The following is a 115,343-nucleotide window of genomic DNA, read 5'->3' as shown; positions in this document are numbered from 1 at the left end:
TCCGCATAAAGCAGATGCAATTGTAAATACGAAAAGAGCAATTAAAAACACTCTTTTCGTACCAAAACGATCTCCTAACCAACCAGAAATCGGAAGGAAAACAGCTAAACTAACTAAATACCCAACATTAACCGTCCCCATTGCAGATGGAGGTACTTGTAGTTCTCTACTTATCGTTTGCAGTGCTACATTTACAATCGTTGCGTCCATCGCAGCCATAAACATCGCAGTTATATAAACGATACTTACAACTACTTTTGGATTTAGTTTTTCTTTCATTATCGTTTTCCTACTAATGTTTTTTCGCGAACTTGATTACCTTGTGGATTCAAATCTTTCCAGTTATATTCAACATATTCTAAGCAACTCTGCCTACTAGCTTCTTCATATACGACATTCCAGCCAATAGGTACATCGAGAAAAGCAGGCCAGAGAGAATACTGGCCCTCCTCATTTATTAATACTTTATATGTGTAATTATCATTTTCAAATGGATTCGTCATACTCTACTTACCCCTTTCTTATTCTGCAAATATTTCGCTAATACTTGTCCAATTTCCGTAAGTGGACCTGGCTGACATAGATCTTTATGTCTACAATCAATATCGTGCTGCACAATTTGCCCATCTAAATAATTTAGCCACGTATTTGGAGAAATAGGATCAAACCAGTCTGGTATAACAGTAGATCTAAAGAATAAGATATCTCCGTTATAAACTTTCGGTACATATTTCCCTAACAACCCTACTGAATTTACATATGTTTCTTTCAAGTTCAATATAGTCTCTTCTTCAAGACTTGCTAATGCACTTCCATCTTTACGAAGGATTTCAACTGCACTTTCCATTGTAAGTGGTTTACCATCCATGTTATCTGGGTCATATCCGCCTAAAGCAAGTAATGCGATTAACGCTTCCTCTTCAGTAGGCGCTTCCGTATTCGGTAAGAAGTGTCCAGGATAAGAGTCAAGCATAACGAGTAATTCTACTTCTTCCCCTTCATTTTGTAATTGCGCCGCCATTGCATGCACAACATTTCCTCCAAGCGACCAACCTAGTAAACGATATGGTCCATAAGGCTGTACTTCACGAACATGTTTCAAGTAATCCGCCGCCATCTCCTCTAAACTTTTTGGAAGTTCTTCATTTTTAGCAATACCTCGTGCTTGTACACCATAGATTGGATAATCTGTTCCTAAAGATTTCATAAGTCCTGCATAGCACCAACTTAATCCACCAGCTGGATGTACACAAAATAGTGGTAATTGATCCCCACTTGCTCGTAATGGAAGCAACACATCAAGTGCACTTTGACCATTCCCCATCTCAAGTCTTTCAGCTAACCCTGCAACAGTCGGTGCTGCAAATAAAGTACCAATATTTAGTTCCACTCCAAGCGCCTCTTTCATGCGGCTCATAAGCTGCACTGCAAGGAGTGAATGGCCACCAAGATCAAAGAATCCGTCATCAATTCCAATTTGAGGTACACTTAGCACTTCTGTAAACAAGTCACATAACATTTCTTCTTGCGGTGTTCTTGGACCACGACTAGAAGATGATGCAATAAATTCTGGAGCTGGCAATGCCTTTCTATCTAATTTACCGTTTGGAGTTAAAGGTAACTCATTTACTACTACAAAAGCGTATGGAACCATATAATCTGGTAAACTACCACTAGCAAACTGACGCATTTCATTCGTATCAATCGCTTCATTATTTGATGCAACGATATAAGAAACTAACCGTTTATCCCCTGGTTGATCTTCCCGTACAATAACGGCTACTTGCTCAACTTTAGGGTGCTTCATTATGACTGCTTCTATTTCTCCTAATTCAATTCGGAATCCACGAATTTTGATTTGATGATCTGCACGTCCTATATAATCTAGCGTCCCATCTTTACGCCAGCGAGCTAAGTCTCCTGTACGATACATTCTTGTACCTGGCTTGCCAAATGGATCTGCGATAAAGCGTTCAGCCGTTAATCCTGCTCTTCCTAAATATCCACGCGCAAGCCCTGCACCTGCAACATACATTTCTCCAACTACTCCAGGTGGCACTGGTTGTAAATAGTTATCTAACACATACACTTTAAGGTCAGGTATACTGCACCCAATTAAACTATTTGCTCGTAAAGAGACGATAGTTTCATCTAATTCAATATAACTAACATGTACTGTCGTCTCCGTAATACCGTACATATTAATAAGCTTTGGTGCGTTATGAGGATGTCGACTATACCACTCTTCTAAGCGACTTAGCTCAAGTGCTTCTCCTCCAAAAACAACATATCGTAAAGATAATTTTTGGCCAATCTCTTCATTTTCACGATCTGCTTGCATCAATTGATAGAACGCTGATGGAGTTTGGTTTAAAATCGTAACCTTTTCTTTAACAAGAAGCTGTAAAAATTCTTTCGGTGAGCGACTTACAGTATGTGGCACTACAACTAAACGCCCTCCGTATAATAAAGGTCCCCAAATTTCCCAAACCGAGAAATCAAAAGCATATGAATGGAACATCGTCCAAACATCGTTTTCATCAAACTGGAACCAATGATCAGTTGCTCCTAAAAGTCTTACTACATTTTGATGAGGTATCATAACGCCTTTCGGTCTACCCGTTGACCCTGACGTATAAATAACGTAAGCAATATGTGATGGAGATAATGGCTTAATACGTTCCACTTCATCAATATTGTCTTCACTATATTTCTCAACTTCTGCTATTACTTTTACATTATCAATTAAAACTTTTAGTGCCTCATTACATTCAATTTCCACTTCTGAATTCGTTAAAACACATGATGGTTTCGCATCGTGTAGCATAAATGAAATACGGTCTGCTGGGTAATCTGGATCTAACGGAAGGTATCCAGCACCAGCTTTAAGAACAGCTAATAAGCTTACAACCATGTTTAATGATCTTGGCATCGCTAAAGCAACGAGTTGATCAGGACCAATCCCTTTTGCTATTAGGAATCGAGCTATTTTATTTGCTTTTCTATTTAACTCTTCATAAGTTAATTTCTTATCTTCAAAGACAACAGCAATAGAATTTGGATTTATATGAGCCTGCTTTTCAAATAATTGTGGCAATGTCATTTCTGGTGCAATTTGAAAACCACCATTCCACTTTTCTAACACTGTATTTTTCTCTGCTACAGTTAATATTTCTAATCTGCCAATGGATCGATCCGGATGTTTCGCTGCATCATCTAATAACAAAATGAATCGTTCTATTAGTTTTTGAACCGTTTCACGTTTATATAAATCGGTACTAAACTCTAGTAATCCATGTAAACCGTTCGGAGTTCCGTCCCCCCCGTTACTCTCACTAATTTCAAATGTTAAGTCAAATTTTGCAGAACCGACGCTTTGAATTTCAAGGTTCGCTTCTATATCCGGGGCATCAAAGATTGCTTCTGGCGTATTTTGGAAAGCTAACATAACTTGAAATAGCGGATGACTATTTCGAGTACGCACTGGGTTTAACACTTCAACGAGTCGTTCAAATGGAACATCTTGATTTTCATAAGCTGCAAGATTTGTCTGCTTTACTCTATTCAATAATTCTTTAAAACTTGGATCTCCTGATGTATTTGTACGTAACACTAATGTATTTACAAATAAGCCGACTATGTCAGAGAGTACATCATCATTTCTTCCAGCAATCGGACTTCCAATTGGTATATCAGTGCCTGCACCTAATCTTGTAAATAGTGCACTAAGCCCTGCTTGCAATACCATAAACAAACTAGCTCCATTTTCACGTGCAAGCTCTACTAACCTACTATGCATTTCTTCATCTATATGAAAATGAATTGTTTCCCCGCGGTAACTCGTCTCAATTGGACGCTGGAAATCTGTAGGTAACTCCATTTGGTCTGGTAAACCTTTAAGTTCTTCTTTCCAAAAATCTAATTGTGTTGAAATAAGACTCTCTTGTGTCGTTTCATCACCTAGCAATTGCTGTTGCCAAAGTGCATAATCCGCGTATTGAACGGGAAGTGTCTCCAGCTGAACTCTGTCACCTTGACATCGCGCTTTATACGCCGCTGTAAAGTCTCTCGTTAACGGCTGTAATGACCAGCCATCACCTATAATATGATGTAATAGAATTAATAATACATGTTCGTTTTCACTCACTGTAAAAAGTTGCAAACGAACTGCCGGCTCAAAATCGAGGTTAAAGCTATATCTTACCGCCTCTGAAAGTACACTTTCTAATTCATCTTTACATGTATTAGTTATAACCATTTCTAGATTTAAGTTTTCCATATCTAAAATTTTCTGATAGGAACTACCTAATACGTTAGGGAAAATTGTTCTAAGTGTTTCATGTTTCTCAACTACATCATAAAAAGCACCTTGTAATGCTTCCCGATTCAATATTCCATTCATACGAATGACTAGCGGAATATTATAAGTAGGACTTGGACCTTCTAAACAATTTAAGAACCATAACCTGCGCTGTGCAAATGAAAGTGGAACTTCATTTGGCCTACTTGCTTTCTGAATAGCTGGTCTTGCACTTTTTGCATCGTTTAATTGTTTCGCCAGTTCGGCAACAGTTGGTGATTCAAATAGTTTCCCGATTCCTAATTCCACACTTAACGTTTCACGAATTCTTGCCATTAAACGAGATGCGAGAAGTGAATGTCCACCCATTTCAAAGAAATTATCATCAATGCTAATTCGAGAAACACCAAGTACTTCTGCAAATAAATCACATAATATTTCTTCTTTCGGATTTCTAGCAACTCTCTCATTGTTCATTCCATTAAAATCAGGAGCAGGTAATTTCTTTCTGTCAACCTTACCATTTGGCGTTAATGGTAATTCTTCTAGCACAACAAATGCCGATGGTATCATATAATTCGCTAAACTTTCTGAAACATAAGAACGAATTTCTGAAAGATTAATCGGTTCCTTTTCTTCTGCAACGATATACGCAATGATGCGTTTATCATTTGGACGATCTTCTCGTACCATTACTACCGCTTGTTGAATATTTTCATGTCGTTGTAATACCGTTTCAATTTCAGCTAATTCAATTCGGAATCCACGAATTTTAATTTGATGATCTGCGCGACTAATGTACTCTAACGCACCATCACTACGCCATTTCACAAGATCTCCTGTACGGTACATGCGCTTCCCTGATTCTCCATAAGGATTTGCAATAAACCGTTCAGCTGTCAACTCAGGTTTTCCTAAATATCCGCTTGCAAGTCCCTCCCCTGCAATATATAATTCCCCAATAACTCCAGGTGGAACTGGTTGTAACCCTGCATCCAATACATACACTTCTGTATTGCAAATTGGCTTTCCAATAGGAGGTATACCCTTTTCACCTTCATCAATGTTCATGAAAGTAGACCAAATCGTCGTTTCAGTTGGTCCATATAAATTAGTTATTGAGCAACCTAATTCTTTTAATTTATTTGCTAAATGCTCTGGAAGAGCTTCACCACCAACAAGTATATTTAGCCCTTGTAGCTTCTCTGGATAATCAGTTACTAACGCCTGCCAAAGCGTCGGTGTAGCCTGCATAATTGTCACTCTTTCTTCTTGTAAAAGTGTCGCTAATGCTGATGGCTCTTGTATGTCTTCTTTTTGCGCAATTGTTAAACTTGCACCACTAATAAGAGGTAAATAAATTTCTAGAGCAGAAATATCAAACGCAAACGTTGTAACTGCTAATAAATGATCATTTTCATTTAATGAAAACTTTTGTTGCATAGCCATTAAAAAGTTACTTAAACCTCTGATAGGAACAATTACACCTTTTGGGTTTCCTGTTGAGCCTGAAGTATATATTGTATAGGCTGGGTTTAAAAGTGATACATCATTCTTACATGCTATATTCATACGAGAATATGTATGTAACGCTAGTTTCGTTTCTTCTTCATCTAATACAATTTTTTTCATATCATTTTCTATAACTAACTTAGATGAAACAGATGAATGTGTTATGATACAAACTGGTTTTGCGTCATTTACTATATAATTAATTCTTTCTGCTGGGTATTCTGGATCTATTGGTAAATACGCTGCACCAGCCTTTAAGACTGCTAGCATACTAACTACCATTTCTATTGATCTAGGGAATACTAAAGCTACAAACTGGTTTGGTCGCATTCCTTCTTCTACTAAATAATGTGCTAGTTCATTCGCTCGTTCATTTAGCTCTTTATACGTAAGGTTTACACCGTCACAAGTAATGGCTAGTTTATTGGGATTTTTTTGCACTTGTTTTTCAAATGATATAGGCAGACTGATTAACTCATCGTCTTCCTTCGTTTCATTCCATTCCAATAAAACTTTATGATTTTCTTCAGGCAGAGTAATGTTTATTTTTCCAATCGACTCGTTTTTCTCATAATTATTTACTACTAATTCAAATAGATTCATAAATCTTTCTTTATGCAATGCTAGCTCCGCGCCATTATATACTTCAGGATTTGCATCAAAATGAATCATTAGCTCATTTTGATCAAAACGTTTATATACATTTATTGATAAATCATCGACAGGTCCTGCTGATAAATTATGCGTAATACCACGATTTCCAGCAAAATTTAGCCCGTAATCAAAAGGCATAACATTCACTAACGGTCCAAACAACCTTTGATTTTCACCTAGTAACTTTAAGTCTCTTCTTAATTCCTCATGACGGTATTTATAATGGCGACGTACATCTCGGATTTCTTTAGAAACTTGTTGCAATAATTCCGCAAGAGTTATATTTGGAGTTACTGTAATACGAAGTGGCACTAAATTCATTACCATACTTGGTGTATGAATAGATACCGAACCTAGACGTCCCATCATCGGTAAACCTAAAACAATATCATTTGCACCTGTTAACTTATGCATATAAATACTTGTTACAGCGACAATGAATTCCGGCCAACTTGTTAACGAAATATTGATATCTTCTAATAAAGTTTTCGTGCTAGAACTAGATAAATAAGCTGTTTCTCGTGAAAATCCATTTGATGTTCTCGGTGCTCGCTCTGCCAAGCTTACAACTTCTGGTTCATCCGCAAATTTTTCTAACCAAAAAGTACGATCTTCCTGAAATTTTTTAGACTCACGATACTCAATATCTTCTTGCACGACCTTTGTAAGAGAACCAAATGGCTTTTCATTCTTGTTTGTTTCTTCTATAAGTGATGTATACTCATTCGCTACTTTTTGGCTAAGAAGTGAAAATCCATAGCCATCCATCACAATGTGATGGATGCGCTGATACCAAAAGAAACGATTATTTTCAACTTGAATAAGTGCTTCAGTAAATAATGTATCTTTTTTCAAATCGACTGGCATAGATAAATCATTTTTCATCCATACTTTAGCAGCTTCTTCAGGATTTTCTTCTTTACGAACGTCAATAAAATGCATATGAAACTGTGATTCTTCAATAACTTGCCATGGGCCAATTTCATCCTCCTCGAAGCGAACATGAAGTGCTTCTGCTTCCATTACAACTTTACGTACAGCTAATTCGAAAATTTCTTGATGAATATTTTCGTTTATTTCTACATATTCTCCAGTATTGTAAATTGGATTAAGCGGATCTAATTGTTGCGCAAACCACATACCAGACTGCGCAGATGATAACGAATGACGAATCTTTTGACTGTTAGGCATTCTTTACTACCCCTTTATTATGTAGTCTATTTGTTACAGCACCTGTGCTGTTTGTGAAGATAGTAAACTGTACCAACCTGCAACAGTTGGACGTTCTGCTAAATCTGCAAAAGTGATTTCTTTCCCTTCACGACGCCACTTCTCTACTAAACTCATAATTCTGACCGAATCAAGCCCTCTATTTAATAAGTCCTCATCAATATCAATACTCTCTACTGGCTCACGAAGTAGTTGTGCAACTAGTTCATGCACTTCCTGTATAGTGATTCCTTCACTCTCATCATCTTTTACACTTTGTAAATCGTTTAACAGTAGGTTTGTTGATGTCGTTACTGCACATCTATTAGATGCATACTCCAATGCTTGTTTATGATGCTCTAGTGAAAAATCAGCAACTGCATCTGCTACAAAGAACGGCTCTATACCATCCATAAATGCTTCACAAGCTGTTAAAAGACAGCCAATATGCGCATAAATACCGCAAATAATGAGTTGATTTCTTCCTTGTTCATTTAAAATTTCTAATAGATTTGTCTTTTTAAATGCACTATATCTCCATTTTGTTAGGAATATATCATCCTCATCAGGAGTAAGTTCATCAACAATTTTCTTTTTATCTGGTCCAGCAGGTATACCGTCACCCCAAAAGTCTTGTAATAAACCTCGTTGTTCCAACGTTTGTCCACCAGGTTGTGCTGTATAAACAACTGGTATACCAAGTTCCTTACATTTTTCTCTTATCATTTTAATATTTGAAATAAGTTCTACTTTTGGTGATTCTTTATCGCTATATGCATCAAGAAAATATTCTTGCATGTCATGAATTAAAAGTACTGCACGTTTCGGATCTGGTGTCCAATTCACTTTATTTTTTGGTAGTTCTGATTCAATTGGCATTTTATATACTGAAATAGATGGGATAGCCATCTAATCACTTCCTTCCGGTTTTTATTATTGTTTTACTGTAATAAGTTTTTCAGCAATGACTTTACGTAGTTCCTTTTTGCTGACTTTTCCGACTCCTGTTTGCGGGAATGATTCAATAAATTCAATTCGATCTGGAATTTTATAAGCCGCTATACCACGTTCTCTTAAAAACATTTTTAATTCACTTACTGCTGGAACTTGTCCGCGAGCTATAACAAAAGCACAGGTGCGTTCACCTAAATAATCGTCAGGCATAGATACAATTGCTACGTCATGGACCGCATCGTGTGCTAATAGATGATTTTCAACTTCTTCCGCAGCAACTTTCTCACCACCACGGTTAATTTGATCTTTATCCCTTCCTTCTACAATGATGTATCCTTGTTCATTTACTTTTACAAGATCACCTGTGCGATAAAACCCATCCTTTGTAAATGATCGGGCATTATGCTCTTCGGCTTTATAGTAACCACGAATTGTATATGGACCTCGTGTTAATAAACTACCTACTTCGCCAGGTTTTACATCGTTGTCATTTTCATCAACAACTCGTACTTCATCGAGTGCAGACATTGGTCTACCTTGTGTATGAATAATAATTTCTTCCGGATCGTCTAATCTTGTATAGTTCACTAATCCTTCCGCCATACCAAATACTTGCTGTAACGTACATCCAAATGTAGGGCGTATACGTTTTGCAACCTCAGCACTAAACTTAGCACCACCTACTTGAATAACCTCTAGACTCGATAAATCAGCATTACGAGAAGATGCAGCGTCAAGCCATATCATTGCTAATGGCGGTACGAGAGCAGTAATCGTAACTTTTTCTTTTTCGATAAGTGCAAATGCCTCATCCGGACTACCCCCAGTTGCCAGCACAACTTTTCCACCTGCATAGAAAGTTCCAAATGTTCCAGGAGAGCTCATCGGGTAATTATGTGCTACTGGAAGAACGGCCATATAGACACTCTCTGCACTTAAATTACAAATTTCAGCGCTAACACGTAAACTATAAATATAATCATCATGCGTTCGAGGAATTAATTTAGAAAGTCCTGTTGTCCCTCCTGATAATTGGAGAAACGCAACATCACTTGGCTGAACTTCTGGTAATGAGACGGGATCCATATACAGATCATTTATGTTCACAAATTCTTCTTCTTCTCCCACTACAATGACTTGTTGTAAATTTGGCACTTTCTCTTTCACTTCTCTTGCTAGTTTTCGATAATCAAAACCAAGAGCCTTATCTGAAATAACGTAAGCGCTCGCCTCGCCAAACTCACAAAAATAACTAATTTCACTGCTTCGATGTGAAGGTAGTGCAAAGACAGGAAGCGCTCCAATTCTAAATAGCGCAAAACATATTTCGAAAAACTCGATAATGTTAGGTAACTGGATTACAACTCTGTCCTCTTTCTTTATTCCTAAATTCAGTAAACCTGCTGCTAAACGATCTACCTTTTTATTAAGTTCACTGTACGTTATATGCGTCTTACCGCTTACAACCGCGATTTGATTTCCATATTTCTCAGCTCGCTCTCTTAACACTCCTCCAAATGTTTCACCAAGCCAACATCCTGCTTCTCGGTAACGATCGGCAAATTCTTTTGGCCATTCTGTATAACCTACTAGCATTCTTTCTTCCCCCTATTTTTCATTAAGTGAACTATCTCTTAACCCTAAAGCTTTTAGCATTGTTTGGAACTTAGCTGATGTTTCTGCTAACTCATCTTCTGGTTTTGACTCAGCAACAACTCCAGCTCCTGCATATAAACGAAGTGTATTTTCTTGTACTTCAGCACAACGAATTGTAACAATCCATTCTCCATCTCCATTTAAATCGCTCCATCCTAGCATTCCTGTAAAGAACTCGCGGTCAAATGGCTCAATATGCTGTATAGCCTCTCTTGCTTTTTCCATCGGAGTTCCGCAAACTGCTGGCGTAGGATGAAGGGCAATTGCTAATTGTAAAGAAGAAGTATTTGGATCCTTAAGTTCACCTTTCACTTCTGTAGACAAATGCCACATCGCTTCACTATGAATAACTGATGGCTTTTCTGGAACATGTAATGTATGACAATACGGACGAAGTGCAGCGGCAACCGCTTCCACTACTACCGCATGTTCATGTAAATCTTTTGGAGAAGAAAGTAATTCCTCTGCTCTTCTTTTATCTTCTACTGGGTCCTCACTACGTGGCCTTGAACCAGCTAACGGGTTAGAAATAACTTGCATACCATTACGTGAAATAAGTAATTCAGGGCTTGCTCCAATTAGCGTTTTACTGTTCTCCTTTTCATCTTTCGGTAAATTCACAGCAAATGTATAACCATGCTTATTATGCTCTGCTAATTCTCGCAGAAGTTTTTGCTTATCAATCTTTTCGGAAGATTTAACATCTAACGATCTGGATAGAACGATTTTCTTTAAATCACCGTCCTGTATTTTTTCAATTCCTTGCTTCACACCATTCATATAAACTTCAGGGTCTGGCATTGGCGTCATTTCAAATGTTGCGTTCTCATTTGTTTCAAGCTGATTTGTTGTATCCAATTGTAACCGCTCAGAAATTCTGCTATATTCTGGTACGATGAGTTGGACTTCTTTTCTACGATCAAATGGCAAAGCACCCACAACGATAGGATTTGGATTTCCAGCTTGTTTCGCATTACTTAATGTCGTTTGCACAAGCTCTGGGAAACTTTCAATTTCACGATGCTTTACTGTAGTAAACTCTCCTTCTGTTAATATCGTTCGAGTTGGTGAAGCGAAAAAGAATGAAGATTCAGTCTTATAATCATCTAAAAGTTTTTCTGACAATTCCTTTACAGCTATATGTTCATTCATAATATAATAACCTCCTGAATTTTTATTAAACTCCTAACGTAGCACCGCCATCGACACATAAATTGTGCATTGTAATATGACTCGCTCTATCTGAGGCTAAAAATAACACTGCTTCAGCAACTTCTGAAGGTTGTGCAATTTTTTGTAATGGAATTCCGAGTCTATATGTATTTTGAGAACCAGCAATTATATTTTTAGCTCCATTCTCATCAGCCCATAGTAATCTTTGCATCTCAGTTTCAGTAGAACCTGGAGAAACTAAGTTGCAGCGTATATTGTATGCCGCAAGCTCTAGTCCTAAACATTTCATAAACATCGTCGTTGCGGCCTTTGACGCAGCATACGCAGCCATCTCCATTCTTGGCGTATTTGCCGCATTTGAACCGACTGTAACAATTGCCCCCGATTTTCTTAACATCATATTTTTACTTACCGCTCGGGACATATTGAAAACCCCTGTCGTATTTACAGAGAATGTTTTATTCCAATCTTCATCACTTAACGAATGAATTGGTCCCATACGTAAAACCCCTGCAACATTTATTAAAATATCTATTGGCGCTATTTCATTTGTAATATGATTTACCATGTCTTCAACAGCGGCGCTATCACTCACATCTAAACGAAACGTTTTCATACGTGTATTATTTAATTCATTTTGATTTAAGAGTACATTTAACCCCTCTTCATTTTGATCAACCGCAATAACTTTGGCTCCTCTTTCTAAAAACATTTTGGCAACGACACTGCCTATGCCTTGTGCTGCACCTGTTACTAAAACTGTTTGCCCATCAAATTCCCCTAAGTTCATTTTCTCTATCCTTTCACATAAACATTAATTTCATTAAGTAACACCGATGATATTGATTTTCATTATCAGTTGTGTTGTAAAAAATAATACACTTACTAAACTAATTGGTCAAGTGCGCATTACTTTAAAATCCATTTTATTGATAATGTTTTTCATTTACTATCTTGCACCTAAATGATAATGTTTCTCAATAAACTTGTCAATCTTTTTTTATTTTTCAGATAAAGCATTTTAATGCTTCTTAATAAAATCATATGTAAACGCATTAAAAGTACTTATATTTTAAATAAAATTCAAAGTCCTCTTTTTAAAATTGAAGAACCTAAACTAGAGGTACGTTCATTTACAATGCTTTATGAAAAACTCAAGTATATATTTTCTCAATATTTTTCTGAAAATATATCTTACAAATATTAATGAATATCTTTTTTGTCATTTAAGATTTAATATATATTTCGAATACGATGTATCAATTTATTATATTTCAATATAATCCAAATAGGCATTTCACTCACTTTTACATCTATGAAAATCACAAAAGTAATTTAATCTTGTTAAAATAACTCATAAAAAAAGCATCCTAATTAATAGAATAGGATGCTTTTTCGTAATCATATTGTTATAGAAGATTTGTATACTTATGCTACGCTGCGATACTCTTCTTCTTTTTCTTTTTTCTGTTTAGGTGCTTGAATTAAAATTGCGATAATGAATGACACGACACATAATACACCTATTACCATGAACGTTGGTTTGAATCCACCTAGAAGTGCACCGATAAAGGAACCTGCAAGCGCCCCAAATCCAAATCCTTGATACACAATTCCGTAGTTCTTACTATGGTTTTTCATACCGAAGAAATCACCAACAATAGCTGGGAAAATAGTGATATTTCCACCAAAGCAAAACGCTACACTTGCTACACATACGAAGTAAATACCATAATTTAAATCTACAAAACTTAGAACTAAGACTGAACTAGCCATAACAACAAAAGTACCAGTAACGATTTTTAAACGCCCAATTTTATCCGATAACGGTCCTAAAATGATACGACCTAATGTATTGAAGATTGCAACCATAGCCACCGCATTAGCTGCTGTTGCTGCGCTAAGTCCTACAAGTTGAACACCAATGTCTTTTACCATACCAATTAAGTATAAGCCACTCATACATGATGTAAATAACATGATAAATAATAAGTATACTTGTTTTGTGCCTAACATTTCTTTCGTTGTGTATTCCTTAGTTTTTGTTTCATGAACTGCTCCTTGATCTGCAGCTTGATGGATTAAACAAGCACCAATTACAATCATAGCTGTAACAATTAAACCCCAGTATATAAATGCTTGGGATACACCAACTGATTCAATCAACTGTGCGTTAACGTATTTAAAGATTAAGCTACCTGAACCATATGCAGAGACAGAAATACCAGCAATTAAACCTTTACGCTCTGGAAACCACTTTATTAAATTTGATAGTGAAGTGATATATGCTGTACCATCTGCATAACCTACAACAACTCCCGCTAGTACATAAAATAATATTAGTGAGGATGCTTGTGAACTAAGTATTAATCCTAGTCCTAATGCTAATCCAGCTATCATAATAAGTTTACGAAGTCCCCATTTTTCTTGCAATTTACTCGCAAATAAAGTTGAAAATGCTAAAGAAAGACTAGTAATTGAGAAAGTTATCGCAACAGCGTTAAGACTCCAACCATATTTACTAACTAAAGGCTGATTGAATAAACTCCATGTATATATCGTCCCAAGCCCCATCTGTACTATAACTGTGCCAAGGACAACAAGCCATGGATTAACAGTTGATTTTTTCATATCTTTCCGCCCCCTCTTTCTATTTCAATGCTATTCGCTAAATTTACTTTTTTTATGTTCATTTTGGTCACCTCTTTTGATTTGACACCTTCATTGTATAAGATGTTTTCATTTATGTAAGCACTTACAAGATAGAGCGTCAAAAACATGGAATCAGTTACAGAAAATGAAGGACGAAATACAAAAAACTATTTATTAAAGAAACGGTTTTATTAAGTCAATTCAAAAGCCTGACTTTCTTTATACGCTTATAATTGTTTATTAAAATTTTACAATTTAACAAACAAATTCCATCATAATGAAAGCATTTTTAATACGTCTTGTTAAAACCTCTTTTAATTCTGCACACATAGACAACAAATATTTTTTTGATAAATAAAACTAAATATTCACTAATATATCTATCCGTGGTTTAATATATATAATAAAAAAATTTCTGTCTTTAATGAGGAGGTACTATGAAAGCAAACATAGGGGATACTATACTTTTTCAACGAAATAATTTAAAGATTACAGGATCTGTATTAAAACTTTATACTGAATCGGTCTTAGTTGAAATTACAAATGTAAGCGGTGGTACTTTTGAATTTGATCGAACAATTGTAAATCATAAAAACTATAAAGTTTTAAATACAAATACATAAAACAACACAAAATAGCCCCTGCTCAACAGCAGGGGCTATTTTATATAAAAATATTTCACTAGTTTATATACCCTAAAACATTAACAATCTTACTCGCTTTTAAATTGTTAATATGATAATAAATTTCTAAACCTCTTCTCTCTGCTCGTAACACTTTACCCTTCATTTTTGATAAATGTTGTGAAACAGTAGATTGCGGAATATTCAGTAACTCTGTTAATTGTGTTACATTACAAGTTTTTCTCGTACTTAATTCATTTACAATTTGCAGTCGGATTGGATGCGCCATAATTTTTAAAATATCTACATCTTCTTCTGAAACTAAAGTTTTTCTCATTTCACTCGTATATGTTGTCATAAGACATTCCCCTTTTATATGAATTCCATATTCATAAGATCTATTTCCAAATTTTTTAAAACCCTTGATTAAAACTTTTATATAGAAATAAAAGGATTTTAAATTTTTGAAAACAGAACTTACATTCACTTTATTTATTTATTTGGTACATATACATAATACAATGTTAATATGTGCTCTATGTGAAGTTCACATAAATTTGTGATGAAGATTTATTTAGCCACTCGCATCCTACTCATCTAATTACTCACTGCATAAAATCATCAGTTATTTTAACACATTTTAGGCGTTTGTATATACTATTTATAAAGTAAAACTTTAATCAGCCCTCACCAATCGTGCTTTTACGGGCAACCTGCCCCCCTCATAATTTCTTTGCTTCCGCTGAATTTTGAGATGGGCGTCTTACTGCACGGCAAATAGCGAAATAAAGCAACTTTTATAAAGGGGAATTCATATGCCTACAGCGTTACAAGAAGAAGTCGAAGAAGCACCGGAAACATATGTCAGTCATATCATCTTAGTTGGAGGATCGACTTTATTTTTAGTAGGCGGGGCTATATCGGCAATTTCAGCTTTTCAAGCTTATAATCGTTTGGAGAATACGCCGCCTTCTTCCGATAATTCATAGATATATAAATAAAACGTCGTCTCCAATGAAGAGACGACGTTTTATTTTATTACATACGAGACTAAAAGTATCGGTAGATTCCCTACTCCATTCTCTAAGCTTACTTCACCACAAACCTAGTCTGACTACATCCATCTTTCTGCTTCGTTACTTCTAATACAGCTGGCATTGCGTTTTTCAGCTCTTGTACGTGTGAAATGACACCGATAAATCGGCCTGATTTTTGTAGGTCAATTAAGGCATCTACTGCTTTCGTTAATGATTCTTCATCTAATGAACCGAACCCTTCATCGATGAACATCGTTTCGATGGAAATACCGCCTTCATATGCTTGAATGACATCTGCCATTCCTAGCGCTAGGCAAAGTGATGCGTTAAATTTCTCTCCGCCGGATAATGTTTTTACATCGCGCGTTTGGCCAGTGTATGCATCGTACACATCTAAACCTAATCCACTTTGGCGGTTTCTTTTTTCAACTCGCTCACTTCGTTTTAAATAAAATTGTCCATTTGATAATTTACGTAGTCGTTCGTTTGCGATTTGAACAATTTGTTCTAAATACTCAATTAAGATGTAACGTTCAAATGATATACGACTTTCGTTATCACCTTTCATTACTTCATATAAATCAACTAGTTCTTGGAAGGCTTTTTCTTCCTCGTGAATTTGTTCGTCAATACGTCTAATGTTTTCATGTAAATCAGAAATATATGTTACCGCATTTTGCGCACGTTGACGTTTTTCTTTAATTATATCGAGATTAATTTCTAGATCTTTTATGTGTTCACCTAAAGATGTAATATCCATATACTCTTTATCTTTTAATTCTGAGTTTAACTCTTCAATTTGTTTTGCAAGTACTTCAAGCGATGAATAATAACCTTGAATTTCTTTTTGTAACATCTCCATCTCGGCATCGCTTAATTTGGCTTCTTTATACGTGAATTGATCTGTAAACCCGCTTTGTTCTAGCTCTTTCATAAAGCGTGCGAAAGTCTCTTCTTTCTTTAATTTTGCACTTTCAAATTGATTAGAAGCACCTTTTTGTTCAGCTTGAATACGTATATTTTCATTTTGCCAATGCTGATACGCTTCCTGGACTTTCTTCCATTCGTCCTCCATTAACCTAAGTTCCTGCATAGCTTGATTAAACTGTGCTTTCCAAGCTTGTACTGTTTGTAAGTTTTCTGGAATATTTCGTTTATCATGTTCATATGACGTACGAAGTTGCATACACTCGATTTCTGTACGGTGCTGCATTGTTTCCACTTCTCGTTTTTGTTTCTGAAGTTCTTCTATTTTTTCTTCTACGCTTTTCATGTTCGCAGCAATCTGCTTACGTGTTTCTTCACTTGCTTTTAACGTATTAACGTCTGCTGCTAATTGTTTTCCTTTTTGAACAAGTGCACTATATGTTTCAACTAATTTTTCGGAGTTATAGCCACGCTTCACAACTTCTTCTATCACTTGTTCATATTGTAGTCGATAGAAATTCCATTTCTCCTCTACTTGCACATGGAATTTTTCAGCAATGTTCTTCTTATCTCTTAAATCGTTTAACTCTTTTTCATCGATCGCATTACTTTGCTCTGTAGCTTTTTGAGGATGATTCGTACTACCACATACCGGACAAGATTCACCGTCATGTAAATGACGAGCTAATATACCAGCTTGTTCACTTAACCAGCGGCGCTCCATGTTTTCATATGCACGAACTGCCACTTGCATTTTATTATTTGCCGCTTCTTTTTCTTGCTCGAATTTTTGTTTTTCTTGCCAAACATCATATGCTTGCTTTAAAACTTTTGCATCTTCTCGCATATTCGTTAGTTCTTCCACTTTAGCTACATATTGCTCAAGTGCTTGTTCTAATTGCTGCATTTCATCAGACATTCTCTGTTTTTGGTTTGTATGTTCTTCTAGTTGTTGATCCAACTTTTGCATACTTTCTTTTAATTTCCCTATTTGAATTTCGGCATTTTGTAAATTCAACTTTCTCTCAGCTAATGATGCAATAATCGCTTGTAACTCTTCTAATCTTTGAACAAGTTTTTTAGCCTCTTCTCGTTCAGCTTCTTTATTCTTTACTACTTCATACTTCTCCTGAGCAAGTTCAAAACTATTCATTATCTGTTCTTGTTTGACAATTATCTGTTTTAACAAACTTTCAGCTTTCTGCTCATTTTGCATCGCTTCTTCATACCATTGTTCAAATGGTAATAAGCGCTTTGCTTGTTCCGCACGTTTAAAGAATTTTTCTTTCCTTTCAATTGCTGCACGGTTCTCTTGTAAAGTGTTATATTTCTCATTCTTTTGTTGTAAATCTATAAATTTATCATTTACAGATTTCGCTGCATGAAAACGTGTTTCAGCATCTTTTAATTGCTTCGTTTGAACATCTTGTTCTACTTGTAATTGCTCAACCTCTGCCTTATACACAGCTGTTTCTTGTTCTAATGCTTCTACTACTTGATGCGTATTTACATGTTCTTGTTCCACTAAAGTCTCTAATAATGCTCCATCACGGATTGGTAATTTAAAAACATTGCGGAAGTATAACTCTCGCTCTTTCTGCTTTTCTTGTAAGACGTCTTTCCATTGTTTTCGTTTTTGGTCAAGTAACTCACGCATTAACTTATAACGATCCGTTTTAAAAATACGACGTAAGATCTCTTCTTTGTTTTCCGTCTCAGATGTTAATAGTTTTCGGAATTCCCCTTGGGGTAACATAACAATTTGGCTAAATTGATGTTTACTTAAACCAATTAAATCTTCTACTTTTTTATTTACATCCGTTACATGAAAACGATCAACGGCTGGAACCTTCTCTTCATCAATTACTTCATATAATTCTACTGCATGTCCTGTGATCGTCTTGTTCCCTTGTTTTTTATGTCCAAGTTGTCGTTTTATTTCATAGCGTTTCCCTTTTAACTGAAAGGTTAGTTCAACACTTGTATAAACATTATCATCAGCAAATTGACTTCGAAGCATGCTCGTATCACTACGTTCTTCTCCACTAGCCTCACCATATAACACATAACAAATCGCATCAAAAATCGTTGTTTTTCCAGCTCCTGTATTCCCAGAAATAGCGAAAATACGATGTTCTCCAAGATCTTCAAAATCGATTACTTCTTTCTGTTTATATGGCCCGAATGCTGTCATAATAAGCTGAATCGGTCTCATCCTCGTTCACCTTCCCGTTCTTGCACTGTTTGTAATACATCTATAAATAGGCGTTCTTTCTCTTCTGATAAATCTAACCCTTTCATTTCTTTATAGAAAGCCTTTAAAAGAGATAAATCATCCGTTTTATGTCTTGAAACAGTTACTTCATTTGTATCTGTTAGTTCTCGCCTTTGCATCGCTCTTTCAACGTGCATTGCATTTGGATATACAGATCGTATTTTCTCCATTGGTTGTAAGACGGGGTTTTCGTCTAATAATTTTACAAATACGTAATCTTCACTTACTGGGTGCTGTAATAATTCATCTATTTTCGCTTCTACTGTTCGCATTTTGCGACGTGGTGAAAGTAACCTTTTTTCAATTGCTACTTCACCAGTTTCATTCAGTTCTACAATGTAATAACCTTTTTTATGTTTCTCTTCAGAAATTGAATAGGCAAGTGGTGAACCTGAATATCGAATCGTCTCATTACGTACGAAATGCGCTTGATGTAAATGTCCAAGCGCTGTGTAATGAAACTTATCAAAATAATGACTATTTACATATTCAGCACCACCAATTGAAAGTGGTCGTTCTGCATCACTTGTATTCTCCTCCGCTTCTCCTGAAGAAGTTACAAATGCATGTCCAACAAATACATGTCTAGCTTCTTTATCCATCGTTTCAGAGAGCTCATTCATAAAAATGCGCATCGCATCATCATGAGAACGTACGTCTTCATTTTTTAACACGTGCCTCACTATGCTTGGGTCTGCATACGGTATTAGATGGAAGTGAACCTCTCCATATTCATCATTTAGTACAACAGGTTCATACGGGAATTGAAATTGACCTGCAATATGTAAGCCCTGTTTTTTCATTAAACTACTTCCAAAATGGATACGATCCGGACTATCATGATTACCAGCTACTGCAATAACTGGTGTTTGTAAATCAATAACTATTTTTTGCAGCACATCATTTAATAAGTCTACTGCTTCTGTAGGTGGAATTGCTCGATCATATAAATCCCCTGCAATAATTACAGCATCTGGTTTTTCTTCTTCAACAGCCTGTACAAACTGATCTAATACAATCTTTTGGTCTTCAGTCATATACACGCCATGAACAAGCTTACCTAAATGCCAATCCGCTGTATGAAATAACTTCATATTTTTCTACTCCTTTTAATTTACTGATTTTAGTGAAACGAGTTGATAGTTTATTGTAGTTTTTCCGTTCTCCCACTCTAGCTTCAATATCGTTGCACTTCCAATTCTTTCTTCATTTGATTTATATAAAGGCAATATTTCTTGAACTGTAAATAAGTGATAACCATCCAATATTAATTGAAATATATTTTCTTCAATATGTAATCTTACTTCTTTTTCATTTGAAATAATTTTTGTGTGCATCTCAAATTTCATGATAGATACAACCCCTTTTTATAATCTCTACATTTTAATAGTATAGTGGCTATGCAAGATTGACAAGTACATACACAGCAAAGTACACACTTTTCTATTGTTATATGTTTTATGTATTTTATATAAAATACGGTATGTGAAATTTTATATTTTCCCCAAAATAAAAATGCCTATTATGACATCTTTATTTTTGTATAAAGTCTTTCATTACATAATATAAAACGGTAATTAAAACGATTGCGACGAAAAATGAGAACACTGCGACAATGTACCCATCTTTATTTAATAAAATACAGAATGAAATAGATATTATAAAAATCGGAAATACGAGACGTACTTTATCCTTCACTTCTTCTGTCGTATCTGTATGATGAAAATACTGCGTTATTCCTATCATTAAAAAAGACAAAATAATAACCGACAATAGTAAAGGTCCTGGCATTCCGATTTCTCCTTTCTCTATTTCTAATTCAGTGTAAAATTTTTTATTACAATTGTACGATTTATTTTTTCTTCAAACACACTTTTAGAATTGATAATGAACATTTCACACCTATATAATAGCGCTTTTATCATTATAACTTCAAATAATTACACTTACAGTAATGTTGTAATATTCCCCCTCAGTCTCTGAAATCCTGCAAAGATAACTCGTCAAAATATGCAGTGACCAAATTAATATTTACCGTCAACTTTTGACAAAATTTATAAAGGACATTTCAGTACATATCAAGAATTAAGAATAAGAAGATATGTAAGGGAGGAAGCATTATGACTGAACACGTTTTATTTTCTGTTAGTGAAAACGGCGTTGCGACAATTACTTTAAACCGTCCAAAAGCACTTAATTCTTTATCTTATGACATGTTACAGCCTATCGGACAAAAACTGAAAGAATGGGAACACGATGAGCGTATTGCACTTATCGTGTTAAAAGGAGCTGGCACAAAAGGTTTTTGTGCAGGCGGCGACATTAAAACTCTTTATGAAGCGCGTTCCAATGAAGTGGCATTGCAACATGCAGAACGTTTTTTTGAAGAAGAGTATGAAATTGATACATATATTTATCAATATACAAAACCGATTATTGCTTGTTTAGATGGAATTGTAATGGGTGGTGGTGTCGGTCTTACAAATGGTGCGAAGTATCGCATTGTAACTGAGCGTACGAAATGGGCAATGCCAGAGATGAATATCGGCTTCTTCCCAGACGTCGGAGCTGCATATTTCTTAAATAAAGCGCCTGGATATACAGGACGATTCGTTGCTTTAACAGCATCTATTTTAAAAGCTTCTGACGTATTATTTATTAATGCTGCTGATTACTTTATGACATCTGATTCATTACCAAAGTTTCTTACTGAACTTGAAAGTGTAAATTGGCATAAAGAAGATGATGTACATACTAATTTAAAAGAAGTTATTCGTACATTTGCAACTGCTCCAAACTTAGAAAGCGAGCTTGCTCCTTCAATAGAAGTAATCAATTCACATTTTGCTTTCGATACAATTGAAGAAATCATCCATTCATTGGAGAAAGATGAAAGTTCCTTTGCTCTAAAAACGAAAGAAACACTGTTATCAAAATCCCCTATTTCACTAAAAGTAACATTAAAACAGTTTATTGATGGAAAAGATAAATCCGTTAAAGAATGTTTCGCTACGGACCTTATACTTGCTAAAAATTTCATGAGACATGAAGATTTCTTCGAAGGAGTACGCTCCGTTGTCGTTGATAAAGATCAAAATCCGAATTATAAATATAAACAGTTAAGTGACGTTTCAGAAGAAGATGTGAATCGTTTCTTTAACTTACTTAATGCATAAAATGAAACTGTCATGAGGGGGTGTCTCGTTCATCCCCCACCTAACTTCTTTGCTTCAGCTAAATCTTGTGCGGTGAAAATCTTACTACCCGCAAATAGCAGTATAAAATCGAAGCTATATAGTAGTGTAATTACAGCTACTATATAGCCTTTTTTATTTAATGATTTTTAATAAAATTTAATTTTATTAAATCCAAATATATGCTACACTATTTTTAATCAAATATTCTAAAAATAAAAAAGGAGGAGCGACTATGATTGAAAATTATTTTCTTTTCATCATTATGTCTATTTGTCTTATTATTTTACCTGGTCCTGATACAGCAATGGCTACAAAAAATACATTAGTTGCTGGTAAAGTCGGCGGAGTAAAAACAGTGTTTGGTACATGTGTTGCACTATTAATTCATACTTTAGCTGCTGTAATTGGTCTTTCTGCACTTATTGTAAAGTCAGCTCTTTTATTTTCTATTTTCAAGTACGTTGGGGCTCTATATTTAATTTATATTGGTATTAAAGCACTTTTAGCAGTAAGAAATAAAGAAGGCATTGATACGAACGATATATCTTTGAATAATGAAGATGAACACACCTCTTGCTTTCGACAAGGGTTTCTTACGAATTTATTAAACCCTAAAGTTGCAGTATTCTTTTTAACGTTTTTACCGCAATTTTTAAATCCAAATCATAATACGTTTATCCAACTACTCGTAATGGGCCTTACTTACCTCGTTTTAACAGCCATTTGGTTCGCTTTTTATATATTTTTAATTGATAAAATTAGTGCTTTTATGAAAAAACCGAAGACGCAACGTTATATTCAAGGGTTAACGGGAGTCGTCTTAATTGGTTTTGGTATTAAACTTGCTTTTGAAAAAAGTAATTAACAAGATGAAAACCACCACTATTAATAGTGGTGGTTTTCATTTAATAACTAATTTGACTGTTTATTTTATATTAAAACCAGCGCTCAGTTACAACTTTTTTACGTGTATAGAATTGAACGCCATCTGTACCATTTGTACCTAAATCACCAAAGAATGACGCTTTATTTCCTGCAAATGCGAAGAATGCCATTGGTGCTGGAACGTTTACGTTTACACCGATCATACCAGCATCGATATTATCACGGAACGTTTGTGCATGTTTACCGTTTGACGTATAAATAACTGCACCATTTGCAAATTTAGATTGATTTGTTAGTTTAATACCTTCTTCTAAATCTTTAACTCGTACAATGCTTAATACTGGAGCAAAAATCTCATCTTGCCAAATTTTCATTTCTTGATTCACGCCATCAAAGATTGTCGCACCTACAAAGTAACCTTCTCCAACTTCTTCATTAATTTTACGGCCATCTACTAATAAAGTTGCCCCATCTGCTACACCGCTATTAATGTAGCCTAAAACGCGCTCTTTATGAGATTCACGGATTAATGGTCCAACATAGTTCTCTTCGTTAAAGCCATCGCCTACTTTTAATTTTTTCGTTTCTGCTACTAATACATCAATGAATTCATCAGCAATTTCATCCACTACTGCTACTACTGAGCATGCCATGCAGCGCTCTCCACTACTTGCAAATGCAGATCCAATTACACCTTGTACTGTTTTCTCAAGATTGCAATCTGGCATTACAATCGCATGGTTTTTCGCACCTGCTAACGCTTGTACACGTTTTCCGTGTTTCGTACCAGTTTCATATACGTAACGTGCTACCGGCTCAGAGCCAACGAACGAGACAGCCTGAATATCTTTATTTTCTAAAATGCTATTTACAACATCTTTTCCGCCTTGTACTAAATTTAATACGCCTTTTGGGAATCCTGCTTCATAGAATAATTCTACAAGTCGCTCCGCTAAAAGTGGCGTTCTTTCAGATGTTTTTAATACGAATGTATTACCGCAAGCAATTGCAAGTGGGAACATCCATAACGGAATCATCATCGGGAAGTTAAACGGCGTAATACCAGCAACAACTCCGATTGGGTAGCGCCAAATTGATCCATCAATTCCGCTAGCGATATTCGGAAGTGCTTGACCCATCATTAAATTTGGCGTAGATGTTGCAAGTTCTACCGCTTCAATACCACGCTGTACTTCACCTGTTGCATCCGTTAGCGTTTTACCATTTTCTAGCGTAATGATTTTTGCAAGCTCATCTTTGTTTTCTTGTAATAGCTGTAAATATTTATATAAATTTCTTGAACGATTTGGAACTGGTACTTTAGACCATGTTTCGAATGCTGCTTTTGCCGCTTCAACAGCTTTTTCAACATCTTCTTTTGGAGATAGTGGAACGTAAGCGATAATTTTTCCAGTCGCTGGATTTGGAACTGCTTCTACTTCCGTACCTGTCGATTCAACCCACTCACCGTTAATGTGATTTTTTACTCGTTTAATTTCAGTTGTAATCATTGTATTCTCTCCTTTGTATAATTTATTTTTGATTAGAAATTAATTGCTCGCTAACTTTCTTATATAAAGCAGCCATATCGTTTTCACCATATCCAGCTTGACTCGCTTCGTCATATACGTTTAATAACATTTCGCTTACCGGTAAATGGAGTTCGCTTTCCTTAGCTAAGTCAACTGCAAATCCTAAATCTTTCTTCAATAAGTTCACAGTAAATCCTGGCTCATAGTTTTCAGGTGCTATAAAACTTTTATAATTACGTTCATAAATTCTACTTTGACCGTAACTTACATTTAAAATATCAAACATTTTATCTAAATCCATATTGTTCTTTTTCGCTAATGTTAAAGCTTCACTCACACCAGCTGTATAAAAACCAATTAATAAGTTATTAATTAACTTAACAGTTGTACCACTATCAATCTGCTCACTAACGTGGAAAATGTTCGCGCCTAGTACGCCCATGATAGATTCCGTTTTCTCATATACCTCTTTTGATCCACCAACCATAAACGTTAATGTACGGTTTTCGGCTCCGATTACACCACCGCTCACAGGTGCTGCTAAAAAGTCTACTTTCTTTTCCTTTGCAGCTTCCTCTAACTGTTTGTTTAACTGCGGCGATACCGTACTTGTATCAATGAAAACTACATTCGAGTGACCATTTTCAAATAATCCTTCAGCTCCAAAATATACCGCTTCAACAGCGCGAGGTGAAGGTAAACTTGTAAAAACTACATCACATGTTTCTGCTAGTTTTGAGATTGATAGACCGATAATTCCGCCTTCTTTTTCAAAGGACGCTTCCGCCTCTTTATTTAAGTCCACGCCATATACTGTGTAACCTGATTTAACTAGATTTTTTGACATTGGAAGGCCCATGTTACCTAAACCGATAAAACCAATCTTTTTCATATCGCTTTCCTCCTATTTACACAATATATTTCCCGCGATTTATAATAGCTTTCGCAATTTCTCTCTTCTTCGTAAATACGTTCGTGTATAAAGGCACTAATAATTGACGGATTTCAGCTAAAATCACATGTCTATCTTGTTCTTCTGTAACAGCCGCTGAAAGTACAGAGATCGCCGCTTCTTCTACTTTACGGTATCCTTCTTCACAAATAACATCCGTTATTAGTTGCTTCGTACGTTCTTTTTCCTCTCCATTTTTACGTACCGCTTTTCTCGTACGTAAAAACGCTGATTCCATGACGTACACGTCCGTCAACATATTTGAAATTACACGTGAATATTCTTGTTCTTGGTCAATTTTTAGGCCTGGAGTTTTAGAGAGCGTTTTCAAAGATTGTTTCAACAATTTTTTCGCTAATAAAATGTAACGATGGTTTCTTTCTACATTTGCTACATTACTTTCTACTTCAGTGTCTTCTAATTGTTCGATTTGTTTCATTAACATTTTAGCAACTGTTAATCTATTAATTTCGTTCGTTCCTTCAAAAATACGACTAATTCTTGCATCACGATATAATCGTTCTACCTCATACTCTTGCATATAACCGTAACCACCATGAATTTGTACAGCTTCATCTACGATATAAGCAAGTGTTTCAGAAGCATTTACTTTATTCAGTGCACATTCAATTGCAAATTGGGACATTTTCTTCATAAGATCTTCATCGCTCTCATGAATTGCTTCATCGATTACACCTGCTGTACGATAAGCTGCACTTTCGGCTCCATATGTAGCAATGATCATATTTGCAATTTTCTCTTGAATCATCGTAAAGTCTACTAATTCCGTTTGGAACTGTTTTCGCTCTTTTCCATATTGAACCGACAAACCAATTGCTTGTTTTGCTGTTCCAATATTTCCAAAAGCAAGTTTAAGTCTAGCAAAGTTAAGAATATTAAGGGCTACGTGATGCCCTTTCCCAACTTCCCCTAAAACATTATCAGCAGGGATGACAACATCTTCTAAAATAAGAGTCGCTGTTGAAGAACCTTTAATCCCCATTTTCTTTTCTTCTAATCCAATAGATACACCTTCACATGTTCTTTCGACAATAAACGCTGTCATTCCTTTATTTGTCTTCGCAAAAACAACGTATACATCTGCCATATGAGCATTTGTAATCCATTGCTTCTCACCATTTAACTTCCAAGCTGTTCCCTCTTCATTCAATACGGCGCTTGTTTTTGCACTTAATGCATCCGAACCAGCATTTGGCTCTGTTAAAGCATAAGCCCCAATCCATTCTCCCGATGCGATTTTCGATAAATATTTTTCTTTTTGCTCTTTCGTTCCATAATATATGTAAGGCAATGTACCGACACCAGCGTGTATATTAAAAGAAACGCTAAACGCACCAGCGTAACCCATTTTCTCTGCTACAAGACCTGAGACAGCCTTTCCTAACTCGAACCCGCCATAATCTTCTGGTACCTCAATGCCTAATAATCCAAGTTCCCCAGCTTTCTCAAATAATTGACGAGAAACTTTATAGTTATGTTGTTCAATATTCTCCATTTGTGGAACAATTTCTTGTTTAACGAATTGTTCTGTCGTTTTTGCGATTAAATCTTCATCACCTGAAAAATCTTCTGGTGTAAAGTAAGTATGATTTATATCTTTATTAAGTGAAAAAAATTCATCCCATGGTAACTTCGTTTTCTCCATATGTATCCCCCTATCATTCGGCTTTCATAGCTTTTTGCTTATGCTCGTCTACGATGAGTGGAATATCTTTTTTGAAAATAGAAGGCGATGATTTTTCACATCAAGCATTTTATTTTGCCAAAGATGTATTTTCATCGCCTTCGCTGCTTTATCTATTGATCTTCTGATAATACTGTTTTTGCAATACCAGTATCTAACTCTTCAAAGTCATGATATGAAATTGTTTCGTATAATTCACTTCTCGTTTGCATATTAGAAAGTGCATCTTTTTGAGAACCTGTTTCTTTAATTAAAGCAAACACATTTTCATACGCTTTCGCTGCAACGCGAAGTGAAGTTACAGGATAAATAACCATTTGGAAACCCATATTCGCAAATTCCTCTGCACTATAATATGGAGTTTTTCCGAATTCAGTCATATTCGCAAGCAAAGGTGCATTTACCTTACTATTAAATAGACGGAATTCTTCCTCTGATTGAAGCGCTTCAGGGAAAATTGCGTCTGCACCTGCTTTTACATATGCATTTGCTCTTTCAATTGCTTCATCTAATCCTTCAACGCCACGAGCATCAGTACGTGCTACAATGTATAAGCTCGGTGCAACTTCTTTAATCGCTTTAATTTTTTGAACCAATTCTTCTGTAGTAACAAGTTTCTTACCATTTAAATGTCCACATTTTTTTGGTAATTGCTGATCTTCAATTTGGACAGCTGCTACTTTCGCTTCCACCATTTCTACAGCTGTTCTCGCCACATTTAGTACACCACCAAATCCTGTATCAATGTCAACAAGAACAGGTAAGTCTGTAGCTCTTACTAAATCTCTTGCTCTCTCAGCCACTTCAGTAGACGTCACGATACCTAAATCTGGTAAGCCTTTACTTGCAGTATAAGCAGCTCCTGATAAATAAAGAGCTGAAAAACCTGTATTTTTCGCAACAAGAGCTGCCATTGCATCATGAGCACCTGGAATTTGCAAAATTTCATTTGCTTCTACTAAAGCTCGGAATCGATTCGCAAGCTCCTCTTGTGTTGACTGCTTTTTCACAACCCAAGCCATTCTAAATTCCCCCCTATTATTAAATTAAGAATAGATCTACAAATTCGTTTACATTCATATTTTCTAGTTTTTCTTCATTTAAACAAACTTCATGAATTTGTTCTTGTTGCTTACTAGAATAATGACCTGCCATATTTGCAGTGAATTTTTGAACAACTTTTGGAATTGCTTCGTCTCTACGGAAGCGGTGACCAAGTGGATATTCACATTCCACATTTTCTGTTACTGTGCCATCTTTAAAGTGAACTTGAACAGCGTTGGCGATTGAGCGCTTGTTCGGGTCAAGGTAATCTAAACTGTACTGTTTGTTTTCAACAACAACCATCTTATTACGTAATTCATCTACACGTGGATCGTTTGCTACTGCATCTTCATAATCGTCTGCAACGATATCTCCTTTTAATAAACCAATTGCCGTAATGTATTGTAAACAATGATCACGATCAGCTGGGTTATTTAATGGACCTTCTTTATCAATAATACGAATTGCTGATTCATGAGTTGTAATTGTAATACGGTCAATTTCATCTAATCTCTCTTTAATTTCCGGATGCAACTTCACTGCACATTCTGCAGCCGTTTGTGCATGGAATTCTGCTGGATATGACACTTTAAATAATACATTTTCCATTACATATGACTCTAGTGGTCTTGCTAATTTTAATTCTTGTTTATTGAATAATACATCTTGGAATCCCCATCCTGGCGCAGATAATGCTGTTGGATAACCCATTTCACCTTTTAGAGCAGTCATTGCAAGATGAACACCGCGGCTCGTTGCGTCGCCTGCAGCCCATGATTTACGTGAGCCCGTATTTGGAGCATGACGATATGTACGAAGACTAGAATTATCAATCCACGCATGTGATAATGCATTAAAGATTTCTTCACGTATTCCGCCAAGCATTTTCGCAACTACTGCAGTTGTTGCTACTTTTACATATAATACATGGTCAAGACCAACTCTGTTTAAGCTGTTTTCTAAAGCAAGCACGCCTTGAATTTCATGTGCTTTAATCATCATTTCTAATACTTCACGTACTTTTAAAGCTTCTTTTCCTTCTGAAATACGAACACGGCTAATATAATCTGCAACTGCTAAAATTCCGCCTAGGTTATCAGATGGATGTCCCCACTCTGCTGCAAGCCAAGTATCGTTATAGTCTAACCAACGGATCATACATCCGATATTAAATGCACCTTTTACTGGATCTAGTACATAAGACGTACCTGGTACACGTGTACCATTTGGCACGATTGTTCCTGGCACAACTGGTCCTAGTAATTTCGTACATTCTGGATATTGCAGTGCTAAAATTCCACATCCAAGTGTATCAAGTAATACGTAACGAGCTGTACTGAATGCTTCTGCACTAGTAACCTCTTTATTTAATACATAATCGGTAATCTCTTCTAATAATGCATCTTTTTGCTTAATTTCATTTGTTTTAATCATGCTATTCTTCCCTTTCTGTCGAAAATTCGTTATTATTAATGATGGGTGTCGGTCAAACACCCATCTGGCGGGCGGCGCTAACAACTCCCCAGTTGTTCTTATTTACTAAGTACATGTCGCTCGCCAATATAATTTACACGAGGACGGAACAAACGATTATTTGCATGTTGCTCAATAACGTGCGCACATAACCCCACTGTTCTAGAGCTAAAGAAGATTGGTGTGTAAAGTTGAATTGGAATACCTAACATCCAATATACTGGAGCTGCATAATAATCAAGATTTGGATAAATTCCTTTTTCTTTTTCCATAATCTTTTCTCCAGCTTCACACATTTCATATAGTGTATAATCACCTTTTACATCACATAACTGTTTTAAAGCTTCCTTCATCATAAGTGCTCTTGGATCCATCTTCTTCATATAAACACGGTGTCCAAAGCCCATAATTTTTTCTTTGTTATATAGTTTCTTCTGTAATAACTCTTCAAATTTCTCAACATTACCAGCTTCTAAAAGCATGTACATAACCGCTTCATTTGCACCGCCATGTAAACTTCCTTTTAAAGATGCAACTGCACCTGTTAAAGCACCGTATAAATCTGATTGTGTTGATGCAATAACGCGAGCTGTAAATGTAGAGTTTGGCATTTCATGCTCACTATATAAAACAAGGGAACGATCAAAGATCTTTTCCTCAAGTTCAGTTGGTTTTTTACCAGTTAACATATAGAAGAAATTCGCACTATAAGATAATTCTTTAAGAGGTTCAATTGGCTCCTCATTATTTAAAATATGATAGCTATTCGCTACAATGTTTGGCACTTTACTTAACAGCTTGTACCCTCGGCTTTTATTCACTTCTAACGAGCGGTTTTCGATATCATTATCGTAACCAGCTAACGCTGACACACCTGTACGTAATCCATCCATGGGATGCGTCTCTTTAGGCAATGCCTTTAGTACGTTGAATACACCTTCTGGTACTGCATATTCTTCTTTTAATTTCTTTTCAAGTGTTACTTTTTCATCTTCATTCGGTAGGTGTTCCTCCAATAAAAGGTGCACAATGTCTAAATACTCTTTTGTTTTTGAGAGTTCGATTAAGTCATACCCTTGAATTACAATTTCACCTTTTACTGTGTCAAGAAACGAGATTTTCGTCTCCGCTGCCACTATACCATCTAATCCCGGGGAAAATTTCTCTTCAGCTTTCATCATTATTTCCTCCAATCCTAATAGATCTTCGTGCACATAACTGTAAGCCTTTACAATATTGTGAAACTACATTTCTATTTCAATGTATCAGAGTTTTTAGAAGATTTCAATTTATTTTATAATGATAAGTTTCCTACACTTTTCTTACTGTAACAATACAATTTTTTGAAAATAATTCTTATATTTTATAAAGAAAGGATAGACTTCTTTGCGTATTTTCAAAAACAAGATATAAAGATTTTTCATATAACACCGCCAAATATACAATTATTCTAATTTTATTTGAGAAATAGAAAAAACGAGCTGTACATAAATACAGCTCGTTACTATATGATATTTATTTCACTATCTCTTAAATATAATTTTTATATAAAACTTATTCATTTTTAATAAAGTTATTATTTTACATAATTAAATTGAATTTCTTCCATTTCCTCATGATAACTTACAAATAAATCATAGTTTTGAAAATACCAAAGATCATCAGAATCTACAAAAAATATAATACCTTCCTTCTCAACTGACACTATTTCGCCATCGGGTTTCTCAGCAACAACCCCTAAAGAATATCCGGGCTGAATTGAACTATCCCCTCCGTACCTTACAGTAAAACGTACAGATTCACCGTGCTTTATACGTAATTCTTCCTGGAACCATTGCAGAGCTTTACGATCAATTGAAATTCTCATCTTTATTCCTCCAGTTTACGCAAACTCTTTTTTTCCTAATCGTTGTTTTACAAAGAAGACGAAAATAATTAAGGCTATCAATGCTGAAATTGCACTCCCTGAAAATAAAATACGATAACCAAACATTTGTGAAACAACTCCAAGTAAAATAGCACCTAACCCGATTCCTAAATCAAACGCTGTAAAAAATGAAGCATTTGCAACTCCTCTTTTACTCGGATCGACAATTGTAAGCATTGCCGCTTGCAAAGCTGGCTGCGCTGAACCAAATCCAATACCGTATAATGTTGCTGCGATAATTACACCTATCAAACCATTTGAGATAGTTAAAACAACTATAGCTAAAATAGTAATACATAATGCTGGAAGTATGATGAATACTTCTCCATACTTATCTAATAGTTTCCCTGAAATTGGTCTTACAATTGTTAATGCAATTGCATATACAAGAAAGAAAGTTCCCGGGTTTACATGAATTGATGATGCAAATAACGGTAAAAAGGTTGTTATTCCTCCATATGCAAACGATAAAAAGAATACTACAATCGTGATTGTTAATACGGATTTCTCAAATAGCTGAATTTTCCCTTTTTCTTTTTGTGGCGTAAATGGGATCTTCGTTATTAATGATAATACAATTGCCATAAAAGATAACAACGTCGCTAATAAAAATAGACCATCAAATGAATAATTTTGCACAACCCATAATCCAATCATAGGTCCAATCGCCATTGCAATTGTCATCGCCATCCCATACCAACCCATACCTTCACCGCGGCGTGAATCTGGAATAATATCCGTTATTGCTGTTCCAACAGCTGTTGTAGAAACAGCCCATGTTACTCCGTGAATAACACGTAAAACAACTAAAAGGACAATAGTCGATGCTATATTATAGGAGTACATCGTTAAGCCAAAAAAGATGAGTCCGAAAATAATAAAGGATCTTCTACCATATTGATCTAACATTCCTCCAATAATCGGTCGTATTACAACAGCAGCTATTGTAAACATCCCCATCATAAGTCCAACTTGCGATTCATTGCCGCCTATCTCTTTAATAAAGAGCGGGAGCGTTGGAACAAGTAAATAAAATCCTGTAAATAAAAATAACATTGCGAAAGTCATTTGAATAAATGATTTCGTCCATAATCGTTCCATAAAAATACCTCCATACACTCGTAAAATATTACGATTAACACCCTCATTGTATATTTTTTTTATCTCTTTTCCCTCCTCAAATAGACGTATCTTTTCATATTAAATAGTCCACCATCAGCTTACATTAGTCTTAAGACTTTGTACGCATATTTTAAACGAAAGTCCTATATATGTACCTTTATACGTGTGAAAAGAATATACTAATTTATTAACACAACTTAGGAGTGAATATTTTATGTGGGTATTATTAAGAGTAACTGCCGTAGTTCCTTCGACTCCTGGGATACATGTTCCTGCAGTTCATACAGCTAGCTCCGATGTAGGAATTGAACTTCCCGCAACTTGGCAGCAATATCAAATTCCCGGTCAAGTTACCCCATCATTTTGGCATCATGGTACACACCCCAGTAGTACTCCCATTCATAGCCATAGTTATCCTCCACTACCTCCGACTCAAGTCTTTTATCATTTCCCTTCAATTTTTTTTCAAAATTTTCATGGTACGTTTAACATTTAATAGCTATCACTGTATTACCCCTAAATTTTAATAAGGCGAACCTTTAATCCAGTTTTAACATAACAAAGTCGAATTCCTTAAATAAGAAATTCGACTTTTTAATTGTTTTTCAAACTAAAGTAACCGTTAAAGAAAGACATTTATTAAAGATTTGAATATAATTTTTACTTATTTAATACTTTATATGATTCATCATAGTTAGTCCCTTTGCAGGATAACCAACACATACCATCATTTGCAAGTAGACTTTTCTCTCTTTACGTTAATTCACTCTTTTTCTTCTATCCAGCCCTTAACATTACATTTTCTGTAGCAAAATGAAAAAAGCACTTAAGATTGTAAATTTCCACAAATCTTAAGTGCTTTTTGAAAACTTTTCTATAAATTTTTCTTATTGTCCATTATTGGCAGGAACCTCTCCTGCATTTCCACCATTATTTGGTTGTACTGTTGCAGGTGGGGTTGGAGTTCCTTGACCTCCATTATTATTCGCTGGAGGTGTCGTTCCTTGACCTCCTCCGTTATTTGCTGGAGGTGTCGTTCCTTGGCCTCCTCCGTTATTTGCTGGAGGTGTCGTTCCTTGGCCTCCTCCGTTATTCGCTGGAGGTGTCGTTCCTTGGCCTCCTCCGTTATTCGCTGGAGGTGTCGTTCCTTGACCATTTCCGTTATTTTGCTCATTTTGTTTCTTTTCTTCTTCTTGTTTCTTTTGCTCTTCTAGTTTCTTTTGTTCTTCTTGCTTCTTAAGTTCCTCTTGTTTCTTTTGTTCTTCTTGTTTTTTCAGTTCTTCTTGTTTCTTTAATTCTTCTTGCTTTTTCTCTTCTTCAGTTTTTTGCTGTTGATCTTGTTTTGGTTGCTCCGTTGTATCCGGTACGCTAGTATTTGGCGATGAATCACGTTTTTCACCTTTTATACGTAGCTCACTACCTTCTTGAATAACGCTACTTGGCATTTTAAAGCGTGATTTATCTGTAGCCATTTCACTCATCATTTCTTTAAAAATCAACTGTGCAATTTTCGTATTTTTACTACTAATATACTCGTCTTTGCCATCTTTCATATACCCAGTCCATACTGCCATCGTATATTGCGGTGTATATCCAGCAAACCAACTATCACGAGTTGCACTTTCTGGAATTTTATATTGAGCTAATTGTTTTGATGAGTAGTTTGTCGTACCCGTTTTACCAGCTACATCTAAAGATGCTATATTTGCAGCTGTACCAGTACCTGATGTAACTACAGAACGAAGCATATCTGTAATCATATATGCTGTAGAGTCTGCCATAACTTGTTTTGGTTTTTGTCCAAAACTTTGTGACTTACCATCTGGATAAACGACTTTCTTAACAAAATGCGGTTTCGTATATTTACCCTCATTACCAAATGCCGCATAAGCGCCCGCTATTTCAGTTGGTGATACTTCATTTGTACCAATCGCTGTTGATTCAGTCGGTGCTGCATTAAATGTAATTCCTAATTTCTCAGAGAAGTCTTTTGATTTATTAATTCCCACTTCTTTCGCAGTCTTAATTGCTGGGATATTTCGTGACTTTTCTAATGCTACACGCATTGTAATAGGGCCCATATGACTTCTATCTGCATTTCGAACTTCTTGACCCGTTGAATACTTAAATGGAGAGTCATCAATTTGATGGTACGTAGCCCATTTTAAATATTCAATTGCAGGAGCGTAATCGAAAATCGGCTTCATCGTTGAACCAGCTGCACGATCTAATTCAATTGCCATATTATGCCCTTTAAATACAGCTTTATTTTCTCCACGGCCACTACCTATAGCACGAACTTCTCCTGTTTTCGTATCCATAAATGTGAATGCACCTTGGAATTTATCGTTCGGATAATCAATGATATTATTATTTAAAATATTATCAGCAAGTTTCTGTGCTTTCGGATCTAACGTTGTATAAATTTCTAAACCGTCAGAACCGATATTAGCATCTGGTAATTCTTTTTCTACTTCTTTCACAACTGCATCCATAAATGCAGGGTATGGCATTGTTTGTAGTTGAGCTGCAGGCTTAAGCCCCTTTTCTACGTCAACTTTTGATGCTTCTTCCATTTCCTGTTTTGTTATATATCCATGTCGGTTCATTAAACTTAGAACAACATTTCTTCTTTCTGTTGCTTTTTGAACATTTTCTTTTTTCGTTGGATCATAGTTATTCGGTGCTTTCGGTAAACCTGCAAGCATCGCAACTTCTGGTAATGTTAAGTCCTTCAATTCTTTACCATAGTAGTTTTGTGCTGCTGTTGCGATACCATATGAACGATTACCTAAGTTAATTTTATTTAAGTACATCTCTAATATTTCATGTTTTGAATACTGTTGTTCTAGTTTATAAGCTAGATATATTTCTTGCGCCTTACGCTTTGGTGTTTTATCCATTGATAAGAAGTAGTTTTTAATAACTTGCTGCGTTATCGTACTTCCACCTTGAGAGCCATAATCTCCTTTAAGACTCACTAAAACAGCACGGGCAGTACCTTTAAAGTCTACTCCGCTATGCTCATAAAAACGTGAATCTTCTGTCGCTAAAAATGCATTTTCTACTAATTTAGGTATTTGATCATACGTAACATTCGTCCTTTTTTCTTTTCCATATTCATATACCAAATCCCCGTTTTTATCATAAATTTTTGAGGATAACGGATTAACAAGTTTTGCTTTTTCCAGTTTTGGTGCGTCCTTAATCATTACGAAAAAGGTAGCAACCCCCGCCACTAAACCAACAATACCAAGTAATAAACAAGTAATTAAAAACTTGCGAAAGAATGATGTTTTACCTTTTGGTTTTTGTGTTTTAGAAGCTGGCTGTTTTTTCTTTTTAACTTGTCGTCGTTCCTCTCGAGAACGATAATTTTCTGACATGTTACTTTCTCCTGCCTTTCAATTCTCCCGTTGATTTACTTAAAAATATTGAGGTCACCTTCTAAAATGAATTTGATTAAGAAAGTATATTGACCTGGAGCATTCAATATTTTCCTAATTCACAGATTATAAATTTTAGAATACTTCTTATACAAACTATTTTCACTTCTATTTTTCCTAATAACGCTGCCCCTTTAAGCATAGAATGTAAAAAGTGAATTTTTAATACCTCGTATAAATAATATACCTTTTTTTCAAATGGTCAATATTTTCTTATTTATAAATCAAAGGTGAAATAAAAATAGCACAACGATATGTACTTCGTGTGAACTTCCTTATAATTACGTATAACAAATATTTAATATATTGCATATAAGTATAATACCTCTTTAATTATAAAGATTTCAACACCACAATACCGTTGCCTACAAAGAATTATTAAAAATGAAAAATAAGGAGTTGCATAATAATGAAGCTATCTCCGGTTACCTCAAAAAATATAGTTGCTGTTGGTTATAATCCTTTTTCTATGATTTTGCGAATCCAATTAAAGAATGGTATGTATGATTTCTTTAATGTACCAGAAAGCATTTATACTGGCCTATTACATGCACAATCTAAAAGTTATTATCATAATACTTACATTAAAAATTCTTTCCGCCACACAAAAATTTAAACTTAACACCCACTAAAAAAGAAAGGAGGTTAATCCTCCTTTCTTTTAAAAACATTTTGCAGATGAATTATCTTCGATTCCTCTTATTAATTTCATCATATGCTTGAATTTGTTTTTTCAAACGCCGATCAGCTTTTTTATCATGCACTACAAGAATTGCATGTATAACCCCTGGAACCCAAAATATTAATGTTAATATGAAATTTATGATTGCCTGAATTGGTTTTCCACAAAATAATACAGCAACAGGTGGAAGAAAAATTGCTAATAAATACATCATCCCTTGAAAACTCCTTATTTTGTATTTTATATATCACTTTTCAAAATATACGCAAAAAAACCTACTACCATTTTAATCTTAACCTGCCTCTAAAATCAATGTATCTCCTTCTATTTATATAAGTATTTCAGACTTTTCATTGTTTTCTAGCCTATTTTCTTCCTCTATTGCAGTTATTCCAATTGCGGAAATTAACGTTCCTGTCGCTTGTATCCAAATACCAATGAGTGCAATGATTCTCTCATCCTTCTTATCAAAAATACTATCTTTATTTTCTTTCTCATCTTTCAATACATTTAAAACACCTTGATACGCTTGTAATCCAGCTCCTAAACTTTGCATGGAGTTACCCAGTATAATAATTTTCTGTAATACATTTATATCCACCAAAGCTGCTTCTACTCCTAGAAAAGCACCAATCGATTGTAAACTGTTCCCTGTAATGATAAGATAATCATTTTCTTTCAATTGTTCATTTATATTAAAATATATTCCTATTACATTTGATATATTTCCTAATGCTAATAACTCAATTCCTATTTGATCAAGTAATTTACTTTGATTCTCTCTTTTTTCTTCCCCATCCTCATAATTGCTCGCAATGATTTGTAATATATACCCGAGGGCTTGTAATGAGCTTCCTACAATAACAAGTTCCGATTCAACTTTCTCTTCTCCAATAAATCCTCTTGTCGTTCCAATAGCAGCTGTAAGATTCCCCCCTACTTGAAACCATGCCCCTGTCACTTTTAAACTGCTTGGATTCATTTTTATCACCTATTCAAATATTTTCTAAAGCTTTCAAAACAAACAAATCTCACCCTTAATCTTTTATTTTATTTTTCAGATGTAATTTTGTGAATGATATAATGTGCTACTAATATAAAAAGCACCTTAAAGGTGCTTTTTATATGCATGCTGGGCATGTCAATGAATCTCCATTTTTATCTATTGTTATATTCAATATATATTCAATTGCTTTATGTGACCAAGTTTCAGGTGTAGGCGATTCATTTATATATTGTGGCGCACATGACTTCAGCATTGGAGTACTAATACTCCCTCCAGGATCTAAAGCAACTACAGCCATGCCATGGGGTAATTCCAGGGCCATAGATTTAGTGATACCTTCAATTGCAAATTTCGAGGCACAATATGGCGCAAGCTCAGCTTCACCTTCTCTCCCCCAACTAGAACTCATATTAATGATAATTCCTTCTTTCCTAGATACCATTGCGGGAACAAACGCTCTTATTACATTTACTACACCATTCACGTTTACATTCATTACATTTTCGAATTCTTGAGCCGTAATTTTCCAAAGTTGTGCATTTTGATTTACAATCGATGCATTATTTATTATCAGATCGGGAGCCGTATGTCTATTAAGTATATAATTTGCCCAGTTATTAACTTGCTGAGAATCTGAAACATCAATTACTTGGAAATCATGTATTTTACTGTGCTGTTTTTTTAGTTCTTCAATTTTATTTTTTGAACGTCCACAACCATATATGTTCCACCCTAATTCATGAAATCGATCAACCATCGCACGTCCTAACCCTTGTGTCACGCCTGTAATAATTACAGATTTACTAATTTCTTTTCGCTTCATTTCTCTCATCCTCCTTCCCTATATCTTACTCTCTTCATTTTTATTCAGCGATTTACTATAGTATCAACTCAACTCATACTTTAGTAATGGTTTTGATATTGCATACATAAGCAAAAAAAGTAACCATCATGGTTACTTTTTGCTATATATCTAAAAATTCATTGTTTATTTCATTATTGTTTTTACATTTCAACTTCTCTTTTTCACATTTCTCACACTGGTAAATCCTTTTTTAAAATCCTCATTATCCTGCCTCTTAATAAAAATATATTTATGTTTACAATGCGATTCACCCAAATAATTTTTAAACCACTTTTTCAACACAACACATTCCACCTTTATGATAGAACCTTTATTTAGCTGCTTTATTACATACTTTTATTTAAATGTTCAATCTCATCTTGCAATTTTTTAAATTGCTCAAAATGCATGGTAATAGATTGGCTACTGCCATAATCAACATTTTGTTTCACTAATATAACACCCGTGTCATGAAAAAGCGCTTCAAGTTCTTTCCTAATAGACACTTTCGCAATATGAGCTGTTTTAATTGCAGATAAAATTGCAATTTCATTAAACTTTAATTTTATTTCATTTGGACAAAATGCGTCTTCAACTAATATAACTTCATTACTATAAATTAATGCAACAAGATTACTTGATTTGGCATCTGTTAAATCAACTTTTTTCATAATATCTTTCATTACATTTTGCCTCCTTTATTTTCATATATATCAATTATACAAAATTTTTAAAAAAATTACTCAACTTTATTATATTAATTTTAACACACTTTTATTGAAATCCACGCTCCAAACGTTTTACTATTCCACAATTTTTATTGTATGAACCATCTGGACTATAACTCCATATAGTAATGTTAACAACTTATTATAAAGCAGGTGAAAATTATGCCCTCAGTTGTAGGAAATTTAGTTGTACAAAATAGCAATGGATCATTTAACTTAGGTGATTTCTACAACGTATCTCCGAAAGAAAATACGAAAGCTTATAATGGTTCCGGCGCATCAAACGTTGGTTTTGTTGTTAATACTTTTAGCGGTGTTAGCGCGACCAATACATTTGATTCTGACCTTGCAGATCAAAACCAAGTGGGTACAGCCTAATCTTATGTTCAACTTTCTGTATAGAAAATTTTAATTTGTCTATACTATAATCAGGCTGTTTGACAGCTCTTGTTGATTTTGGAGTACCCTATCTTTTTCTCCCTTTCCCTGGGGCTCAGCAGCTAGCACGAAGCTAGCTGCTTTTTCTTGTATTATTTGTCTCATAAATCAGAAATAAAAGAAGCTGCCATTTAATATTCAGCTTCTTTTACGTTATTTCAATAATATCCATAGCGTTAAATACGTAAGTTTTATAAAAGGCGTCTGTACAAATTACAATTTGTTTTACCGGATTGATATGTACAACAGTCATGTAGCTTGTTAGTATGTAACCATCTTCAAAATATGTTACCAATATTTCTTTCTCAGACAATAATGACGTTAATAATTTATCAGAAATTCTCTCTTTTGCTTCATTTGTTAAAAGCGGTTTTTGTACTTTTAATTTCTCTCCAATAATCTTTCTCATATTTAAAAGTTGTTCGGACATTACTGTAAACGGAACCCACTCTCTTTCTTCTTTTTGTATCTTTACATCGTTCATTTTTTATCTCCTTGATCATTTATACATTTATTTAGCCATACTATCCCTTAGTTATTTTTAATACTCACTAAACTCGGATTTACTTCTAAACTATAATTAGGTTACCTCTTAAAAGAACATTCGTTCTTATTATACACGAACTTACGTTCTTTTGAGAAGAGCCATACTTATTATTTCTTAACAAAAAACATAATTTTATTTATCTCCATACTTTTTTCCTTTATCAAATAAACTTCTCATTTCTTATATAACATGCATATAACAACTAAAAGGCGACTTCACCCAAAGTGAAATCGCCTTTTTCTAAAAAATATTTCAAAGCTTATTTTTCTATCCTAACTAATGTTCTTTCTGGAATACATAATTCATCTATATTAAAATGATTTATTTTTAAGTTCAATTCCCCTACTCGTTCCTTATCTTCATCACCAACCCAACAACTACATAATTCGAAATAGTCTCCATCTTCCAAATAACCTTCCATAATCTTGCATAAAGTTAAAAGTTTTTCTTTCGCTTCTTTTTTTCCTTTACATTTTGCCACTCGACAAGTTCAATTCCCCAACTAGTTGAAACCTCATATGTGTAATTTGTTTGGAATTGATAATCTTGTACAATTTCAAGCATACTTTCATCTGAAAAACACGGTCCAAAAACAATTAGATTATTAGAATCCGGATCCGTTAACGGAATTTCTATATTACAGCCTATGTAACTTGCTAAACTCATTTTATACTCCTCCAGTATTCGTATAAAAAATACTTCATAGTATATTTATTTACTCAAATATAAAATCCCTGCCTAAACGAAAAAGTTTTAAATTTTTATCGTTTATTAACCATCTATAACTGAAAACATATACTATGATGAACGAACTCACAAAGCATAAGAAAAGAGAGCATTTACAACACTCTCTTTTCTTACATACTCTATGGAACTTTACAAAACTGAATCAATGATTTTTATTATTATATTTTATTGCATATACTTAGGTTGTACTATTATATGTAACTCTCTCTCTGTATCCGCTTTTTTCGGATGACGAAAATAATTAAGTTCGTACTTTAACACTTTATACTCAACCATCCCGATTTTAATCCCTTTCGTTTCTTTTAATATAGCTAATAAATCACTTACATTTTCATCATATGACTCAAAAATTTTCGCGCCGCCCTCTCCTTGAAAGATTACTTTCATATATTCTCCACCACCTTAATTTATTGATGTGGTAAATGACGCGTTTAAAACAATTCATTCTTTATCCTAAAATTTTCATATGAAAAAGAACATCCTTTCCAATCGAATGCTCAGCTTTTTACTAATTATCCATGTTAAATATTTATTCAAAAACATTATATGTATTATTTTTTAAATTATGTTCGATATCCATTATTAAAGAGTAAATATATGTAATAAACTTGCATAATGAAAACCGTAGAATATTCACTTTCGTTGAAATAATTATAATCCATAATTTCCCATTGTAATTCTTAATATTTAAATGTAATATTGTATTGTCTTACTATCTATTTATAACTCACACACTAATTAGAAAAAGGGAACTCTATATGAGTTCCCTTTTCTAATTATGATTACAGTCATTATTTCTTTTCTAGAAATTTAAATGTATCTTTAAATTCTTTATTATTCACTTTAATATCAGCATCTTTCAATAAATCATTGACTACTTGTTGTTTCCATTTACCTGTCGTATCTTGTAGTCTTTGTTGTTCTATATCTTTACGAATTTTATCCTTTACTTCATCAAATGGCTTCAATTCTTTTTTATCCGTCACTTTAATAATATGGTAACCGTAAGTTGTTTTAACCGGCTCACTTACTTGGCCTGCATCTAATTTATACGCAGCTTCCTCAAATTCTTTCACTGTTTGCCCAGGAGCAAAACTAGATATTTCCCCGCCCTGTTCCTTTGAACCAGTATCTTCTGAATACTGTTTTGCTAAGGCAGCAAAATCTTCACCATTATTTACTTTCTCCTTTATTTCTTTAGCCGTTTTTTCATCTTTCACTAAAATGTGACTTACTTTCATTTCTGGTTTATAGTTATCTTTCACATCTTTATCTGTAACTGTTGCTTTAATCGCTTTCTCAAATGCAATTTCTGGCTTCATTTTTTCTTTTAATTCATCTTCATTTTTCAACCCAAGTTGTTCTAAAGTCGATTTAAAGTTCTCGCCCATTTTATCTTTTGCTTCTTCTACTTTCTTTTTTGCTTCCTCATCTGAAACTTTATATTTATCTAACAATGCCTTACTTAACATCATTTGATATAAAGTACTTTCTCCATATTGTTGTCGTAATTCTTTACTTAATTCTTTCTCTGTAACATTTCCTACTTTTGATGTTACTACGTTGTCTGAGGAACCACATGCAGATAATGCTAGCATCATGCATGAAATAATTGTTCCAATAAATATTTTCTTCTTTTTCAATTCAAATACCTCACTTTTATCATTATGCAAATTAACTATACACAGTCATTGTGAAAACAGTGTGTTTTCTACATGTAATTCATTTCATATGAGTTGACTATGTATCATGTATTTTCATTTTTAAATATAAAGAGTCTTCTTACTATGCATAGTAAGAAGACTCTTTATATAATTCTCAAAAAAATATAGCTTCTATAGTTGCTTAATAATTACATGTTTTTCAGGTATCCAACTATTCTGCCCGATATCTACCGCATTTCCCACTCTACCCCACACTCGAAAAGATTTCGATCCATCTATGTTTCCTTTATAATTCATACATTCAGGCTCTTCATAATAATTTACTCCGTAACCGACAGGATATTTTGAAGTTGCATAAAACCATTTCACATTAAAATGTTTTAAATATACCCACTGCTTATCGTTCCCTAAACAAATCATATCTTGCTCACCGCCTCCCCAATAACCTGCTAAGATTAAATATGGAATTTTCTGAGTGAGTGTACCTGTAAATTGGGGATTCATGGGGTTTTCATATAAATTTATTCCATATCCATCAGGATATTTCGAAACTGCAATACCAATGCCATTCGGTTGCTGTGTATACACTATGTTAGATTGATTTGCTTTGTTGGAATCTATAAACCAAGAAAGTGACTTATTTCCTACTAATCGATTCAGATCACATTTCCCAATCCCAGGAACATTCCCTGAATCCGTATATTGCCACATATCACATGAATATGCTGGCTTATTCCCTTCATAACGAGGGATCCATACGAAATCAGCTTCAATATTACGTGCTCCAAATGATAGATACGTGTGATGCCCTACATATAATCCTACTTTTTCCGCACCTAAACGGCGTAATTCATCAATAAATGCCTGTGTCCCGCCTTGCATATCTGCCATCGTTTGAACTTCTACGTCCGCTACCCAAAACTTAGCAGATTGATCACCACGATTCCAAAAATCTTGCGCCTCTTTCTTCGCATCAGCAATAGATATAAAACGGCAAAAAGCATAATTACCAAATGGGATACTATGCTTTTTCATTTCACTAACATAATTTTGATACATAAAATCCACCGTATTAGAGCCATCTTGAACTCTAGCAATCACTAAATCTAGCTGAGATGCTGCAATATCCCAATTGATAGTTCCATTCCATTTTGAAATGTCTACAATATACCCCATACATTCCAGCTCCTTTTGAATGTCCTATTCATAGCTAGTTTTATTGTAAGCCTCAGCTCTCTAAAACTAGCTATCTATAATATAAGTAAAAAGAATCTTTACCGTTTTTCAAAATATATTCTCTTTCAGAAATATTTCTATAAACTTTAACATGTATGCCACATAAAATATTCGAAATACACCCTACTATTCATTTATTATGTAATCTCGTCCTACCAATCATTTTTACATATATTAGAAAAAATCCCCTATATTATTAAGTTATAACTTTCAGTATCGATTTCCTTTCAACTAAAAAATTTCATCCCTCATTTTCTATATATTCTTAAGTCAAAATTACTACCTCTACATGAAATTTGAGATTTAGAAAAATTTTAATTAATTGAAGTTTACTCCTTTTAAATCACAATTTTCCAACCTGAACACTATTGGTGCATAAAAAAAGACATTTTCTATTAATGAAAATGTCTTTTTACAGTTTAATAAAACAACTTTGGTGCTAAATCTGTATTTTGTAATTCTTGATTTTCACTGCTCATAACACAACTTGTGGAAAATAGAATTGGGATACCACAAATCTCATCATTCATTACATCACGAAATACATTGGCAGCAACACCTGTAAACGTTTGACATAAGTTAGAAATATCGTCATTGAAAAACTGAATGACTTCCGCAGCGAAAACCGGAAAGACAACATTCGGTCCACCAGGGAACTGAGGCTGTACCACAACTTGTTCAAAATAAGGATTATTTTCTAGTGCTACTTGAAATAAATGAGCTATTTCAAATGCATCTAGCGGACAAGGAAATGGATTTACAATTTCATTCTCATTATTCGTTACAATAACTGTCACACTTACATTCCCAAATTGTACAAAAGATTTTAAAAGCGTTGCTAATGCTCTCGCTTTTTCGTTGCTTAACGCATGCACTAAAATAATATAATTACCACCAACAGGAATAAGTGGCCCAACTGTAACAGTTGGATCAGCACCTATTGAATTTTTCAATTCATTAAAATATGTGATCCACGGTGGCGAAAGCTGAGCTTGTACATTTTCTTCCACTACTTTATATTACCTCCTTATACCATTCTTACTAACATAATATGTAACAAATTAAAAAATGTATTAGTTATATTAACTATTTTCGTATTTATTGATTATATTAATTAAACATTTTATTTCGCATTCTCAATTTCCCTTTTACATCTTTAAGCACTTTTACTACTATGAAATTCTTTATTATAAGCAAATCCACTGAAATTTCATATTATACTAATACGACTCTATATCCATTAAATTATAATACTCAATATTAGGAGCTGATTTCATGGAAAAAAAGCCTATCGTGTTCAAAATCCCACCAAATTCAAAGCTAAAAGTTACATTTTTCGGTCCTTGTAACGAAGTAATTACAAATGTGTCTATTATTAATCAACTATGCACCCCAAAATGTCAAACTATCACGCAATATCCAGACTTTAAGAAATATGTAACTGAAGTACGATCGTTATCCCGTTGTTAGTCCGCATAATGCACGATTTTCACAACTTTGTTACCTAAAATAACTGAGAAAGAAAATGACTGCATTCCTAGACTAAAATTACTCATTTTATGATATTCCATTGATAATTCATTGATTTTTTACACGTTTTTATTAAAAGGACATATATTATCGTATGGAGATTATCCACTCATAAAACCTATCTTTCTTTGGAGCGTACTTATTATGTATGCTCTTTTTTTATGTAACCGTCCCCTTCTAAATTGACCAACAATATATTAAAATTCTTTATGTACTCAAGGAGGTCAAATATGTTCAAGCTGCATCCAATACTACTCATCTTAGGATTGATTTTGTTTTTATATAGTGTAATCGCCTTTATGTTATTCTTTTCAGTGTACTAGCATTCCCTACACAAGTTTATGTTCAATATGTAATTTCTATATAGTAAAGAAAAAACGTAATGATACGATCTTTTATGTATTTCGTCTTTCTTGTTCTATAAAAAAACTAGTAAACTTACTAACACTGAGTTTTCAGAAGCATGTTACTTATTTACATATTATTTTTTTCATTATCTGAATAAGGTTAAAGCCTCTACAAATTAAACTACACTTTACCTGTTTACTTATATATTTTAGAAAAACAATAATAATCCCCCACCATTTGGTAAGGGGATTAACTAAACCTACTAAAAAACATTTAATGATCTGTTTTATTTAATTGGAGAAGGAAATCTTGCCGCTTCAAAGTGAACCGTATTTAAACCATTAATATTTTGTACAATTACGCCCGCAATACTACTTTCTGCAAAAACTTCAACTGAATCTCCTGCTTCTAATTGAAGAATAGTAGTTACTGAAACATCATTATTAAAAAATACTCCTGTTCCAAAGAAATCATTATCTGCCGCTATTGCTGGATTTCCATTTACACGAATTTCTACTCTAGCTCTGTAATTCACATTAAAATCATTTGGAGAAAATGTTATATTTCCTAATACACTATATACCCCTCTAGTTTTCGGAGTGAAAATGGATGTTACTGGATTATATTCATTCGCTAGATCAAATTGTTCATTTTGAAATAATACTTTAACAGGAGTATTTGCTAGAACAGGTTGATTAACTGTATTCACAGCTCTAAATGCCGATGCCCTTACAAGCTCCTCTTTCTTATCATCACAACACTTCACCTTTACATACTTCCTATCACATTTACTACTTTTTCTATAACAATCATGACTTTCCTTTTTGTAATCTTTACAATACTTACAGTAATAATAAGACATAGTTAGTCCCCCTTTACACTTATTTTTATATAGTATGCTATATAGATTAGAATAGCTTGGACGACCTGTTACTATTTTTAATAGAGTAAAAAACCCTCACCATTTCGGTGAGGATTTACCTTTAAGCTTCTGTAAACTCAATGTTTAATGACTTTATTTAATCGGCGAAGGAAATCTTGCTGCTTCAAAATGTGCACCATCTTCTAAAGGACTTAAAACTCCATCTATACTACTTTGTGCATAAATCTCAACTTCATCCCCTGCATTCAATTGAACAATCGTCGAAACACTTACTACATTTCCAAAACTTATTGGACCAAAAAAGTCATTATCTATAGCTATCGCTGCGTTTCCATTCACACGAATTTCTACACGCGCTCTATAATTTAAAGTTGGATCGTTTGGAAAGAAACCAATCGTTCCAATAATAGAATATACTCCTTTAGTCTTCGGCATAAAAATAGATGTTGCTGGATTATACTCATTCGCTAAATCAAATTGTTCATTTTGAAATAACACTTTCACAAAAGTATTAGCAGGAACATTTTGATTTACTGTATTTCTAGCTCTAAATGCCGATGCTCTAACAAGATTGTCCTTGTTATCATGGCACTTACTAGTGTTCTTACAACAATCATGAAGCTTCTTTTTATACTCCTTACAATACTTACAGTAGTAATAACAAGACATACTAATTCCCCTTTCAAACTTATTACTACATATTATGTAAGATTGATTTATAAGGTTTGGACTAGCTATTTTTATTATTCATAAGGGCGCTATTAACCTGCACCCTTATTTATATACACCACTTCATTCCTTATTAGTTATAAGTTGTATACAGTTCCATATGGAATAGTAAGAAAAGAACTTCCGTACGGTGTAACATGATGTACTGGGTAAAAATACTCTACGGATGAATAATACGGTTGTACACCTTGCTGCTGCATTTGCAATTGTTGTTGCATTTGCAATGCTTGTTGAATAGCTTGGACTGTACTTTGTGCTCCACTATACGTTATAGATGTACCATACGCTGGTCGCATACCAGTTTCAGAATTAAAATATGAATAAAACATGATTTTCAACTCACTTCCGTATAATTTATTACAAAGTATGTTATGATTCTATATTTCAGTGAGTGCTGAAAGCTAATTCACTAGCTTTTATTAAGTTTAAACATTTTTAATATAAATATCATTCTCCAAATAAAAGCACCCTCAACGGATGCTTTTTGTTTCTCGCTAAATTTTCCTACTACCATTATTCATTAGCAATAATTTAGTTGTCCACGAATTTCACCATTAGGATGTTGTACTGTATGAACATTAATATATATGTTTCCAGATATAATCTCATTTACAAGAGTGCCTAATGTTTGACCCGCTAACGGTCCAACCAAATCTTCTTGAGTAATCATTCCCGTAAGAGTTGCGCACTCTATTGAAACTGGATTTGTTATCGGTCCAAATAAAAAAGCTACAACAGGGCCGTTCGTTCCTTTTAATCCAAGATGCAGATGGGCAGCTACTACATCCTCTATATTGAATAAATCTAACTTGAACCTTAGGCTAAGCTCGTCCCGACTTAATTTAAAGAAACCCTCTCCTCGAGCATCTGTTTCTACTGGTGGAACTTCATTTCTACCACGCAATTTTGCAAAGAACATATCTATCACTCCTATAATTTTTATACTTCTAATATATTCTGACCCTTCTTATAAAGTGACAAAAAAGCAGCTGTTAGGTCAATTTTAATTTATTAAATATAATAGTTTAATTTATTAATTATATTAAATTCATACATTTAACTATTACACTTTTAAAGTTTAATCCATATACTATATTAGATTACTAGAAAGGAGGCGTAAGCATGGAAAGTTGTGTTTTGTTCGTTAATGGACAACCTCTTTTAGTGGTTTCAGTTGCTGGAATCGAAATTGCTAGATTAGAGCTTTCTCTTCAAGTAGCATTGACTCTAATAGCATTAGGAATTCCAATTTGTGCATAATAGTTAGCCAGTTATAAAAAAGAGGGCTTAAGCTCTCTTTTTTATTTATTCCTTAACATTAAAAAAGACACCAGTTGGATAATGGTATCTATTGAAATATTCACCATAAGTTTCATCACTACTAAATTAATAATCCTAATTCATGTATAATTCCTGAGAACGAATAACCATATGCAAATCCTAAAATACGAACTCCTGGATTCCATCTATGTTCTAAATCCTCATTGTACGTTTCCTTGTAATATGCTAGTTTCGAATATATGTTATATTTGTCGTTAACAATTACTTCATCACTAGAAAATCCATCCATTCTAATCTGAACAGCTACATATTCTACTCCTTCATTTAATAACATTTTTCTAATTCTTCTAATGTCTTCCGCACTATTAACCTTCTATTTAAACGGTCATTATGTTCAATAAAAAAGCAGTCACATCCGAGGTTGCAAACATATACAAAAGGCACTCTTAATGAGCATTTAATAAATTATAAGCTATTTTCTTTTCTTACAAAATAGCATATGGTTTTTATATAGAAATCATTCTTCAAAAAGCAAGGTTATTCATATGTCTTTTCAAAAATATAGTGATAACACTAAAATGTATTAATAAAGTGAAACTTTAATCAGTCCTCACCAATTGGGCATTTACGGGCAGCCTGATCTCCACCTAACTTCTTTGCTTGCGCTTAATTTTGAGGTAGGGATCTTACTGCCCGCAAATAGCGGAATTAATTTGATTTTAGCGTTGGTTCCATTACAATAATTTATTAATTAAAGAGCCTCTTTCCATAGGAGCTCTCTTTCATTCTCTCAATTTAAATTTACTATTCCATTATTAATAAGTATAAGTTATTTTCTAAAAAGCAGTTTCTATTACCAGTTTTTATGAAATCTTTTAGTTTTTACTAACAGCTCTTTTTTATTAAACTAATAATACTCCTTAAACCCATTTTACCTACTGCATCATATAATTTTAAACTTAGAATTCAATAAAAAAGTTTCTTACCATTAAATATGCGCACTATATGAGGTTCTTTTAAAACTAGTCTATTTATCATCCCCTTCTAACTCCTCACTTTCTTCACGTATTTGTCCAATTAATGAAAATACAGAACCTACGGCTTGGATCCAACTTCCTATGGTATCTATTGACTGGCCTTCTTTCTTTTTATCCGGTTGACTATTTGCTTGATTGTCTAAAATTTCCCCTGTATCATTTACTAGATTTTCTTTACTATCCTGCCGATCTCTTCTAATACTTTTTAGCTCATATATCCCTCCAATCGCTTGCAAGGAATTTCCTATAGCTTGCAATAAGTTTCCTACAACATTAAAAGACTCATCTTTATCTGAAGTATCTTCAAATTCATCTGCTAATGCTGTAAGTCCTCCTAAAGCCTGCGCCCAATTTCCAGAAATAACTAATTTAACTTTTGTTTCATCTGTAAAATCAATAACTAACCCTGATATTACAGTTACATTACCAATTGATTGGATTTCGTTTCCAATTTTTTCAAAGGAAATTTCCCCTTGACCATCAGCCTCTAAAGCGTTACCAACTGCTTGCAATGTGTTTCCATATATATTCAGATTCTCCCTTACATTACTGCTTATAAAATAGAACGGTGTACTTCCAATAGCGGAAGTTATTGTACCTATAGCTGCTATCAATGCACCAAATATTTCTTTTAATTGGTTCTCCATTTATAACCTATCCCAACATTAAATAATTACTTTTATCCTATTTAATCACACAGCTCTCTGTTAGAAATTCAAACTGTCCCTTAACCTGTTCCTTCTTTATTATATTGTCTTATAAAAACAAACATCCTTAAAAATAACACCTATATATTGATCGTTTCTCTACATTGTTTTGTATAATACATATTACTAACACCGCTTTTTTTATGTTCCTATCTTTAAATGTATTAAACCACTTACTAGTCATTATTCTCTTCACATAAATTGCGCATTTTATGATTGGAAAAAATAAATAAATTCCCATTAAACTTTTTAACCTTCATTATATTTCCTATTAATAACTAAGCGTTGATATATATCCAATTAGAACCTCCCGATTTTCTTGAAAATTTTTTAAAAACTTAGAAGCGATAATAATTTATCTATATCACGATCTAAACTACTCTTCCTAGCCATACATATTCTTCGCCTTCGAATCATGTCTCTATAAAATAAAAAAACAGCTATTAAACTGCTTTAAATTCATTTTATCCCCAAAAGAAATGATATATATATTCTCCCGTTACACTTTGATCGATTCCAACAATTCTAGCAAATCTCATCAAGTCCGCTCCCTGAAGAAAATACATTGTGAGCGTAACTGGCACTTGTGACCACATAAATTGATAAAACTCCTCGACTCTCCGATTTGTCGAAACAATTAAATCATTTACAGGTCCTTGATTCCATATTGAAGTTCTAACTGAAGTAAACGGAATATCTTTCCCATTAACCACTATTCTGGCCATACTTTGAGTTATGTCCACACCAATTCCCTCCATCGTTATAAAAATCGGACCTGTTTCTACAGTCATATTTTATAAATATTCTTGACTGTTATAAATGATTAAGGCAAATCCCTAATAAAGTTTTTTATTAATTAATTTCCATTACATTTATATAAATTCTAGCCTTATACAGTTTTTATAATAAAATATGAAATATTCATGTGTTATCTTCAATACGTTCTTTTCTTTTTATAATTTCGTGTGAGATATACCATGACTTGAAGCCCTAGCCTCCTAATCCTAGGGCTTCTCCATTGAAATAACGATTTTAATAAAACTTTTCACCTTTTAACTGGACAAGCATATATTATTGTATGGAGGCATCCACTCATAGAAATCTATCTTTCTTGTGAAAGAGCATGCTTATATGCATGTTCTTTTTCGATATTATGAAATAAAGACTTCACATACATTAGAGAAATACATACAATACTTATGATCATCTCATTATGAATCATTTAGTATCATTTTCCATACATTCCTTGGTCATGGAACGCCTTTCTCCCAAGGCGTTCTTTAATTTCCAGATAAGGGGTTTGTTAAAGTGAAACTCTAATCAATGGGGGGTGTTCATCCCCCACTGATTATTAGCCCTTACCAATCGGGCTTTTACGGGCAGCCCGACCCCCACCTAACTTCTTTGCTTCTGCTGAATTTTAAGGTGGGGTCTTACTGCTCACAAATAGCGGGCTAAAATCTTTAAATCCACTGAAACCATGTTCCTTTGTCTCTCTGATTCCATCAATTATAGAAAATAGCTAAACCAATTAACGCCTTTGTTCACTGTAGTAATTTTCTTGTATAATAAAAGTTAATTAATCTAGAAGGGACTGAATTATGCGCAGATATCAATATTTTTAAACTACCTATTCTTACAACATAACGGAGGTAAAAGTATTGATTACTGAACTACACACACAACGATTATATTTAAGGCAAATGAAAGCATCTGATTCATTAAGTATGTTTAAAATATGGTCTGATCCTGATATTACTAAATTCATGAATATAAGTAATTTCACCGATGAAAGCCAGGCAAAAGATATGATTCAATTTCTTAACGAACTCGCTCAAAATAATAAAGCTATACGTTTTACTATTATTGAAAAAGAATCTAATCACATTATCGGTTCATGTGGCTATAATTCCTTAGATTTTGAAAACTCAAAGACTGAGATTGGTTATGATATTTCAAAAAAATTTTGGGGTAAAGGATATGCCCCTGAAGCAATATCCTCTTTATTAGATTATGCTTTTACACATTTAAAACTATATCGTGTTGAAGCAAAAGTTGAACCTGCAAATGTAAATTCCATAAAGGTATTAGAAAAATTAAACTTTACTTTTGAAGGGACTCTGAGAAAGAGCGAAAAATCAGCTGGAAAGCTTATCGATTTAAATATCTATTCGAAATTAATAAGCGATTAATTTTAGTCACTCTGCCCACACTCAATCAAAGTGTGGGCTTCTTTAATTGCTGTATAAAATTCAGAAGTTTGACACAATCCTGGAAAAAGCTTATAAAGTAAAGTGAGGTTCCGTTATTTTCACACTTAGAAGTGCAGTCATGTTATATACAATTTAAAATACAGTTTTATAAGTGTGAACGAACTACAAAACTAAAAAACAAATAATAAGTTTGCAACATGTTTGCAAATACGAATTTTGCATATAAATTCGTGTAATATTGAAAGGAGTTTTACTTATGAAAGAAATTAAAACAGAACAAGAATTCAAAGACATCATCGCAAGCGAGGAGCCTGTAGTTGTTAAGTTCTTTACTACATGGTGCCCAGATTGCGTACGTATGGACAACTTTATCGGAGATGTAATGGAAGAGTTCAATAAATTTGAATGGTATTCTATTAATAAAGATGAGTTTCCAAGTATCGCTGAAGAGTATCAAGTAATGGGTATTCCAAGTTTACTTGTATACCAAAATAGTGAGAAGCTAGGCCACTTACATAGTGCTAATGCAAAAACTGAAGAGCAAGTTACTGAGTTTTTAGAAGCATACTAAAATAAAAGCCCTCTGGAAAATATTTTTCAGAGGGCTTTCATCTGTTTTCACAATTATCTTTTGATGTTTTTCATCGTTTAATGAATTACACCCTGTCATTATAAGAATAGTACATAGTAAGAAAAGTATTCGCTTCTTCATCCATCTACCCTCCTATCTCTTTAGTAAATAAACTCTAATTAGGTTCACACCCTGACTTTGTACTTTTCAACATATTTTTCCTTCACGAAACTTTGTTATCCCCTTCTTAAAAAGCTATAAAACGTCAACAATGTTTGTATAGACCCACACGACTTTCGTTTGATACTCTATTTATAGAAAGAAATTCCTTTAAAGAAAGGTGAGTGATTAAAATGGATACTCTTTCTCATAAAGAAGCTGATAAAGGTGCTATTGTCAGCATTATGGCCTACATATTTTTATCCTCTATGAAAATCATCATCAGTTATATTACCCTCTCTAGCGCATTGCGTGCTGACGGTTTAAATAACTTAACGGATATCGGTGCTTCTTTAGCAATATTAATTGGTCTAAAAATATCTCGTAAACCTCGTGACCCAGATCATCCGTATGGGCATTCGCGGGCCGAACAAATCGCATCACTTGTTGCTTCCTTCATTATGGCAACAGTCGGATTAGAAGTTGTTATTAGTGCCATTCAATCTTTCTTAAATCCGAAACACGCAGCGCCTAATGTACTCGCTGCATGGGTTGCTTTATTTTCTGCTGTCGTTATGTATTGCGTGTATTTGTATACGAAAAAAATTGCAGCACGAACAAAAAGTAAATCATTAGAAGCCGCTGCAAAGGATAACTTATCAGATGCACTCGTAAGTATTGGTACTGTAGTAGGTATTGTCGGTTCTCAGTTCCAAATGCCTATTTTAGACCCTATTGCCGCTTTAATTGTCGGTCTTATTATTTGTAAAACTGCATGGGAGATTTTCGTAGAATCTTCTCATATGCTTACAGATGGAATTGATCCTGATAAAATGGAAGAATACGCTGATGCTATTGAGCATATTGGCGGTGTGGAAAACATTGTAGATATTCGAGCACGTATGTACGGGAATCAAACGTACGTTGATATTACAATTGAAGTAGATGCTCGTATGGATGTTGGAGAAAGTCACTGTATTACCGACAACATCGAAGCTATGCTTCGCAAAAAGTTTGGAATTTACCATGCACACATTCATGTTGAGCCAATGAAAAAAGAACCTATTATGACATAGGTTCTTTTTTTATAAACGTTTTATGGAATATAACACATAAAACGAGCCAGCTACCGCCGGCTGCCCATCCTGCTAATATGTCAGATGGATAGTGCACGCCAAGATATATTCGGCTAACTGAAATAGATAATACAACAAAGCTTGCTATAAGAATAATTAACAATTTTTTATGCAACGAAATACGCTCTTCAGTAATTGTGACGTATGCAATAAATCCTAAAAAAGCAGTAGCATTCATCGTATGACCGCTCGGAAAACTATATCCAGTTGCAGTAACAAGCTGCGTGACATCAGGTCTTGCTCGTTCGTACCATAGTTTAAGCATACTGTTTAAATAACGAGATCCGTAGTAATTAATTGTTAGAAGCAACGCACTAAGCAACTTTTTTCTAACGAGAAAATACATTACAAGAATAATGAGTAATGGAAAATATATTCTTTTGGAACCGATAAAAGACACCCAAGTAAAATAGGTCGTCAAATAATCGTTTCGAAAGCTTTGAATAAAATGTGCGACTATATTGTCAAAGTTCTCAATACAAGCGGTATGATACGAAAGTGATAATACGACAAAACAAATGAGTAACGTAAAACTTAGCAAGTATAAATGTCGATATCGTTTCACATACATAACCTCACTATGCAAAAAAATGGAGCGGTTGTTTTAGTTTTCCTCTCCATTTCTTTTTTATGCATAGTTTATTAAAAAATATAATTATTAATTTTTTGCTTCATCTCAGGGATATCTTCTCTTGTTACGGTAAAACGAATCACCTTCTCATCAAGATCAAGTGCCTCAGCGAATAAACCAGCTAATCCACGTGATTTTCTATCTACTTCCATAATTATTTCTAATCGGTCGTATGCACGTGGCAAGATTAATAATTCTAATTCATCTAATTTCCCATAGTACTCTCCAGAAACCGGAATAAACTCAAATTCTTGTGCGAATGGAACTTGCTTACGTAATCGATGCGGTAATTCTTCACATTCTATATGACGTGCTTTAAACCCTAATTCATTTACACTATCTAAAACACTACTTAATAATGCATTGGGTAACACTTGAACGTAGTCGCGGTCACTTGGGTCTATACTACGTTTAATATCAAGACCTGTATGAATCCAAACCGTTTTCATACCAAGTGTAAGTGGTGCTTCAATTGGCATTGGAAAAGAAAATGGAATGTCAACTGTTTCATTCGGTTCTACAGAAAAAGGTTCGGTTAAGCGTACTCGCTCTAAATCATATGTTGTTGTTACTTTTTTATCATCCACTTCTCGTACATACGACGTCGATAATGTTAAGTAAATGCTTTCAATTTGTTGGCTAACTGAACCTCCAGTTATATGAACTTTTCCAACTATTTCTTCCCCAACAATATACTCATCTTTTTCAAGAACAGTATCTACCTTTGCCCTTCCAATACCAACGCTTGCTAAAAACTTTTGAAACATGGAGTCTCCATCCTTTCTAAAGCAGAAGCTACATCTTGTTTTAAATCTTGTACATTCTCATAGTACGGCGTTTTTATTTGTAACATTCGCATAAGCATTTCGCGAGTATAATGTTCCAAAGTTAATTCTTCGTACCATGGTTTTTCCTGTTTTTCATTAGATTCATATCCTGCATATAATAAAAATAATGAGAAATGACCGAGCGCATAAAAGTCGCTACGAAATTGAACTTCTCGCATCAAAGCTTGTTCACCTTCGTAAGTTGTAGCTCGCTCATCATCCTCACCTTTCCATTTAGCCAATCCAAAATCAATAATACTAATTTGATTTTCTTTCATTAGTATGTTTGGAATGCGTAAATCTCGATGAATAATGCCTTCACTATGAAACACCGATACAATTTCTAATATTTCATATAAAATCTCAAAAACTTCACGTTCTGTATATACATACCCATCTATGAAAATATAATCTTCAAAATTTTTACCAGGCATGTACTCCATCACAAAGAAGCTCTTTTTCTCCCATAGGAAATGATCATATAGACTAGGAATTGCATGATGATTTAATGTTTGTAAAATCATTTTCTCTTGTTCAAATGATCTTCTACCAGACTCATATCTTTGTTTACTTTGTCTTAATTGTTTTAAGACTTTATATCTATTTATTTGTAAATCATTAACGACATATGTAACCCCATAACTGCCCATTCCAATTACTGATTCAATTTTATAACGCTCTGCAACAATTGTATTTTTTCGCAGTGGTCTATCAAATAATGCTAGTACACGACGCCATTTCATCAGCTGCTTGAAAAGAAGCTACGGCTTTTACGTTTTCTTTTATAATGTTGATGTCCATAACCAGATGAACGTCGTTTATAATCGCTACTTGAATACGAGCGCCCTCTACGACGATAATCACTACTTGAATACGAACGATATTTTTTCTTTCCTAATAAAGAATCAATAATTTTTTTGAACATTCCTTCACCTCTTGAGTAAAATTTCCTTTTCATTATACCAATAATTATTGACTATATTTGTGACAGGTTTGTAAAGAGTAAAAAACGACGAGTTATGCCCGTCGTTACTTTCATTCATCCTCTTCATCAAAAACTTCATCAATCATGCATTTCTCTAATAAATACTCAAATGTAATATCTGCGAGATCTTCAATTTCTTCTCGTTTTGGGACGTACCCTCTTTCAATTAGTTGCTCATAAAAAAACTCCGCAATCTCTTCCGTATCAATCACGACTTCAATTTCCTTCATGAGCATCACTCCTTTATTTCTGTTTTATGAAAAAATCTCAAAATTATGTATATGAGATTAGAAAAATAGATTTTATTTTTTTATAGGTCATAACCTTTGGACGAGATACATACGATTGTAGTACAAGCTATTCAAAGGGGGAAATAATAATGGAAAATCAATATGAAGTAGGACAAACAAAAGAAGAGTTCATGCATGAAGATCAATGGGCAGACTCTCTTATAAAGTGGCTTTTTATTTTTTTAATAGTTGTAGGCATACCTTATACTGCATATGTTGTTGTTCAATTTATTCTCTCTTTCTAGTTAACTATTTTTTCTCTGTCAATTTAACTAAATAATTATGAACAACATCCATTACAATTTTATATTCTTCATCTTTAAATGTATCGAACAATAATTGATAATCGTTATAAATATCAAGTAATCCATCAATGATTTCTTGACGATTCGTCTTAACACTCACTTTTTTCGAGTTGTTAATTGACTTTAACTTCCCTAAATCTAATTTATTCATACCTGCTTTATCTTGTTTCATTTTCTTCAAAATTGCATTTGCCGTTTGAGCATTGGCGAGTAACGTTAAATCTGATTCATCCGCTTCTAACCATTCACCATCCGTAATCCGTGACAATTCATAAATTGTATCTTCCCATGCATCATTCTTATATCTCCATACTTCTGTACGAAAACCAACAATACGGAAAACATCTTTATCATATCCAGTTACTTGCACAAGATCACCAAACGTAAAATTATAATTTAATTCAATCCACTCCGTATCGCCCTTTTTCATATCTTGCTCTGTAACGTGCTGCAATGTTTGCTCTACGTAAAAGCCATCGTGATTATTGACTTCGTATACATAAACTCCATCTAAAACCTTCATATTTGTGATTTTCCCAACGGTTCCATATAGCGTAATCACGACTATGTCCCCTACGTTGTATTTAGGTTGTTTTTTTCTTGCCATCTCTATCTCTCCTTTTTTTGACGTCGTGATTTTGATATCAGTATATGCAACCTACATAAAAACGCTTATCACAGAAGCTTATATTCATAAATTTTTTCAATAAAAAATATAATCTTATAAAATTTACATTACACTCAAAAAAAAGCTAGTAACTAGACTAGCTTCAAATCAACAAATTTCATAATAAAAAACATACAGAATACTTCACTTTAAATAAAGTAATGTATTCTGTATGTTTTCAAATAGTTTTTATCTATCTTGTATGTATAAATCCCAGGCTTCATCAAATATAGACATACTTTCTAGCATTCCGCTCAACTCTAAGTATGAACTAATTTCATCATAGTCTTCAGATTGCTTCGGAAAACTTAAATCATCATACATCGCCTCTGCTAAATCTGAAATTTCATTTCTAAATAAAGCTGCACGATGCTTCATCATATAATGGTAAAATGTCTTTTTCAAAAATATTCCCTACCTTTCTAACTTGGGTACATTATACAAGGCAAAAAAGAAAAAAACCAGCATAAAAGCTGGTTAAAAGTCGAAATAATTTCTTTTTAATAGACGTGGTCTTCCCATTAATTCTTCATATGTTAGTTGTTTTGGTAAATCTTTCGTGTAAATTAAGAATAATTGATCTTCAATTTCTTTTACTGTATGGTCTGATTGATAGTCCATCCCGCACGAGGAACAAGAAATACATGGTGTCTCTTGGATTTCAATGGCTTTCGTACCATCTGGTAATTCCCAATATACAGTATTCAAGCTTTCTTTCGCTTCTGTACTGTCACACCACATACAATTCATACTGCATCACCCTCAGTTTTTTTGTCGTTTTCTTCTAATTTAGCCATTTGTGCTTGATATTTTTTATCTTTTAATTGATCGCGCTTATCACGTTTATCTTTTAAAGATGCATGAGTATCATTATCTTCGTAGTCTTTACGACGGTTCATACGCTGTAAGTCGTCTGGAACGAGGTTAAATTTCTTATCGCTCATAAGACCTGCGATACCAACATCTGAACGTTTTTCTTCGTAGTTCGGATAAATCTCTTTAAAGTATCCTTCCGCTCTTCCTGGAATATAGCTCTCTGGCTCTGGATACGTCGTAATAACACCTTCAAAGTTACGAAGTACAACTTTATCTGCACTTTGTGAGATTAAATAGTTTGGTTGAAGTGCAATTTTACCGCCTCCACCTGGCGCATCAACAACGAATGTCGGAACAGCATAACCAGATGTGTGTCCACGTAAACCTTCAATAATTTCAAGACCTTTAGATACTGGTGCACGGAAGTGACCGATACCTTCAGATAAGTCACATTGATAAATGTAGTATGGACGTACACGGATTTTTACTAAGTCATGCATAAGTTTTTTCATAATTGGAACGCTGTCGTTAATACCAGCTAAAATTACTGCTTGGTTTCCGACTGGAACACCAGCATTCGCTAACATTTCACATGCCTTTTTCGATTCTTCAGTAATTTCAATAGATGTATTGAAATGTGTATTTAACCATACTGGATGGTATTTTTTAATAATGTTACATAAATTTTCTGTAATACGTTGTGGGAATACTACTGGTGCTCTCGTTCCGATACGAATAATCTCAACATGCGGAATCTCTCTTAAATTTTTTAATACATATTCTAAAATTTTATCGTTAATTAGAAGTCCGTCACCACCTGAGATTAATACATCTCGTACTTGTGGCGTTTCACGAATATAAGTAATTGCATCATCTAATTGTTTCTTCGGTACACCCATTCCAATTTGTCCACTAAAACGACGGCGTGTACAGTAACGACAATACATAGAACATTGATTTGTTACCAGGAATAGTACACGGTCTGGATAACGATGTGTTAGCCCTGGAACTGGTGAATCTTCATCTTCGTGAAGTGGATCTTCTAAATCATATTTTGTTTTATATAACTCTTCCGAAATCGGTACTGATTGCATCCGAATCGGACAGCGTGGATCATCAGGATTCATTAGCCAAGCATAGTATGGTGTAATGTTTAACGGGATCGTTTTCGTTGAAATTTTAACGCCCTCTTCTTCTTCAGGTGTTAAGTTAATCACTTTTCTTAAGTCATCTAACGTTTTGATCGTATTCGTTAATTGCCAAACCCAATCATTCCATTGCTCTTCAGTAACATCTTTCCATAATTCGATATCCTTCCAGTGACGATTTGGTTTGTATACATCATGTAACATTGCTATTCCCCCTTTTTATACGCTCATTCTTTATATAAGCAATAGTTATGCCAACTTTACATTGTTGATAAGTAATTGTGCGGAGAACCCTATTACATAAGCGAAAAAATATTTTTAAGCGTTGTATGAAATCAATACTTAACATCATATTCATTACTATTTATATATGTAAACGCTCTTTTATTCGTGCAAACACATAAAAACCGCCGATTATTCGGCGGTTTTGTCGTACTTGCTCAGTTTATATTGAAGCGTTTGACGAGGGATACCCAACATTTTTGCGGCTTGTAATATATTCCCTTCCGTTTCAATCAACGCTTGATCTATCAATTCTTTTTCTGTTTGATGAAGTGCTTCTCTAAGTGGCATTATACCCTTCTTCTTCGAAAACGTCTCTTTCCGAAATATACGTGGTAAACAATTGGCTGTTAATGTATTTCCTTCTGCAATAATAACAGCATGTTCAATCGTATGTTTTAACTCCCGGACATTTCCAGGCCACTGATAAGCTTGCAGTCTATCTTTCGCTTCCTCATCAATTTGAAGTACACCTTTTTTATAACTTTTATTATATTCTTTCAAAAAATAAGATGCTAATAATAGTACATCCTCAGTTCTTTCACGAAGCGGTGGGATATATAATGAAAATACGTTTAAGCGATAATATAAATCCGTGCGAATTTTATTCTCTCGTAAACATATTTCTGGAGGCTGGTTCATCGCGGTAATAACACGAACATCTACTTTTCTCGTCTTATTATCACCAATTCTTCTAATGACTCCATCTTCTAACACTCGTAACATTTTTGCCTGCAAATCAAGAGGCATTGAATTCAGTTCATCTAAAAATAATGTACCACCATCAACCAGTTCAAATAGCCCAGCTCTTTCAATCGCTCCTGTATAGCTTCCTTTTGTCGTTCCAAACAATAAACTTTCTAGTAGCGACTCTGGTAAAGCTGCACAGTTTTGTGCAATAAATGGCTTATTTTTTCTTTTAGAAGCTTCATGAATTGCTTGTACGAACAGTTCTTTTCCTGTTCCTGTTTCACCATATATTAAAACATTCGCGTCTGTTGGTGCTACTTTTTGTGCTAACTCTTTCGTCTGTTTAAACCGCGTATCATTTGTCACTATCGTCTCAAATGCAGCGTGCTTTTTAATCACTTTTTTTCTAGATGATCGCTTTATTTTCGACTGTAAATCAACAATTGTGTCAGTAAGTTTTTGAATTGTAGAGTAATCCTTTGCAATTTCAACAGCCCCAGCAATATTCCCATCTATAAAAATAGGTAATGTCGTATTTACTGTACAAACATCTTCACCATTTAAATTTTGATAATGCTGTACTTGATGTACGATAGGTTTTTTTGTATCTAGTACTTTCATCAATGTACTCGTTTCCCTTGATAAAGACGGGAACGCTTCTAACAGATGTTTCCCTAACACTTTTTCAATCTTCGATCCATCGTGTTTTGCAGCTACAGAATTATAAAATATTGTAATTCCATTCTCATCTACAGCGTGTATAGCCTCATCAATACTGCCCAAAATCGCTTCAATGACTTCTTGTGTCGAAACTGCTAGCAATGTCATCCCCCCTCTTGCCGAAAATCCGGCAATTATATGCCGAATTTTCGGCATACCTATGTGCGATTGTAAGCATGACGATTCCGTTCTATAATTTTGATCAATTTTATATTTTCATTAGATAACTCGAGACTCTAATTAGTACGGCTTTTCGAACACCCAGCTCCACCTAACTGTTTTGCTTTACAGCTAAATTTTGAGGCGAAATTTTTACTGCTTTCGAATAGCTAGATAGATTTTTCACCCATATATTCATATCTTCCAACTTATCGAAAATGTAACAATTATTCGCCAGTCTTCCTGTATACGTATAGCCTAACTGATGAAAGGCAGCATTCATTCCGAAAGAAAGCGATCGAGCAATTGTATAGGAGCAGAAAATAGATCTTTCTCGAAGCTCTTCCTCTAATTTAATTAGTAAACTTTTCATAAATCCATGTTTACGATATTCAGGTAAAGTAGCACAATTTGTTAATTCTGCATTCCCTTCCTTTATGTTCATTTCTGCAGATGCTGTACTAATAATTTTCCCCTCAAATTCATATACGTAGTAAATTGTATCATCTTCTTTCATCGTCTGTAATACATAACTCGCTTCATTTAAAGGTGTCGGATACACTTCAAACACTTTTCCGAATACAATTGCTAATTCTTCTGCATCTTCTTCAGTCGCTTTTCTCAGCAAAAATTTCTCTGGAACTACTTTTTCTTTTATTTCTTTCCCTTTTACACCGCTTAATATAGTATCTTCCTCAGTCCAATGCATACTATTTCGTCTTTCATCATTATTATATTTCACAAAAAAGTATGCATCGTGTCCTTGAAAATAATGAGGTATCGTTGCTTCCAACAAAAAACCGAAAGAGAGCCATGTTGAAACATGCTCTCCCTTTCCTTTAATAATACATTTAGTGAAAGAATGTTTCTCTGCTAGTTCGTCAATTGTCTGTATAATACTTTCAACATTTCCTGTATAGTGATCTACCCGGATACGTTTATTAAAATAATCTAAAACACCTTCTACTGTATAACAATTCGTCTGTTCTCTAAAAGATTCATAGTATTTCATTTTTTCACCTCACACCAATCTAGTAATGTACATGCAATAATTTTTGCGGCAGCTATCATTTTATCAACTTCTATATATTCGTTTGGATAGTGTGCTACTTTCGTCTCTCCTGGACCAAATACTATTGTTGGTACGTTTGCAATTTGTGTAAATAAACCTCCATCAGTCCCCCACGGAGATGCTTCAATAATTGGTTCGTTCCCTTCGATTTCAACAAAGTTGTGATGAAGTGTCGTAATGAGTTCATGATTCTCTTCTAGTTCACCAGGAACCCATCTCGCTCCAAACCATTCTACTTCTACTGGATTTTCAACAAACCAATTGTCCACATCATTTAATTCAGCAATCCAATTCTCAAACTCTTCTTTTGCCGCCTCTATAGTCTCATTCGGCGCAACACCGCATCTTCCTTCTAAAATTAATTCATCGGGAACAGAACTTGGCCAACTCCCTCCTTCAATTTTCCCAATGTTAATTGGAATCGGAATCGGAATTCCTTTAAATAACGGATCTGTAATTCGACTATTTCTTTTCTCCTCTAGCTTTCTTACATGTTCTATAACAAACATACTTTTTTCAATTGCACTAACCCCTTCATAGCGCGTTCCACCGTGTGCAGCTTTCCCTTTTACACGTAGACGAAACCACATGGAACCTTGTTGTTTCGGGAAAAACTTCATATTAGTAGGCTCTGGAATAATGACACCATCTGCCTTATATCCTCGTAATATAGTTGCTAATGTCCCAGCTCCGCCACTTTCCTCTTCTATTACACTTTGAAAATAGATGTCTCCTTTTAATTCAATGTTAGATTCAATAATCGCTTCCATCGCAAGCATAAGTGCGACATTTCCGCCTTTCATATCCGTCGTTCCACGGCCATATATACGATTTCCTATTTTCTCACCGCTATAAGGATGATGTTCCCACTGATTCACATCCCCTTCTGGAACTACATCAATATGCCCATTTAATATCATAGATTTCCCGTCGCCACTTCCTTTTAAAGTTGCTACAATATTTGGGCTATCTGAAAAACTTGTACGGGGTGATACAAAATAAGGATGATCTTTCATTTTAGAAAAAGAAGGCTCCCATATATCAAGGTCTAAACCTAATTCACGTAATTTTTCAATCACAATTGCCTGCGCTCCGCTTTCATCACCAGATACGCTCTTTTCTTGAATTAATCGTTTTAAAAATTTCACACTTTCCTCTTCATGGCTCTCAATATAATCACAAACTTGCTTTTTTAATTGCTCCATATATTACATCTCCCTTCATTCAATTACTAGTAAGTTAGAACTAATTTGAAAATCAGCTTCTGTATGTCGTTTTACATCTTCTACTGTGTATGGGCTCATTAATTCTAGTAATATAAGTCCACTCGGAGTTACCTCCATGACTGCCATATCAGTAATAATTAAATCTACACATTTCTTTGAAGTTAATGGCAATGTACACTCTGAAACAATTTTTGCATTTCCGTACTTATCAACATGATTCATCACAACAACGACCCGCTTCGCTTTTTGTGCTAAATCCATTGCTCCACCAAGACCTGGAACACGTTTTCCAGGTACAATCCAGTTTGCTAAATCACCATTTTCACTTACTTGTAATGAACCAAGAATCGTTATGTCTAGCAAACCTTTTCGAATCATACCAAACGCTGTGCAACTATCGAAATAACTCGCTCCTGTTATAAGAGAAGTTGGTAAACCTGCTGCGTTACACAAATTTTCGTCTTCATTCCCTTTACTTGGCGTTGGTCCCATGCCGACGATTCCATTTTCCGCATGAAACATAACATTTATATCGTCAGGCAAATGATTTGGTACAAGCGATGGTATGCCAATACCTAAATTTACAATCATGCCATTTTGTATTTCTTTCGCCGCTCGCCTAGCAATCTTATCCCTCACTTCTACGCCCATACCCATTTCCAGTTCACTCCTTCCGACGGTACAATATAATTTACGAAAACACCTGGAACGACAATTTCCTCTGGATCTAAACTTCCAAGCGGAACTATTTCTTCTGCTTCTACAATTGTTATATCCCCAGCCATAGCTACGTGAGGATTCATATTTCGTGCACTTTTGTCAAATACAAGGTTACCAAACGGATCTGCCTTTTTCGCATATACAATTGAAACTTCAGCAGTTAACGCTGTTTCAACTAAGTAGGTCTTACCATCCATTTCAACTGTTCGTTTTCCCTCTTCCACAATCGTATCAACACCAACATCAACTAAAACACCACCAAGACCAACGCCACCAGCGCGAATGCGCTCTGCTAATGTTCCCTGCGGAGAAAACTCAATTTGTAATCTTCCCTCGTTTAGTTGCCTTCCTGCATTTGGATTGGAGCCAATGTGAGAAGTAATTAGTGATTTAACTCTTTCATTTGTAACAAGACGACCGATACCTACATCAGGAAATCCAGTGTCATTTCCAACCAAATTTAAATTTGTAATGCCTTTTTCTAAAATTGCCTGTATTAAAGATGGAGGGGATCCAATCCCTCCAAATCCCCCAAACATTAATGTCATATCATCATGGAACAAAGAAATTACTTCCTCAATTTCTTTTAATTTACCGAATGTATTTGTAATAGTTGTCATGCGATACTATGCCCTCCTTTTTGCATCATCTCTTCCACACTTTTAGAGAAAATTGAAAGTAATTCATCTAACTCGGAATATGTAGTTGTCATTGGCGGTGCTACAAGCAGTGCACTATCTTCTTTTCCTGCTTGCCCTGAAACGGCTTGGTATAAAAGTAGCCCATTTTTAGCTGCAACTGAAATAAGCTCTGACGCTTTTGTAAACGGTTGCAATTCTACTCCGATTAGCAACCCTTTTCCGCGCACATCAGCAATGATTGTCGATTGTTGCTGAACTTTCTGTAAGCCTTTTATTAAATACTCTCCCTTTTCTGCTGTTTTTTCAGGGAGATTATGTTTCTCCATATATTCAATAACAGCTAAAGCCGTTGCTGCAGACAAGGGATTTGCACTTAACGTATGACCGCTCATTACTGAACGTGATCCACGTAATATTGGTTCCATAACACGATCACTTACAACTGTCGCTGCCATCGGTGTATATCCCGCTCCTAACCCTTTACCAAGTGTCATAATATCCGGCTCTACACCCCAATGCTCCATCGCAAACCATGCTCCAGTACGACCAAGCCCAGTCATTACTTCATCCGCAATAAATAAAATATCGTAATGATTACAAATATCTTTAATGACTTTATAATAGTCCTTCGGCGGAACAACCGCGCCTCCAGCTGCTCCGATAATCGGCTCAGCAATAAAAGCAGCAATATGCTCTGCACCAATTCTTTCAATTGATCTTTCTAGTTCAGTCGCACATGCCAGCTGACAAGTTGGATATACCTTTTGAACAGGACATCTGAAACAATATGGAGCTGGTATAGTCGGATAGTCTTCCAAAATAGATACAAAACGTTGTCTACGTAGTGGGTGACCAGACATCGATAAAGCACCCATCGTAATGCCGTGATAACTCATCCATCTTGATAAAATTTTATGTTTCCCTTGAATACCTCGCTCTTGAAAATGCTGAATTGCAATTTTCATAGCTGTTTCATTCGCTTCCGTACCACTATTTACAAAAAAACTCCAGTTCAAATCTCCTACACTTAAATCACTTAACTTCTTCGCTAATTTTTCAGCTGGTTCACTCGTAAACTGTGATCTATAAACGAAAGCAATCTCCTCAGCTTGCTTTTTAATAACGTCTGCAATCTCCTTTACGCCATGCCCAATACCTGCCGTAATTGCTCCTGACGAACCATCAAAATATTTATTGCCATTTTGATCATACAAATAAACACCTTTTCCATGTGAAATCATTGGATACGGCTGACCAACAAGTGGTTTAATTAAGTAATCGCGCATAGCGCTCCCCCATTTCTCCAATTTGTATATATATATGAAGAAAATTGACGTTTCTTTCATAAAAAAGAATCCTCTGCAAAAGCAGTGAATTTATCAAAAAACTATTATAAAATATACAAATGAGTGCTTAAAAATATTTATAAAACAGAAAATTCAGAACTCTAAACGAAGACCAATCCTTTTCTATACGCCCAAATAACCCTCCCTTTTATATGAAATGACTACATCACCAAATGTTTTTATAGCATAATGTCAGCTGTCCTTAAATGCCGACATTCTGTACACTTCGACGGAACTCCCGTTAAACTCCTTCCTATTATCCTACTTTAAATTGCATATTTTAAAACAAATTTCGACACCCCACCTTACTAATCAATTCAAATTCCTATTTATTATGTAAACTTTTCATTTTTAAACTATAAAAAAAGAACCGATTAACCACACTAATCAGTTCGTCATGACGCTCTCTTATGGGTTAATACTGTCAATTGCTAAAATAAATAGAAAAATGAAGTTTACAAATTCATCCTACAGCTTATAACACAAAATCTTTTCATAACTTCATTCACAATTACTATCGGGATATCCCTATCCCGAAGTGGCACTCCTTTTCTCAGATTTAAATTATCTTTCCTTTATAATTTATGTAGGACAATTATCACTTTGTATGTGTATTTGCCTATAATTAAAAAAATCCCTAGTTTTCTAGCGATTTTTGGACATGTATTCTATATGTTAATTGAAATACACTTACAATTTGGCATTTATTTTACTTTCATACAGTCATATGTACTGCTTTACTCTGCGAAATACTCATAAGCACCAGCACCTCTTTATGACAACATATTTGTTGTCAATTTTTAATTTCCCCTCTATAAAATCATTTTTTTCGCATAACCGCTTTCTTGCTTCGCATATAGTTTTAATGATGACAAAGGAGGAATGTTCATGTCTCAATCTGAAATCGAAAAATATGGACAAGAAGTTACACAATACGAACAGCTCGCACGTTACTATCAGTTTCGTAATCCTAAAAAATATATAGAATTATATATGAAATATTACGATGCACTATCAAAACTTGTACAGGCGTATGAAACAAGAGATTCACAAGAAGCTGCTTTACCTTCACATATAAGAATTTTTCATGCCAATCCAAATATACCGGCTGTTGACATTTTAGTAAACGGACAAAAAGTTATTAAAAATATTTCATTTAAGCAATTCAGCCCTTATTTATCATTAGTACAAGGTAAATACCGTATAGATATTGTTCCTGTCGGAAATGAAACTCCAATCTTTTCAGCGCTGGTACCAATAATGGGAAATCATACTTATACTCTTGCTGCAATAAATAGTGACAATCACCTACAATTACAACCTATACTTGATAATACACATTTACCAGCTGGTCAAGCCAAAATACGCTTTGCACATTTCTCTCCAGATACCCCTGTTGTAAATGTAGATTTAAAAGATGGGGATCATTTATTTGAAAATGTACTCTTTAAACAAATAACAGATTTTTTGCAAGTTAGCCCTGGTACAGCAGATATTGAAATTTCACTCGCAGATAATAAAAACGTTTTACTGACTATACCGAAATTCAATGTTGAACCAAATGTTATTTATACAATTTCAATAGTAGGTTATTCAACTAAAGATCCTAAATTAGAAGCCGTCATACTCACAAATTAAAACAGTCTACACCATTCATTTGGTGTAGACTGTTTATTTTTGAAATGCAATTTGAAATTCTGTCCAATCGTTATCTGATCGACACATAATGGACCCATTATGTTTTTCCACAATTTGTTTACATACAAATAATCCAATACCAGTTCCTAACTTTTTAGTAGTTACAAATGGTTCAAAAATCGTTTCTACATTTTCAGCTGGAATCATTGGTCCATTATTTTTTATCACAATTCGAATAGCTTGATCTTCTTCAAATACATCGATGATAATTTTTCGTTCTTCTTTCATTGATTCAAGAGCATCAATTGAATTCATTAATATGTTTAAAAATACTTGTCTCACTTCACTTCGATAACCAACAAGCGGAATTGGATACGGTAAGTTCTTTTCAATCAAAACATTCGCATTGACCAAACTCGGATATAAGAATTGTATAATGTCTTGAAACAAGTCATTAAGCCAAAACCGTTCCGATTCATTCCACATTTCTTTTTTCGATACGAGTAAAAATTGCGAAATACGAAAATTTAATTGGTCTAATTCATGCGAAATAATATCTAAATACGATAAACTCGGATGATCTGCCTTTAATAATTTGACAAACCCCATAATGGAAGTAAGCGGATTACGAAATTCATGTACAAAACTAGCTGACATTTGTCCTAAAATCGTCAGTCTTTCTTTATGTGTTTCGTTAATATATTGCTGTTTTTCCTCTAAATTCTTCGATATAATTTCCGAGTATTTTAAAACGGTATAATAAATTAATTTGTCAAAACAAGTATGTATTTTTGCCATAATTGGTTTCAATTCACGAGCACTAACATCTAATTCACACATCGCTTCGAAAAGTTCATTTCTTCCCACGTTTGCGTTATAAACAAAATCTCCAATATTCGCATCTGCTCCAGCACGTTCAATAGCAATTTTCTCGCATAACGGTTGAAGATAATTTATATCTTTATCTTCCATAGTAAGTTCGATAATTAACTCTAGTAAATCCTCTCCATTTTGAACTACTTCTAGTTTAAATGGATCTTTTTCGGAAATTATCATTTTGTTTTTCCAGTTCTCTACGAATTGGTGCCTATTGTTTTTCAAGTGTGAACAAAATATTTCTTTAATATCCTTATCGATTGGAAAAACCTCCATTCCCTCCATTTCCATACGACGAATACCCTTTATATTTTGAATATTAACACAAAAAATAAGATTCGTTAATAGATTTTTGTCACATTTTGTTAATTTCTGTTGATAAAATTATTTTTTTCTTTCTTATTTAACTAATTGTATGTAAATCCCCTTTTTCCTTCACATATTTTCATTATTTCCTTAGTCAAAACGACTTTTTTTTGCATCATTTTTAATTCTTGCGTACAATAGAAAATGAAAGGTGTGAAAAATATGGTAAATAAAAATGTGGAAGATTATCTCCAAGAAGGCATTTACGGCCAAAAGCAAAACAAACCAGAAGAACGTAATATGTATTTAACTACATTACGTGAGCGTGTGGAAATCGCTTTAACGATCGGTCAAGTAATGCAAAGTAATGTATACTCTGAAGTGGCGGGTAGCATGCGCTCTTCTCAATCATTACAACTCCTCCTAAATGGTGGCATTGCTTACCCACATTTATCAAAATACATTAAATTAGCAAACGAAAAAAATGTTCCTTTTACAATTGTTCAAAATAAAGATACAAAAACACCAATCGGTTTAGTATTAACTCATGCTACTGCTGTAGATAAAGAACAAATTTATGTAGAAGATACTATTTTCAAACAAGAAATGAAGTAAAAGTTACACTTAATTAAATAGTTACTAGAAGCGTAAAAAACGAGTATGGAATCGTAAACATTTCCTACTCGTTTTTTAGCGCAAGTTTTAAGTTTTTCTACTCTATTTTTTAATACATACTAATTTCATTTCTGTCATTTCTTCTATTGCATATTTAATTCCTTCGCGCCCCGTGCCACTTTCTTTCACGCCACCATAAGGCATATGATCTACTCTGAACGTTGGAATATCATTAATCATGACACCACCAACCTCTAGCTCATCAATTGCACGCATTGCTTTAAATAAATTATTTGTAAATACCCCTGCCTGTAAGCCGTAACGCGAATTATTTACTTGCTCAATCGCTTCATCAAATTCTTTAAATGTATTTACTGTCATGAGTGGACCGAATACTTCTTGGCACTGCACAGATACATGATCTGGAACATTTGTTAATACAGTTGGTTCAAAAATTCTTGCATCCTGCTTTTTACCACCGCATAAAACAGTTGCTCCTTCCTTAATTGCTTCTTGAACCCACATATCAATTCGCTCTACATCTTTTTTTGAAATTAAAGCTGATACATCCGTTTCCTCAAGCAGTGGATCACCAACAACAACTGATTCCATCGCTTTCTTTAGCTTCGAAAGAAATTCATGTATTTTCGTTTCATGTACAAAAACACGTTGTACGGAAATACAAACTTGCCCATTATTAACAAATGCTCCCCATTTTACACGTTCAATTATTTCATCTGTTAACTCTACATCTTCATCAATAATAACAGCAGCATTTGAGCCTAGTTCTAACGTAACTCGTTTTAGCCCAGCCTTTTGTTTTATTCCGATTCCAACTTTTGGACTTCCGGTAAAAGTAATAGAAGCAACATAATCATTTTTGACGATTGCCTCACCAACCGTGGAGCCAGGGCCAGAAATGATATTTAAAGCTCCATTTGGCAATCCTGCCTCTTTAAATAACTCAACTAATGCATAAGATGATAATGGCGTTTGATCAGCTGGCTTTAATACAACTGTATTTCCGGCAGCAATTGCTGGTCCAACTTTATGCGCTACTAAATTTAATGGGAAATTAAATGGTGTAATAGCCCCTATAACCCCAATCGGCTTTCGGATTGTATATGCAATACGCCCATTCGCACCAGGTGCGGCGTCTAATGGCAATGTTTCACCATATATACGCTTCGCTTCTTCAGCTGCAAATTTGTACGTTTGAACAGTACGATCTACTTCTCCCCTTGCAGCACGTATTGGTTTGGCAGCTTCTTTTGCAATAATCTCTGCAAATTCTTCTCTTCTTTCATCCATTTTTTGTGCAACTTTCTCTAAAATAGTCGCACGATCATATGCAGATAATTTATTCATTTTTGTCATTGCATTTTTTGCAGCAGTAACAGCCTCTTTTACATCTTCTTCCGTTCCTTGTGCAATTTCCGCTAATGTTTCTTCAGAATATGGTGCGTATAATGGTTTATACGTGTTTACAGTTTTCCAATCTCCATTTATATATAAATGCTTTTTCATACTTCTTCTCCTTCCAAATATATGTATACAACAATATTTCACCTAGTGAAAGAACTGACTTATTTCATTGTATCATAGCCCCTATCCCTCAAAAAACATTATGCTCAAAAAAACTCTGCTATATAGCAGAGTTTACGAGCTAATTTGCTCTTGTAACGAAATTTGTTTTTCATCTTCTAAAATAACAATCGATTCTACTATCTTTGTAACTTCTAATCTTTTTATATATCGTCCATCTAATTCTTTCACACAAAACTTATAATTTTCAATTTCAATGGAATCTTCTTCAGCAATCTCTATATTCTTCGTTAAAATCCAACCACCGATTGTATCAACACCATCATCATCAATCCCTAAACCAAATAACGTATTCACTTCACTAACAAGTACTTTTCCCTCTAGTATCGTCTTCGTTTCACTAACCTTTTGAATTTCTGGCTGCTCATCCGTATCAAACTCATCCTGAATATCTCCAACAATTTCTTCCAGAATATCTTCAACAGTAACAAGTCCAGATGTTCCACCATATTCATCTATCAATATAGCAATATGTGTTCTTTCTTTTTGCATTTTTAAAAACAAATCATGAATTGGAATAGAATCGATAACTAAAATAATTGGTCTCATATATTGCTCTACTGTCTTCTTATTAGCAGCTTTATGTTGTACAAATTCAGTAAAAATATCTTTAAAATTCACAAAACCTATTACATGGTCTTTGTCGCCATCAACAACTGGATACCTTGTATATTTTTCACGAGACATTTTTTGCAAAGCTTCTTCAGCAGGCATCTCTTTACTTATAATATTCATTTCAGTTCGAGGTACCATTATTTCTTTTGCAATCCGATCATCAAATTCAAAAATTTTATTCACATATTTATATTCAGATTGATTAATCTCACCATTTTTATAACTTTCTGAAACTAACAACCGTAATTCTTCTTCTGAATGTACCTCATCATGCCCCTTCGGCGGTTTCAGCCCTAGCAGCTTCGTAATGATTCGAGCTGAACCATTTAATAGCCAAATGAATGGGAATGCAATACGATAAAAGAAAATTAACGGCTTAGAAACAAGTAAACTCACCTGTTCAGATTTTTGAATTGCAAATGTTTTTGGGGCCAATTCCCCTATTACAACATGTAAAAAAGTAATTAACAAAAACACTAAAATTACAGCAAAAATGTCTGCTAGTTGAGTAGAGATATTCCAATTTGCAAAAAGCGTATCAAACATTTGCTTTAACGCAGGTTTACCAAACCACCCAATTCCTAAAGCTGTAACAGTAATTCCCAGCTGACAAGCAGATAGATATTCGTCTAAGTTTGTAATGACTGTTTTGACCGATGTTGCACGATTATTTCCTTCTGCAATTAAATAGTCAATTCGTGAACTTCTCACTTTAACAATTGCAAATTCTGCTGCAACGAAAAATGCCGTTAAGGCAATTAAAACAATCACTATACTTATACTATATATGTCCAAATACTTTTCCTTACTTACATTGTAAGCAAGGAAGCCACCTCCTACTTAATTTTATTCAAGTGAAGTAAGCATTCTAATACTCTAACAAAATTCTACATTAGCAACCACCTTTTTATATATTATATGCATACATAAAAAAGATATTTATCATTATGATAATCTAATTCATTTACACTCGTCAAATTATTCTAAATGCTACGATAAGACATTTTTATTTAAACGAACTATTCTTCTTAACTCAATTTCGTGAAAAAACACTTTCTTTGCCGATTCCACACTTCTTTTGTCGCACTAGAAGGGAACTTACTTTATAGCTCGAAATCATTCAACAGGATATATATAGGAGGGATTATTTTGGAATATAAAACACCATTTATCGCAAAGAAATTAGGTGTTAGCCCAAAGGCTGTTGTTCGGATCGCGCAACAATTAAATCTTACGATAGAGAAAAACAAATATGGCCACTTTATTTTCACACAAGAGGATGTCGATCAAATGTTAGAACACCATCGATTTCAAATAGAGCAATCTCAAAATTCTCAATCTACTCAAAAAGCTTCCTCAGATGAGGTTAAGGAATTAAAAACTCAAGTTAATACAATTGTTCAAAACATATCATCGAATGATTTTGAGCAATTAACTAATCAATTAAACACTATTACGAGAAGACTTGATCGAATGGAAGAACAAATGCAAGATAAGGCAAATGATGTCGTCACGTACCAACTTTTACAACACCGTCGTGAAATGGAGGAAATGTTAGAGCGAATTCAAAAGTTAGAAGCTGCCCTAACGAAAGAAGAACCCATTTATATTACTCCTGATTCAAAACCAACATATGAACGAGAAAAGAAACCGAAGCGCCGCAAAATGATTTTTAGTATATTTGGATTATAATTTTTAGACCCTTATTAAAATAATAAGGGTCTTTTTTAATGAAGAGTTATATCCTATACAAATATTATTCTCTTTATTATACATATTCACTTCGCTTTATTTCGTTAACATAATATTTTTACTGTATTCTGCAATTAATGCCTGTGCATGAGCATTCCCTTGAATCACATCACGAAATTCTTTTAAAGAATACAAATGCGTAACCCCTTTTCGAGCATGAATTCTTACTGGTACACCTTGTAAAGTATCATGAAACTGAAATGGATTATCTATCGGTTCAATTGGAAAACCAAGTGTAAGTAAATACATATACATTCTTTTTGTTACTGCTGCAATGTACCATTCAGCTTTTGTTTCTAACGCATGTATAAATAAAATAGCTGTTAGCCTTTTGAAATGTCCTCTCCCACGAGACGTTTTCGAAATACTTAACTTGCCTATTTCATACACATTCTTCAAATCTTTTACTAAATCATTTTTAGAAAACGGATAGAAAAACTCAGAATTCGATTGCTCAGGTACCGTATACTTAATACATTCTACTGTACCAATAGGATGTTCATCTTCTATTAATAAAAATCGTGATGGATTTAAATTACGTTCTACGAACATTAAGTTTCTTTCTTCACAAAAATCTCCCCATAGTTGTTCGAACCCAAAATGTTCTTCCTTTGTTTGAACACGCTGGAACATATTTAACCGCCTTTCCCATCGCCGCTCTGTTTTTTGATAACGCTTTCACTATCTATCATATAAGAACAAATCTTCGTATGCAACTAAAAATATTTATGACTTATTATATTCTGCAAAATGAATTAGATTCCAATTTAATCGACTTTTATCCCGCGCTCACATTCCTTTTAATAACACATTTGTATCACTTTTCAAATCTAAATTACATTATGTTTCTTTCCATACAGCATATAATTCTTCTTAATCTAAAGAAATCCTTTATGAAAAAGGATTTCTTTTACTTCTTAATGCTTTTTAACCATTTTTCAAAAATTTGTACCATCCCATGTTTTCCAGCTAATTTCTCTTCCCCTTGTTTCGTCTTATATGGATATAACTGCAAGAAAACACCGCATCCAGACTCAATTTTTTTACTATGCATATGGCTTCCTGGATATACACAAATGACTTCATAAATTGACCTTCGATAATAGACTCGCTTTCCATCCTGTTCTTCTACATACTTTATAGACCAGTACTTATACATTTGCTCAGTTGCTTTCGTATTTCCGACATGCTGAAAAATATTGTACATTGGACTATACTTCACTTCAATAATAATAGAAGATTTATATACGTATTTCCCACCTTCTTTTACATAACAGTCTAAGCGAATATCTGGCTTCTTCGTATCCTCACCATTGTAAAAATTACTACCTTTACTTAATGCAATAAGAGGATGTGTTTCAATTAAGTCATTAAATGCGACATGCACCTTTATATCATCTCGTTCTAAAACTACTGTCGTTCCATCTTGTAATCCATCTACATAAAAATGTTCTTGTATTTGTTCACGAATGGAGTTTCTAGCCTCAAAACCAATTTGCTCTAAAATTGAAATAACGATAAAAAAAGCGTAATATTCATACACTAAAAACGTTGGCTTATAAACAAATAATAACGATGGAGATTGATCCGTATATTGCGGGAGTACTTCTAAATGATGTAGTAATTGTTGATGTGGTATCGGTAAATCATGTAAGTTCATATTACTTGTTTCAGTAACTTCCCTCCAAAACGAAGAGTGCATTAACATTTGAAAGTATTGTACATTTTCATGTACAATATGCGCCAATATTTTATATTCTTGTATTTTCATTGAGCTCTTTCGTAAATCGGCTTCTTTTAGTAAATGTATATTTTTATATTTTTGCTTCTCTCTATCGGTTACTGATCCATTACGCTCAATTGTTTGTATAATCGTTTTTACAGCTTGAAACTCTTCTGATTTTTTCTTTTTTTCTCTTTCTAAGATTTCAATTGTTTGACGTAAAAAGCTTTTAGCTTCAATTAAATAATGATAAAATTGCATCGCTTTATATTTAAGAAATGCATTTTCCTTACTATTTTTTTGTTCCATAAACTTACGATTATAATGTTTGGCATAAGGTTTTCGTTCTGCCACTATAGTTCCTTTTCTTGTTGGCTTTCGCTCTTTTCCTTCCCATTTATATTCATTTATAAATTTTGAGCTTGATTCTATTTTCTTAAAAATTGGCTTTATCATTTTCATTTTTTGGGGTAACTTTCTAAGTAACACTAAATAAGAAGAATCCTCAATATCGCTAAGTGCAGAGAAAGTCTTTTTATAGTAACCTCTATCCAAAATCAACTCATTTAAAATTGACTTCACATAGTCTTGAATCATTTCAAATTGATCATCAAAAAAATTTTTCGGTACGATTTGAAATGCGCCATAATACGTTGTATCTTCTATACGCACTTCAAAATGGTATAGACCACAGCGCCATGGATAAAAGAATTCTGTTTTCCCATGTTCATATATTAATACTCTTTGTTTTTTTTCATTTATTTCATATTGAGCCTCTTTTATATTTTTCTGTCCCTCATATACTTTATTCCATATAAAAGTAATATTCATTGGGATTTCATAATTGTACTGCAATCTTATTGGTTTTAATTCTTGTACTTTATAAATACATTGAACTAATGCTGTAGTAGATGTACAAAGACGATTTAATAAAATATAATCTCCTTTCCCCTCATTTCCAATGATTAGCTTTAATACAAAAGGGAGCGTTTCATTCGTATCAACGATTTTTGTTTCGTAACGCCCTTCATTTTGCATATCCATACAACTCCAGTTCTCTACGTTTTTCTCGTATATATGCTAAAGAGTGTTCAAATGTAGATACTCTGTTAGCAAGTGCAGATTGCAAAAGAGGTACTAAGGTCGCCCCCCTTTTTGCTTCTTCAGAAAGTAAAGGCCCAACCATCATTTCGGTCCCTCTGATTTTCGTCAATACACGCTGCTTTATTTGTAAATCAAACCCCTCTTCTCTACTGATCATATAGGTATGGTTATTTTGGAACGGTATGTTTTGCAAATAAGTCGCAATTGCATTTGCACATCGGAAAGAAATTCCCTTAGACGCGTCATGTGATGACAATACGACATGCAACTTATCTAATAGCTCTAATTCTTCTTCAGAAAATACTTCAATCATCGCTTTATTTCTCATCCAATTTATCCGAAATTCTCCCGCTGTTACTTTCAAAGGTGGATGTAATACGACTTTCCCCTGTTCCAGGCCCATCTCACAAAACGGAATTTTCTGTAACGTTATTAGGTTCGTTCGGTCTAATAATCGATCAGAGAGCTCTTTCGTTGTTTCATCAAAATTCACAGTACCTACAAATATAATATTTTCTCCAATTTCAATTGTTGATGGAATTGAACTCTCTATGTCCTGTACACCCTCATACAAGTTTAAAATACGATTTTTTGTTTCAAGTTCAAGAACAGATAGAAACGGAGTAAACCAATGCTCAATATGAGACATGTTCATTTCATCAAAAACGATTATATACAGTTGATTTGGATTTTCTTTCGCCTTCATTAACGTCCTAACTAACTTCGTTTCACTTTCAATAAAAGTACCATTTGGATGAAGGTAACCAAGTAAATCATGTGGTTCTTGATACGATGGCGAAATTGGAATCCAAACCAACTCTTCCCCATACTGTAACCCTAATGCTTCTGCATAAGTTTGCACAAAACGCGATTTCCCAACACCCGGTATACCACCAAGAATCGTTAACATATTTGTTTTTACACTTATATGGAAATTATAAATATCCGTTTCATCCAAATATAACCCTTTATTATGCACCATACTTTGTACATACTGTAAAAAAGACGATTCACGCTCATCCCATTCCCATTCATCTTTTTGCACTTTTATATCCTCTACTTCAACTAGCTTACCTTCTTCATGCATTCGTTTTTGTAAGTGCTCATACACATGATCACTTACAAAATATAATTGATCTTCTACCGCTATTTCTACATACTTCGTCCAGTCACTGCAGTTTATATATTTACATTCACGTTTCTGTTCAAAATAGGCAATTGAGCTAATTGATGACTTTAAAGATATGTTTCCATACAGTCTTCCATCGTGCCACAATAATTCGGGAGACTCAAAGTCTTTCGGAAATTTTGGCATAAGAAATGATAAATAACCGTTGCTAAGTTTTCGTTCTAAAGATTCTCTTTTTTTATTATTTGTAACTTTAGGTGCCGGAATCATTTTATAGCTACTTGCTATTTCTTTCGGTTCTTCTGTACATATTAACTCCACGTATACATTTCCTCTTTCATAATAAAGACGAAACATTACTAATTGCTTTTCTAATTTCCTCTTCTTTAATTCCGAAAAGATTTTTTCATTCTTTTTATTGCTACATAACCCTTCAAATACATATAGTTCATTTGCAAATTGTTCCTGTAAAGTGAATGGTATTGGCGATAAGCATTGTACAAAGAAATTTTCTCCACTCTTCTCTTTCTCAGCTTTTGTAAATTTCCCTAAAAATCTCATATAGTACATTCGTTTTATAAAACTTGGTTGAAGAGCTTTATGTAATTTCACCATAGTCACCTTCTTTTTTCATACTATTCTTAGTGTATGAAAGAAACGAAAAACTAGAAATAAAAAACCTGACATTATCCGCCAGGTTCAAAATGAAAACTTATATTAATGAGAAGGAAATGCTTTTTTCTCTTGTAAAATTGCATTATGAGCAATTTTCATTTTCGCAAGTACGTAACGTAATCGATCTTCAGCGTTTTCATCTTTACTTGTTTGTAATTCCGCCAAATTTTCAACAGAACTTGCTAAATTTTCAATGACTCCTCTCAGTTCAGGATGATGATTAAAAAAAGATTCTTGCACTAATACTTTCCTTAACTCACTAGCTAAATCAATTATTCTAGACAACTGTTCTTTTTCTTCCATTCTCATCCCTCCTGAATATCTTATGTAGTAAATATTCTCTAAACGAAGAAAAAAGCCCTTTAAATGAAAAGGACTTTTTACATTTTTATATTTCCAGTTAATAACATATACAGTGATGTGATAGCCGCAATAATAATTGCCCACATCACATATTTCTCTGCACCTGCAAAGCAACGGTTCCCTTGTTCTTTTCTTGCAAACGTGTAAACAATAATTCCAATTCCATACACAATTGAAACGAGTAGTAAATTCTTTAAACCAGCTGCATAAAGAAGCCATACAGAGTAAATAGAAGCAATTAAAGCTAACGCTCCGTTTTTGAATTTAGCGTCCCTTAGCTCGTTTGTAATGACTAATTTAAATTGGAATAACGCTGATAATAAATATGGTAATAAAATTGATGTTGATGCAATGAAATACATAATTTGATATGTTGATTCCGAAAACAAAACGATGATAAATATAATTTGGGCAACACCATTTGAAATCCATAATGCCATGTGTGGTGTTTGCTTTTTATTTGTTTTCGTAAAGACTTTCGGAAATACGCCATCTTTTCCTGCTACATGAGAAATTTCAGAAACAAGTAAAAACCAGCCAATTAATGTACCGACAAGTGAAGCAACTAATCCGATGTTAATCGCAACTGCACCCCATGGACCAACAACGTGCTCTAATACATGTCCCATTGACGGAGTTTCTAACACAGAAAGTTCGCCTCTTGTCATAGCTCCCATTGACAGGACAGAAATTAAAATATAAATGGACATTACTAAAATAAGTCCCAATACTGTTGCCTTACCAACATCTCGACTATTCTTCGCTCTTCCAGATAATACAACCGCTCCTTCAACTCCAATGAAAACCCAAAGTGTTACAAGCATTGTATTTTTCACTTGACCAAGTATAGCGGAAAGTGAGATCGTTCCTTCTCCCCAAAAATCATGTGTAAATGTGTCCCAGCGAAAGGCTGTTACCATTACAACAATAAATAAAACGATTGGAACTAACTTCCCTATTGTTGCGATAACATTCATAATAGAAGCTTCACGGATCCCAAATAAAATTAGAAAATGAAGTGTCCATAATAAAAGTGATGCCCCAACGATAGACGCAACATTATTTCCTCCCTTGAAAATTGGAAAGAAATAACCTAATGTACTAAACAGTAACATAATTGTTGCGACATTACCTAAGATTCCTGCTAGCCAATATCCCCAAGCACTATTAAATCCAATATATTCACCAAAACCAGCACGTGCATAACTATAAATTCCACCTTCAAGTTCCGGTTTTTGTCTTGCTAACGTTTGATATACGAGCGCAAGGGGAATCATTCCCATCGCTGTAATACACCAGCCAATTATTATTGCACCACTGTTTGCTCCTACTGCTAAATCATGCGGTAAACTAAAAACACCGCCACCAACCATTGTCCCAACTACTAATGCGATTAATGGAAAAAATCCTAACTTCTTTTCTATTTGTACCACCCCATCTGTCATTCTAGGTGTTATGTTCGTTCAACTATTAAAGTCACCTTTTTCTCTAATAGACGTTTCTCTTATATTTTTTCAGGAAAACATTACTTATTCTAAAAGAAAATGAGCAAAAATGGAATACTTTTTTGAAAAAATGTATAAGTATGCACAAAAAAACCGCTCATTTTGTAATGAACGGTCATTTCAAACATATAAATTTGTATATTCCTTGTAAATTTAACGAAGTAAATTCTCTTTTTGTAAAAATTGTTTTGCGACTTCTTCACTACTTTTACCATTTACGTTAACTTCATAATTCATTTTTCGCATTTCTTCATCTGTAATCTTTCCAGATAATTTATTTAATACCTTTTCAAGTTCAGGATATTTCTGTAACGTTTCTTTTCTTAATAATGGTGCTCCTTGATAAGGTGGGAATAGCCCTTTATCATCTTTTAGCACTTTCAGTCCGTATTGCTCCAATTCACTATCTGTTGAATATGCATCAATTACGTTAACATCTCCAGATTCAATTGCGCTATAACGCAGCTTCGGCTCCATCGTTTTAACATTCGAGAACTTATAGTTATATAATTTTTGCATTCCTTTATAACCATCTTCACGATCAGCAAATTCCAATGTAAATCCTACTTTGGCTTCCTGCGCAACATTCCCTAAATCAGAAATTGTATTTATATTCTTTTGATCTGCTATTTTTTTCGGCATGGCTAGTGCATATGTATTGTTATACTCCATTGGCTTCAACATAATCATATTATATTTCTTTTCCATTCCAACGCGAGCCTGCTCATATACTTCATCACGATTTGTACTCTTTGGTTCTTCTTTCACGAAAGTAGATAAAGCTGTTCCTGAAAATTCTGGGTATATATCTACTTCCCCTGATTTCAACGCTTCAAATACAAATGCTGTTTTCCCAAGACCTGGTTTTAATTGTACGTGTAAATCTGTATCTTGTTCAATAAGCTGCTTATACATTTGAATTAAAATTTCAGGTTCTGATCCAAGTTTGCCCGCAATAACAATATCTTTCTTTTCTGTACTCCAAAGAAATGGAGAAGCAATCATTATACAAACAATACATATCATCAATATAACACGCTTAGAAGAGCGTTTCGGTCGTTCAAGTATGCGAAGTACTATATCAAAGAATAAAGCGAGTAACGCGGCTGGTACGGCCCCTAAAATGATAAGTGCATGATCATTTCGATCTATACCTAATAATATAAGCTTACCGAGCCCACCAGCACCAATGAGAGCTGCTAATGTAGCCGTTCCAACAATTAATACCATCGCTGTACGAATACCGGCCATAATAATTGGCAATGCAAGAGGAAGTTCTACCTTCCACAATCTTCTCCAACTATTCATCCCCATAGCTTTCGCGGCTTCTATTAGAGATTCATCTAATTCCCTTATTCCTGTATATGTATTTCGTAAAATAGGTAATAGTGCATACACAACTAATGCGATAATCGCTGGAAGTTTTCCGATTCCTACTAACGGAATTAAGAGTCCAAGCAATGCAAGTGATGGCACTGTCTGCATTACTGCAGAAGTTCCTATTATAAATTCAGCCATTCGTTCTTTTCTTGTTAATAAGATGCCAAGTGGCACTGCTATAATTACTGCAAAAAATAATGAAATAAGCGATATTTGTAAATGCTCACTTAATGCAGTTAGTAATTCTATTTTTCGTTCTTGGAACGTTTGTATAAAATTAGTCACTGTTTAGCCTCTTTCCTTCATTTGTTCAACAATGTAATTGACAATATGACGACTTGTTAACGCTCCAATATATTGACCGTTTTCTTCAACTGGAACGACCTCTTCATCACGCACACGAACTAGTGCTTCTTGTAAGGAAGAATGTAATGATAGCGCCTGCCCTTCTAATTGCACACTTTGATCAAGTGGCAATACATCTGCTACACTTTTCCCCTCATACCAAGTTCGCCCATGATTTCCAATGAACTCCTCTACAAATTCATTTTTCGGATTATGTATAATTCCTTCTGGTGTATCTAGTTGAACAACTTTTCCTTCTTTCATAATACAAATGCGATCTCCAAGTGATAATGCTTCTTGCATATCATGTGTTACGAACACGATTGTTTTTTGAATCTTTTTTTGCAACTGTACAATATCCTTCTGAAGCTGTTCCCTACTTAATGGATCTAACGCACTAAATGGTTCATCCATAAGAACGATTTTCGGGTTTGCGGCTAATGCTCGCACGACACCGACACGTTGTTTTTGTCCTCCTGACAATTCATCAGGCATACGATCTCGATATATATCCGGATCTAATCCAACCATATGTAACAAGTCATCGACGCGTGCTTTTATTTCCTTTTTGCTCCATTGCCTCATTTCAGGAACAACTGCAATATTTTCAGCGATTGTCATATGAGGAAACAAAGCAATCTGTTGCAACACGTATCCTATATCCCAACGTAATTCGTTTATATTATATTGTTGAATATCTTTTCCATCGATTAAAATCGATCCTTCAGTCGTTTCGATTAAACGATTAATCATCTTCATTGTCGTTGTTTTCCCGCAACCACTCGGACCGATAAGAACAAAAAATTCTCCCTTTTTAATTTCTAAATGCAATGAATCCACTGCTTTCGTGCCATCTTCATACGATTTTGACACATGATTAAATTGAATCACAAATACAACTCCTTTACTGTTGTTTCCTTTATTTTGATGGAATATGGCATTCATTTCAAATGATACGCTTTTAAATTAAAAAAGAGCTCACATTTGAGCTCTAACGGTCGAACAATATTGTTTTCATAATAGCAGCATATTCGCGAACATACATTTTTCTCTTAGAACGAATTGGTGTTTCAGCAGCTAGTGCCTCCATCTTCATGCCTAAACGCTTTGCAATTATTTTCGTTCGATATAAATGATACGTATTACTTACAACTACTGCATGTTTCACATTATATAAATCCATACTAAACTTTAAGTTTTCATACGTATTTGTAGATTGATCTTCTATTAAAATACGACTCTCATCTATACCGTGTACCATTAAATAGTTTCTCATGCTGTGAGCTTCCGGTATATCTTCATCTTCTCCTTGACCACCTGAAACAATTACTTTCGATTCAGGATGGGAAAATAAATACTCCAACGCTACATCCAAACGATTTTGAAGAGATAAAGACGGTCTATCTCCAAATAACTTTGCACCCAGTATAAGAACGTACGGAGAGTGATAGCTCAACTTTTCACGAGCAACTTTGTTCATTCTAAACGTCATATAAATGATATATAGTGGCGGTAATAATAAAATTATAAGAAAGATCCATTTGTTCATAAATAAGTTTGCACTCCCTTTCTTTTTTTATTATATAAAAAAAGAAAGGGAGGCAGAAGTGTTTTTTTAAACGATTGATTTATTAGAAACATTCGCCGCTACTTTACGTTGTGATAGTACATAATAAATAGCTATTCCTAATGAGAAGATCAATATGCAGCTTAATACGTAAAATGGAAGCATTACTCCGGCTTTAGATACACCCGCTGTAAACAACATTAATAATACAATTCGTATTCCAGTACCAATTAGGCGAAATAAGCTGTCTACACGTCCCATTACTTCATTTGGAATTTCCTCCATCATCAATACATTTCTCGCCACTCTTGTACCCGCATTTCCAATTGCATGAAAAATCGCTAGTCCATATAAAAACAATACAGAAGGTTCAATACTCATTGCAGTAATTGAAATTACATAAATGAACATCGTCATAACGATTGAAACTTCTGTTTTGATATATTTCATTATGAGTGGAATACAGATCCCTGCAACAACCGCTCCGACACCGTACATCGTGCCCTCTATTGCGTATACAGAGGCATTGGCTTTTAGTATATCCGAAATATACACTGGTATTAAATAATTTGCCATCATGACACCTATAAACGGCATATAAGTGGCCAGTAAGAACCAAAAGAGCTTAGGACATTTTTTCATAAAGTGAATTCCTTCAAACAATTGCTTCTTAAATGTTATTTTTCTTTTCACTTCTTTTTTCTTTACGTACGGTATACATAAGAAAAGAAAAAATGCTCCAGCAAAAGTTAACATGTCTACTAATAAAATCCACTTCAAAGATACAATTTCAATTAAGAAGCTCGCGGCCGCTCCAGAAATAACTTGTGTTAACTGTCCTTGTATTTCCATCGTTCCACTTAAACTTTTATAATGTTCTGCTTGAAATATCTCTTGGTTGAACGCAAATATTGTAGGATAAAATAATAAATAGTAGAATAATCCGGCTATATAAATAAGAATATAGTGAATAGAATGATAAGGTTGCCCAGCAAATCCCCATATAACCATTATTCCGATTACGGCTATTCCGATTCCTTCGTTACATAGCAATAAAGATTTTCTTGAAAAACGATCAATACTTTGCCCAATGAATGGTGTTAATAAAAACATAATGAGGGTTGCAATGATAGAAACATAACCAAATGTTGTCTCTCCTCCACTCTCTTTAATTAACAGCCAAGGAATCGTTATCATAACAATCCCGGAACCAATAGCAGATAGACTATTGGCTCCTAGAATGTAATACAAGCGAGAATCATGATAAAGTGAGGACATATCACTCCACTCCTAGTTGTTTTTTCACCTCTTTATATACGCTCATATATGCTTTCAATTCTTTAACTACATCATGAATTAATGGTTTTGCATCTTCCCCAAGTTCACCATCTTGCACATGTAATCCATCAAGCACAACTTGTTTTGGAATTGCATTTGCATAAACACCTCTAGCGACCGTTCGCATGCTGTTTAATGCATTTATTCCACCTTTACCGCCACCAGCAACCGCTAACAACGCAACTGGTTTATGAATAAATTCACTACTACTTAAGTAATCTAAAGAGTTTTTCAGCGCACCGCTCATCGCATTATGATATTCTGGTGTACATAATACAACCCCATCCGCAGCTTTCACTAACGTTTTTAATTTTTTTACTGCCTCTAAATCACGTTGTGACTCTTCTCCATTGTATAAAGGTAAATCCTCAATTGCTAAATCATATAATTCCCCTTCAAATTGATCCGCAATATATTTCGCCACCACGCGAGTTCTACCAAATTTTCTTGGTGTACCGTTAATAACGACTAGTTTCATGATTATTTCTCCCCTTTGTTTTCAAGTTCTACTTATATATTATCAGAAATTTCTATACAAAACACAATATAAAGAGTTAACTTGCTTCATAAAATAGTATAATAAACAAAAAAGAACTCATACTTTCGTATGAGTTTCGTACAATTACTTTGTTTCATCTCTCAGACTCAACGTACCTAAACTTTCATTTGCTTCAAAATGATTATATGCTTTTTCCGCTAATTTTTTCCGTTCTTCTGGTAATTCTATATATTTCATTACGTTTTCAATTATTTTTTCGTACGGAGTAAATACAATTCCTGGCCACTCTACCTCATCTTCTGGATTACTATTTTCGGAAATAATAAATTTCTTATTTGCGACTGCATAAGACACGCGAGGTGTTTCAAGAATTCCTGATAAGTAAAAATGAATATTTAATATAATTTTAGCTCTAGCAATCAATTCATTTCTAACAATTCCCCACGCATTATTTTTAAAAACTATATTTAAATTCGGCGCAACCGCTTTTAGGTGGTCAAAAATAGCTTGCCGCCTCGGATTAAGAGCACCTATAAACAGAATATCAATATCTTCAGTAATCTCATCTTCAAATGCATCTTTTTTTATTTCCAAAGTGGGAGCATAGTTCATTTCTACATGTTTTATTTCTTTTCCTACCCCTTTTTGTTTAAGCCATTCTATATTTTGTTTACTATAATCCCAAATCACTCTATCTTTTAATAATATTAAATAAAGGGGGTGCGCATATGGACTTCCTTCGTATAGCTGTTCTAAATTATAAATAATTGCATCTTTCGGAAGAAGGTTCGGGTTATATGCGTATGTATGTGCTCCAAAAACAACTGTATTCTTTACATTTTCCAGTATTGTTTCTGATATAATTACGGTATTTCCCTCCTGCTCCAACCGCCACTTTAAAGCTCGCGCAACATCTATGAAACTACCGTATGTCTTTGGGCATATAAAAAGACAATAATCATATTCTTTATTCAAATAAACTTCCATTAATCTTAAATTATTTTTATATAAATCTACATCTGGATGTTTAAGTACCAACTCATTTGCATGTTTTCTTGCTACTTTATATAATCCAGCATAATAAGCAGCGATGCATCTTCTTAATTCGATTCTTTCCCGATCCTCATCTAATACATCCATGTTTAAAAGAAGATTTGCGATACAATACGCTTTTAAATGATCACGATCATAATAATAGTCTAGTAGTGGCATCAATTCTTCATACGTATTTCCATGCACCGATTCTCCTAGTTCAATCGCCCATCGCATTAATTCCATGATTACTCCACTACTCCTTTAACCGAAAATGTATTTAATAAAATTTCGCATTATTCTCTACTATATTTGCTATATGAAATGGAATCTTTTCTTTTATCGATTCCAAATACTTCTGCGACACCGCTCCTAAATGTTTTTTATGAGGTATATAGAAAGCACTAATAGAAATTTCATAGTCAAATAAGTAATCATACACATGATAATCTACAAATAGTAGATCATCCTTTGGAAAAGGAATTTCCTTCCCTTGCAGAGCATACATCAAAGCAATATTGTTTTGAGATCGTAATCGATACAACCTTGCAAGTTGGTATAATGGTTCAGCCCGGGTTGGTCTATATTCCCAAGCTTTTTGAAAATAAAAAACAGCTAATGCTAAATATTGCTCTTCTTGCCCTTTAACAGTTTCTTTTTCATCAGCATCTGTCACTTCATTTTGTTTATTTGCTGAACGATTTGCTAACTGCTCATAACAAAATCCTATTCGCAATAACGAATAGAATACCTCTTCAACCCATCCTCCTGCTTCCACTCGTTTTTTATACCATTTAATTGAATTCTCAAATTGACTTAAATGAAAATAAGTCTGAGCTAAATAAAATAAATATCTTATATGCAAATCTGGCGTTGTTTCTGGGTCGTTTATTCCTTGTAACAACAACCTCTCATCTCTTTCAAATTTATCAGCTTTGCTCCCGCCATCTCCGGGATCATTCACGACAAGAGTCTCTAACCGAGCTACCCTCGTATTGTAATTCGCTCCAACTTTTGAACGATCTATATCCCAATACTCATGAGTAACACCGACAGATTTCCATGGTAAAGAAGCTTTTAAAAGACGCGTAAGCCAATATTTAATATGAACATCATATTGCAGTGTAAGATAATGATCTTCCGTTAAGCTCGTTTTATCGAAATTCGGACCAACCTCTAAAATCATATCTGCATCTAATATTAATAAATAATCTGCTTCTGGGTATGTTTTTTGCGCTAACGAAACAGCTAAGCTTCTGTTATAACCAAAGTTTTTAAACGGCTCATGATGAACCGTCCCAGGTATCTCATTTTCCTTACACCAATTTTCAATAATTTCAGGCGTATTATCCGTCGATCCAGTATCACAAATAGAAACAAAGTCTACAATTGATTTTGTTGCATTTAAACATCTTTCCATAATTCTAGACTCATTTTTGACGATCATACAAAGACATAACTTTTTTTCTTCCTTTACAGACTTCACTTGCTCATTTCCCATTTAACCACCTCATATTTTATTAACACGCTCTTCTCATATGTAACAACATTTCTTAGCTATACTGATGACATAAGCACCCTTTTACTATTTATGAAAACTTCATTTTATTTATTCTTACTTTTATGTTGGGACATATTTCATGCAGCGCTTTATATTTGATACAATCAATACAAAAAACATAATGCGGGAATCCGTACATTTCAGAGTCTAAGAGGAGGTTATATTTTGTTGGATTACATTTGGCTAGATGACAAATCACCAATTTTAGAACAACTACCAAGCACCTGTAAATCTGCAGCTATATTGCTACACCCTTTTGTCCAAATGCCTTTAGGATGGGAAAAGTCTGTGAGAAAAAGACCATATGAGCACATCTATCCTAGCGCTGAAGAAATCGTTCATAATGGGAAATCCGTTTCTTGGAAGGAAATGATGTCTTATAGTGGATTACATTCATACGCAGAATTAGCAATGGCCATGTTGACTTCCATTGGTGCTTTTACAGAAGAATATAAAAGAGAGGATTTAGCTGAAAAGCTATATTCAAACTTAAAAAAAGATCTTTATTATCCAACAGAAGATTATACGTCTATATTTTTATTACATAAATTACTTATACTCCTCGGTTCTAAAGGTGCAAAAAATTTATATTTCTCTGAACCAATTCTTGATACAAACGGATTATTAGCGGTAGATAATACTACTCCATTAGATATTTGGGACATTAGCAATAATGAGTTAATTATTACTGGCGAAGATAATGAGTATGCGTTTATGAGTATATTTAATTCCTTTATAACCTTATTATTAGCTAAAGAAGAAAATATAGAATATATTGTTCATTCAATGAACGTTGAAGCTGTCATTTGTGACAAAAAAACGATGATTGATTGGTATTTTTAAATTAGTAGTTTCTTAAACTATAAAAAAGAAACTTGCGCTTATGCACAAGTTTCTTTTCAAAAACATCCTTATTTTTTCACAACTTCATGTCCACCGAACTGATTACGTAGTGCTGAAACTACTTTTCCATGGAATGTATCATCTTCCTGAGAACGATAGCGCATAAATAATGACATAGCGATAACTGGTGCTGCAGCTTGAAGTTCAAGTGCAGTTTCAACAGTCCATTTTCCTTCTCCTGAAGAGTTCATTACACCTTTAATGCCATCTAGTTTCGGATCTTCTGCAAATGCTTTTTCAGTTAAGTCCATTAACCAACCACGGATAACTGATCCGTTCGCCCATACTTTTGCAACATCTTCATAATTAAAATCAAAGTCACTCTTATCTAGTACTTCAAATCCTTCAGCGATTGCTTGCATCATGCCGTACTCAATACCGTTATGAACCATTTTCAAGAAATGACCACTACCAACACGGCCAGCATAAGAATAGCCATTTTCTACTGCTAAATCTTTAAATAAAGGTTCTAATTGGTCGTAAATTTCTTTTTCTCCACCAACCATTAAGCAAGCACCGTATCTAGCTCCTTCTACACCGCCTGATGTACCGATATCTACATAATGTAATCCGAAGCTTTTTGCTTCTTCAGCACGGCGTAACGTATCTTTATAGAATGAATTTCCGCCTTCAATAACGATATCACCTTCATCTAATAACGGATAAACATCTTTTAATACTGACTCTACAACTTCTCCTGCAGGCACCATTACCCAAATTGTACGAGGAGCTTCTAGTTCAGCAATCATTTCTTTTAATGTATGACGTGCAGTAATTCCTAGTTTTCCTGCCTTTTCAACAAGCTCTTTATTTACATCGTATACTACTACTTCATGCTTGTCTTCATGTAAGTGTTCAGCTAATGGGAATCCCATTTTTCCTAATCCAATTAAACCTAGTTTCATATTAATCAATCTCCTATTCTATACAAATATATTTAATATCGAAATTAGCCCAAGTGCTACTACAGATAATATAGTCTCCATTGCAGTCCATGTTAATAACGTTTCTTTCACAGTCATTCCGAAATACTCTTTAATCATCCAAAATCCTGAATCATTCACGTGTGATAAAATTAATGACCCTGCACCAGTTGCAAGTGCTAATAATTCAACATTTACACCTGGTGTGCTTGCTGCAATCGGCGCAACAATACCAGCTGCTGTCATCATAGAAACAGTTGCCGATCCAGTTGCGATTCGGATTAGTGCCGCAATTCCCCACCCTAATAATATCGGTGAAATATGTGATTCTTTCGCCATATCTGCAATTGTCGTTCCAATTCCAGAATCTAATAATACTTTATTAAATGCACCGCCTGCACCAATCACTAACAATATGTTTGCAATAGGTCCAAGGCAATCATTTGTAAATTGTAACACTTTATCTTTTGAGAAACCTTTTGCATATCCAAGACTAAAGAAAGAGTAAATGGTTGCAATTAATAAAGCCACAATCGGATCTCCAATAAAGTGTAATACTTGTGCTAGTTGACTCGTTTTATTTAATGCAACTTCTGCTATTGATGCACCAAGCATAAGAAATACTGGAAGTAAAATTGTAAACAATGTATTCCAAAAGCTAGGAAGCTCTTTTTTATTATCTTTTTCAATAAATTGCTCCGCTATATCTAATGGTACTTCCTTATGTATACGAGCACCAATCCATTTCCCGTAAAGTGGACCTGAAATAATTGCAGTTGGAAGTCCGACAATTAACGCATATAAAATTGTCTTCCCTACATCTGCTTTAAAAATACCAACTGCCGCCATTGCCGCTGGATGCGGTGGAACAAGTCCGTGTACGACTGACAGTCCTGCTACTAGCGGAATACCAATTGTAATAAGTGATACCCCAGTTTCTAACGCAATTGTAAATACTAACGGAATTAATAGTACAAATCCAACTTGGAAAAATACCGGAATCCCTACTAAAAATGCAACGAACATCATCGCCCAATGAACTCGTTTCTTTCCAAAACGATTAATTAATGTGTTAGCGATACGTTCAGCACCACCAGATTCGGCCATCATTTTTCCAAGCATCGTTCCTAGTGCTAAAACTATTGCTAAAAATCCTAACGTATTACCAAGCCCTAGTTTAATAGAATCAATAATCCCTGGATCTTTTGGTGAAGTTCCAATTAAAGGCATTCCCATTGCTAATCCTACACCAATTGCTGTTAAAATTAATGCGACAAATGGATGCCATTTTACTACCGTAATAAGTAAAAGTAGTATGACAACTGCCGCTAGTACGATCCCAACTACCATTTCTCCCAATCCCCCTATTGTTTACGTTGGAAAGCAGCTATACAATCAAATTCTTCTTTCAAGCGATTGTAAAGTCGTTCATACATATAAAACATTTCTAAATATATAGCCGTATTTTCTTTATTCGGTACATGATGATGGACAATATCAATCCAATCCTTTACCTCTTCAAGAGAATCAATTTTTCCTACAGCATACAAAGCAACTGCTGCTGCCCCAAGCGCAGATGCTTCATGACTTTCAGGTACAAGCAATTCTTTTCCCATCATATCGGACAACATTTGTCTCCAAAATGCAGATTTTGCAAACCCTCCTGAAACTCGTATTTCAGTAAGTGGCCCTGTACAATCCCTGATTGCGAGTGCTACTGAATATACACTCATACAAACACCTTCCATCACTGCACGTATAAAATGTTCTCGCTTATGTTGAAGATTGATTCCAAAGAATGTACCACGAGCATTTGCATTCCAGTAAGGTGCGCGTTCTCCAGATAAGAAAGGTAAGAACAATAGTCCATCCGCTCCAGCTGGTACGCTTTCTGCATATTTAATTAATAAATCATAAGGATCAATGCCGAGCTTTCTTGCTACTTCTTGCTCTGGACTACCAAATTCATCACGTAACCATCTCAGTAATATTCCACCGTTATTCGTTGGACCACCGATTACCCAGTGCTCATCTGTTAATGCGTAACAAAACGTTCTCCCTTTCTCATCTGTATTTATATTTGATGAGATTGTTCGAACCGCACCACTCGTTCCAATCGTAATTGCAGCCGCACCCGGTGATATCGCACCAACTCCTACATTTGCAAGAACCCCATCACTTGCTCCGATGACAATTGGTGTTTCTGCACTTATCCCCATCTTCTGTGCTAATTCTGGCTTCATACCTGATAAAATATATGTAGTTGGTACAGGGGTTGATAATTGTTCTGGTGACATATGTAACATAGTTAAAACATCTTCATCCCAGTTTAATGTTTCTAAATTAAATAACCCCGTAGCAGAAGCAATCGAATAATCAACTACGTAGCGTGAAAATAATTGGTAAATCACATACTCTTTAATGGAAATGAATTTATAGGCACTTGTATATAACTCTGGTTCCTCTTCTTTCATCCATAACAATTTAGAAAGTGGTGACATCGGATGAATCGGTGTACCTGTACGTCTATAAATTTCATGCCCATTCATTTGTTGTAATAATTTTTCTGATTGCTTCGTACTTCGATTATCTGCCCAAATGATAGAACGCGTTAATGGCTCACCATTTTCATCTACTGCAATTAATGCGTGCATAGCTGTACTAATACCGATTGAAGAAATATCTTCTGGTAATACATTACCTTTTTCAATGGCAACGCTTACACTTTTGTATACAGCGGCACATATTACATCAGGATCTTGCTCAGCCCATCCTACATTCGGTTGAATAATTGGGTAATCGATTGCATGTGATGCAATGACTTTTCCTTTTTCTGTGAACACAACCGTTTTTGTACTTGTGGTACCGATATCAATCCCGATTACTCTCCCCCTTGTTTCCATGCGAATCTTCCCTTCATTTCTAGCAAAATACGATTTAGTAAACCGTTTACATGAATTAGTATATAAAATATTTTTTCATTTATCAAGTTATACAGAGAAAATTTTTTTCATACCAAAAAATAAATCCCCTCATTCCATTTCACTTATATACTACATTTAGCTTTTCCATGCGGTAAACTTACGTTATATTCGTTACGCAATACACTCTTTCCTCCCATTAACAACACATACATAGTCCTCCATACGTTCTACTTATTTGCTTGAAGAAAGAGTTGAAAAACAATATTCATTTTTAGCGGTCACGTAACATCACCATCAAGCCAAGAAAAGTAACTAACCGCAGAATGAGAATTCTGTGCATTTTGCTCTTATTTATTGTTTTAGGTTCACTAGTCTTTTATCTCGATAAACATAGAGCGCGGCCCCCTACTAACCCTTTTTTATCTTGTAAATATATCTTGCATACTATAAAACCAAAAAGTATTTTTATTTTTCAGAAAAATAAAAACAATAACACGGAATTTATTGTATAATGTTGTAAAAAGATGTCGGAGGGATTTAATGTTAAATAAAATATCTCAATTCACAATTAAGCTTTCATCAATTCTTTTATCACTCTTACTATTATTAAATTTACCTTATTTATTTATCACCCAACAAGGATTTACCTTTCAACCAATTTATTTTTTTAATCAGACCGTTACTATGTTAAAACAGGTTTTTTCCCCTGAATCATTAGTGATTATAGGATCAGACCCGAAGTTTGGCCATTTCAAAAAAACACCATTATTTCCAACTGTTTTAGAACCTTACCTATATTCATTTACTATATTATTTTCAGCCTTTTTTCTTGCTCTCTTTTTATCATCTAGCATGGCATTTTTTTATTTTTTAGCAAAAGATTATATAAAAAAATGGATAAACCGAATTGTGTTCATATTAGAAGCTGTCCCTGATATGATGATGATGATTTGTTTGCAAATATTTTTCATATGGGTACTTCAGAAATTTGGGGAATCTCCTATCACTATTATTTCTTTTAATGAAAATCGAGCTTATTTACTCCCTATTTTATCATTAGCTGTCTTACCTACATTACAAATGTTTCGGATGATGGTGTTATACATAAAAGAAGAGCAAGGAAAACATTACGTAGAGGTTGCATATGGAAAAGGCCTTACCTCAAGTTATATACTATGCATCCATTTATTCAAAAATATATCTATCCACTTCTTCCACCATTTAAAAACAATTTTTGTTTTCTTACTTTCTAATTTATTCATTTTAGAATTTGTTTTTAATATGGAAGGCATTATTCAATTTTTATTTAATAAGGCGTTTGTTTCACCTCCAGCTGCATTTATCATACTTGTTATGATAATTTTACCATTTTACGCCATTTTCCAAATAGCCTCATTCATGATGAATAGATGGAAAAAGCAATTGAAAGGAGTATCATTATGAAATCTATTTGGAAATCAAAACGCTTTTTAATCGGCTTTGCTTATCTATTCATACTTATTTCAGCTAGTTTTATTTATAGTTGGTTCTTTAAAGATAACATCCCAAAACCTCCTCAGTTACTTTACAATGACAATAACGAATTACTTGGAAAGGCCCCCTTTCCGCCATCGTTAATTCCACCTTTTGGATCTGATCGTTTTGGAGAGTCTGTTTTCTTACAAATTGTAGAAGGAGCAAAATTCACTATTTTATTAGCCGTGGCAATTAGCTTCTTTCGAATTTTATGCGGAACATGTATAGGAATCCTCTTAAGTTTATTTGCTCCAAAACTCAAGAGATTTTTCCAGTCATGCTCAGAAGTTTTTTATTATATTCCAACTCTATTTATCGCATTCATACTCATCACGCCCGTTAATATTATAATTACATCAAATGCTGATGGGGTAGATCCAAATATTTCATTTACGTTTTATCAAGTACTCGTACTTATTTTTGTCGCTCTGCCTACACTTTCTTTATACATATCCTCAGAGGTTGATGAATTTATGAAACAAGATTACATCTTAAGTTCACAATTACTGGGGGCTAGTCGTTTTCATATTATTAAAAAACACTTACGAGTCTTATTACTTGACCGCTTATTTGTATTATTTATGGAACATATCGTCCAAACACTCATACTCGTTATCCATTTAGCGTTGCTTAACATTGTAATTGGCGGCATACAAATGCGTGAACTCTATGACGGAGTGCTCAAACCTGTTTCTCTATCTAATGATTGGGCAGGCCTTATTGGATTAAATCGTAATGAAATGAATCTTTCATGGTGGATTATTTTTTATACCCTCGCTTCATTCTTTATTACCATTCTATTTATTAAGCTTATGACCATCGGGATTCAAGATTCACTGAAAGCAAGAGATTCGCAAATTGTAGCAATTCAAAACGTTCCAGATCATAAAAAATTTGTTAAACATAAAGATTCTTTTTCGTTTGCAAATAAAGTAAACCTTTAATCATTTCTCATTAATCAAGTATTAATTTGCATTGATATTATTAGAAAATAAAGAAGATGATTCCTATTAAATACAGGGATCATCTTCTTATGCTGTCTAACTTTTTTACATGTATTTGCTAGACTCATGCTTTTTATATTTAAAGTGAATTATTTGCAATCACAATTATTATGTTTTTTAAAATCAATTACCATACGCCCTTGAATTCTACCTTGTTCCATTTCTTCGAATACATTTTGTACTTTATCTAGAGAACAAGTTTGAACAACCGGCACTACTTTTCCTTCTGCCCCGAACATAAACGCCTCTTCCAAATCTTTACGAGTACCAACTAGAGAACCAACTACTTCAATTCCATCCAGTACAAGTCGTGGGATGTTTAAGTCCATTGTTTCTACTGGTAGCCCTACTGCAACTACTTTACCGCAAGCACGTACTGCATCAACTGCTGAGTTAAAGGCTACTTTAGAGACTGCTGTTACTACCGCAGCATAAGCGCCACCAAACTCCTCTTGCACAATTTTATCAGCAGGACCTTGAGAAATTGGATTGATAGTCATATCAGCACCAACTTCTTTTGCTAAGGCTAATTTGTCATCATTAATGTCTACTGCGATTACCTTTGCACCAAATACATTTTTAGCATATTGGATAGCTAAGTTACCTAATCCACCGCAGCCATAGATTACAATAGGTTGACTAGGTTTAATATCTGATACTTTAATAGCTTTATATGTAGTTACACCAGCACAAGTAATTGATGATGCTTGAGCAGGATCTAATCCTTCTGGTACTTTTACCGCATAATCAGCTGTAACGATACATTGTTCAGCCATACCACCATCCACTGAATAACCAGCGTTTTTAACTTCACGGCAAAATGTTTCTCTACCAGTTACGCAATATTCACAACGTCCACAAGATTGGAACATCCATGCAATACTTACACGGTCACCTATCTTTAGTGAAGTAACATCATCAGCTATTTTCGTAACAATACCTACACCCTCATGACCAAGAATACGGCCATCAGTGTTACCAAAATCATGATTTGCAACGTGTAAATCAGTGTGGCAAACTCCACAATACTCTACATCTACTAACGCTTCACCTGAGTGTAACGGACGTAATTCTTTGTCAATCACTTCGATGTTTGCTTTGCTGTTTTTATTAACCACTACTGCTTTCATATGTAATCTCCCCTTTAGTGTTTTAGCATTTTAATGAGTTTATCTCACAACTACTTTCTTCACTACTTTGGCTAGTTATTGTACCAAATTTAAGTGTTCAATCATCATTACATCTTCATCATAACATGACACTTCATAAACAACTTGTGAAATTACGAACAATATTTGAATTATTACACAAATCGGTCTTTATTTTAAATTTTTAAAAATGAGAGTTTATCATTGACTATAAGTAAGTCACATATTTCTAAAACAAAATAAATTAACAAACTTCTCATCGATAAAAAAGCTCTTCACTCAATATTTTCTACATGTAAACACTTAGTTTCACAGTAATATCCTTTGCCACCAACATAAACTTTTTCTATTTTATTTTTGCTATTGGTTGCTAATTTAACTAATATTTCAGAAGGCGAGTGTAAAGAATACCCTTGTTCAAATACATAGACTTCTTTTTTCAAGTAGTCCTGTTCATAAAGGTAGCAAGCTAATGCACCGTTCGAAGTTCCAGTCGCTGCTTCTTCATTGATGTCGTATAGCGGAGCAAAATTTCTGCATATAATTCGATTGTCATTAAAAGTATATAGATGCATCCCGACAACATTATAATACTTGCTGATTTCTTTAATTTTTTCAAAATTAGGTTGCAGTGCATGTAATTGTGTTTCACTTTTTATAGGAATTAAAATATCTTTTAAGCCTGTGGAGACAATTTGAATTGGGTATTTATTTTCTATATTTTTACTATCAAAACAGTCGGTGAACTCGTTTGGAGATACAACATCATAGAATATCGGTTTATTTTGTTCCATGAATATAATGTCATCTTTTATAGTAATAGTAAGAACACCGCTGTTCGTTTCAATCGTATAGCGATTCCTGAAAAGTTTATTTAAATGCATTAGTATCGCGAAAGAGCCAATTGTGGCATGACCACATAAATCAACTTCTTCTTTCGGTGTAAAATACTCAAATTTATAATCAGCAAGTTCAGATTCTGATATAAATGCGGTTTCCGCATAGCCCAGTTGTTTGGCTATTTCCATTTTTTGAGTAGTGGTCAATGTATCCTCAATAAATACCACTCCTGCTTTATTTCCGCCTTTATGATCCTTGCTAAATGCACTTGCAACATAAACAGATATTTTCATAAGACACCTTCCTCACTTATAGTAAATTATAGTATAGAAAGCACTACATATAAATGTCATTGGATAAATTATCCCTAAAATAAGAAACAAACTACTTTTAGCATTTGAACTCTCCAAAAATAGTTTGTCTACAGTCTGAAAGCTCTTCATTTGAAGAGCTTTTTTATATTCGCTTCATCGAAATCGTTTCACGTATACTTTGTAAATTTTTTAGAGTTTCCTCTTGTCGCTGCAACGACAACCCTACATACAAAGTATCTAATAAGCTTAACTGTGCTAATCTGGATGAACTTGCTTCTGTGCGGAATTCAGTCTCACGTGTTGATGTATATAACGTTATATCAGCAAGTTGACTTAATGCTGATTTCTTATAGCTCGTAATCGCAATAATTTTGGCCCCTCTTGCTTTCGCTACTTCTAATGCTTCAAGTAATCCTTTATTGCTACCAGAATGAGAAATACCAATAACAACTGAGTTTTTTGAGAGTAAACCTGCTCCCATAATTTGAAAATGCGAATCAGTATGAGCGATACAAGAAATACCCGTTCTCATAAACTTATGATACGCATCCATTGCAATAATACCAGAGCCACCATTTCCATAAAACTCAATTCGACTTGCTTCTTGCAAGGCTCGTACAGCCTGCTCAAGTGCCGTTTCATTTAGCAAATGTAAAGTATCTTGCAGTCCTGTAATATGCGAATGAAAAACTTTTTTAGCAACAGTTACCATACTATCTTCTGCTGATACCTCTTCATGAATATTTTGCATCGGTGTATGTACAATTTCACGAGCTAATGTAATCTTTAAATCTTGAAAACCTTGCAAACCAAGGTGTTTACATAAGCGGAATATCGTAGCTTCGGAACTACTCGTAACTTCAGCTAATTCTGTAATAGATTTATGTACAACATCTTGTGGATGTTTCAAAATATGTTCGGCAATACTTCGCAATTTCGGTGATAAACCATTTAACGAAGCCTGAATCTTTCCAATCCCACTTCTTGTATCAGGCATAGCATATCCTCCCCTTCCATCGTAGCTTTATCCTGTAAAAACCGATTAGTTAAACTAATCATCAGTGGGGATGGTCCCCCACTGATTAGAGTTTCACTTTATTGTACCTAATTATTGAAAGAAGAAAAACCTATATTAGGGATTACTATAAATTTAATTGCTCCTATGTATTCTGTCATACGATATAATAGAATTATTCATACTTATGAATAATTCTCCCCATGTTTAACTGCGTATAATGCGGCTTGCGTACGATCGTCCACTTCCAATTTAGCTAAAACGTTTGAAACGTGTGTTTTCACAGTTTGTTCTGTAATATAAAGTTCTGCTGCAATCTCCTTGTTGCTTCTTCCTTTCGCAATTTCGCGAAGTACCTCTTGCTCTCTTTTCGTTAACATTGAAAAAGGATTTTCTATTTCCTTCTTTACTGCGGAACGCCCTATTAATGCAGGTGTTACTTTCGGGTGAAAATTCGCATTTCCTTGATATACTGCAATAATAGAAGCGACAAGTTGTTCAGGTTGTACTTCTTTTAATTGATAACCATCTGCTCCAGCTTCAAGTGCTGGTATAACATAATCTTGCTCTGAAAAACTACTTAATATAAGTACCTTTATCGTCTCATCGTATTGCTTTAGACGTTTTGTTGCCTCAATTCCATCCATTTTCGGCATCGATACATCCATTAGTACGACATCCGGTTTTTCTTTTTGCACGAAATGTAATGCCTCTTCGCCATTTTCCGCTTCCCCAATAATTTCAAATTCTTCTCTCGTTTTCAAAAAGAATACAAGTCCTCTTCGAACGATATGATGATCCTCAACTAGTAGCAGTTTAATCTTCAACCTTATTCTCCCCTTCAAATCGGCAATTGAATTTCTATTTTTGTACCCTTTTTCAGCTCTGTTGTAATTTGAAACGATCCCTTCATTAACTGAATACGTTCCTTCATACTTTTCAGACCAAGTGCTGATTCCCTTACTTGTTCTTGTATAAATCCTATTCCATTGTCTTCTATGTAAAAATGTAACTGGTTATTTTCTATTTTTAAAAGAACATGTACCTTTTCACACGAAGCATGCTTTTTACAATTATGTAACGCCTCTTGGCTAATACGCCATAAAACTTCTTCTATTTCATCCCCAATTAAAACCATCCCATCAATTCGAACTTCCACTTGAACTCCTAATAACTTCCCGTAATTTTGAATTGCTTCTGCTAATCCTTTCTCTAATCCTTCAGGTCTTAATTGCCAAATTAATAGCGTCATCTCTTGTAATGCTTCTTGTGATAATTCTCCAATATAACTTAACATCTCTTGCAATTCTCTATCTTGCGTCATATTCAGAGTACCTTTCGCTGTTAGCATAATAGAAAATAACAATTGTTTTACTGAATCATGTAAATCACGTGCAAGTCGATTTCTTTCCGCTACCACTACATATTTACGTTCTTTCTCAACTAATTGAATACGTTGTATTGTCGTTCCAATTTGAAATGCAATTGATTCTAATAACGCTAACTCTTCCTCTGAAAAATGAGTCTTGTGAGGTGCAGCCACATTTAGTAGACCAAATTTTTCCAATCCAGACCTAAGCGGAATTGTCGCATGATGTGTAACATCTTCTGTCTCTCCCCAATTACATTCAATTGCATCTTCTATTCGCTTACATTCAATAATATTAGTCGCTTTTTCCAATCTCCCATTCACAAAACGTTCTACACACCAACAGTTTCCTTCACACATCGGCTTCTTCTCTTGCCACGTAAGAGCCTCTGGTAAATTTTCGTCTACAAGCATGCTGTGCTTTCCATTTTCATCAATAAAGAATATCCACCCTGTTTGTAAATTCATAACTTGTAACAATGTATGCAACACTTTTTCTAACATATCCTGTAAGTTTGTTGCTTCATTTAATAATTCAGCAATTTCTTTTAATGCTTCTAAACGATGCATCTCTTTTTCTTCAAAGCTCATTCTCATCACCAACTACAATTATAACATTAAGAAATTTCTAAATTCTATAAATAAAAAAAGAACCGAATTCCTTCAGCCCTTTCTTTATATCAATCATTTTATTATTGTTATTCTATCCAATGTTGGAAGCAAAATTTTTGTTAACAAATGATTCTACTTTAGCTGTCCGATAAAGATTGTCCACCATGGATATGCTGTAAGCCTTCAGTAGTAACAACCATATTCGCTGCTGGCATTTGCACTTGATTTTTATGGAACATAGACATTAATTCAAATCTTACTTGTCTAGAAGTTTCAAAATAATCTTCTGGCTTTATTAAACCTGTAATACAAAATTCATACCCAACATATTTCAAGTTAGGATTTAAGTCTGTAACACCGACGTATTTAAATGGTTCAACAGCCTCATCCTCTACTCTATAAAGAGTTTGATTCAATTTTTCATTGCATATAACACATACTTCTTCTAATAATTCCTTCACTCTTGTTGGATCTTCCTGATAACTTACCGTGATGCGTTCAATTACACGCATCCATCCTTTATTAAAATTTTGTATCGTTCTAATCTCTCCGTGCGGGATGGTAAGTAGTTTTCCTGACCATTCACGAATTTGCATAAAACGAATACTAATCTCTTCAATAGTTCCTGAATTTGTTCCGTTAAAAGTTACAAAATCACCAACCCGAAACTCTTTGTCCGCTAATCTTGCAAAGCCTAATATAACATCTTTTAGCATCTGTTGTGCAGCAAAACCGATGACAACTCCAGCTATCCCTGCACCTGCAATAATACTTTTTATATCTACAAATTGGCTAATTAAATATATGATAAGACTGATGATAATGATATATCTAAAAATAGATCGAATTACACTTTGAATCGTCTGCTCTACCTCTTCATCAAAAAAGCTTGATTTCCTAAAAAACCAATCAATAATACGGTTTATTACAAAAGAAATAATGATTAAAACTAAAGCAAATAGTAAAAATCTTAAAAGTAAAAACTCTCTTACATAATTAAAAAATTCTTCAGTATGCGTTAATAAGCTCATTTAACCACTTCCTTACTAATTAAAAAATTCGTAATCGCCTAAGTTTGTTCTAGAAAAATCTATTATCCTAATCTTAAATGCCACTACCCTTACTATGTATTTTGACTCTATTACTAATTCACTTTAAACAGTATGTCTAGGTGTTCTTTTTCCTTTCCCTTTAAATATACCCTTTTTAATAATCTAAAGGGAGCTAATAGTGATTTTTTTAATATTACAACTTTATTCTACTCATTAAGATTTCAATTAATTTATTAACTAAGTACAAAAAAGAGCTGAAATCATCAGCTCTTTTATTCGATGTTAATTGTTGTCTTACTGTTTTTTTCTTCTTTCAATTTTGGTAATTCTATTGTCAGTACGCCATCTTTATAATTTGCTCTAACATTTTCTGCCTCAACTTGTTTAAAACTAAAGCGTCGAGTTACAGAACCTATAGAACGTTCTTTACGAATATATGTGCCATTCTCATTTTTTTCTTCTACTTCATTATGGTTAGTTGCTTGAATCGTTAATACATCTTGTTCAAAATCAACTTGAATGTTTTCTTTTTGAAAACCTGGTAAATCTGCTTTCACAGTATATTTATCAGATTGCTCATGAACATCTACTTTAAAAGTATCCATGTTCAGTGGCTTAAAGAAAGCATCTGTCATCCCTTCTAATAAAGAAGGCCCAAAATCAAAAATACCATTTTGACGTTTTGTTATCTCTGGAAATAAATTACGCATATTTTTTCCTCCTTATTATTTATGAATGAAAGATTATCTCTTTCTGCCTTTATTATAACACTTGGTCAAAAAAGGTCAAAGATTTTGTTTGACCTTTTTTGATGTATATTTTACCAAATAACACAAATAAGTTATATGTCATCTCTCCCCTTATAAAGAGGAATATATTTACATAATAACGAATAGTTTATTTGCTCTTATTTTTTCTTACGGAGGTTACATACAATGGGATATATTGAAGAACTTAGAAAAGTTGTCGGATCAAGACCACTCAATTTATTAGGCGTTGCGGTAGCTGTTTTCAATGAACAAGGACAAATAAAAGAGACCTTTTTAAAGGCCTTTTTTTTATTTCACTTCTGCATGTAAACAAGATTTAAAATGTCCAAGTGCAAATTCATGTCCTTGCGCATTAAAAGATGCAACTGCCTTTTCATAAACAACAATTTTAAACCCTTTATTATACGCATCTACTGCTGTATGAAGAACACAAATATCAGTACATACCCCTACAAGATGAACCTCTTCAATTCCTCTTTCTCTTAGCTTCATCTCTAAATCCGTTCCAGCAAATGCACTATACCGTGTTTTATCCATGTAATATACATTCTCTGCATTTTTATATGTTTCGTACACATCTTGTAATTCACCAAACAAATCTCTTCCACTTGTACCAGCTATATTATGAGACGGGAATAACTTTGATTCTGGATGATATACATCATTTTCTTCATGTTTATCAATAGCAAAGACAACGTAATCTCCATTTTCAATATATTGCTTCGTTATATGTACAATTTCCTTCTCAATTTCCTGTCCTGGTTTTCCGCAAGTTAAAGCACCTTTTTTCGCTACAAAATCATATGTATAATCAATATTAATAAGAGCTCGTTTCATAACCACCATCTCTCCTTCTTCTGTTTCACAGTAAACAATAGAAAATTTGTTATTACGACATCATGTGTACTATTCGACATTTTAAATGAAATACCTACATTTTTCTTCTGAAACTTACCTTAGTCCGAGTTTATCATATAATAGATAAACAATGGTAAAACAAATAGCTCCTATTAACAAGTCATGAATTTGATAATTGAGCGTAGCTTGAATCATCTCTTGTATCGTAAACCAAATTACTGCCATCATTAGGCTAATCAAAATGATACGAATACACCGATTCACATCTTCAACCTCTTTCTCTGTCATAGTAGTAACAAGTGATTACTTCCTATTTAATCGTATTAGAAAATGAAATAAGTTATTCACTCTTGCACACTCTAGTCCAAACAAAAAAGCACACTACTTTTTGAGTAATGTACTTTTTATTCATATTAAGACGCTGGTTTTGTCTCAAATGTTGCTTGATTAAAACTAATAACCTTTCCTTTCGGGTCATTGTTTTCATACTGAACTGCAGTAATTGTATGACTACCTGTTTCCAGCGTTTTTTCTTTTAACTGCACTGTTGTCTGCGTTGTACTAGTTACTTGATGTTTATCCGTATACATTTGATCTACAAATACGAATGTTTCTTTATCACTTTGAAAATTAGAAAGTTCTAATTCAACTTGCTGAATTAACGTATCCTTTTTGATGAATACAGTCGGTATATTGCCGTTTTCTGAAGTACCATCTGGAGTAATAACTTTTACTTTCCCTTCTCCAATTGACATTGCTCCTTCAGGAAATTCAACCATATTCTCATCACTTGCGTTTACAACTTGTTCTTCCTGTTTTGATTGCGCGTCCTCTTTTTCCTGTGGAGCACCGCAACCAACTAATAACAATACAGACAATCCAGTGATTATGAATTTTTTCAAAATTCATCCCCCCTGTAACTTCATTATAATTTATTATACAAAAATAACTTTTAAATTTTGAGACTACTTTCAACACTTTCATGAACAAATAGAATCTTGCTCACGATTAATGTATCATACTTTCCTTAATAGAACATTAATTTTTTTTATGAAATAAATAGTAATTTCCTCTTATCTATCATTTTAGCCCAACATATGAATTACATACCCTCAAAAATAAAAAGACATTGTTAGTTCAATGTCTTTTCTATACAGCAATTAAAAAACAAACGTTGTAATCTCATCTACTTCTTTTCTTGGAAGTTTCTTCGGTTTATCTTTCGGAAATCCGAGTGAAATAACCATATTTATTTGTTTTTCAAGCTCAATTTGTAAATATTGGCGCAGTTCATCTTGAGCTAGCAATACTGGCCCTGTCATTGGACAAGTACCAAGCCCCTTTGCATGTGCAGCTAACATTAAGTTTTGTGCCGCTAAACAACTACTCTTAATGCCTTCTTCTTCCCAAACTGAATTTGGAACAAAAGCAATTGGATCAAATATCTTTTCACGGAACTTTGATTCATATGGTGTTGCCAAACATACGATTAATACTGGTGCCTCCGAGAAAGCTGTTGCATATGGTCCGAAAGAACGTGTAAGTAATTTCCCTGCTTTCTCTTCTCCATTTTCTGCTGCTTTTGCCGCAAGTTTATGTAATGCATCCCATGTCATTTGTTCAATTTCTTTAATCTTCTCTCGATTCATGATAACTAAGAATTCCCACGTTTGTGAATTGGTATCACTCGGTGCGTAACGAGCACAATCAATTATTTCTTTTATATCATTAGTAGATACTTCTTGATCTGTAAACTTTCTAACACTTCGTCTTCCGTGAATTACTTCTTTAAAATTTTCATAATTCATATATTAAATCCCCTTTTTACAGCGTTTTCAAAACTTGTCCTATGCTTGAATTATATCATGAAAAAAAGCCGGAAGAATACCAGCTTTTTTCTTCATGATTAATTTGTCACTTTAAACAAACGAATACTCTCTTCGTATGCAGCTTGTAGTTTTTTCGTAATTGGTCCTCTTTCACCAGCCTCGAACTGTTCATCACCAATTTGAACGACTGGGAATATTTCAAGTGGCGTCGCTGTAAAGAAGCACTCCTCAGCGTCATATACTTCTTGTAATGAAAACTCTCGTTCCTCTACATCGATATGTAACTCTTTCGCTAATGTAATTACGTAGTGACGTGTAATACCATGTAAAATGAAATGATCCGCTGGATGTGTAATTAACTTATTATTCTTCACGATAAAGAAATTGGAATGACATCCTTCAGTCACAATACCATCTCGTACTAATATTGCTTCTTGATAACCTTGTTCATTTATTTTGTTTTTGATCATGATATTAGGAAGCAAATTTAAAGATTTTATATGGCAAAATTTCCACCTGATGTCCTCTTCTACTGTCACCTTAATCCCTGCCTCCATTGAAGCAACTGGTCTTGGGAACGAAACAAGATTTGCAAAATATGTCGGTTGTAAATCTGATTCATATACATGATTGCGCGGTTGTGCACCTCTTGATATTTGTAAATATACATTCCCATCTTCTTGAAATTGATTTTTTTCAATCATTTGATATAACTCTTCTACTAATTCTTCCTTCGTAAATGGTGGAATTAGTTTTATTTCTGCCATAGAGTTAAAGAATCTTTTCAAATGTAAATCTAATAAATGAGGCTTGCCGTCGTATAGTCTAAATACTTCATAAATCCCATCACCAAATTGGAAGCCTCGCTCTTCTAATGCGACCATCGGCTGTTCTTCCTTCGTATTAATCATTCTCCCATTAAACAAGATCCAATCTTTATGAGTAGCTTTCATTCTTCCCCACTCCTTTATCACATGATTGATTTTATTGTACAACTTATGACACCCTGAAAGAAGGAATTTTCTGTATTTTCACAAACAAAAAATACATCACTTCGTAAAAGTGATGTATTTTATCATTTATTTAAGGAAATATTTTTCAATATCATCTAACATAAGGTTCGCAGCTTTAATACCGCCTGCTGTATTCCAGATTACCTCGTCTACTTGGAATACTTTATTATTTTTAGAAGCCTGTAGTTGCTTAAAGAGTGGATCTTCTATCCATTCCTTTGCTAACGAATTTCCTTCATTATTCTTATCTGCATCTTTATCAGACGTGAAATAGAATAAGTAGTCTCCGTCCATATTTGGAATTTGCTCTTTTGTAATTCCTTTTATCGCAAAATCATCTTTATCTTGTAATGGTGGTCGTTTAAATCCAATATCATTTAAAACAACGCCCGAGAATGAGTTTTTTTGATAAATACGAACGTCACCTGGTACGAAACGAATAATAGAAACTTTAGAATTCAAATTATCGCCTAACTTCTCTTTCATTCCTTCAATACGTTTTTTATAATCATCAAGAGCTTTCTGCCCTTCTTTTTCTTTATTTACAGATTTTGTATAAAGTGTAAAGTTTTCTTTCCAATCACCGCGTAATGTTTCTGCATAAACAGTTGGTGCGATTTCTTTTAGCTGATCATATATTTTTTCATGACGCATTTTATTTCCGATAATTAAATCTGGCTTAAGCTTCATTACAGCCTCTAAATTAATATCACGTTCAGTTCCTACAACTTCCGTGTTTTTTAACTCTTTCGCTATATGAGGATACCATTCATCACCAGCACGTGGTTTCGTAGTCCCCACTGGCGTTACGCCCACAGCTAGGAGAGCCTCTGCGCCTTCATTTGTTAAAACAACAACTTTTTTAGGTGTACCATTTACTATCGTTTCACCCATTGCATGCTTTATCGTATATGAATCTTTTGCTTTCGCTGATATATTATTTTCTTTTTTCTCTTCTTTACTACATCCTGCAATTACAACCATGAGTATCGTAATGCAGAACATAATTAGTTTTTTAGTATGTATCATATGTCCTCCCTAGATGAAATCGATTATCATTAACAATTAAAGATTAATGGATGTTACATACATTGTCAATGTATATCAGAAAACTTTTTTAATATATACTATTTAGATTCTATCCGCTTTTCTAATGTTTCTTTTTAAAACATAGTGCATAAGTATGAAAATAAATGTTGTTATTAAAATGCGTATTCTTGTTATACATAACAAGAATACGCATCCATATTGCATTATCATTTTAATTCCTAATATTGAGTATATTTAATATATGCTGGGTCATTATATACCCACTGATTTCCACCAAGGTTTAACCAACCATTTTCATTTATATATACTAAATAAGATTCTGGAGAATTTAATTTGCGGATAACTGCAGATGTAGTTGATGGACCACTTCTTAAATTTACATTCATCCCTTGTATATATGCAACCCCAATCGGGCTTCCATCACTGTTGCTTGTCTTTACAAAATTAATGTAAGAAGGATCATTATACACCCATTGTCCATTCCCCAAATCTAGCCATCCGTTACTTTCCTGATATACAACGTAAGATTCTGGAGAATTTAATTGACGAATAACTGAGGAAGAAGTTGATGGACCATTTCTTAAATTTACATTTTTCCCAAGAATATAAGCGATTCCCTTCGTTTGAGGTGTCGGTTGTGGATTTGGATTTACTCCAAAAATAGCTGCTATTCCATTTGCATACGCTTGACTTAGATCTTCAATAAATTGTGGATTTTTTAATAAATTTGCATCAAACGCTGTATCAATAAAAGCAGTCTCAGTTAAAATTGCATCCATTGTGGTTTCTCTTAATACCGCATAATTTTCTTTTTTTGCTCCTCGATCACGAAGACCGTATTTTGTTAATACAGGATTGACAGCTGTATGCATTTTTTGTTGCTTTGCATATGCAGTGCTGGTATTGGATAACGCATTATAAATATAACTTTCAAAACCTGTACCCCCGCCGCTATTAATATGAAATGAAATAAAATAATCCGCACTGAAAGCATTAGCAATATTAGCACGTTCCGATAAAGAAATAAACACATCACTATCACGTGTCATTTTAATTGTAATTGGGTAATTTACCGTTAAAATGTCTCGAACGCGTCTAGCAATTTGAAGTGTTAAGTTTTTTTCTACTAAACCATTACCAACAGCACCAGAATCATATCCACCGTGCCCTGCGTCTATAACAAGTTTCATTTTATTGCCCCGCCCCTTTCTTGTAATATGTTTGCATTTCTACTCGTCCTATTTTATGTGAAATGTACAAGTTCTGTTACAATTGCAAATAAAAAAACCGCCTTATGTAAGGCGGTTTCTATCATCTTGCTTTAACCAATTTAAAATAAATATATACGATTGATAGTGAACATAACGTATGCAAAATAAAATAAATAAAAGTGCTATTCCAACACCACTATAAAGTAAACCGAACTTTAAAAAAACATTTAAAAGTGGTGGAAAGTTCATTAGATTTTGTAATGTACTAAGCATACAAAACATAATGAAAAAGACAGAGACGTATTGTAATTCATACGGCTTTTTTTTCTTACTCATTCTTTTCCGAATGATTATATGACATAATTCTGCTACTATAAAGCACCCTCCAATTAATACAAGACCAGAAGTCATCGTCATACATCCACCTGCCTTATGTTTATTGTATCGCATAAATAATCATCGTTATATTTTCTTTACATACTCTTCATCTTCTGAAGCAAAACCAAAACTCTCTATGAAAGACTTCGCCTTTTCTGTTAATTTCTCTTGTAGCACTTTTATTTCTTTCACATTTCTTTGTTTCATCATTTCTTCAAATGTAAAATACGTATTTGTACCATAACCGTAACCTTGGTAATCAAAATGAATAATTAGCTGTGATAAAACAGCCTGTTCCTCTTGTACACTATAATCTATTACACCAATATATGTATCATCAACTTTTACACAGTACTGTACCTTTTTCTCACCTAAACTATGCGATTTAAACATTTCTTTAACAACGCTTTCATTTTCTACAGTAACTTTCTCAAACGTAATCATATGTTGTCCATCCTTTTACTATTATTGTATCAATAATACTTCCTATTTATGAAAAAAACCTTAAGACCGTATGCGATCTTAAGGTTTTTCTATTTAAACTAAGCTATACGCACGTTTTGTTTCTTCATGGAACTTATTCGTATCGTATTTATGCTCAACATAAATTTGGTGCCATACCATAAACGCAAGTACAGTCCAAATTTTACGGCTATAATCGCCTTTATCTGCACAATGTGCTTCCAGTAAGTTTAATACATACTGTTTGTCGATTAAATGCTCTGTCTTACTTTCGTTTATAATATTTATAGCCCAATCATGCATTTCGTCTTTTAACCAGTGACGAATTGGTACTGGGAATCCAAGTTTTTTACGATCTAATACGTGATCTGGAACGATTCCGCGTGCTGCTTCACGTAAAATAGCTTTCGTAGTTCCGTTAGCAATCTTAAATTCAGTTGGAATTTTAGATGCAACATCGAATACTTCTTTATCTAAGAACGGTACACGAAGTTCTAATGAGTTTGCCATTGTCATTTTATCAGCTTTTAATAAAATGTCACCGCGTAACCATGTGAACATGTCAATGTACTGCATTTTACTTACATCATCATAATCTTTAATCTCATTATACAATGGTTTCGTGATATCCATATAGTTAACACTTTCATTGTAATACTTCATTAATTCAGCTTTTTCTTCTTCACGGAAGATTTTAGCATTTCCATAGTAACGCTCTTCAATTGGTGTACATCCACGCTCTAGGAAGCTCTTACCTTTAAACCCTTCTTTAAGAGCACCACTTAATGCTTTTAGAACGCTCTTACCTGGGCTAGGAATGTAAGAGAACATTTTTAGTGAGTTTGGCTCACGGTAAATGTTATAACCACCAAATAGCTCGTCTGCGCCTTCACCTGAAAGAACAACTGTTACATGTTTACGTGCTTCTTTCGCAACGAAGTACAATGGTACAGCTGCTGGATCAGCTAAAGGATCATCCATATGCCAAATGATTTTTGGGAACTCATCCATAAATTCTTTCGCTGAAATGAATACGTTATGGTTTTTAACGCCTAATTTCTCAGCAGTTTCTTTCGCAACATCAACTTCACTGAAACCACGTTGCTCAAAACCAACAGAGAATGTTAAAAGATTTGGATTCATTTCTCTTGCGATAGAAGCGATGATAGATGAATCGATACCACCAGATAAGAATGAACCTACTGGTACATCACTACGCATATGCACTTTTACTGAATCATATAACACATCACGAATCGCTTGGATATGCTCCTCTTTCGTTGCACTTGAAGCATTGAAATAAGGTTTCCAGTAGCGATGGATTTCCATCTCTTTACCGATTTCTTTTACGAAATAATGACCAGGCTCGATTTTATTAACATCAATTGTTAACGTTTCTGGCTCTGGACCATATTGGTACGTAAAGTAATGTTGTAGTGACGTTGGATTAACGCCTTTATCTTCCATCACATGCATAATACTTTTCTTCTCAGATGCGAAGAATGTAGTATCACCTTGTTGTGCGATGTATAAAGGTTTAATACCGAAGTGGTCACGTGCACCGAAAAGTTTCTTTTCTTCACGATCCCAAATCATAAATGCAAACATACCACGAAGGTAGTCTACACATTTTTCTTTCATATGTGCATACAATGCAATGATAACTTCTGTATCAGATTGCGTTGCAAACGTTGCACCTTTTTCAAGTAACATTTCACGTAATTCTACATAGTTGTAAATTTCACCATTAAAAATAATTACATATCGATCATTTTCATAAGTTAGCGGCTGATGTCCTGCCTCTAAGTCAATGATACTTAAACGGCGGAAGCCAAATTGTACATGTTCATCACGAAAATATCCTTCGTCATCTGGACCACGGTGGAAAATCATCGTGTTCATATTTTCAAATTGATGTTTTTCTGTTTCTGAAAACTCTCTAGGGTTTTCACATAAACATCCTACAAAACCACACATACTTCTTACCCTCTTTCAGTTTTCATTCTGTCTCTATACTACTATATCAACCCTATTTATACTAGCATAATCAACTGAATATGGCGACCAAAAACTATAAAAAAATCACTCCATTTCACATTTTTAACAATTTTTTATGAAAACATGAAAACTAGGCACTCACCTTTCTCCGCTTTTGTCATATGATATTGCAAATTGATTTCTAGGAGGGAATACCATGAGTGAAGAAAAAAAAGATTCTTCTCGCCCACCGGTTCGTAATTACTTAAAGCAAATTGATGATTTCTTCGAGCAAACACCTCTTCGCAATGTAATCGCTGATTTAAATCATTTTTTCCAAAAAGGAAACCGTTTATTAACATTCCCTGTAGATTTATATGAAGTTGGTGAAGAACTCGTTGTTACAGCTGAACTACCAGGTATACAAAAAGAACAAATTCAAATTGAAATACAAAGTGAATACTTAAAAGTCTCTGTAAAAGAAGAGATACTTGAAGAGGAAGAAGAACAAACATCCCATAACTATTATCGCCGAGAACGTTCCATTTCAGAAGCATCAAGATTGATTAAGTTACCGTATTCAATTAATAAAAAAGCGGCAAAAGCTTCTTATCAAAACGGCGTATTAGAAATTCGAGCGCCGAAACTTCCCCAGCAACATGACATTTTATCCATAGACTAATGCAAAAAAATAAGGGTGCTATGCACCCTTATTTTTAATCCACTAATCGCTTCATATCACGTATAATGTCTTCATATGGCGTATTACTAATGCCACTATACTTTTTCATTACTTTTCCGTTTTGATCAATTAAATAAAATGATGTACCATGTATGACCTGACCGTTCTCCGGCTTATCTACAAGTGATTGGAAATTATCTTTTGAAAACTTTGTAATATCTTCTAACGAATACCCTGTTAATAAATTCCAGTTACTAGTATCCTCTGTAAACTTCTGAATAAAAGCTTTCAGATTTTCTGGCTTATCAAGGTCTGGATCTACACTAAATGAAACAAACTGAACGTCTAATTTCTCTTCTTTTGCCATCTTTTGCAGCTTGGCCATATTTGCAGTCATTGGCGGACAAACTGTCTGACAATTTGTGAACATAAAATCTGCAACCCAAACTTTCCCTTTTAAATCTTTTGTACCGAATTGCTTTCCATCTTGATTTGTAAATTGGAAAGTTTCTAAATCCCAATTTAATGGTTTACGAAGCTTTGAACCTGATTCACTACATCCGGCAAGTACAAAGAGACAAAATACAACCATAAGACCAATTATTTTTTGATAACGCTTCATTTATAAACCTCTTTTCTCTATCCTAAATTTAAATAGGTTATGTTTATAATAACAAAAGTTAACACTACGAGAAAATTGTTTACTACATTTGTTCACGAAATCGTACGATTTTACGCATGTTACTTCTTTATTTCAAGCGAATTACTAGACAAAATATATTTTTTTACTATTATTTCTCTAAATAGAATTGATAAAACTAATTTTATTGTTACTTTTGTAAATACCTCTCCCTATTTTTTAACAATTCCTTAAACATTAATCCATGTTTTACACTGTATTCCTTAACAACATTTCGGTACAATACAAATACAACGATTTTAAATGAGGTGATGTTCATGGCAAAGCGCTATGAAAATATGGATAATGTTAGTACAAAAAAATCAATTCGCTCTTTTTTACGCTGGCGTAAAGAACGAAAGCAAAACAAAAAAGATTTTTCTTTCTTAGTAGAACAATCACCCGTTAAACAAAGTGCATTTTTGCAAAGCAATGTTGAAAAAACGACTGTCACATGGATTGGGCATTCCACTTTTCTTATTCAAACGAATGGACTTAATATATTAACAGATCCAGTATGGGCTAATAAATTAAAGCTAGTTCCAAGACTTACCGAACCTGGACTCTCTATAGAAGAACTACCTAAAATTGATATTGTCCTTATTTCACATGGTCATTATGATCATTTAGATTTTTCAACTCTTCGTCAGTTGAATGATGATGTTCTATATCTTGTACCTATTGGATTAAAAAAATTATTTACTCGTAAGAAATTTAAACATGTAGAAGAGTATAAATGGTGGGAAAGTACGATAATTAACGAAGTTTCTTTTCACTTCGTACCTGCTCAGCACTGGACAAGAAGATTCTTATTTGATATGAATACGTCTCACTGGGGCGGATGGATTATTGATAATGAAACGAATATGGAAACCATATATTTTTGTGGCGACAGTGGCTATTTCCAAGGTTTCAAAGAAATTGGTGAACGCTTTTTAATTGATATTGCTCTTATGCCCATTGGCGCTTATGAACCAGAATGGTTTATGAAAGTATCTCATGTTTCACCTGAAGAGGCCGTGCAAGCTTATTTAGATTTAAACGCTACGCATTTTATACCGATGCATTACGGAGCTTTTGCACTCGCCGATGAAACACCCCGCGAGGCAATAACTAGACTTCGAAATAATTGGAATTTGCGCATGTTACCATGGGAACAACTGCATGTACTCTTTTTAGGCCAAACTTTTATTTATAGTAACGCAACAAATGATAAGCAAATAAACGAAAAAATTGAAACTTTACATGTGTAACGTAATGACTGATTTTCTATATCCAACATATAATATAGAAAATCCTATAGTGAAGGCAAATAATCAAGCTTTTACGGGCAGCCCGCTACCTTACCTCTTTGCTCCAGCTAATTTTGAGGTAGAGAGTTTTACTGTCCGCAAATAGCGGGATAAAGGGTGTTTTCTATGAATGAATATTTACAGACTCGCTATATCATTAGCGGTAGTGCCTGTGTAGCTCTTCTTATTTCTTACTTTCTATTTACATAAAAAAGCTACTTGAAATATATTTTCAAGTAGCTTTTTTATTACTCTGCTAAATACATAAATCCGATTGCGCCCGGACCTGTATGAGTACTAATAATAGGCGTTGTATAGAAAATTTCTGATTGAGCAAATCCACTCACTTTTTCAACCGCCGCTTTCATACTTTCAGCTAAAGGAATTGCTTTCGCATGCGGAATTGCAACAGCTTTTACAACTTTTCCAGCCGTATCTTGCTCAAATAACTTAGCTAATGTTTTTACAATTTGGCCTTGGCTACGAACTTTCGTTACAGGATTATAAACACCGTCTTCAAGACTAGCAATTGGCTTTATATTAAGTAGCGAACCGATAAACGCTTTTCCTTTACCGATACGTCCACCCTTCACTAAGTTTTCTAATGTATCCACTACTACATATAAACG

112 protein-coding genes and 3 pseudogenes (2 of these 115 running past the window's edge) are annotated in these 115,343 nt (G+C 34.1%); 22 read left to right on the top strand and 93 right to left on the bottom strand.

Translation table 11 applies throughout. From position 1 onward, the window contains the following. The 8 genes from ACTFRH_RS07960 to ACTFRH_RS07925 all read right to left on the bottom strand — a co-directional run. Nucleotides 1-279: the beginning of an MDR family MFS transporter gene (locus ACTFRH_RS07960; protein WP_000660201.1), read on the bottom strand. Its footprint begins 1,152 nt before the window's first position; the window shows 279 of its 1,431 coding nt (coding positions 1-279); its start codon is at nt 277-279; its stop codon lies off the left edge, out of view. After that, the gene (locus ACTFRH_RS07955) at nt 279-503 is read right to left on the bottom strand and encodes an MbtH family protein (protein WP_000184059.1); all 225 of its coding nucleotides are present in this window, start codon (nt 501-503) and stop codon (nt 279-281) included. Before ACTFRH_RS07955 ends, ACTFRH_RS07960 begins: the two co-directional genes overlap by 1 nt. Next, nucleotides 500-7,657: an amino acid adenylation domain-containing protein gene (locus ACTFRH_RS07950; protein WP_001133887.1), complete on the bottom strand. Its 7,158-nt coding sequence runs from the start codon at nt 7,655-7,657 to the stop codon at nt 500-502. Before ACTFRH_RS07950 ends, ACTFRH_RS07955 begins: the two co-directional genes overlap by 4 nt. A gap of 33 nt (nt 7,658-7,690) precedes the next feature. After that, nucleotides 7,691-8,584, bottom strand: coding sequence for an isochorismatase family protein (locus ACTFRH_RS07945; protein ID WP_001007263.1), 894 nt, complete (start codon nt 8,582-8,584; stop codon nt 7,691-7,693). A 24-nt stretch (nt 8,585-8,608) separates the two neighbouring features. Beyond that, nucleotides 8,609-10,225 (bottom strand): (2,3-dihydroxybenzoyl)adenylate synthase, encoded by a 1,617-nt coding sequence (locus ACTFRH_RS07940; protein ID WP_000960122.1) that lies wholly within the window; start codon nt 10,223-10,225, stop codon nt 8,609-8,611. Nucleotides 10,226-10,237: 12 nt separating this feature from the next. Further along, the gene (gene dhbC, locus ACTFRH_RS07935) at nt 10,238-11,437 is read right to left on the bottom strand and encodes an isochorismate synthase DhbC (protein ID WP_001002065.1); all 1,200 of its coding nucleotides are present in this window, start codon (nt 11,435-11,437) and stop codon (nt 10,238-10,240) included. A 25-nt stretch (nt 11,438-11,462) separates the two neighbouring features. Beyond that, a complete protein-coding gene (gene dhbA / locus ACTFRH_RS07930) occupies nt 11,463-12,248 on the bottom strand; it encodes a 2,3-dihydro-2,3-dihydroxybenzoate dehydrogenase (protein ID WP_001048435.1) in 786 nt (261 codons plus the stop codon). 638 nt (nt 12,249-12,886) lie between these two features. Further along, a complete protein-coding gene (locus ACTFRH_RS07925; protein WP_000750121.1) occupies nt 12,887-14,089 on the bottom strand; it encodes an L-lactate MFS transporter in 1,203 nt (400 codons plus the stop codon). A 458-nt stretch (nt 14,090-14,547) separates the two neighbouring features. Here ACTFRH_RS07925 and ACTFRH_RS07920 point away from each other — a divergent pair, with 458 nt between their 5' ends. Continuing rightward, on the top strand, nt 14,548-14,733 hold the full coding sequence (locus tag ACTFRH_RS07920) for a YkvS family protein (RefSeq protein ID WP_000646581.1): 186 nt from the start codon (nt 14,548-14,550) through the stop codon (nt 14,731-14,733). 58 nt (nt 14,734-14,791) lie between these two features. Here the strand turns inward: ACTFRH_RS07920 and ACTFRH_RS07915 are convergent, their stop codons facing one another. Continuing rightward, nucleotides 14,792-15,091, bottom strand: a complete 300-nt coding sequence (locus tag ACTFRH_RS07915; RefSeq protein ID WP_000214801.1) for an ArsR/SmtB family transcription factor — start codon at nt 15,089-15,091, stop codon at nt 14,792-14,794. A gap of 457 nt (nt 15,092-15,548) precedes the next feature. Here ACTFRH_RS07915 and ACTFRH_RS07910 point away from each other — a divergent pair, with 457 nt between their 5' ends. Beyond that, nucleotides 15,549-15,722, top strand: coding sequence for a hypothetical protein (locus ACTFRH_RS07910; RefSeq protein ID WP_001141665.1), 174 nt, complete (start codon nt 15,549-15,551; stop codon nt 15,720-15,722). A 100-nt stretch (nt 15,723-15,822) separates the two neighbouring features. Here ACTFRH_RS07910 and ACTFRH_RS07905 read toward each other — a convergent pair whose 3' ends face one another. From ACTFRH_RS07905 to ACTFRH_RS07890, 4 genes are all read right to left on the bottom strand, one after another. After that, complete coding sequence (locus ACTFRH_RS07905; RefSeq protein WP_001247455.1) at nt 15,823-18,912, bottom strand: AAA family ATPase; 3,090 nt, start codon at nt 18,910-18,912, stop codon at nt 15,823-15,825. Next, a complete protein-coding gene (locus tag ACTFRH_RS07900; protein WP_000765150.1) occupies nt 18,909-20,066 on the bottom strand; it encodes an exonuclease SbcCD subunit D in 1,158 nt (385 codons plus the stop codon). The genes ACTFRH_RS07905 and ACTFRH_RS07900 overlap by 4 nt, the downstream gene beginning before the upstream one ends. A 15-nt stretch (nt 20,067-20,081) precedes the next feature. After that, nucleotides 20,082-20,321, bottom strand: coding sequence for a DUF2584 family protein (locus ACTFRH_RS07895; RefSeq protein ID WP_000667346.1), 240 nt, complete (start codon nt 20,319-20,321; stop codon nt 20,082-20,084). 184 nt (nt 20,322-20,505) lie between these two features. Beyond that, nucleotides 20,506-20,763, bottom strand: a complete 258-nt coding sequence (locus tag ACTFRH_RS07890) for a hypothetical protein (protein ID WP_001119404.1) — start codon at nt 20,761-20,763, stop codon at nt 20,506-20,508. 329 nt (nt 20,764-21,092) lie between these two features. Between ACTFRH_RS07890 and ACTFRH_RS07885 the strand changes: the two genes are divergently transcribed. Together ACTFRH_RS07885 and ACTFRH_RS07880 are read left to right on the top strand one after the other, a co-directional pair. Next, a complete protein-coding gene (locus tag ACTFRH_RS07885; protein WP_000134923.1) occupies nt 21,093-22,148 on the top strand; it encodes an enoyl-CoA hydratase/isomerase family protein in 1,056 nt (351 codons plus the stop codon). A 253-nt stretch (nt 22,149-22,401) separates the two neighbouring features. Then, a complete protein-coding gene (locus tag ACTFRH_RS07880) occupies nt 22,402-23,034 on the top strand; it encodes a LysE family translocator (RefSeq protein WP_000572334.1) in 633 nt (210 codons plus the stop codon). 70 nt (nt 23,035-23,104) lie between these two features. Here ACTFRH_RS07880 and ACTFRH_RS07875 read toward each other — a convergent pair whose 3' ends face one another. From ACTFRH_RS07875 to ACTFRH_RS07840, 8 genes are all read right to left on the bottom strand, one after another. Then, on the bottom strand, nt 23,105-24,565 hold the full coding sequence (locus ACTFRH_RS07875; RefSeq protein ID WP_000633347.1) for a CoA-acylating methylmalonate-semialdehyde dehydrogenase: 1,461 nt from the start codon (nt 24,563-24,565) through the stop codon (nt 23,105-23,107). A gap of 22 nt (nt 24,566-24,587) precedes the next feature. Beyond that, nucleotides 24,588-25,478, bottom strand: a complete 891-nt coding sequence (locus ACTFRH_RS07870) for an NAD(P)-dependent oxidoreductase (RefSeq protein ID WP_000719411.1) — start codon at nt 25,476-25,478, stop codon at nt 24,588-24,590. 16 nt (nt 25,479-25,494) lie between these two features. Continuing rightward, on the bottom strand, nt 25,495-27,204 hold the full coding sequence (locus ACTFRH_RS07865; RefSeq protein WP_000416006.1) for an acyl-CoA dehydrogenase family protein: 1,710 nt from the start codon (nt 27,202-27,204) through the stop codon (nt 25,495-25,497). 152 nt (nt 27,205-27,356) lie between these two features. Then, the gene (gene prpB, locus ACTFRH_RS07860) at nt 27,357-28,265 is read right to left on the bottom strand and encodes a methylisocitrate lyase (RefSeq protein WP_000312639.1); all 909 of its coding nucleotides are present in this window, start codon (nt 28,263-28,265) and stop codon (nt 27,357-27,359) included. Nucleotides 28,266-28,284: 19 nt separating this feature from the next. Further along, nucleotides 28,285-29,721, bottom strand: a complete 1,437-nt coding sequence (prpD, locus tag ACTFRH_RS07855; RefSeq protein WP_000598122.1) for a 2-methylcitrate dehydratase — start codon at nt 29,719-29,721, stop codon at nt 28,285-28,287. Between the two features lie 98 nt (nt 29,722-29,819). After that, the gene (gene mmgD / locus ACTFRH_RS07850) at nt 29,820-30,941 is read right to left on the bottom strand and encodes a citrate synthase (protein WP_002041090.1); all 1,122 of its coding nucleotides are present in this window, start codon (nt 30,939-30,941) and stop codon (nt 29,820-29,822) included. 395 nt (nt 30,942-31,336) lie between these two features. After that, on the bottom strand, nt 31,337-31,627 hold the full coding sequence (locus ACTFRH_RS07845; RefSeq protein WP_001222842.1) for a HesB/YadR/YfhF family protein: 291 nt from the start codon (nt 31,625-31,627) through the stop codon (nt 31,337-31,339). Nucleotides 31,628-31,642: 15 nt separating this feature from the next. After that, on the bottom strand, nt 31,643-32,788 hold the full coding sequence (locus tag ACTFRH_RS07840; RefSeq protein WP_440048728.1) for an MFS transporter: 1,146 nt from the start codon (nt 32,786-32,788) through the stop codon (nt 31,643-31,645). A gap of 235 nt (nt 32,789-33,023) precedes the next feature. On the opposite strand from ACTFRH_RS07840, the gene ACTFRH_RS07835 reads away from it, so the two are divergent. Next, the gene (locus ACTFRH_RS07835) at nt 33,024-33,305 is read left to right on the top strand and encodes a hypothetical protein (protein ID WP_000270088.1); all 282 of its coding nucleotides are present in this window, start codon (nt 33,024-33,026) and stop codon (nt 33,303-33,305) included. 391 nt (nt 33,306-33,696) lie between these two features. Here the strand turns inward: ACTFRH_RS07835 and ACTFRH_RS07830 are convergent, their stop codons facing one another. Further along, nucleotides 33,697-36,195, bottom strand: a complete 2,499-nt coding sequence (locus tag ACTFRH_RS07830; RefSeq protein ID WP_001293948.1) for a transglycosylase domain-containing protein — start codon at nt 36,193-36,195, stop codon at nt 33,697-33,699. 469 nt (nt 36,196-36,664) lie between these two features. Here ACTFRH_RS07830 and ACTFRH_RS07825 point away from each other — a divergent pair, with 469 nt between their 5' ends. Beyond that, complete coding sequence (locus ACTFRH_RS07825; protein WP_000777844.1) at nt 36,665-36,871, top strand: KTSC domain-containing protein; 207 nt, start codon at nt 36,665-36,667, stop codon at nt 36,869-36,871. Nucleotides 36,872-36,938: 67 nt separating this feature from the next. Here the strand turns inward: ACTFRH_RS07825 and ACTFRH_RS07820 are convergent, their stop codons facing one another. From ACTFRH_RS07820 to ACTFRH_RS07800, 5 genes and pseudogenes are all read right to left on the bottom strand, one after another. Further along, the gene (locus ACTFRH_RS07820; protein WP_000990219.1) at nt 36,939-37,151 is read right to left on the bottom strand and encodes a YqaE/Pmp3 family membrane protein; all 213 of its coding nucleotides are present in this window, start codon (nt 37,149-37,151) and stop codon (nt 36,939-36,941) included. A 114-nt stretch (nt 37,152-37,265) separates the two neighbouring features. Next, the gene (locus ACTFRH_RS07815; RefSeq protein ID WP_001070047.1) at nt 37,266-37,919 is read right to left on the bottom strand and encodes a DUF6944 family repetitive protein; all 654 of its coding nucleotides are present in this window, start codon (nt 37,917-37,919) and stop codon (nt 37,266-37,268) included. A 139-nt stretch (nt 37,920-38,058) separates the two neighbouring features. Beyond that, on the bottom strand, nt 38,059-38,766 hold the full coding sequence (locus ACTFRH_RS07810) for an SDR family oxidoreductase (RefSeq protein WP_000823067.1): 708 nt from the start codon (nt 38,764-38,766) through the stop codon (nt 38,059-38,061). Between the two features lie 142 nt (nt 38,767-38,908). After that, a pseudogene (locus ACTFRH_RS07805) lies at nt 38,909-39,090 on the bottom strand (hypothetical protein). Between the two features lie 44 nt (nt 39,091-39,134). Further along, on the bottom strand, nt 39,135-39,470 hold the full coding sequence (locus tag ACTFRH_RS07800) for a hypothetical protein (protein ID WP_000651907.1): 336 nt from the start codon (nt 39,468-39,470) through the stop codon (nt 39,135-39,137). Between the two features lie 207 nt (nt 39,471-39,677). On the opposite strand from ACTFRH_RS07800, the gene gerPF reads away from it, so the two are divergent. Continuing rightward, nucleotides 39,678-39,893: a spore germination protein GerPF gene (gene gerPF / locus ACTFRH_RS07795; RefSeq protein WP_001141569.1), complete on the top strand. Its 216-nt coding sequence runs from the start codon at nt 39,678-39,680 to the stop codon at nt 39,891-39,893. A 208-nt stretch (nt 39,894-40,101) separates the two neighbouring features. Here gerPF and ACTFRH_RS07790 read toward each other — a convergent pair whose 3' ends face one another. The 7 genes from ACTFRH_RS07790 to ACTFRH_RS07760 form a co-directional block, all read right to left on the bottom strand. Further along, entirely contained in the window at nt 40,102-40,437 is a 336-nt protein-coding gene (locus ACTFRH_RS07790) for a YolD-like family protein (RefSeq protein WP_001999741.1), read from the bottom strand. Nucleotides 40,438-40,759: 322 nt separating this feature from the next. Next, nucleotides 40,760-40,921 (bottom strand): hypothetical protein, encoded by a 162-nt coding sequence (locus ACTFRH_RS07785; RefSeq protein ID WP_000399419.1) that lies wholly within the window; start codon nt 40,919-40,921, stop codon nt 40,760-40,762. Between the two features lie 14 nt (nt 40,922-40,935). Then, complete coding sequence (locus ACTFRH_RS07780; protein WP_000050497.1) at nt 40,936-41,166, bottom strand: hypothetical protein; 231 nt, start codon at nt 41,164-41,166, stop codon at nt 40,936-40,938. Between the two features lie 246 nt (nt 41,167-41,412). Then, nucleotides 41,413-41,634, bottom strand: coding sequence for a hypothetical protein (locus ACTFRH_RS07775; protein ID WP_000864280.1), 222 nt, complete (start codon nt 41,632-41,634; stop codon nt 41,413-41,415). Nucleotides 41,635-42,038: 404 nt separating this feature from the next. Continuing rightward, nucleotides 42,039-42,890 (bottom strand): peptidylprolyl isomerase PrsA, encoded by an 852-nt coding sequence (locus tag ACTFRH_RS07770; protein WP_000727343.1) that lies wholly within the window; start codon nt 42,888-42,890, stop codon nt 42,039-42,041. Between the two features lie 192 nt (nt 42,891-43,082). Further along, the gene (locus tag ACTFRH_RS07765) at nt 43,083-44,087 is read right to left on the bottom strand and encodes a glycoside hydrolase family 25 protein (RefSeq protein WP_000540657.1); all 1,005 of its coding nucleotides are present in this window, start codon (nt 44,085-44,087) and stop codon (nt 43,083-43,085) included. Between the two features lie 479 nt (nt 44,088-44,566). Then, nucleotides 44,567-45,157: a hypothetical protein gene (locus ACTFRH_RS07760; RefSeq protein ID WP_000392280.1), complete on the bottom strand. Its 591-nt coding sequence runs from the start codon at nt 45,155-45,157 to the stop codon at nt 44,567-44,569. A 265-nt stretch (nt 45,158-45,422) separates the two neighbouring features. Here ACTFRH_RS07760 and ACTFRH_RS07755 point away from each other — a divergent pair, with 265 nt between their 5' ends. Beyond that, nucleotides 45,423-45,617: a hypothetical protein gene (locus tag ACTFRH_RS07755; RefSeq protein ID WP_000412557.1), complete on the top strand. Its 195-nt coding sequence runs from the start codon at nt 45,423-45,425 to the stop codon at nt 45,615-45,617. Nucleotides 45,618-46,311: 694 nt separating this feature from the next. On the opposite strand, the gene ACTFRH_RS07750 is transcribed toward ACTFRH_RS07755, so the two are convergent. From ACTFRH_RS07750 to ACTFRH_RS07735, 4 genes are all read right to left on the bottom strand, one after another. Beyond that, the gene (locus ACTFRH_RS07750) at nt 46,312-46,887 is read right to left on the bottom strand and encodes a hypothetical protein (RefSeq protein WP_000122942.1); all 576 of its coding nucleotides are present in this window, start codon (nt 46,885-46,887) and stop codon (nt 46,312-46,314) included. 153 nt (nt 46,888-47,040) lie between these two features. Then, on the bottom strand, nt 47,041-47,577 hold the full coding sequence (locus ACTFRH_RS07745; RefSeq protein WP_001278090.1) for a C1q-like domain-containing protein: 537 nt from the start codon (nt 47,575-47,577) through the stop codon (nt 47,041-47,043). Between the two features lie 137 nt (nt 47,578-47,714). Continuing rightward, the gene (locus ACTFRH_RS07740; RefSeq protein WP_000500095.1) at nt 47,715-47,966 is read right to left on the bottom strand and encodes a DUF3947 family protein; all 252 of its coding nucleotides are present in this window, start codon (nt 47,964-47,966) and stop codon (nt 47,715-47,717) included. A gap of 191 nt (nt 47,967-48,157) precedes the next feature. Next, entirely contained in the window at nt 48,158-48,556 is a 399-nt protein-coding gene (locus ACTFRH_RS07735; protein WP_000464545.1) for a CHRD domain-containing protein, read from the bottom strand. 203 nt (nt 48,557-48,759) lie between these two features. On the opposite strand from ACTFRH_RS07735, the gene ACTFRH_RS07730 reads away from it, so the two are divergent. Further along, nucleotides 48,760-48,897 carry a DUF3956 family protein gene (locus ACTFRH_RS07730; protein ID WP_000443219.1) on the top strand — a complete coding sequence of 46 codons (138 nt, stop codon included), beginning with the start codon at nt 48,760-48,762 and terminating at the stop codon, nt 48,895-48,897. Between the two features lie 121 nt (nt 48,898-49,018). On the opposite strand, the pseudogene ACTFRH_RS07725 reads toward ACTFRH_RS07730, so the two are convergent. The 3 genes and pseudogenes from ACTFRH_RS07725 to ACTFRH_RS07715 all read right to left on the bottom strand — a co-directional run bounded on the left by ACTFRH_RS07725 (nt 49,019) and on the right by ACTFRH_RS07715 (nt 51,453). Then, nucleotides 49,019-49,284: pseudogene (locus ACTFRH_RS07725) on the bottom strand (hypothetical protein). 661 nt (nt 49,285-49,945) lie between these two features. After that, nucleotides 49,946-50,602 carry a DUF6944 family repetitive protein gene (locus tag ACTFRH_RS07720; protein WP_000431339.1) on the bottom strand — a complete coding sequence of 219 codons (657 nt, stop codon included), beginning with the start codon at nt 50,600-50,602 and terminating at the stop codon, nt 49,946-49,948. A 524-nt stretch (nt 50,603-51,126) separates the two neighbouring features. After that, complete coding sequence (locus tag ACTFRH_RS07715; protein ID WP_002164002.1) at nt 51,127-51,453, bottom strand: hypothetical protein; 327 nt, start codon at nt 51,451-51,453, stop codon at nt 51,127-51,129. Nucleotides 51,454-52,323: 870 nt separating this feature from the next. Between ACTFRH_RS07715 and ACTFRH_RS07710 the strand changes: the two genes are divergently transcribed. The 3 genes from ACTFRH_RS07710 to ACTFRH_RS07700 all read left to right on the top strand — a co-directional run bounded on the left by ACTFRH_RS07710 (nt 52,324) and on the right by ACTFRH_RS07700 (nt 54,681). Then, nucleotides 52,324-52,854, top strand: coding sequence for a GNAT family N-acetyltransferase (locus ACTFRH_RS07710; RefSeq protein ID WP_000627264.1), 531 nt, complete (start codon nt 52,324-52,326; stop codon nt 52,852-52,854). 277 nt (nt 52,855-53,131) lie between these two features. Further along, the gene (locus ACTFRH_RS07705) at nt 53,132-53,446 is read left to right on the top strand and encodes a thioredoxin family protein (RefSeq protein ID WP_000658788.1); all 315 of its coding nucleotides are present in this window, start codon (nt 53,132-53,134) and stop codon (nt 53,444-53,446) included. 353 nt (nt 53,447-53,799) lie between these two features. Then, entirely contained in the window at nt 53,800-54,681 is an 882-nt protein-coding gene (locus tag ACTFRH_RS07700; protein ID WP_000380379.1) for a cation diffusion facilitator family transporter, read from the top strand. On the opposite strand, the gene ACTFRH_RS07695 is transcribed toward ACTFRH_RS07700, so the two are convergent. The 5 genes from ACTFRH_RS07695 to ACTFRH_RS07675 all read right to left on the bottom strand — a co-directional run bounded on the left by ACTFRH_RS07695 (nt 54,671) and on the right by ACTFRH_RS07675 (nt 57,414). Beyond that, nucleotides 54,671-55,306 carry a phosphatase PAP2 family protein gene (locus ACTFRH_RS07695; protein ID WP_000833370.1) on the bottom strand — a complete coding sequence of 212 codons (636 nt, stop codon included), beginning with the start codon at nt 55,304-55,306 and terminating at the stop codon, nt 54,671-54,673. The genes ACTFRH_RS07700 and ACTFRH_RS07695 overlap by 11 nt on opposite strands. 77 nt (nt 55,307-55,383) lie before the next feature. Further along, nucleotides 55,384-56,139: a sporulation protein gene (locus tag ACTFRH_RS07690; protein WP_000486610.1), complete on the bottom strand. Its 756-nt coding sequence runs from the start codon at nt 56,137-56,139 to the stop codon at nt 55,384-55,386. Next, nucleotides 56,121-56,942 (bottom strand): serine/threonine protein kinase, encoded by an 822-nt coding sequence (locus tag ACTFRH_RS07685; protein WP_000872069.1) that lies wholly within the window; start codon nt 56,940-56,942, stop codon nt 56,121-56,123. Before ACTFRH_RS07685 ends, ACTFRH_RS07690 begins: the two co-directional genes overlap by 19 nt. Then, complete coding sequence (locus ACTFRH_RS07680) at nt 56,942-57,124, bottom strand: hypothetical protein (protein ID WP_000473371.1); 183 nt, start codon at nt 57,122-57,124, stop codon at nt 56,942-56,944. The genes ACTFRH_RS07685 and ACTFRH_RS07680 overlap by 1 nt, the downstream gene beginning before the upstream one ends. Nucleotides 57,125-57,234: 110 nt before the next feature. Continuing rightward, on the bottom strand, nt 57,235-57,414 hold the full coding sequence (locus ACTFRH_RS07675; RefSeq protein ID WP_000658451.1) for a YozD family protein: 180 nt from the start codon (nt 57,412-57,414) through the stop codon (nt 57,235-57,237). A gap of 149 nt (nt 57,415-57,563) precedes the next feature. On the opposite strand from ACTFRH_RS07675, the gene ACTFRH_RS07670 reads away from it, so the two are divergent. Next, entirely contained in the window at nt 57,564-57,719 is a 156-nt protein-coding gene (locus ACTFRH_RS07670) for a DUF3930 family protein (protein WP_000431486.1), read from the top strand. Between the two features lie 4 nt (nt 57,720-57,723). On the opposite strand, the gene ACTFRH_RS07665 is transcribed toward ACTFRH_RS07670, so the two are convergent. The 10 genes from ACTFRH_RS07665 to ACTFRH_RS07620 all read right to left on the bottom strand — a co-directional run bounded on the left by ACTFRH_RS07665 (nt 57,724) and on the right by ACTFRH_RS07620 (nt 67,206). Beyond that, a complete protein-coding gene (locus tag ACTFRH_RS07665) occupies nt 57,724-58,386 on the bottom strand; it encodes a hypothetical protein (protein WP_000101499.1) in 663 nt (220 codons plus the stop codon). A gap of 249 nt (nt 58,387-58,635) precedes the next feature. Continuing rightward, nucleotides 58,636-58,851: a YozE family protein gene (locus ACTFRH_RS07660; protein WP_000750717.1), complete on the bottom strand. Its 216-nt coding sequence runs from the start codon at nt 58,849-58,851 to the stop codon at nt 58,636-58,638. Between the two features lie 72 nt (nt 58,852-58,923). Next, nucleotides 58,924-59,196: a YokU family protein gene (locus tag ACTFRH_RS07655; RefSeq protein WP_000995763.1), complete on the bottom strand. Its 273-nt coding sequence runs from the start codon at nt 59,194-59,196 to the stop codon at nt 58,924-58,926. Beyond that, nucleotides 59,193-60,614 carry a lysine 2,3-aminomutase gene (ablA, locus tag ACTFRH_RS07650; protein WP_000902147.1) on the bottom strand — a complete coding sequence of 474 codons (1,422 nt, stop codon included), beginning with the start codon at nt 60,612-60,614 and terminating at the stop codon, nt 59,193-59,195. Before ablA ends, ACTFRH_RS07655 begins: the two co-directional genes overlap by 4 nt. Nucleotides 60,615-60,824: 210 nt before the next feature. Beyond that, complete coding sequence (gene rocR, locus ACTFRH_RS07645) at nt 60,825-62,210, bottom strand: arginine utilization transcriptional regulator RocR (RefSeq protein WP_080029637.1); 1,386 nt, start codon at nt 62,208-62,210, stop codon at nt 60,825-60,827. Between the two features lie 163 nt (nt 62,211-62,373). Then, nucleotides 62,374-63,273, bottom strand: coding sequence for a putative beta-lysine N-acetyltransferase (gene ablB, locus ACTFRH_RS07640; RefSeq protein ID WP_131249950.1), 900 nt, complete (start codon nt 63,271-63,273; stop codon nt 62,374-62,376). Further along, nucleotides 63,270-64,538, bottom strand: coding sequence for a peptidase (locus ACTFRH_RS07635; RefSeq protein WP_000436690.1), 1,269 nt, complete (start codon nt 64,536-64,538; stop codon nt 63,270-63,272). The genes ablB and ACTFRH_RS07635 overlap by 4 nt, the downstream gene beginning before the upstream one ends. A 15-nt stretch (nt 64,539-64,553) precedes the next feature. Continuing rightward, nucleotides 64,554-65,216, bottom strand: coding sequence for a CoA transferase subunit B (locus ACTFRH_RS07630; protein WP_000525288.1), 663 nt, complete (start codon nt 65,214-65,216; stop codon nt 64,554-64,556). After that, entirely contained in the window at nt 65,201-65,899 is a 699-nt protein-coding gene (atoD, locus tag ACTFRH_RS07625; RefSeq protein WP_000208101.1) for an acetate CoA-transferase subunit alpha, read from the bottom strand. The genes ACTFRH_RS07630 and atoD overlap by 16 nt, the downstream gene beginning before the upstream one ends. Next, complete coding sequence (locus tag ACTFRH_RS07620; protein WP_001205879.1) at nt 65,896-67,206, bottom strand: aspartate aminotransferase family protein; 1,311 nt, start codon at nt 67,204-67,206, stop codon at nt 65,896-65,898. The genes atoD and ACTFRH_RS07620 overlap by 4 nt, the downstream gene beginning before the upstream one ends. Nucleotides 67,207-68,154: 948 nt before the next feature. Here ACTFRH_RS07620 and ACTFRH_RS07615 point away from each other — a divergent pair. Continuing rightward, nucleotides 68,155-68,904, top strand: coding sequence for a DUF4397 domain-containing protein (locus tag ACTFRH_RS07615; protein ID WP_000083286.1), 750 nt, complete (start codon nt 68,155-68,157; stop codon nt 68,902-68,904). Nucleotides 68,905-68,937: 33 nt separating this feature from the next. On the opposite strand, the gene ACTFRH_RS07610 is transcribed toward ACTFRH_RS07615, so the two are convergent. Continuing rightward, the gene (locus ACTFRH_RS07610; protein WP_000425086.1) at nt 68,938-70,071 is read right to left on the bottom strand and encodes a BA2291 family sporulation histidine kinase; all 1,134 of its coding nucleotides are present in this window, start codon (nt 70,069-70,071) and stop codon (nt 68,938-68,940) included. 237 nt (nt 70,072-70,308) lie between these two features. On the opposite strand from ACTFRH_RS07610, the gene ACTFRH_RS07605 reads away from it, so the two are divergent. Further along, nucleotides 70,309-70,701, top strand: coding sequence for a YueI family protein (locus ACTFRH_RS07605; RefSeq protein WP_000247560.1), 393 nt, complete (start codon nt 70,309-70,311; stop codon nt 70,699-70,701). A 102-nt stretch (nt 70,702-70,803) separates the two neighbouring features. Here the strand turns inward: ACTFRH_RS07605 and ACTFRH_RS07600 are convergent, their stop codons facing one another. Further along, nucleotides 70,804-72,228, bottom strand: coding sequence for an aldehyde dehydrogenase family protein (locus tag ACTFRH_RS07600; RefSeq protein WP_000716477.1), 1,425 nt, complete (start codon nt 72,226-72,228; stop codon nt 70,804-70,806). Between the two features lie 132 nt (nt 72,229-72,360). After that, the gene (locus ACTFRH_RS07595; RefSeq protein ID WP_000356249.1) at nt 72,361-73,716 is read right to left on the bottom strand and encodes a hemolysin family protein; all 1,356 of its coding nucleotides are present in this window, start codon (nt 73,714-73,716) and stop codon (nt 72,361-72,363) included. A 354-nt stretch (nt 73,717-74,070) separates the two neighbouring features. Here ACTFRH_RS07595 and racA point away from each other — a divergent pair, with 354 nt between their 5' ends. Then, nucleotides 74,071-74,613: a chromosome-anchoring protein RacA gene (gene racA, locus ACTFRH_RS07590; protein ID WP_000456020.1), complete on the top strand. Its 543-nt coding sequence runs from the start codon at nt 74,071-74,073 to the stop codon at nt 74,611-74,613. Nucleotides 74,614-74,709: 96 nt separating this feature from the next. On the opposite strand, the gene ACTFRH_RS07585 is transcribed toward racA, so the two are convergent. From ACTFRH_RS07585 to ACTFRH_RS07530, 12 genes are all read right to left on the bottom strand, one after another. Next, nucleotides 74,710-75,306 (bottom strand): hypothetical protein, encoded by a 597-nt coding sequence (locus tag ACTFRH_RS07585; RefSeq protein ID WP_000487795.1) that lies wholly within the window; start codon nt 75,304-75,306, stop codon nt 74,710-74,712. A gap of 277 nt (nt 75,307-75,583) precedes the next feature. Continuing rightward, entirely contained in the window at nt 75,584-77,434 is a 1,851-nt protein-coding gene (locus ACTFRH_RS07580) for a hypothetical protein (protein WP_001178723.1), read from the bottom strand. Further along, nucleotides 77,424-79,241, bottom strand: coding sequence for an AAA family ATPase (locus ACTFRH_RS07575; protein WP_033690264.1), 1,818 nt, complete (start codon nt 79,239-79,241; stop codon nt 77,424-77,426). Before ACTFRH_RS07575 ends, ACTFRH_RS07580 begins: the two co-directional genes overlap by 11 nt. A 105-nt stretch (nt 79,242-79,346) precedes the next feature. Further along, nucleotides 79,347-79,607 (bottom strand): hypothetical protein, encoded by a 261-nt coding sequence (locus ACTFRH_RS07570; protein WP_000391449.1) that lies wholly within the window; start codon nt 79,605-79,607, stop codon nt 79,347-79,349. 77 nt (nt 79,608-79,684) lie between these two features. Then, a complete protein-coding gene (locus ACTFRH_RS07565; protein ID WP_000129445.1) occupies nt 79,685-81,112 on the bottom strand; it encodes a basic amino acid/polyamine antiporter in 1,428 nt (475 codons plus the stop codon). Nucleotides 81,113-81,325: 213 nt separating this feature from the next. Next, nucleotides 81,326-82,837, bottom strand: coding sequence for an ABC transporter permease/substrate-binding protein (locus ACTFRH_RS07560; RefSeq protein ID WP_000181011.1), 1,512 nt, complete (start codon nt 82,835-82,837; stop codon nt 81,326-81,328). Between the two features lie 3 nt (nt 82,838-82,840). Further along, nucleotides 82,841-83,788 (bottom strand): ABC transporter ATP-binding protein, encoded by a 948-nt coding sequence (locus ACTFRH_RS07555; protein ID WP_000614074.1) that lies wholly within the window; start codon nt 83,786-83,788, stop codon nt 82,841-82,843. Nucleotides 83,789-83,888: 100 nt separating this feature from the next. Further along, the gene (locus tag ACTFRH_RS07550) at nt 83,889-84,446 is read right to left on the bottom strand and encodes a YdcF family protein (RefSeq protein WP_001045714.1); all 558 of its coding nucleotides are present in this window, start codon (nt 84,444-84,446) and stop codon (nt 83,889-83,891) included. A 66-nt stretch (nt 84,447-84,512) separates the two neighbouring features. Beyond that, nucleotides 84,513-85,742, bottom strand: coding sequence for an MFS transporter (locus ACTFRH_RS07545; protein ID WP_000097156.1), 1,230 nt, complete (start codon nt 85,740-85,742; stop codon nt 84,513-84,515). 1 nt (nt 85,743) lies between these two features. Next, entirely contained in the window at nt 85,744-86,280 is a 537-nt protein-coding gene (locus ACTFRH_RS07540; protein ID WP_000780352.1) for an NADPH-dependent FMN reductase, read from the bottom strand. A 144-nt stretch (nt 86,281-86,424) separates the two neighbouring features. Then, nucleotides 86,425-87,579 (bottom strand): hypothetical protein, encoded by a 1,155-nt coding sequence (locus ACTFRH_RS07535; RefSeq protein WP_000422329.1) that lies wholly within the window; start codon nt 87,577-87,579, stop codon nt 86,425-86,427. A 34-nt stretch (nt 87,580-87,613) separates the two neighbouring features. Beyond that, on the bottom strand, nt 87,614-88,834 hold the full coding sequence (locus ACTFRH_RS07530; RefSeq protein WP_000526227.1) for a glycosyltransferase family 2 protein: 1,221 nt from the start codon (nt 88,832-88,834) through the stop codon (nt 87,614-87,616). Between the two features lie 139 nt (nt 88,835-88,973). On the opposite strand from ACTFRH_RS07530, the pseudogene ACTFRH_RS07525 reads away from it, so the two are divergent. After that, nucleotides 88,974-89,737: pseudogene (locus ACTFRH_RS07525) on the top strand (DUF2711 family protein). Nucleotides 89,738-89,805: 68 nt separating this feature from the next. On the opposite strand, the gene gnd reads toward ACTFRH_RS07525, so the two are convergent. The 3 genes from gnd to gntK are packed head-to-tail and all read right to left on the bottom strand — an operon-like array spanning nt 89,806 to nt 93,623. Continuing rightward, nucleotides 89,806-90,702 carry a phosphogluconate dehydrogenase (NAD(+)-dependent, decarboxylating) gene (gnd, locus tag ACTFRH_RS07520; protein ID WP_000765982.1) on the bottom strand — a complete coding sequence of 299 codons (897 nt, stop codon included), beginning with the start codon at nt 90,700-90,702 and terminating at the stop codon, nt 89,806-89,808. Between the two features lie 18 nt (nt 90,703-90,720). Further along, complete coding sequence (locus ACTFRH_RS07515) at nt 90,721-92,070, bottom strand: GntP family permease (RefSeq protein WP_000260203.1); 1,350 nt, start codon at nt 92,068-92,070, stop codon at nt 90,721-90,723. Between the two features lie 14 nt (nt 92,071-92,084). Further along, complete coding sequence (gene gntK, locus ACTFRH_RS07510) at nt 92,085-93,623, bottom strand: gluconokinase (protein WP_000450006.1); 1,539 nt, start codon at nt 93,621-93,623, stop codon at nt 92,085-92,087. Between the two features lie 561 nt (nt 93,624-94,184). Here gntK and ACTFRH_RS07505 point away from each other — a divergent pair. Next, on the top strand, nt 94,185-95,087 hold the full coding sequence (locus ACTFRH_RS07505) for an ABC transporter permease subunit (protein WP_000932687.1): 903 nt from the start codon (nt 94,185-94,187) through the stop codon (nt 95,085-95,087). Beyond that, the gene (locus ACTFRH_RS07500) at nt 95,084-96,103 is read left to right on the top strand and encodes an ABC transporter permease (RefSeq protein WP_000836556.1); all 1,020 of its coding nucleotides are present in this window, start codon (nt 95,084-95,086) and stop codon (nt 96,101-96,103) included. Before ACTFRH_RS07505 ends, ACTFRH_RS07500 begins: the two co-directional genes overlap by 4 nt. A gap of 149 nt (nt 96,104-96,252) precedes the next feature. Here the strand turns inward: ACTFRH_RS07500 and adhP are convergent, their stop codons facing one another. The 7 genes from adhP to ACTFRH_RS07465 all read right to left on the bottom strand — a co-directional run bounded on the left by adhP (nt 96,253) and on the right by ACTFRH_RS07465 (nt 103,223). Next, nucleotides 96,253-97,293, bottom strand: coding sequence for an alcohol dehydrogenase AdhP (adhP, locus tag ACTFRH_RS07495; RefSeq protein WP_000649110.1), 1,041 nt, complete (start codon nt 97,291-97,293; stop codon nt 96,253-96,255). Nucleotides 97,294-97,586: 293 nt separating this feature from the next. After that, nucleotides 97,587-98,444 carry a PhzF family phenazine biosynthesis protein gene (locus ACTFRH_RS07490; protein WP_000704312.1) on the bottom strand — a complete coding sequence of 286 codons (858 nt, stop codon included), beginning with the start codon at nt 98,442-98,444 and terminating at the stop codon, nt 97,587-97,589. A gap of 163 nt (nt 98,445-98,607) precedes the next feature. Beyond that, nucleotides 98,608-99,462, bottom strand: a complete 855-nt coding sequence (locus ACTFRH_RS07485; protein WP_001113484.1) for a MurR/RpiR family transcriptional regulator — start codon at nt 99,460-99,462, stop codon at nt 98,608-98,610. Between the two features lie 203 nt (nt 99,463-99,665). After that, complete coding sequence (casR, locus tag ACTFRH_RS07480) at nt 99,666-100,307, bottom strand: two-component system response regulator CasR (protein WP_000694627.1); 642 nt, start codon at nt 100,305-100,307, stop codon at nt 99,666-99,668. Nucleotides 100,308-100,321: 14 nt separating this feature from the next. Then, nucleotides 100,322-101,419, bottom strand: coding sequence for a two-component system sensor histidine kinase CasK (casK, locus tag ACTFRH_RS07475; RefSeq protein ID WP_178379673.1), 1,098 nt, complete (start codon nt 101,417-101,419; stop codon nt 100,322-100,324). A 179-nt stretch (nt 101,420-101,598) separates the two neighbouring features. Continuing rightward, a complete protein-coding gene (locus ACTFRH_RS07470) occupies nt 101,599-102,492 on the bottom strand; it encodes a mechanosensitive ion channel family protein (protein WP_000055370.1) in 894 nt (297 codons plus the stop codon). Nucleotides 102,493-102,785: 293 nt separating this feature from the next. Beyond that, nucleotides 102,786-103,223: an Hsp20/alpha crystallin family protein gene (locus ACTFRH_RS07465; RefSeq protein ID WP_001245051.1), complete on the bottom strand. Its 438-nt coding sequence runs from the start codon at nt 103,221-103,223 to the stop codon at nt 102,786-102,788. 225 nt (nt 103,224-103,448) lie between these two features. Between ACTFRH_RS07465 and ACTFRH_RS07460 the strand changes: the two genes are divergently transcribed. Continuing rightward, nucleotides 103,449-103,592, top strand: coding sequence for a hypothetical protein (locus ACTFRH_RS07460; protein ID WP_002163998.1), 144 nt, complete (start codon nt 103,449-103,451; stop codon nt 103,590-103,592). Here ACTFRH_RS07460 and ACTFRH_RS07455 read toward each other — a convergent pair. The 10 genes from ACTFRH_RS07455 to asnB form a co-directional block, all read right to left on the bottom strand. Beyond that, the gene (locus ACTFRH_RS07455) at nt 103,572-104,120 is read right to left on the bottom strand and encodes a cysteine hydrolase family protein (RefSeq protein ID WP_000816794.1); all 549 of its coding nucleotides are present in this window, start codon (nt 104,118-104,120) and stop codon (nt 103,572-103,574) included. The genes ACTFRH_RS07460 and ACTFRH_RS07455 overlap by 21 nt on opposite strands. Nucleotides 104,121-104,234: 114 nt before the next feature. Further along, complete coding sequence (locus ACTFRH_RS07450) at nt 104,235-104,429, bottom strand: hypothetical protein (RefSeq protein WP_000136532.1); 195 nt, start codon at nt 104,427-104,429, stop codon at nt 104,235-104,237. A gap of 125 nt (nt 104,430-104,554) precedes the next feature. Beyond that, nucleotides 104,555-105,043 (bottom strand): hypothetical protein, encoded by a 489-nt coding sequence (locus ACTFRH_RS07445; protein ID WP_000713492.1) that lies wholly within the window; start codon nt 105,041-105,043, stop codon nt 104,555-104,557. Nucleotides 105,044-105,301: 258 nt separating this feature from the next. Beyond that, entirely contained in the window at nt 105,302-105,949 is a 648-nt protein-coding gene (locus ACTFRH_RS07440; RefSeq protein WP_001105564.1) for a nitroreductase family protein, read from the bottom strand. A 98-nt stretch (nt 105,950-106,047) separates the two neighbouring features. Continuing rightward, complete coding sequence (gene dat / locus ACTFRH_RS07435; protein ID WP_000648388.1) at nt 106,048-106,923, bottom strand: D-amino-acid transaminase; 876 nt, start codon at nt 106,921-106,923, stop codon at nt 106,048-106,050. Between the two features lie 126 nt (nt 106,924-107,049). Beyond that, nucleotides 107,050-108,012 (bottom strand): ABC transporter substrate-binding protein, encoded by a 963-nt coding sequence (locus ACTFRH_RS07430; RefSeq protein ID WP_000581997.1) that lies wholly within the window; start codon nt 108,010-108,012, stop codon nt 107,050-107,052. A gap of 239 nt (nt 108,013-108,251) precedes the next feature. Next, nucleotides 108,252-109,223: an N-acetylmuramoyl-L-alanine amidase gene (locus ACTFRH_RS07425; RefSeq protein ID WP_000779899.1), complete on the bottom strand. Its 972-nt coding sequence runs from the start codon at nt 109,221-109,223 to the stop codon at nt 108,252-108,254. A gap of 102 nt (nt 109,224-109,325) precedes the next feature. Next, nucleotides 109,326-109,655 (bottom strand): hypothetical protein, encoded by a 330-nt coding sequence (locus ACTFRH_RS07420; RefSeq protein ID WP_000200462.1) that lies wholly within the window; start codon nt 109,653-109,655, stop codon nt 109,326-109,328. 51 nt (nt 109,656-109,706) lie between these two features. Further along, the gene (locus ACTFRH_RS07415) at nt 109,707-110,066 is read right to left on the bottom strand and encodes a GNAT family N-acetyltransferase (RefSeq protein ID WP_000627518.1); all 360 of its coding nucleotides are present in this window, start codon (nt 110,064-110,066) and stop codon (nt 109,707-109,709) included. A 93-nt stretch (nt 110,067-110,159) separates the two neighbouring features. After that, complete coding sequence (asnB, locus tag ACTFRH_RS07410) at nt 110,160-112,061, bottom strand: asparagine synthase (glutamine-hydrolyzing) (RefSeq protein WP_000333816.1); 1,902 nt, start codon at nt 112,059-112,061, stop codon at nt 110,160-110,162. Nucleotides 112,062-112,278: 217 nt separating this feature from the next. Here asnB and ACTFRH_RS07405 point away from each other — a divergent pair, with 217 nt between their 5' ends. Beyond that, on the top strand, nt 112,279-112,743 hold the full coding sequence (locus ACTFRH_RS07405) for an Hsp20/alpha crystallin family protein (RefSeq protein ID WP_001288085.1): 465 nt from the start codon (nt 112,279-112,281) through the stop codon (nt 112,741-112,743). Between the two features lie 34 nt (nt 112,744-112,777). On the opposite strand, the gene ACTFRH_RS07400 is transcribed toward ACTFRH_RS07405, so the two are convergent. After that, entirely contained in the window at nt 112,778-113,365 is a 588-nt protein-coding gene (locus ACTFRH_RS07400; RefSeq protein WP_000833333.1) for an SCO family protein, read from the bottom strand. Nucleotides 113,366-113,700: 335 nt separating this feature from the next. Here ACTFRH_RS07400 and ACTFRH_RS07395 point away from each other — a divergent pair, with 335 nt between their 5' ends. Continuing rightward, nucleotides 113,701-114,675, top strand: coding sequence for an MBL fold metallo-hydrolase (locus tag ACTFRH_RS07395; protein WP_001129635.1), 975 nt, complete (start codon nt 113,701-113,703; stop codon nt 114,673-114,675). Between the two features lie 287 nt (nt 114,676-114,962). Here ACTFRH_RS07395 and ACTFRH_RS07390 read toward each other — a convergent pair whose 3' ends face one another. Continuing rightward, a protein-coding gene (locus tag ACTFRH_RS07390) for a DegV family protein (protein WP_001169470.1) crosses the window boundary here: on the bottom strand, nt 114,963-115,343 show its final stretch. The gene runs 462 nt beyond the window's last position; only the last 381 of its 843 coding nucleotides appear in the window; the start codon falls outside the window, past its right edge — the gene reads right to left on this strand; its stop codon occupies nt 114,963-114,965.

It is taken from the genome of Bacillus cereus group sp. MYBK216-1, assembly GCF_051916495.1.
GTDB lineage: Bacteria > Bacillota > Bacilli > Bacillales > Bacillaceae_G > Bacillus_A > Bacillus_A thuringiensis_K.
Note: the sequence above shows the minus strand (reverse complement) of the source record. Positions and strands in the feature narration are given on the sequence as shown.

Excerpts from the sequence above, each read along its gene's own strand:
- ACTFRH_RS07955 (WP_000184059.1), bottom strand. The coding sequence starts at position 503 with ATGACGAATCCATTTGAAAATGATAATTACACATATAAAGTATTAATA.
- ACTFRH_RS07950 (WP_001133887.1), bottom strand. The coding sequence starts at position 7,657 with ATGCCTAACAGTCAAAAGATTCGTCATTCGTTATCATCTGCGCAGTCT.
- ACTFRH_RS07945 (WP_001007263.1), bottom strand. The coding sequence starts at position 8,584 with ATGGCTATCCCATCTATTTCAGTATATAAAATGCCAATTGAATCAGAA.
- ACTFRH_RS07940 (WP_000960122.1), bottom strand. The coding sequence starts at position 10,225 with ATGCTAGTAGGTTATACAGAATGGCCAAAAGAATTTGCCGATCGTTAC.
- dhbC (WP_001002065.1), bottom strand. The coding sequence starts at position 11,437 with ATGAATGAACATATAGCTGTAAAGGAATTGTCAGAAAAACTTTTAGAT.
- dhbA (WP_001048435.1), bottom strand. The coding sequence starts at position 12,248 with ATGAACTTAGGGGAATTTGATGGGCAAACAGTTTTAGTAACAGGTGCA.
- ACTFRH_RS07925 (WP_000750121.1), bottom strand. The coding sequence starts at position 14,089 with ATGAAAAAATCAACTGTTAATCCATGGCTTGTTGTCCTTGGCACAGTT.
- ACTFRH_RS07920 (WP_000646581.1), top strand. The coding sequence starts at position 14,548 with ATGAAAGCAAACATAGGGGATACTATACTTTTTCAACGAAATAATTTA.
- ACTFRH_RS07915 (WP_000214801.1), bottom strand. The coding sequence starts at position 15,091 with ATGACAACATATACGAGTGAAATGAGAAAAACTTTAGTTTCAGAAGAA.
- ACTFRH_RS07910 (WP_001141665.1), top strand. The coding sequence starts at position 15,549 with ATGCCTACAGCGTTACAAGAAGAAGTCGAAGAAGCACCGGAAACATAT.
- ACTFRH_RS07905 (WP_001247455.1), bottom strand. The coding sequence starts at position 18,912 with ATGAGACCGATTCAGCTTATTATGACAGCATTCGGGCCATATAAACAG.
- ACTFRH_RS07900 (WP_000765150.1), bottom strand. The coding sequence starts at position 20,066 with ATGAAGTTATTTCATACAGCGGATTGGCATTTAGGTAAGCTTGTTCAT.
- ACTFRH_RS07895 (WP_000667346.1), bottom strand. The coding sequence starts at position 20,321 with ATGAAATTTGAGATGCACACAAAAATTATTTCAAATGAAAAAGAAGTA.
- ACTFRH_RS07890 (WP_001119404.1), bottom strand. The coding sequence starts at position 20,763 with ATGCCAGGACCTTTACTATTGTCGGTTATTATTTTGTCTTTTTTAATG.
- ACTFRH_RS07885 (WP_000134923.1), top strand. The coding sequence starts at position 21,093 with ATGACTGAACACGTTTTATTTTCTGTTAGTGAAAACGGCGTTGCGACA.
- ACTFRH_RS07880 (WP_000572334.1), top strand. The coding sequence starts at position 22,402 with ATGATTGAAAATTATTTTCTTTTCATCATTATGTCTATTTGTCTTATT.
- ACTFRH_RS07875 (WP_000633347.1), bottom strand. The coding sequence starts at position 24,565 with ATGATTACAACTGAAATTAAACGAGTAAAAAATCACATTAACGGTGAG.
- ACTFRH_RS07870 (WP_000719411.1), bottom strand. The coding sequence starts at position 25,478 with ATGAAAAAGATTGGTTTTATCGGTTTAGGTAACATGGGCCTTCCAATG.
- ACTFRH_RS07865 (WP_000416006.1), bottom strand. The coding sequence starts at position 27,204 with ATGGAGAAAACGAAGTTACCATGGGATGAATTTTTTTCACTTAATAAA.
- prpB (WP_000312639.1), bottom strand. The coding sequence starts at position 28,265 with ATGGCTTGGGTTGTGAAAAAGCAGTCAACACAAGAGGAGCTTGCGAAT.
- prpD (WP_000598122.1), bottom strand. The coding sequence starts at position 29,721 with ATGATTAAAACAAATGAAATTAAGCAAAAAGATGCATTATTAGAAGAG.
- mmgD (WP_002041090.1), bottom strand. The coding sequence starts at position 30,941 with ATGATGAAAGCTGAAGAGAAATTTTCCCCGGGATTAGATGGTATAGTG.
- ACTFRH_RS07845 (WP_001222842.1), bottom strand. The coding sequence starts at position 31,627 with ATGAGAATTTCAATTGATCGTAAAGCTCTGCAATGGTTCCAGGAAGAA.
- ACTFRH_RS07840 (WP_440048728.1), bottom strand. The coding sequence starts at position 32,788 with ATGGAACGATTATGGACGAAATCATTTATTCAAATGACTTTCGCAATG.
- ACTFRH_RS07835 (WP_000270088.1), top strand. The coding sequence starts at position 33,024 with ATGTGGGTATTATTAAGAGTAACTGCCGTAGTTCCTTCGACTCCTGGG.
- ACTFRH_RS07830 (WP_001293948.1), bottom strand. The coding sequence starts at position 36,195 with ATGTCAGAAAATTATCGTTCTCGAGAGGAACGACGACAAGTTAAAAAG.
- ACTFRH_RS07825 (WP_000777844.1), top strand. The coding sequence starts at position 36,665 with ATGAAGCTATCTCCGGTTACCTCAAAAAATATAGTTGCTGTTGGTTAT.
- ACTFRH_RS07820 (WP_000990219.1), bottom strand. The coding sequence starts at position 37,151 with ATGATGTATTTATTAGCAATTTTTCTTCCACCTGTTGCTGTATTATTT.
- ACTFRH_RS07815 (WP_001070047.1), bottom strand. The coding sequence starts at position 37,919 with ATGAATCCAAGCAGTTTAAAAGTGACAGGGGCATGGTTTCAAGTAGGG.
- ACTFRH_RS07810 (WP_000823067.1), bottom strand. The coding sequence starts at position 38,766 with ATGAAGCGAAAAGAAATTAGTAAATCTGTAATTATTACAGGCGTGACA.
- ACTFRH_RS07800 (WP_000651907.1), bottom strand. The coding sequence starts at position 39,470 with ATGAAAGATATTATGAAAAAAGTTGATTTAACAGATGCCAAATCAAGT.
- gerPF (WP_001141569.1), top strand. The coding sequence starts at position 39,678 with ATGCCCTCAGTTGTAGGAAATTTAGTTGTACAAAATAGCAATGGATCA.
- ACTFRH_RS07790 (WP_001999741.1), bottom strand. The coding sequence starts at position 40,437 with ATGAACGATGTAAAGATACAAAAAGAAGAAAGAGAGTGGGTTCCGTTT.
- ACTFRH_RS07785 (WP_000399419.1), bottom strand. The coding sequence starts at position 40,921 with ATGGAAGGTTATTTGGAAGATGGAGACTATTTCGAATTATGTAGTTGT.
- ACTFRH_RS07780 (WP_000050497.1), bottom strand. The coding sequence starts at position 41,166 with ATGAGTTTAGCAAGTTACATAGGCTGTAATATAGAAATTCCGTTAACG.
- ACTFRH_RS07775 (WP_000864280.1), bottom strand. The coding sequence starts at position 41,634 with ATGAAAGTAATCTTTCAAGGAGAGGGCGGCGCGAAAATTTTTGAGTCA.
- ACTFRH_RS07765 (WP_000540657.1), bottom strand. The coding sequence starts at position 44,087 with ATGGGGTATATTGTAGACATTTCAAAATGGAATGGAACTATCAATTGG.
- ACTFRH_RS07755 (WP_000412557.1), top strand. The coding sequence starts at position 45,423 with ATGGAAAAAAAGCCTATCGTGTTCAAAATCCCACCAAATTCAAAGCTA.
- ACTFRH_RS07750 (WP_000122942.1), bottom strand. The coding sequence starts at position 46,887 with ATGTCTTATTATTACTGTAAGTATTGTAAAGATTACAAAAAGGAAAGT.
- ACTFRH_RS07745 (WP_001278090.1), bottom strand. The coding sequence starts at position 47,577 with ATGTCTTGTTATTACTACTGTAAGTATTGTAAGGAGTATAAAAAGAAG.
- ACTFRH_RS07740 (WP_000500095.1), bottom strand. The coding sequence starts at position 47,966 with ATGTTTTATTCATATTTTAATTCTGAAACTGGTATGCGACCAGCGTAT.
- ACTFRH_RS07735 (WP_000464545.1), bottom strand. The coding sequence starts at position 48,556 with ATGTTCTTTGCAAAATTGCGTGGTAGAAATGAAGTTCCACCAGTAGAA.
- ACTFRH_RS07730 (WP_000443219.1), top strand. The coding sequence starts at position 48,760 with ATGGAAAGTTGTGTTTTGTTCGTTAATGGACAACCTCTTTTAGTGGTT.
- ACTFRH_RS07720 (WP_000431339.1), bottom strand. The coding sequence starts at position 50,602 with ATGGAGAACCAATTAAAAGAAATATTTGGTGCATTGATAGCAGCTATA.
- ACTFRH_RS07715 (WP_002164002.1), bottom strand. The coding sequence starts at position 51,453 with ATGACTGTAGAAACAGGTCCGATTTTTATAACGATGGAGGGAATTGGT.
- ACTFRH_RS07705 (WP_000658788.1), top strand. The coding sequence starts at position 53,132 with ATGAAAGAAATTAAAACAGAACAAGAATTCAAAGACATCATCGCAAGC.
- ACTFRH_RS07700 (WP_000380379.1), top strand. The coding sequence starts at position 53,800 with ATGGATACTCTTTCTCATAAAGAAGCTGATAAAGGTGCTATTGTCAGC.
- ACTFRH_RS07690 (WP_000486610.1), bottom strand. The coding sequence starts at position 56,139 with ATGTTTCAAAAGTTTTTAGCAAGCGTTGGTATTGGAAGGGCAAAGGTA.
- ACTFRH_RS07685 (WP_000872069.1), bottom strand. The coding sequence starts at position 56,942 with ATGAAATGGCGTCGTGTACTAGCATTATTTGATAGACCACTGCGAAAA.
- ACTFRH_RS07680 (WP_000473371.1), bottom strand. The coding sequence starts at position 57,124 with ATGTTCAAAAAAATTATTGATTCTTTATTAGGAAAGAAAAAATATCGT.
- ACTFRH_RS07675 (WP_000658451.1), bottom strand. The coding sequence starts at position 57,414 with ATGAAGGAAATTGAAGTCGTGATTGATACGGAAGAGATTGCGGAGTTT.
- ACTFRH_RS07670 (WP_000431486.1), top strand. The coding sequence starts at position 57,564 with ATGGAAAATCAATATGAAGTAGGACAAACAAAAGAAGAGTTCATGCAT.
- ACTFRH_RS07665 (WP_000101499.1), bottom strand. The coding sequence starts at position 58,386 with ATGGCAAGAAAAAAACAACCTAAATACAACGTAGGGGACATAGTCGTG.
- ACTFRH_RS07655 (WP_000995763.1), bottom strand. The coding sequence starts at position 59,196 with ATGAATTGTATGTGGTGTGACAGTACAGAAGCGAAAGAAAGCTTGAAT.
- ablA (WP_000902147.1), bottom strand. The coding sequence starts at position 60,614 with ATGTTACATGATGTATACAAACCAAATCGTCACTGGAAGGATATCGAA.
- rocR (WP_080029637.1), bottom strand. The coding sequence starts at position 62,210 with ATGACATTGCTAGCAGTTTCGACACAAGAAGTCATTGAAGCGATTTTG.
- ablB (WP_131249950.1), bottom strand. The coding sequence starts at position 63,273 with ATGAAATACTATGAATCTTTTAGAGAACAGACGAATTGTTATACAGTA.
- ACTFRH_RS07635 (WP_000436690.1), bottom strand. The coding sequence starts at position 64,538 with ATGGAGCAATTAAAAAAGCAAGTTTGTGATTATATTGAGAGCCATGAA.
- ACTFRH_RS07630 (WP_000525288.1), bottom strand. The coding sequence starts at position 65,216 with ATGGGTATGGGCGTAGAAGTGAGGGATAAGATTGCTAGGCGAGCGGCG.
- atoD (WP_000208101.1), bottom strand. The coding sequence starts at position 65,899 with ATGACAACTATTACAAATACATTCGGTAAATTAAAAGAAATTGAGGAA.
- ACTFRH_RS07620 (WP_001205879.1), bottom strand. The coding sequence starts at position 67,206 with ATGCGCGATTACTTAATTAAACCACTTGTTGGTCAGCCGTATCCAATG.
- ACTFRH_RS07615 (WP_000083286.1), top strand. The coding sequence starts at position 68,155 with ATGTCTCAATCTGAAATCGAAAAATATGGACAAGAAGTTACACAATAC.
- ACTFRH_RS07610 (WP_000425086.1), bottom strand. The coding sequence starts at position 70,071 with ATGGAAATGGAGGGAATGGAGGTTTTTCCAATCGATAAGGATATTAAA.
- ACTFRH_RS07605 (WP_000247560.1), top strand. The coding sequence starts at position 70,309 with ATGGTAAATAAAAATGTGGAAGATTATCTCCAAGAAGGCATTTACGGC.
- ACTFRH_RS07600 (WP_000716477.1), bottom strand. The coding sequence starts at position 72,228 with ATGAAAAAGCATTTATATATAAATGGAGATTGGAAAACTGTAAACACG.
- ACTFRH_RS07585 (WP_000487795.1), bottom strand. The coding sequence starts at position 75,306 with ATGTTCCAGCGTGTTCAAACAAAGGAAGAACATTTTGGGTTCGAACAA.
- ACTFRH_RS07580 (WP_001178723.1), bottom strand. The coding sequence starts at position 77,434 with ATGCAAAATGAAGGGCGTTACGAAACAAAAATCGTTGATACGAATGAA.
- ACTFRH_RS07570 (WP_000391449.1), bottom strand. The coding sequence starts at position 79,607 with ATGGAAGAAAAAGAACAGTTGTCTAGAATAATTGATTTAGCTAGTGAG.
- ACTFRH_RS07565 (WP_000129445.1), bottom strand. The coding sequence starts at position 81,112 with ATGACAGATGGGGTGGTACAAATAGAAAAGAAGTTAGGATTTTTTCCA.
- ACTFRH_RS07550 (WP_001045714.1), bottom strand. The coding sequence starts at position 84,446 with ATGAACAAATGGATCTTTCTTATAATTTTATTATTACCGCCACTATAT.
- ACTFRH_RS07545 (WP_000097156.1), bottom strand. The coding sequence starts at position 85,742 with ATGTCCTCACTTTATCATGATTCTCGCTTGTATTACATTCTAGGAGCC.
- ACTFRH_RS07540 (WP_000780352.1), bottom strand. The coding sequence starts at position 86,280 with ATGAAACTAGTCGTTATTAACGGTACACCAAGAAAATTTGGTAGAACT.
- ACTFRH_RS07535 (WP_000422329.1), bottom strand. The coding sequence starts at position 87,579 with ATGGAATTAATGCGATGGGCGATTGAACTAGGAGAATCGGTGCATGGA.
- ACTFRH_RS07530 (WP_000526227.1), bottom strand. The coding sequence starts at position 88,834 with ATGGGAAATGAGCAAGTGAAGTCTGTAAAGGAAGAAAAAAAGTTATGT.
- gnd (WP_000765982.1), bottom strand. The coding sequence starts at position 90,702 with ATGAAACTAGGTTTAATTGGATTAGGAAAAATGGGATTCCCATTAGCT.
- ACTFRH_RS07515 (WP_000260203.1), bottom strand. The coding sequence starts at position 92,070 with ATGGTAGTTGGGATCGTACTAGCGGCAGTTGTCATACTACTTTTACTT.
- gntK (WP_000450006.1), bottom strand. The coding sequence starts at position 93,623 with ATGGAAACAAGGGGGAGAGTAATCGGGATTGATATCGGTACCACAAGT.
- ACTFRH_RS07505 (WP_000932687.1), top strand. The coding sequence starts at position 94,185 with ATGTTAAATAAAATATCTCAATTCACAATTAAGCTTTCATCAATTCTT.
- ACTFRH_RS07500 (WP_000836556.1), top strand. The coding sequence starts at position 95,084 with ATGAAATCTATTTGGAAATCAAAACGCTTTTTAATCGGCTTTGCTTAT.
- adhP (WP_000649110.1), bottom strand. The coding sequence starts at position 97,293 with ATGAAAGCAGTAGTGGTTAATAAAAACAGCAAAGCAAACATCGAAGTG.
- ACTFRH_RS07490 (WP_000704312.1), bottom strand. The coding sequence starts at position 98,444 with ATGAAAATATCTGTTTATGTTGCAAGTGCATTTAGCAAGGATCATAAA.
- ACTFRH_RS07485 (WP_001113484.1), bottom strand. The coding sequence starts at position 99,462 with ATGCCTGATACAAGAAGTGGGATTGGAAAGATTCAGGCTTCGTTAAAT.
- casK (WP_178379673.1), bottom strand. The coding sequence starts at position 101,419 with ATGCATCGTTTAGAAGCATTAAAAGAAATTGCTGAATTATTAAATGAA.
- ACTFRH_RS07470 (WP_000055370.1), bottom strand. The coding sequence starts at position 102,492 with ATGAGCTTATTAACGCATACTGAAGAATTTTTTAATTATGTAAGAGAG.
- ACTFRH_RS07465 (WP_001245051.1), bottom strand. The coding sequence starts at position 103,223 with ATGCGTAATTTATTTCCAGAGATAACAAAACGTCAAAATGGTATTTTT.
- ACTFRH_RS07460 (WP_002163998.1), top strand. The coding sequence starts at position 103,449 with ATGGGATATATTGAAGAACTTAGAAAAGTTGTCGGATCAAGACCACTC.
- ACTFRH_RS07455 (WP_000816794.1), bottom strand. The coding sequence starts at position 104,120 with ATGAAACGAGCTCTTATTAATATTGATTATACATATGATTTTGTAGCG.
- ACTFRH_RS07450 (WP_000136532.1), bottom strand. The coding sequence starts at position 104,429 with ATGACAGAGAAAGAGGTTGAAGATGTGAATCGGTGTATTCGTATCATT.
- ACTFRH_RS07440 (WP_001105564.1), bottom strand. The coding sequence starts at position 105,949 with ATGAATTATGAAAATTTTAAAGAAGTAATTCACGGAAGACGAAGTGTT.
- dat (WP_000648388.1), bottom strand. The coding sequence starts at position 106,923 with ATGAAAGCTACTCATAAAGATTGGATCTTGTTTAATGGGAGAATGATT.
- ACTFRH_RS07430 (WP_000581997.1), bottom strand. The coding sequence starts at position 108,012 with ATGATACATACTAAAAAACTAATTATGTTCTGCATTACGATACTCATG.
- ACTFRH_RS07425 (WP_000779899.1), bottom strand. The coding sequence starts at position 109,223 with ATGAAACTTGTTATAGACGCAGGGCACGGTGGATATGATTCTGGTGCT.
- ACTFRH_RS07420 (WP_000200462.1), bottom strand. The coding sequence starts at position 109,655 with ATGACTTCTGGTCTTGTATTAATTGGAGGGTGCTTTATAGTAGCAGAA.
- ACTFRH_RS07415 (WP_000627518.1), bottom strand. The coding sequence starts at position 110,066 with ATGATTACGTTTGAGAAAGTTACTGTAGAAAATGAAAGCGTTGTTAAA.
- asnB (WP_000333816.1), bottom strand. The coding sequence starts at position 112,061 with ATGTGTGGTTTTGTAGGATGTTTATGTGAAAACCCTAGAGAGTTTTCA.
- ACTFRH_RS07405 (WP_001288085.1), top strand. The coding sequence starts at position 112,279 with ATGAGTGAAGAAAAAAAAGATTCTTCTCGCCCACCGGTTCGTAATTAC.
- ACTFRH_RS07400 (WP_000833333.1), bottom strand. The coding sequence starts at position 113,365 with ATGAAGCGTTATCAAAAAATAATTGGTCTTATGGTTGTATTTTGTCTC.
- ACTFRH_RS07395 (WP_001129635.1), top strand. The coding sequence starts at position 113,701 with ATGGCAAAGCGCTATGAAAATATGGATAATGTTAGTACAAAAAAATCA.